Here is a 114029-nt window from a genome sequence, read left to right as displayed (position 1 = left end):
CTCGACGGTGCCGTCCACCACCCGCTCGTCGGTCCACTTGACGGCCCGTGCGAGCGCCTTCACCGGCCGGACGATCGCGCGGTCCTGCACGGCGTCGAGGTAGAAGGCGTTGGCCAGCACCGGCTGGACGCGGCCGAGGGCGAGCACCGGGTCGGCGCCGGGCACCGCCCGCCACAGCCACCAGGCCGTGCCGGCGCCGGTGACCAGCAGCAGCATCGGCAGCGCGATAGCCACGTCGAGGTGGGGTTGTTCCAGTTCGAGAGCGGTGCGGAAGCCGGGCGCGAACGCCGCCAGCCCGAGCAGCGCGGCCGGCACGGCCAGCACGAGAACCGGCCAGCGCATGACCCGCGGCGGGTCGTGCGCGACGCCCGGCCGGTCGTACCGCGCGTCGTCGAAGCCGACCTCCCAGTCCGGTCCGTCCGGCCCGTACGCGCGGGACGGCCCGAAGAACGCCCGCAGCAGCAGCCGGGTCGAATACCACGCCGTGATCAGCACCCCGGCCAGCGCCGCGATCCAGACGACCCAGGCGGTCCAGGCCGGCACCGCCTCGCCGCCCTCGGTGGCGTGCGCGGCGGCGACCAGAACGTTCTCCTTCGACCAGAAGCCGGCCAGCGGCGGCAGCCCGGCCAGCGCGCCCAGCCCGATCACGAACGACCAGAAGGTGGCCGGCATGACCCGGCGCAGCCCGCCCATCCGGGACAGGTAGTTGGTGCCGACCGCGTGGATCACCGCGCCGGCCGCGAGGAACAGCAGCGCCTTGAACGCGGCGTGGGTGAGCAGGTGGAACAGCGCGGCGGCGGGCGAGCCGACGGCCAGCGCCCCGGTCATGTAGCCGATCTGGGACACCGTCGACCAGGCCAGCACCCGTTTCAGGTCGTCCTGGGCCATCGCCGACAGCGCGCCGAGCAGCAGCGTGACGGCGGCCATCACCCCGAGCGTGGCCAGCGCCGTCGGCGACTGGGCGAAGAGCGGGTAGAGCCGGAACACCACGTACACCCCGGCGGCGACCATCGTGGCCGCGTGGATCAGCGCCGAGATCGGCGTCGGGCCGGCCATCGCGTCGGGCAGCCAGGTGTGCAGCGGGAACTGGGCGCTCTTGCCGGCCACGCCGGCCAGGATCAGCAGCAGCCCGGCGGTCAGCGTGGTCGCGCCGAAATCAGAAGCGAGCACGTCGGCGATCCGGAACGAGCGGGCCGACCAGCCGAGCAGGGCGATGCCGAGCAGGAAACCGACGTCGCCGACCCGGGTGACCAGGAACGCCTTGACTGCGGCGGCGGGCGCCTCGTGCAGCCGGCGGTCGTGGCCGATCAGCAGGTACGAGCAGACGCCCATCACCTCCCAGCCGACCAGCAGCAGGATCAGGTCACCGGCGGTCACCACGAGCAGCATCGCGCCGGTGAACAGGGAGATCTGTGCCGCGTACGGTGCGTAGCGGGGGTCGTCGTGCAGGTAACCGATCGAGTAGATCTGGACGGCCAGGGCGACCACGGTCACCGCGAGGGCGACGTAGAGCGCGGCGGGGCCGGCCGAGAAGCTCAGCGTCACATCGAGGTCGCCGAGGCGTACCCAATCGAGGTGGATCTCCTCCGGATCATCGGTGGTCACCAGCAGGAACACGGTCAGCGCCAGCGCCAGCACCGCGCCCGTGACACCGAGCGCGGCGGCTCTCTTCCGCCCGGCCCGATCGGCCGGGCTCAGGAGCAGACCCAGAAGACCGAGCAGCAGGGGTACGCCGGGAAGCGCCGCGATCATTCGGCGACCCCTTCGAGCTGCACCTCGTCGAGCGCGACCGCCTTACGCAGGCGGTAGTACTGCAGGACGATGGCCAGACCGACGCCCACCTCGGCCGCGGCCAGCACGATGATGAACAGCGTGAACACCGCCCCGGCGTGGTGCGTCGCGCCGCGGGTCGTCACGTCGGCGGTGACGAAGACCAGGTTGACCGCGTTCAGCATCAGCTCGACGGCCATCAGCACCAGGATCGCGTTACGCCGGCGCAGCACGCCGTAGACGCCCAGCCCGAAGAGCAGGGCCGCGATCACGTACGGGATCACCGCGTGCACCTATTCACCCCGCCCCTTGATGTCGGGCCGGGACAGCACGATCGCCCCGACCAGCGCGGACAGCAGCAGGATGGAGATCACCTCGAACGGGAGCACCCAGCTGCCGAAGATCTGCTCGCCCATCCGGCCCGCGGTGCCCGCCTCGGGCAGCGGGAAGATCGCCCAGCGGAAGGCGTCGGCCAGCAGCACGGCCAGGCCCAGTCCCACCCCGGCGCCGACCAGCAGGGCCGGCCAGGCCGGTCGGTCCAGGTCGTCCGAGGCCCCGATCGGCGCCCGGGTCAGCATCACCGCGAACAGCAGCAGCACGACCACCGCGCCGACGTAGACCAGCACCTGCACCCAGGCCACCAGCTCGGCGCCGAGCACGAGGTAGAGCCCGGCGATCGCGCCCAGGCTGACCACCAGGTAGAGGCCGGCGCGAACCAGGTGCTTGGAGGTGACCACGAGCGCGGCGGCGCCGACCGCAACCACCCCGAGCGCGAGCAGAAGAGCGTCGGCGACGGTCACGGGCCCGGTTCCCTGCGTGGCCGCGCCGGGACGCTCTTGGCCGTGGTCGCCGCGCCCGGGCCGGCCGCCTTCTTGGCCGCGGTGGCCTCCTCCTTGGACGGCTCGCCGAGCACGTCGTGGGCGGGCGGCGGCGGCACGGTCGGCATCCAGGCGGCGAGCCGGTCCTTGTCGTGCAGCAGGTTGAGCACGTCGGTCTCCGCGTACTCGAACTCGGGCGTCCAGTGGAGCGCGTCGAACGGGCACACCTCGATGCAGATGCCGCAGTACATGCAGAGCGAGAAGTCGATGTCGAACCGGTCGAGCACGTTGCGCTGCCGGGGCCGGGCCGCCCCCGGGACGACGACCTCTTCCTTGTGCGAGTCGATGTAGATGCACCAGTCCGGGCACTCCCGCGCGCACAGCATGCAGACCGTGCAGTTCTCTTCGAGCAGGGCGATCACACCCCGCGAGCGCGGCGGCAACTCGGGCTCGACATCCGGGTACTGCTGAGTCGTGCTGCGCTGGGTCATCGTGCGCAGCGTCACCGCGAGCCCGTTGATGAGGCCCGCTCCCGGCGTGCTCTTCTCCCCGTTCTCACTCACAACGACACATCCTGCCCTCTTGACCACTCCGGTGCGAGCACACCCCCGGCAGATCTTCCGATACGGTCGCGCCGAAGGGTGAGCGACCCATTCCCGGAGGACCGATGTGACCGCCGAAGACAACCGTCCGCCGCCGGACGGCTCGAGATGTCGATCGGCCGCCTGACCCTCCCGCGGCCGTCCGAGGACGGTTGACTCTGACACCGTGTCAGGTCGTTGAGTGGTCGGCATGACGGATTACATCAAGCCTGGGCGGATGACCGACCCGGGTGAGTTCACCGGGCTGCTGGACGGGTTGCCGACGGACGTGGCCGGGGTGGCCCGGGTGGTTCAGGGGCTGCTGGTTCATGAGTTTCTGGGTGACCTGTACGGGGTGGAGCTGAGCGACGAACGGAAGCAGACCGTGCACCTGCGGAAGGTGTCCGACATGCTCGACGGCATCGTGGCGCTCGACGGCCGGCCGCTGGATGTCGCTCGGAGCCCGGACAAGCGGCTGGTCACCAACTGCCGGGGGTTCACCGTCCTGGCCATGACGCTGCTGCGGCGGGCGGGGGTGCCGGCTCGGGCGCGGTGCGGGTTCGGTACCTACTTCGGGGACGGGATGCGCGGGGACCACTGGGTGGTCGAGTTCCATGACGGCGAGCGGTGGCGGCTGTTCGACGCCCAGCTCGACGACGTGCTGACCCGCGAGCTGAAGATCGGGTTCGACGTCACGGACATCACGCGGGACGAGTTCGTCATCGCGGGTGACGGGTGGCGGCGCTGCCGGGAAGGGCGGGACGATCCGGAGAAGTACGGGCTGATCAACGTGGGTCAGGGGTGGTGGTGGATCGCCGGGAACATGATCCGGGACGCCGCCGCGCTGGACGGTGTCGAGATGCTGCCGTGGGACTGCTGGGGTGCGATGCCGGACCGGGACCGGGAGCCGGACGACTGGGAGTTCTTCGACCGGCTGGCCGCCGGCGAGATCAAGACGGCCGACGACGATCGTGTCCGCGTACCCGACAAGGTCTGGAACGCCCTGCGGGAGCGCACCGAACCGCTCAGGTGAGGACCTTGACCACCGCGGTCAGCACCAGCTGGCCCAGCGCGACCGGCACGAGGACCAGCCAGCACAGGCGTTGCAGCTGGTCCTCGCGCAGACGCGGGAAGGTCACCCGCATCCAGATGATCACGAAGGACACGGCGAACGTCTTGGCCAGCGTCCACAGCCAGCCGAGCTGATCGCTGAACGGGCCGTGCCAGCCGCCGAGGAACAGGATCGTGGTCAGCGCGGCGATCACCACGATGCCGACGTACTCGGCCAGCAGGAAGAACGCGAAGCGCAGGCCGGTGTACTCGGTCATGTAGCCGAAGACCAGCTCGGAGTCGGCGATCGGCATGTCGAACGGGGGGCGGCGGATCTCGGCGACGCCGGCGATGAAGAACACGATCGCCGCGGGCAGCTGCCAGAGCAGCCACCACGGGCGCCACGCCTCGATGATGCCGGGCAGGCTGAGCGTTCCGGCGGCCATGGCCACGCTGGCCGCGGCCAGCACCAGCGGCAGCTCGTAACCGAGCAGCTGGGCCGCGCCACGCAGGCCGCCGAGCAGGCTGTACTTGTTGGCCGAGGCCCAGGCCGACATCAGCACGGCCACCACGCCGACGCCGAGCACGGCCAGCACGAAGAACAGACCGACGTCGAGGGCCTGGGCGACCAGACCGCCGGGCCCGAGGGGGAGGGCCAGAAAGACCAGCAGGTACGGGAAGAGTGCGACCAGGGGCGCCAGGCGGAACACCGTGCGGTCGGCGGCCCGGGGCGTGATGTCCTCCTTCTGCACGAACTTCACGCCGTCGGCGATCAGCTGGGCCCAGCCGTGGAACGCCCCGGCGTACATCGGGCCGAGCCGGGCCTGCATGTGGGCCATCACCTTGTGTTCGGTCTGGCCCACGACCAGCGGCAGGACCAGGAAACCGAGGACCACCGCGACCACCCGGATCGCGAGGTCGAGCCAGAGCGGCATCAGCGCGGACCCCACTCGCCCGGGGCGGGCACGCCCGGCGGACGCATCGGGGCCCGCTTGGCCGGCCCGCCGGCCTCGGACTCCCCCGGCTCCTTCGCGCCCGGCCAGGCCTTGGCCACCCGCGCGGCCAGCACGAACTCCTTGCGCAGCGGGTGCCCCTCGAACTCCGGCGGCAGCAGCAGCGGCCGCAGGTCGGGGTGCCGGGCGAAGGCGATGCCGAACATCTCGTGCGTCTCGCGCTCGTGCCAGGCGGCGCCGGGATAGAGGTCGGTGAGCGTCTCCACCACCGGGTTTTCCTTGGGCACGCGGGCGCGCAGCAGGAGACCGTGCTTGCGCCGGGTCGACCACAGGTGGGCGACCACGGTGAAGCCGTCGTCGAGCTCGTCCACGGCGGACAGCCAGTCGAAGAAGTCGCAGCCCAGCGCGCCCTGGTCGAGCGCCGCCCGGGCCGCCTGCCACCAGCGGGCGACCGGCACGTCGACCACCGCACGCGCATGACCCTCGCCGCCGCCGGACACGCTCGCGGTGACCTCGCCGGCCTCCGAAGCGGCTTCCGCGGCGGCCGCGTCGGCGGCCGGCGCGGCGATCGCCGTGGTGACCACCGGGGCCGGCGCGGGTTCTTCCGCCAGCAGTGCGACGAGTCGCTCGCCGACCTCTTCGGGCGTCATGGACGCATCCTAAACGCCCCGCTCGCGGCCCAGTGGTAGGCCGGGGCGGTATCCGGGGCTCGGACACCGCCCTGGCCTACCACTGTTATTCGAGTCCGGGGAGCCGTCCGTTCCGGAAGACGTCGACGAAGTCCTGGTGGTCCTCACGGGCCTGGTCGCCGTACTTGTGGGCGAACTCGACAAGATGGGTCAGGAAGCCCTCGGGGTCCTTGTCGACCACCTCGACGATCGCCTCCTCGGTCGAGAAGTCGACCAGGTCGTGCGACGACTCGTCGTCGGCGACCGAGTGCATCCGGGCGACCGCGCGGCCCAGGTCGCCGACCACGCCGGTCAGCTCCTCGGGCTCGTTCACGTCGGCCCAGTCCAGGTCGGCCGCGTACGGCGACACCTCGGCCACCAGCTGACCGACGCCGTTCAGCTCGGTGTAGCCCACCCACGGGTCGGCGTGGGCCTGGAGCGCGAGCTGCGACTCGGCGGTGCGGTGGCCCTGGTGCTTGAAGTAGGACCGGACCCGGTCGTCGTCGATCCAGCGCGCGACGGCCGGCACCTGGGCCTGCTTCATGTAGATGACCACGTCGTTCTCGAGCGCCTCGGTGTGCCCCTCGAGCAGCAGGTTGTACGACGGCAGGCCGGCCGACCCGATGCCCACGCCCTTGCGCAGCTTGATGTCCTTGATGTTGGTGGACAGCGGCCGGCTGGCGTCGGGCAGCGTGGTCAGGTATCGGTCGAACGCCTCGCGCACCGCCGCCGCGGTCTCGTCGTCGATCTCGAAGACGCCGTCGCCGACCGAGAACCGCCGCTCGTAGTTGTCGATCGTGGTCTGCTGGGAGAGCAGGTCGACGCGGGTGTTCAGCCGCGCCTCCTGAAGCACCTCCCGGAGTACGCCGTCGGCGGTCTTCAGCGTGATCGAGCCGATCGCGTCGTCGCCGCCGGCCGCGATCGCCCGCAGCTCGGTCAGGTACGACTCGGCGAACGTCCGGACCAGCGCGGTGATGTGGTCGTCGGAGAGCGCCTTGGCGTACCCGATCAGCGCGACGCTGGCGCAGAACCGCTTCAGGTCCCAGGAGAACGGGCCGACGTACGCCTCGTCGAAGTCGTTGACGTTGAAGACGAGCTGGCCGGTGGCGTTCATGTAGGTGCCGAAGTTCTCGGCGTGCAGGTCGCCGTGGATCCACACCCGGCTGGTCCGCTCGTCGAGGTAGCGGTCGTCGGCGTAGGAGCCGGTCAGGTCGGCGTAGAAGAGCGAGGCGCTGCCCCGGTAGAACGCGAACGGCGAGGCCGCCATCTTGCGGAACTTGCGCCGGAACGCCGCCGGATCTTGCGCCATCAGGTCGCCGAACTCCCTGATCAGAACCTCGATGATGAAGTCGGCGCGTGACTGCTCGCTCATGAACCGGAGATTAGCCCCCGGATGCCACCGGCGGGACGACCATCGGGGCAGACAACGAGGCCGAGTCGCGCCGGTTCACCCCGCCGACGCCGGACTGCTCGCCGGCGATCTTCTCCTGGAGACGCAGGATGCCGTGCAGCAGAGCCTCGGGCCGGGGCGGGCAGCCGGGCACGTACACGTCCACCGGGATCAGTTGGTCGACGCCCTTGGTCACCGAGTACGAGTCCCAGTACGGGCCGCCGCAGTTCGAGCAGGAGCCGAACGAGATCACGTACTTGGGTTCGGGCATCTGGTCGTACAGCCGCTTGATCGCCGGGGCCATCTTGTCGGTGACCGTGCCCGACACCACCATCAGGTCGGCCTGTCGTGGGCCGTGCGCGAAGGGGATGACGCCCAGCCGCATGAAGTCGTGCCGGCCCATGCTGGACGCGATGAACTCGATCGCGCAGCAGGCCAGGCCGAAGTTGAAGACCCACAGCGAGTAGCGGCGCCCCCAGTTCAGCACGAACCGGATGGGCTCTCCGAGAACTCCAGGCAAGGCCACGCTCGTACGCTACGCCTCAACGGGTCGGGCGCTGCAAGAGGCTCAGGAACCCCGTCAGCAACGCCTCGCGCAGGGCCGGCGGCGCGGCGTTGAGCAGCGTGTTGACCGCGGCCATCGGACCGGCCGCCCCGTCGGCCAGGCCCAGGCCGGCGGCCAGCCCGGCCACCAGCTGGGGTGTCACGGCGGCCGGGGTCAGCGCGCCGGCCGTCGCCACCAGGTCGGCCGGCAGCTCGACCGGGCCGCGGGCCCGGGTCGCGGCCACGGCGTCGGCCAGGTCGGACACGAACGCCCCGGTGGTCGGGCGGACCGCGGCCGTCACGGTCAGGTGGATGGTCGGCGGGAGTTTGCCGTACCCCATCTGCGGCTGGGTGTGCCAGCCCCGGGCGGCCAGCTCGTCGGCCAGCACGAACGGGTCGACGCCGTCCTCGGTGGTCAGGCAGACGACCGTGGTCTCGGTCGGCGCGTACAGGCGTACCCCATCGGTGGCCTGCACCGCCGCGGCCAGGGTGACCACCGCCTCGCGGGTCTCCCGGGCCAGGTCCAGGTAGCCGGCGTCGCCCAGGTGGCGCAGCACGGCCAGCGCCGCGGCGATCGGCCCACCGGATCGGGTCGACGCCACGCCCGGGTTGATCATCGTGTAGCCCGGCCAGTCCGCGTGGGCGAAGTACAGCGGCAGCCGTAGCGCCTGGTCGCGGTGCAACAGGACCGAGACACCCTTCGGCGCGTACGCGTACTTGTGCAGGTCGACCGAGATGCTCGTGACACCCGGCACGGACAGGTCGAACGCGGGCAGCTCGGCGCCCAGCCGGCGCAGGTAGGGCAGCACCCAGCCGCCGAAGCAGGCGTCCACGTGACAGCGCACGTCCAGGCCCGCCGCGGCCTCGGCGATCTCCGTGACCGGGTCGATCACCCCGTGGGCGTACGAGGGCGCGCTCGCCACCACGAGCACGGTCTCGTAGCGGATGGCCGCCCGCATCGCCGCCGGGTCGGCCCGCAGGTCCGGTCCGACCGGCACCACGTCCAGGCCCACCCGCAGGTAGTGGCCGGCCTTGGCGAACGCGGCATGCGCCGTGGAGGGCATCACGATCCGCGGCCGGTCGATCTCGGGGCGGGCGTCGCGGGCCGCCTTCACCGCCAGCAGGATCGACTCGGTGCCGCCGCTGGTCACCGTCCCCACCGTCTCGCCGGTGCCGCCGAGCAGCCGCGCGGCCGCGCCGACCAGGGCGTTCTCCATGGCCAGCAGGCTCGGGAAGGCGGTCGGGTCCAGGCCGTTGACGTGCGACGACAGGGCGTACGCGGCCTGGGCCAGCTCGTCCAGCCCGGCGACGTCGGCGTCATAGACGTACGCGAACAGCCGCCCGCCGTGCGTCGGCAGGTCGGCGGCCCGCAGCTCGCGCAACTCAGCGAGCACCTGAGCTGCGGAGACGCCGGTGGCCGGCAGCGCATCGATCATGCCAGGACGCTATCCCAAACCTCCGCTCCCACGTCCGGTGTACCGGGCCGGACCGGTGGCCACCGCCTCGGTCGCCTCGTGGGAACAGTCCCGTCGCGCGTACGCGGCGGCCCGGCAGCGGGTCGCGGCAGCCGCACTGCGCGGTCGGTCCGTCGGGGCCGCACGCGCGCTGCGGCTGGCGCTCGGGACGCCGCCTCTCGACCGGCTCGAGCCCGCGCTTCACCGCGTCCGCTCGGCGGTCGCCGCCATCCCGCCCTGGCCGCTTTTGCTCTGAGCGCGTATAGGCAACGGCCCCTGACCTGGGTTTGGATCGCGCGCACGCTCGGGCCGGGTGGTGCCTATACGCGCTCAGAGCTGTGGGGTTCGGGCGCGCTTCGGGGTGTTGTGCCTGTTCACGGCGGAGAGCATGTGGTGCCTATACGCGCTCAGAGCAAAGGGGGGCGGTCGGGGTAGCGGCGCAGGAGGAGGACGGCGGTGGCCACGAACAGGGCCGGCAGGACGGTGAAGCCGAGCAGGACGCCGAGGCGGGCGGTGCCGGTCTGGGTGGCGGCCTCGCCGGTTGACGAGGACACGTAGCCGAAGAGCTGGAGAACGGCGGCGTAGAGGCCGGGGCCGAGAGCAAGGCCGAAGGTTTCGCCCGCGGTCCAGACGCCGGTGAAGACGCCGGCCTGGCGTTTGCCGGTGCGGGTGGTCTCGGCGGCGATGCAGTCGGGCAGCATGGCCATGGCGAAGACCTGCTGGCCGGCGTAGCCGATGCCGACCAGGGCGACGACCAGGTAGATCGCCAGGGGCGGGCCGGCCGACGCGGGGATCAGCAGCAGGGTGCCCAGGGCGTAGAGGAGGCTGGCGGCGATCAGGCTGCGGCGCTTGCCCAGCCGGGCGCCGGCCCGGCTCCACAGCGGCATGACGAGCAGGGCGGGGCCGACAAACGCGGCGAACAGGAACGTGGCGGCGGAGTCGCGGGCCACGATGTGGTCGGCGAAATACTGCACGCCGGCCAGCATGGTGGCCACCCCGGCCGACTGGATCACGAAGCAGAGCAGCAGGGCCCGGAACGGGCCGCTGGCCGCGGCGATCCTGAGCTGGGTACGCAAGCTCGGCTCGGTCTGCTCGGGCGCTCGGGACCGGGCTGTGCGCGTACCCCAGAAGACGCCCAGCGTGCCCACGACGATGAGCGCGCCGACGAACACGCCCGACCACCGGTGGCCGGTCAGGCCGCCGCCGGTCTGCTCGACGACCAGCGGGGCCAGCGCGCCGGAGATCAGGATGGCCAGGGCCAGGACCGCGACGCGCCAGGTCATCAGGCGGGTGCGCTCGGCGTAGCCGTCGGTGAGCTCGGCCGGCATCGCGACGTAGGGCACCTGGAAGAAGGCGTAGGCGGTGGCCGCGACGAGGAAGGCGACCGCGACGTACGGGCCGGCGGCCGGACCGGCGCCGAACGGACCCGCGAAGATCAGCGCGAACAGCACGGCGAGCAGCAGGCCGGCGCCGAGCAGGAACGGGCGGCGGTCGCCGCGACGGTCCGAGACGCGACCGGCGATCGGGTTGAACAGGACGTCCCAGGCCTTGGGCAGGAGCACCAGCAGACCGGCCAGGCCGGCCGTCACGCCGAGGGTGTCGGTCAGGTATGGCAGCAGGAGCAGCCCGGGGACCGTGCCGAAGGCGCCGGTGACCAGCGAACCGAGGGCATAACCGGCCCGGGTGCGCGTGGTTAATTCCTCCGGGGGACGGGCGACCGTCATGGACGCGGATGTTATCGATCATGTAGTCGATACGCCTACAGTTCGTCCGATGAGCGTGCTGAGTCCGGCCTCGCCGGGAGTGGCGGCGGCCCATCCGGTCACCGCCGAGGTGGGCCTGCGGATCCTCCGCGAGGGCGGCACGGCGGCGGACGCGGCGGTCGCGGCGGTGCTGACCTGCTGCGTCGCCGAGACGATCTACACCGGGCTGGGCGGCGGCGGGTTCGCCACCTACTTCGACGCGGCCACCGGCGAGGTCACCTGCCTCGACTTCTTCGTCGCGGTGCCGGGCACCGACGGCGACGCCTCGGCCGGGCCGATGGTCAAGGTGGACGTGTTGTTCGGCGGCGTTCCCCAGGTGTACGAGATCGGCGGTGCCAGCGTGGCCGTGCCGGGGGTGCCCGCGGGCTGCGGCGAGGTGCATCGGCGGTGGGGACGGCTGCCGTGGGCTTCGGTCGTCGAACCGGCTCGGCGCCTCGCGGAAACAGGCGTCGTGCTGCCCGCCGCGCAGGCCCGCACCCTGGTGTCCTGTGCGCCCGCGCTGGCGTACGGGGAAGGGGCTGCTTATTACACCCCGAACGGGAAGCTGCTCGAAGGCGGCGACCTGCTGTTCCACCCGGGCCTGGCGACGGCGCTGGAAGGTCTGGCCGACGAGGGGCCGGCGGCCTTCTACACCGGGGCGTTCGCCCGGCCGATGGTGGACGCGGTGCGATCGGCGGGCGGGGCGCTCGGTCTGTCCGACCTGTCGGCCTACCGGGTGCATGAGACCTCGGTCGACCACGCTTCCCTCAACGGCTATCGGGTGCGGGCGCGGCACGACCTGAGCCGGACCGTGGACACGATCGCGGCGCTGCCACCGGACGTGACGCCGGTGGCGCTGGCCACGGCGCTGCGGGACCAGGGACGGCAGAAGATCGGCGACACCACGAACGTGTCGGTGGTCGACGCCGACGGCAACGCCTGCGTGATCACCACGACGCTCGGGCTGGGCGCCGCGGTCTGGCTGCCGGGGCTGGGCGTCAACCTGAACTCGATGCTCGGCGAGGGCGAGCTGATCACCGCGGACCTGGCCCCGGGGCGGCGCATGTCGTCGAACATGTGCCCGCTGGTGGTGATCGACGACCAGGGGCGGCTGATCGTGGCGGCGGGGTCGGCGGGCGCGTCCCGGATCCGGACCGCGCTGATCGACACGCTGCTCGGGGTGCTGGTGGACGGGCTCGACCTGGCGTCGGCGATCGCCCGGCCGCGCTTCCACGTCGTCGACGGCACCGTGCACGCCGAGCCCGGGCTGCCCGAGTCCGATCTGTCGGCTCTGACCGACGCCGGCTGGGCGATCAACCGGTGGCCGGAGATGAACCACTACTTCGGCGGGGTGACCGCGGTCGGCGCGGGCGGGGCGGCCGGCGACCCACGGCGCGGCGGGGTGGGTCTGCTCCTCTAGGGGATCCAGTGGGCTCGCTTCATGTCGACGCGGTCGCCCTTCAGGGGTACGCCCTCGGCGAGCAGACGCTGGCGGGCCTCCTGCTCGTGGCCCGGGACCAGGCGGCCGGAACTGGCCACCACGCGGTGCCACGGGACGGCGCCGCCGTGCCGGGACATGATCGTGCCGACCTGGCGGGCGGAGTTGCGGCCGGAACGATCGGCCAGCACGTCGGCGATGGCGCCGTACGACATCACGCGGCCCTCGGGGATGCGCTCGACGAGTGAGAGCACCTCTTCGACGTACTCCTGCGGTGTCACCTGGGCCACGATATGGGATCTCGCGGCGGGCCGGCGGTGGCGGGCGAGCAGAATGGGCGGGTGCGCGAAGCGGTGACCGAGGCGCGCCGGGTCGTGGTCAAGGTGGGGTCGTCCTCGCTGACCACGGCGTCCGGCGGGATCGACGACCAGCGCGTCGACGCTCTGGTCGACGTGCTGGGTGGGCTGGCCACCGGCGGGCGTGAGGTGGTGCTGGTCTCCAGTGGCGCGATCGCCGCCGGGCTGAGCCCGTTGAATCTTCCCCGGCGTCCGCGCGACCTGGCCACCCAGCAGGCCGCAGCCTCGGTGGGGCAAGGGCTGTTGATCGGCCGGTACGCGGCCGGCTTCGCCCGCCACGGGCTGACGGTGGGCCAGGTGCTCTTGACCGTGGACGACGTGACCCGCCGGGCGCATTATCGGAACGCCTACCGGACCCTGCGCAAGCTGCTCGACCTGGGCGCGCTGCCGATCGTCAACGAGAACGACACGGTGGCGACCGACGAGATCCGGTTCGGCGACAACGACCGCCTGGCCGCGCTCGTCGCCGCCCTGGTGCAGGCCGACCTGCTGGTGCTGCTGTCCGACGTGGACGCGCTCTACACCGGCCGCCCGTCCGACCCCTCGTCCCGCCGGGTCGCCGTCATTCGCGATGAATCCGACCTGTCGGAAGTCTCGGTCAGCGGCGCGGGAAAATTGGGCACAGGCGGCATGGTCACCAAGGTCGAGGCGGCGCGGATCGCCACCGGGTTCGGCATTCCGGTCGTGCTCACGTCGGCCGCGCTGGCCGCGGAGGCGACGTCCGGCGCCGAGATCGGCACGTTCTTCGAAGCCGCGGCCCACCGGCCCACGGCCCGGCTGTTCTGGCTGGCCCACGCCACGGCGCCAAGGGGACGGCTCCACCTCGACCCGGGCGCGGTCGCCGCGGTGGTGGCCCGCCGCAAGTCGCTGCTGCCGGCCGGGATCACCGCGGTCGACGGCTCCTTCGCGGCCGGGGACCCGGTCGATCTGGTCGACGCCGGCTCCGGCGCGCCGGTGGCCCGAGGCCTGGTCAACTACGACGCCGTCGAGTTGCCCGCGCTTCTCGGCCGGTCCACGCCCGAGCTGGCCGCGGCGCTCGGCCCCGGCTACGAACGTGAGGTCGTCCACCGTGACGACCTCGTACTCCTCTAGAAAGGTCTCATCATGACCACCGTGCAGCAGCAGGCCTCGGACGCCCGGGTCGCCTCCATCGATCTGGCCGCGGCGACGCGCGCCGAGAAAGACGCGGCGCTGCTGCTCATGGCGTCCCGCCTCCGCCTCCGGGCCGACGAGATCGTCGAGGCCAACCGGGTCGACGTCGACAACGCCCGCTCGGGCGGCCTGTCCGAGGCGATGATCGACCGGCTCACGCTGACCACCGAGCGGGTCGACGCGATGGCCGGCGGGCTGGAACAACTGGCCGCGCTCCCCGACCCGGTCGGCGACGTCGTGCGCGGCTCGACCCTGGCCAACGGGCTCGAGCTGCGGCAGGTGCGGGTGCCGTTCGGCGTCGTCGGCATCATCTACGAGGGCCGGCCCAACGTGACGGCCGACGCGGCCGGCATCTGCCTCAAATCGGGCAACGCGGCGCTGCTGCGCGGCTCCGGCTCGGCCTTCAGCTCCAACGCGGCCATCGTGTCGGTGCTGCGCAAGGCGGTCGTCGACGCCGGGCTGCCGGCCAACGCGATCCAGCTGCTCGACGCGACCACCCGCGACTCGGTGAAGGAGCTGATGCGGGCCCGCGGGCTGGTCGACGTGCTGATCCCGCGCGGCGGGGCCGCGCTGATCAAGGCCGTGGTCGAGGAGAGCACGGTTCCGGTGATCGAGACCGGGGTCGGCAACTGCCATGTGTACGTCGATGAGCACGCCGACCTGGAGAAGGCGCTCGCGGTCGCGGTCAACTCGAAGACCCAGCGGCTCTCCACCTGCAACACGGCCGAGTCGCTGCTGGTGCACGCCGCGATCGCCGACTCGTTCCTGCCGCTGGTCCTGGCCGAGCTGATCGACCGCGGCGTCACGATCCACGGCGACGCGCGGGTGCAGCAGACGTCCTTCGACGTGGTCCCGGCGACCGACGAGGACTGGGGCAAGGAATACCTGTCGGCCGACCTCTCGGTCGCGGTGGTCGACTCCATCGACGACGCGCTCGACCACATTCGCCACTACGGCTCCGGGCACACCGAGGCCATCGTCAGCGAGTCCCTGGTCGCCACCCGGCGCTTCGCCGCCCGAGTCGACGCGGCCGCCGTGATGATCAACGCGTCGACCCGGTTCACCGACGGCGGGGAGTTCGGTTTCGGGGCCGAGATCGGCATCAGCACCCAGAAGCTGCACGCCCGCGGCCCGATGGGGCTGCCCGAGCTGACCTCGACGAAGTACATCGTGACCGGCAACGGGCACACCCGCTGAGCTTCAGCCCCTCGGCGGCAGGCCCGGAAGCTTCTCAACCGGCAGGCCCGGATCTTTCTTAACGGCAGGCCCTGATCGCGATCAGGGTCGTGTTCACGTCGAAGCTCGGGCCCTCGTCGCTGTCCCAGCCGCCGTCGGTGCGCTGGGTCTCGGCGAGGCGCTTGCGGGCGCTCTGCACCAGCCAGTCGTCGCCCAGGTTGAGCCGGCGCAGGGTGGCGGCCATCGCGGCCACGTCGGCCGGCGACATGTCGGCGAGGCGGTCACCCAACACCAACTGGACCCGGGCCGACTCGTAGAAGAACTGTTCGCCGTGCAGCAGCCCGGCCAGGTGCCAGCCGGCGGCCAGGAAGGACGGCCAGGTGCCGTCCGGGCGTACCTGGGAAGCCGCGAAGCGGGCCGCCGCCGTGAGCACCGACGCGTGCCGGGCCGGCGCCTCGAAATGGGGATGGGCCCCAGCCTCGGCCACGGTCAGCCAGAACCCGGCCACCGCGGTGAGATAGAGCGTCGCCTCCGGGTCGCCCGGCATCGCCCACTCGGGGGCCTGGTCGGCCAGCGAGGCGTCTTCCTGCCAGGAACCGTCCGGCCGCTGGGCGGTGGCCAGCCAGGTCAGCGCCTTCTCGACCTCGGGACCGTGCAGCCCACCAAGGTCGTCGAGCTCACCCAGCCGGAAACAGGTGGCGTCCACCGACGGCACCACACCGTCGCCCGACGCCGGCCAGCCGCCACTCGCGGTCTGGCCGGCGGCGATGCGCTCGATGATGTGCGGCGGAGGCGGCGCGCCGCTACGGAGGAACGACAACCGGGCGCGTTCCACCGCATCGCCGTGCCCCACCACATAGCCGATCGCGGCATCGAGGTCCACCACGGGGCTGACGCTACTGCTTTGCGGCCGTTTTTAATATGACGGAAGTGACGGGTCGACCGTGTTTACCCAGGACACGACCCCGCCCTGGACGTGCACGGCGTCCTTGAAACCGGCCGCCTTGAGGGCCGCGAGCGCCTCGGCGCTGCGTACCCCCGACTTGCAGTGCAGCACGATCTGGCGGTCTTGCGGGAAGCGGGACAGGGCCTCGCCGGACAGGATCTCGCCCTTCGGGATCAGCGTCGAACCCGGGATGCGGACGATCTCGAACTCGGCGGGCTCGCGGACATCGACCAGGAACACGTCCTTGCCGGAGTCCTGCCAGTCCTTCAGCTCACGGGCCGTGATGGTCGCGTTGAGCGTCGCCTCCTGCGCCTCCTCGGAGACCGCGCCGCAGAAGTCGTCGTAGTCTTCGAGCAGCTCTGTCTGGGTGGCGTTCGGGCCGCAGAGCACGCAGTCGGGGTCCTTCCGGACCTTGATCTTGCGGTATTCCATCTCGAGGGCGTCGTAGACCATCAGCCGGCCGACCAGCGGCTCGCCGATGCCGGTGAGCAGCTTGATCGCCTCGTTGACCTGGATCGACCCGATCGACGCGCAGAGCACGCCCAACACGCCGCCCTCGGCGCAGCTGGGGACCATGCCGGGCGGCGGGGGCTCGGGGTAGAGGCAGCGGTAGCACGGGCCGTGCTCGGCCCAGAAGACCGACGCCTGGCCGTCGAAACGGTAGATCGAACCCCACACGTACGGCTTGCCGAGCAGCACCGCCGCGTCGTTGACCATGTAACGCGTGGCGAAGTTGTCGGTGCCGTCGACGATCAGGTCGTACTGGCTGAAGATCTCCATCACGTTGTCGCGGTCGAGCGACGTGTTGTGGATGACCACGTTCACCAGCGGGTTGATCTCGCGGATGCTGTCGGCCGCCGACTCGGCCTTGGGCCGGCCGATGTCGGACACACCGTGGATGATCTGGCGCTGGAGGTTCGACTCGTCGACCGTGTCGAAGTCGATGATGCCGAGCGTGCCGACACCGGCCGCGGCCAGATACATCAGAGCGGGCGAGCCGAGGCCACCGGCGCCGACGGCGAGCACCTTGGCGTTCTTCAGGCGCTTCTGACCGTCCATCCCGACGTCCGGGATGATCAGGTGGCGCGAGTAGCGGCGGATCTCATCGACCGAGAGATCAGCGGCGGGCTCGACGAGCGGGGGCAAGGACACGGTTCACTCCCCGGGTGGGCGGTAAGGTGCTCGGCCCATTGTTGCTCGTTTGCCGCGCCGAAGGGGCATGACGTGGGCCACGGGCCCGACATGCGGGATTCAGGCGGCCGGCGGGCCGGCGTACCGCTTGCCGTCGACGTACGGCCAGGCGTTCGCGACACAGCCGTTCAGGCCGTACGTCTGCTGCAGCATCACCGGGGCCGGCTGACCGCGGCCCGGGCAGGCCTCGTGGCCGTACCCCAGCTGATGTCCCACCTCGTGGTTGAGCGCGTAGGCCCGGTAGGTCTCGAGCGGCGCGTTGTAGTCCGGCACCGCGTCCTGCCACCGGGCGTCGTTCACGACCACCTGCCCCGGCAGCCGGCAGGAGGTGAACCCGTCCGTCTTCAGGCCGCCGGCGTTGCACATCCGCTGGGTGGTCGTCGCCGAGGCCAGGTAGATGGTGAACTCGCCGGCCGCCCCCGCCGGCACCCGCTGGAGCCGGAACTGCCGCCCGGCGGTCCACCCGCGTTCGTCACCGAGCGTACGGTCGATCTCGTCGGCGAAGTCACCGCCGTTGCCCTGGCCGATCGTCTTCTCGACGCTCACCTTGAACCGCCGCAGGGTGCCGGACGCGCCCAGGACCGGGCCGTATCCGGCAACAAACGTGAACCCGCTCGCGTCGGCCGCCGCCACCCTGGTCGGCGCGGTGTTCGCGGTGTCGGCCGGCGCGGTGGTGGCCGCCGTCGTCGTTGCCGCCGTCTTGCCGGTCGCACCGTTGGCCGTCGCCACTGGGGGCTCGACCTTGGGCTCGGTGGCCGGCCCGCCTATCCCCCCGCCCACCGCCGGCGCCACTCCCCCGGTGGCGGCCGGCCGGCTGGCCACCCGCCGGCCGTCGTCGCCCCGGACGAACTGGCCGATCAGCAGCACGATCACGGCCAGCAGCACGAACGCGATCAGGGCGACCAGGCGGCGGCGCTGCAGGGCCTTGCGGGCGCTCGGAGTGAGCGGCTGGCGACCGTAGCGAGTGCCGCGCGGCTGGGCCTCCGGGCCGGGGCCGGGGCCGCGGTCGGCCGGCGGCAGGATCAGCGGGGCGCCGGGTGAGGCGAAGACGAACCCCGGGACCGGGTCGGATTCCGGTTGGGCCTGGGGCTGGGTCTCCTCGATCGCCGGGCGGAGGGTGGCTGCCACCACGCCGCCGCGCCGCTCCTCGATGGGTTGCTCCACGCGAGGGATCTCGGCGGTGTCGGCCCTGAGGTCGGGCTGGGCGGCGGCGACCTCGGCCACCGGTCCGACGGGCTCCGCCGTCGGCGTCACCGAGGTGGGCGACTCCGGCTCGTCCTTGGGTACGGCCGGCGCGGGTGCCGCCGCGCTCCTGGGCGTGGGCGTTTCCGTCGCCGCGCTTCTGGTGGGCGCGGCCTCCGTCGTTGCGGCCTTGGTCGGTGTGCTCCTGGTCGACGTGGGCTTGGTGGCCGCCGGCTTGGCGGGTGCCGCAGCGATGGCGCCGGCCTTGCTCGGCGTGGTCTTCGTGCTTCCGCCGGTCGCTTTGCTGGCCGGCGCGGACCCGGTCGGCGTCGTCCCCGTTGACGTCGCCCTGGTCGGCGTCGCCTTGTTGGGCGTCGCCTTGTTGGGCGTCGCCTTGTTGGGCGTCGCCTTGTTGGGCGTCGCCTTGTTGGGCGTCGCCTTCGTGGCCGCCGGCCTTGCGGACGTGGCCGTCGTCTTCGCAGGCGCAGCCCCCGTCTTAGCGGGCGCCGCCGACGTCTTTGTTTGCGTAGCAGGCGTCTTCGCAGGCGTCGCCGTCGTCTTCGTGGGCGCCGCCTTCGTGACCGCCGTCCTTGCGGGCGCAGCCTTCGTAGCCGCCGCCTTTGCGGGCGCTGCCGTGGTGGTCGCCGCCTTTGCGGTCGCCGCCGCCTTTGCAGGTGCCGCCTTGGTAGCAGCCGCCTTTGCGGGTGCCGCCTTGGTAGCCGCCGTCCTTGCGGGTGCCGCCTTGGTAGCCACCGACTTCGCGGGCGCCGCCTTGGTAGCCACCGACTTCGCGGGCGCCGCCTTGGTTGTCGCCGGCTTTGCGGGCGCGGCCTTCGCGACCGACGCCTTAGCAGGCGCAGCCTTTGCGGCCGTCGCCTTCGATGCGGTCGTGCCGCGCGTGCTCCGGGCCGTCTCAGAGGGCGCCGGCCGAGCCGACCCGGCCGAGGTCTTCCCGGTTGACCGGGAGGCAGCCCGGCTGGCGGTCGACTTGTTCGCAGCCGCGCGGGACGCTCCCGACTCGTTCCGCGAGGTGGTCCCGCCGGTCGACTTCGCTCGCGCGGTGGCCCGGCGCTGGCTGCTCCCCGACTCCGTGGAACTCCGCGCCGGGATACTCGCCGTAGTCGACCGCCGCGAGTTGGAGGCGGCAGCCGCCACCCTCGGCACCGGCTCGCTGTTGCCGTCCGGGTCTTCCGGCTGATCCACCCGAGCGGTGATCGCCTCGGGTTTGCCCCCAGGGATGGCGACCAGCCCCTCGCCCACTCCCCGCGCAGCGTCGTCACCCGACGCTGTCTCTGCATGAGGGGCTGCGACCAGGCCCTGAACCGGCTCCCCCGCCTTCTCGGCCCGGGTCTTCTCCGTGCTCGCCTTCTCGCTACTCATCGCCTCGGGGCCCGGCTTCCCGTCGCTCGCGTCCGCGGGCTTGGGCGACGGCTTCGTGCTCGTGACCGGGTGGGCAGTTTGGGCAGCAAGTGTTAGGGCCGGCTTCGAGGCCGGTGCCGGGCGACCAGGAGCCCGGACGCCGCGAACTGCCTTGGCAGGCGGCGCCGAGCGGGCCTTCGTCTGTTTCCCGTCCGCCGTCACCGGCTTGGCCGACGACGCCGGGCGGGCCGGCGTCTGCTCACCACGAGCCACAACCGGCTTGGCCGACGACGCCGGGCGAGGCGCGGCCGGCTTCTTGGCCGGGGCCGAGCCGTTTGAGATCTTGACTCCGCCGGACGCCACCGGCTGGGCGGACGAGGCCGGGCGGGTGGCCGGCTGGCCTGGGCGGGCGGCGGCGGTGAGCTTCGCCGGCGAGGGGGGCGCGGTTGGTTGGAAGCGGCCGTCCGGGCCGCGCACCGGCTGAGGGCCGGAGGACGTGGCGGGAGGGCGGGCGGGGGTCACACCTGTGGTCGGGCGGGCAGCCGACCGTGAGGCGCGCCGGGGGATCGCCGTCGTGTGGTCCCGGATGGACAGATCCTCAGCGGCGGCCCGAGGGTCTGCGGAACCTTTTGTCGCCTTTGCCATAACATAAGCCAGAGTGCCACGACCTGGGGCTCGTCACAGGCGTTTCCCGACTCCCCGTGCGAACCGCCCCATTCGTTCGCCGAAGGACGGCCTACCGCCCGCCGAAGCGCCACCCGCCCAGCGGCCGGACAACCGGCTCGGTCAGCCGAATCGGCTGGCAGCGCCCGGCTCAGAGCAACGAGCGCCTCGTGACACCGGCTCCAAAGCGATGAGCGCCCTATGACACCAGCTCCAAAGCGACGGACGCCTCAGATGCCGCGGCCCGCGTAGGGCCGGTTGGCGCGCCGGGGCCACGCGTAGGGCACGCACCCGCGCAGGGACAGGGTCTGCTGGACCATCACGGGGGCCGCGGCTCCGCGCTGGGGGCAGTCCTGGTGGCCCTGGCCCAGTTCGTGGCCGACCTCGTGGTTGATCACGTACTGCCGGTAGGTGGTCAGGGGCACCTTGGCCGCCACGTAGGGGGCCGCGGACAACCGCCACCGGTCGAGGTTGATGATCACGCGGGCGGTGGTGCGGCAGGAGGTGTACGGCTGGCCGCGGTCGCGGATGTCGAGGCCGCCGGCGGCGCACATGGCGGCGGCGGTGTCCCGGGTCGCCAGGTAGATCACGAAGTCGGAGGGCTCGGCGCCGCCCACCCGCTGGAGTCGCAGCTCGCGGTTGCCGATCCAGCTGCGCGGGTCGCCCAGGGTCGACTCGACGGCGGCGGCGAAGGCGTTCGGGTCCTCGTCGCTGCCCCGCTCCACGGCCACCTTGAAGCGGCGGACCGGGCCGGCGTACCCGAGGACCTTGCCCCGGCCGGTCGCGTACCCGAACGTGCGTTGCCCGCGAGCCGGCACCGGGCCGACCAGACGGACCGGGTCGGTCTTGAGGAAGGTGCGCGGCGGCGTGGGCGTGGACGAGGCAGGCGACGGGGACGGAGCGGCGCCCGGCGGCGGGGCGGATGGTTGCGCCAGCCGCTGACGGACCAGGCCGGCGACGGCCACCAGGATCAAGATGATCAAGGGTACGGCGAGCACCCACCGGCGATCCGGTGCCTGGTGCCTGCGGACGATGGTCATCGCCTCCAGCGTCGCACAGAAGCTGATCACGCACCGGGCACTCAGGCCGCCGGCGAAGCCTCCCCCAGCGAGGCGGCCGAGGCAGCCGAGGCGGGTGGGCCGGGTGAGGCCGGCGAAGCGGCCGAGGCGGGCGAGGCGGCCGGGGCGGGTGAGGCAGGCGAGGCAGGCGACACGGAAGGGCCAGGAGGGGCGTCGAGCATGCCGACCACCGCCCGCGCGACCAGCCGGGGCACCTCCATCTGGGCCACGTGACCCACCCGCGGCAGGATCAGCAGCCGCCCGTCGGGCACCACCCGCGCCACCTGCGCCGGCACCCGCGGGTCGATCAGGCTGTCGGAGAGGCCGCCGATGACCAGGGTCGGCGCCGTGATCCGGGCGGCCAGCCGCCACTGCGAGCCGGCCCCGGGCAGGTAGGCGCGGACGAAGCTGGAGACCAGGCCGCGCAGCGTACCCAGATAGGCCTTGGGGTAATGGGCGACCGTGTGGCGGAGGCGGATCTCCTCGGTCGCCTCGGCCCGGCGCTGGGCGTGCACCAGGGTGACGTCGCCGAAGCAGGCCGCCAGCACGTCGTCGGTCATCTGCTCGACGGTCATCCGGGCCATGCCGTGGGCGAAGAGCCGGTCGGCGCGGGGCAGCGCGAGCAGCGGCAGGATCGGGCCGTGGGCGGTGCGGCGCGGGTCGAGGAACGGCATGGCGGGGGAGATCAGGGTGAGGGTGCGTACGAGATCAGGACGCAACGCCGCGACCCGGACCGAGATCGACCCGCCCAGCGAGTTGCCGACCAGATGGACGGGCCCGCGACCCTCGTGCTCGAGGTAGGCGATCAGCAGGTCGGCGAAGGCGGGGATCGAGTAGCGCTTGGTCGGGTCGCTGTAGCCGAAGCCGGGCAGGTCGACCGCCTGGCCGTCGAACCGGTCGGCGAGCAGCGCGGCCACGTCGGTGAAGTTCTGTGACGAGCCGCCCAGCCCGTGCACGTAGACGGCGGGCTCGGCCGACGGGCTGGTCGCGGCGGTGTCGCGGACGTGCATCATCGCGCCGTTGATCACGACCTGGCGCGGTGGCCACGGCGGTGGCGGGACCGCCCCGTCCGGCGGCAGCGCGCTGTCGGCGGCCAGCTGAGCACCCTTCATCGAGACAAGAGTGCCTCCAGCCGCCGGTTCGTGGCGGCCAATGTGGCGCGGACCATCGCGTGGCGTCCGTCGTTGCCGACCATGGCCGAACCGGCCAGCTGTTCCACCCAGCCACCGCAGGACATCAGCAGCACGACCACCGCGACCTGGTTGGAGCCGAACGGGACGGCCCCGGCGTGTTCGACGAAGCACCGGGCCGGACCCTCGGGCCGGCGGTCGGCGGCGACGAGCAGGTCGTTGATCGCCTCGGTGGTGGCGGTGGCGCAGAGCCGCAGCAGGTAGCCGTCCACGGCCGGGCCGGTGGCGATGCCCTTGGCCGCGCGGCCGCCCATGATCAGCCGCACCTCGACCGACGCCTCGGTGCCGAAGGTGGTCACCTGCACGTTGTCGATCATGACGCGCGGCACCGGCTCGTGCCCGATGTCGAGCGGTCCGGGCGGGCCGGGCTCGGTCTCGGCGCCGGGCTCGTCGAGGGTCGGCGGCTGCGGCATGGTCGGCATCCGGCGCAGGTCGCCGGCGGGCGCGGGGGCACTGCCGGCGATCGGGTCGGCCGGGCCGGGCTGGCTGGGCACGAACGCGGCGGGCATCGGGGTGGTCGGCACCGACGCCGAGGCGATCGGCGCGGGGTGGGGCGGCAGCGGCCCGGTCGGCTGGTCGCTGCCGCCCTGCGGCGCGGCGTCCAGGCCCATCCGGTCTTGCAACAGCCGGGCCACCAGACGGCTGACCTCGGCCGGGTCGGCGCCCTCGGCCAGGTCGAGGCGGAGGCTGTTGGCGCCGGCGGGCGTGGTTCGCACCATCGCGTCGCGGACGCCCGCGACCTCGCGGACGGCGGCCAGGATGTCCTGGACGTCGAAGCCTTCCTGCCGCTCGTCGGGGTCGAGCAGGTCGTCGCGGCGCAGGCGGTTGGCGATGCGGGCGAGCTCGGGCGTCTCGGCCGAGGGCTCGACCAGGGCCGGCTCGGGCACGGTGGGCACGTTGGGCACGTCCGGTTTGGCCGGGACCCGCTGGGGCAGGGCGTTGGCGGCGTCCTCCGCGGTCGTGGCGGCCTGACCGGGGTACGCCACCGGCGAGGCGTACCCACCGGCGGACGGCGCCACGGCCGGCCCGGGCGGCGCTTCGTACGGGAGCCGGCGCGGGAACGTCACCGGATCGTAGGGCTGGCGCACCCGAGGGGCATCCGGGCCCTGGCCGGAGTCGGACGACGGCGGCTGGATGTGTGGCAGGCCCGCGACGGGTGTGGGGTCGAGGGCGTGCCGGGCCGGCTCGTTGCGGCGGCCGGGCGGGGGCGCCGCGCGCACGGCCGGAAAGGTGGTCTGCTGGTTCGCGGCCTGGGGCCGGTAACCGTTGTCGTCGTCCAGGTCACCCTCATAGGGGTACGGCGGCGCGCTGCTCGGCGTGGGCGGGTCGAGCAGGGCCGGGGCGGGTGGGCGCTCGTCGTCACGTGGCCGGCCGGGCGCAGGGCGGCGGTCCTCGTCGTCCTGCAGGGTGTCGGGCCGGGACAGGTTGTTGAACCGGGCCGGCGCGAACGGCTCGTTGCCGCGGGTGCCGGAGAAGTGCTTGAGCAGGTCTTCGTATCGGCGGTTGCTGTCCGACCAGCGGGGCGCCCCCGGCTCGGACCCGGCGGACGGCGGCTCGGGCTGGGGCGGCGGCGCCTGGGACGAGTCGGCGGGCGGAGCACTGCGCTGCTGGGGCGCCTGCGCGCCCGGGAACGGATGAATCTCGGCACTCCCCGGAAATGGACGGACGTCACCGGACGGCCGCTCGCCCGGCGGCTGCCGGGTGAAGGGCCGGATCTCCTGCGCGGGCCGGCGCCAGGAGGGCACGTCATCGTCGGACTCATCGCCCTGATCCGCCGCGGACGACCACGGGCTGCGGGAACTCGCCCAGCCGTTCAGCAGGGTGCGGTCGCGCGCATCCGCGCCGCCGCCACCCGCTGCCCCGGTGTCACCGGAATGCCCTGTTTCGTCCACCGCGCGCTCCTTGCTCGCCCCCGCTGAGGCTACCGTGTGAGGGCAGTGGCGATAAGTTGCAGCGTCGCGACAATTGCCCGGCCGAGGGTTACGACCCGACCGGGCGGGCGATGAGCGGGGGACCCTGGCTTGAAGAGGTTGGAGAGATCATGACCACTGCGTCCGGCGGGGCTCAGACCGCGCGGCCCACGCGTCTTCCCCGGTCAGCCCGGCGCAAACAGCTGCTCGCGGCCGCGCAACAGATCTTCGTGGCCCATGGCTACCACGCTGCGGCGATGGACGACATCGCGGAGCGGGCCGGCGTCTCCAAACCGGTTCTCTACCAGCACTTTCCCGGCAAGCTCGAGCTCTATCTGGCCCTGCTGGACACGCATTGCGACGCGATAATCGCCAAGGTGCAAGATGCGATGCACGCCACACCGGACAACAAGGAACGCGTCCGCGGGGCCGTCCGTGCCTATTTCGACTTCGTCGACCATGAGAGTGAAGCCTTCCGGCTCGTCTTCGAGTCCGACCTGCGCAACGACCCCCAGGTCCGCGAGCGGGTCGAGCGCGTGGAGCAGGGCTGCATCGCGGCGGTGACCGAGACCATCATCTCGGACACCGGCGTCAGCCGGCCGCATGCCGAGCTGCTCGCCTCCGGGCTCGTCGGCGCCTCCGGCCAGAGCGCGCAGTGGTGGCTGGCGCACGGCCGGCCGACCCCCAAGGGCGAGGCGGAGACCCTGGTCACGTCCCTGATCTGGCGGGGTATCGCGAGCTTCCCGCTGCAGGACGGGTCATCACCGGGAACGGCTGAGGAAATCGGCTAGCCTTCATGCGGAACACCACTTCGTCAAGGAGGACCCCGTGGAGGTCAAGATCGGCGTGCAGTATGCGTCGCGTGAGCTGACGCTCGAGAGCACACAGACCCCGGCGGAGGTCGAGCAGGCGGTGTCCGAGGCGATCGCCAAGGACGGCCTTCTTTCGCTCACCGACGAGAAGGGCCGCAAGGTCATCGTGCCGGTCGCCAAGATCGCGTACGTGGAGATCGCCGAGAGCACCAGCCGGCCGTTCGGCTTCACCACCCGCTGACTCGCCTCGTCACGGCCGGGCGCCTCCAGGGCGAGTTCCTGTGCGCCCGGCCGCTATATCACGCTCCCGAGCAGCCAGATCTCTTGGTCGGGTAGACTTCACCTGTTGCCGCCGACGTTGATCTCTTCTGACGTCCCGCCGCGACAGCGCGTGCGGCCCGCGACTTCGGTTCGCGTGTGGCCCGCGCCCTACCCGAAACGCGCCCAGGACTTCGACGGGCGCACCACGAGAGGCACCCGTAGAACTTCATGAGTGAGATCGAGAACATCGAGACAGAGCCCGCTCTGGTCCCTGTGCTGAGTCGCGCCCCCGTCCGCGCCGACAGCCCGACCTTCGCCGAGCTCGGCGTCCGGGCCGAGACCGTCGAGGCGCTGGCCAAGGCCGGCATCACCCGGGCCTTCGCGATCCAGGAGTACGCCCTTCCGATCGCCCTGCGCGGCACCGACCTGATCGGCCAGGCGCCCACCGGCACCGGCAAGACCCTGGGCTTCGGCCTGCCCCTGCTGGAGCGGGTGCTCGCCCCGTCCGAGGGCGCGGACGGCCAGCCCCAGGCGCTGGTCGTCGTACCGACCCGTGAGCTGGGCCTCCAGGTGGCCCGCGACATCGCCGCGGCCGGCGCCACCCGCGGCGTGCGGGTGCTGCCGATCTACGGCGGTGTGGCCTACGAACCGCAGGTCGACGTGCTCAAGAAGGGCGTCGAGATCCTGGTCGGCACCCCCGGCCGCCTGCTCGACCTGGCCAAGCAGAAGATGCTGAAGCTGAAGAGCATCAAGGCGCTCGTGCTGGACGAGGCCGACCGCATGCTCGACCTGGGCTTCCTCGAGGACGTCGAGAAGATCCTGGCCATGCTCCCCGAGCAGCGTCAGACGATGCTGTTCTCGGCGACCATGCCCGACCCGATCGTGGCGCTGTCCCGCCGCTTCCTGACCCACCCGGTGACCATCCACGCCGGGCACACCAGCGAGAGCGGCCCCAGCCCGCTGACCAAGCAGGTGGTGTACCGCACCCACCCGATGAACAAGCTGGAGATGGTCGCCCGCATCCTGCAGGCCAAGGACCGCGGCCTGACGATGATCTTCACCCGCACCAAGCGGGCGGCCGACCGGGTCGCCGAAGATCTCGACTTCCGCGGCTTCGCCGTCGCCGCCGTCCACGGTGACCTGGGCCAGGGCGCTCGCGAGCGGGCCCTGCGCGCGTTCCGCACCGGCAAGATCGACGTGTTGGTCGCCACCGACGTCGCCGCCCGCGGCCTGGACGTCTCCGGTGTGACGCATGTCATCAACTACGACTGTCCCGAAGACCCGGACACCTACACGCACCGCATCGGCCGCACCGGCCGGGCCGGCGCCACCGGTGTCGCGGTGACCTTCGTGGACTGGGAAGACATGCCGCGGTGGGTACTCATCGACAAGTCGATGGGGCTCAGCATGCCGCAGCCGCCCGAGACGTACCACACCTCGCCGGCGCTCTACGCCGACCTGGACATCCCCTCCGACATCTCCGGCACGCTGCCGACCGCCGTCCGCACCCGGGCCGGGCTGTCGGCCGAGGTCGAGGAAGACCTGGGCGGTGGCCGTCGGCCTCGCCGGGACGCCGGTCGCAGTGGGGCCGGCAGCCGCCGGGGCCGCCGCGACGCGCCCGGTCCGGCGGCCGAGGCCCCGGCGCCCGAGCGCAGTGAGGCCGACGGGCCCAAGCGGCAGCGTCGCCGGCGCCGGCTCGAGGGCGAGGACGACAACGTCGCCACACCCGCCGACGCCACGACCGAGACGTCGCCGGACGCGCCGGTGGCCGAGGTCAGCAACGAGGAACGCCCGCGGCGTCGCCGGCGCACCGCCGCCGCCCCGACCGAGATGCTCTTCTCGGCCGGCGACGACGACACCGCGGTGGAAGCCACCACCGAATCGGCCGGCGACGGCGATGAGGGCGGTGACGGCGATGACCGTCCGCGCCGCCGGCGTCGTCGGGGTGGCCGAGGCAACCGCGGGTCCGGCTCGGGCAGCGCCACGGCCGAGATGTCCGGCGGCTCCGAGGCCGGCGTCGGAACCACGGCCGAGGCGTGACATCGCTCCCCCTCGCGGCCGGTGACCCCGGCCGCGGGTGGGGTTGACGCCGTTCCCTGCTCGACCGGCGCCGTCCGGCCGCGGAAGGCTGGGAGTGGCCGGGCGTACCCGTCAGATCTGGATCTTTCAGTGTCGAGGCGTGACGCCCAGCGCGGTGCAGGCCTCGTGATACATGCGGACCGCCTCGGCGCGGACCTGGCGGCGCTCGGTCAGACGCTCGCTGAACGGGATGCGGATCGGCACCTCGACACCGTTGATGGCGGCCGTGAAGTCCATTCCGTCGGCGTCCATTCCGGACATCCGGGCCGCCGTCGCGTCGCCGGCGCCGCCTAGACCACGCACGATCAGCACGTTGTCGTCGGCGTGGTCGCCGTTCATGTGCTGGGCGATCTGCGCCACCACCTCGGGCGGGAACGGGTCGGTCACGTCCAGCGCTCCTTGAGCTCGGCCAGCACGGCGATGTTGTGGCGGTACGCCTCGGCCACCTCGTCGAGGAACTCCTGCTCCTCGGCGGCCGCCCAGGTCAGCGCGTCGAGCATCTCGCGGTAGCGGGTGCGGAAGGCCGCCGGCCGGATGCCGTCGAACACGAAGAACCGGTGGCCGTCGCCGTTCAGCCCGTACGACCTGGCGATGGCCGGGCCGAGATATTGGCCGCCGGAGAGGTCGCCGAGGTAACGCGTGTAGTGGTGCGCGATGAACGCCGGCGCCCGGTCGAACGCCACCTCGCGCAGCCGGGCGGTGTAGGCGCGGGTGGCCGGCAGCGCCACGACCCGCGACGGCCAGTCGGGGCCGACCAGGAAGGCCAGGTCGGCGGCGAGGGCGGGCTCGCGGCGCAGCTCGGGCCGCACGAAACCGCCGGCCACCGGGTCGTCGAGCTGGGCCAGCGCCGCCGCCTCGAGGTCGCGGTAGATGAACCAGTGCTGCGCGGCGAGATCGGCGTACGCCTCGCGGGGCAGCCGCCCGTCGGCCAGCCGGTCGAGGTAGCCACTACCCATGGCCGCCTCATGATCGGCACGGGTGCCCGAGCGCAGCCGGACGGACAGCCGCTCCGCCTCGGTCGGTTCAGCGACTGACATCCGGCAACCCCTCGGTCTGGCTCGGTCTTCGCCCCGTGAGTTAGGTCAGCCTAACCGATGGGGGCGATCTTTCGAACGGGGCAGAATGGTGGGATGCCCCAGTCCCTCGACACCATCCTGGCCGAAGTTCGCGACCTGTTGCTCGACCCCGCGCTGACCCGGGCCGTGGCGGCCGGCAAACGGCGCGGTCAGGAGCCTTCGGTACGCCGGGCCGAGCTGCGCCCGGTGTCGCTCAAGGGCGGCACCAAGCTCCAGATCGTCACCGACGACGGCGCGCGCCCGTTCACCCGCAACGTCTCCCCCGGCCCCGAGGCGGCCGCCGCGGTCGACGAGCTGCTGGCCGAGCCGTTCGGCAACTGGCATGTCGAGACGACCGCGGCCACCGTGCAGGTCCGCATCACGAAGAAGGGCGACGCCCAGGTGCACCGGGCGGCGGCCGACCGCACCGACGCCGCGCCCCGCGAGCACGACCGGGCCAAGCAGTGGCTGCTCGACCCGGGCGACCCGCTGTTCCGGGTGCTCGGCGCCACCGCGGCCAAGCGCCGCCAGGTCGACGCCTTCCTCCGCGCGCTCGCCGCGACGCTGCCCGCCGAGCTGCCGTCCCCGCTGCACGTCGTCGACCTGGGCTGCGGCAACGCCTACCTGACGTTCGCGGCCTACCGCTATCTCGCCGACCGCGGCGGTCAGGTCCGGGTCGTGGGGGTCGACGTCCGCGAAGATCAGCGGGTACGCAACACCGCTCTCGCCGAAGCGCTGGACTGCGCCGATGACGTGACCTTCGTGGCCGGCACCATCGAGGACGCCTCGGTCGACGTGCGCCCCGACCTGGTCCTCGCCCTGCACGCCTGCGACACGGCGACCGATCAGGCCCTGGCCCGCGCGGTCCGCTGGGACGCGACCTGGGTGCTCGCCGCGCCGTGCTGCCACCACGACATCGCCGCCCAGCTCAAGGCCCACCCAGCCCCCGAGCCGTACGCCGAGGTGACCCGCCACCCGATCCTGCGCGAGCGCTTCGCCGACGTGCTGACCGACACGCTCCGCGCGGCCCTGCTCCGCGCCGAGGGCTACAAAGTGGACGTCGTCGAGTTCGTCGACTCCGCGCACACCCCGCGCAACCTGCTCCTGCGCGCTCGTCACACGGGCGCCTCCGGCCCGCGTGACGAGTACGACGCCCTGACCGCGCAGTGGGGTGTGACCCCGGCGCTGGCCACGTTGCTATCCGACTGAGGCGGTCCATGAGGCGGTGTGCACCTTGCCGCCGACCTGGAAGTCGAAGAACATCCGGTAACGGCCCGGCCCCGGTGCGGCCAGCCAGAACTTGACCTTGCCGTCGGCCAGCGTCGCCTCCGGGTGGACGTGCACGTAGCCGAGATCACCCTCGCGCATCACGACGAGGTGGCCGAACGCCCCGAGGTAGGGCTCCAACGTGGCCGGTCGGCCCGCCGACGTCACGGTCATGAAGAGCGGCTGGGTCACCCCGACCCGCGGCTGCCCCTCGTACGCCACCTGGAACTCCCCGGTCACCGCCTGCTGCACCGGCGCGGGCAGCGCCACCGGCCGGTAGTCTCCCGGCACGGTCAGGTCGGCGCCCAGCGTCACCGGCACCTGCCGGCCGCCGACGATCGCGGTGAAGTCGGCGACCGCCCGGTAGCTTCCCGGCCGGGCGAGGGTCAGCGGGATGCTCCAGGTGCCGTCCGGCGCCATCGTCGGGTGCACGTGCTGGAAGCCGGACAGGTCGCGCCGGATCACGATCAGGTGCAGCGGCTTGTCGTGCACGACCGCGAACGTGGTGATCGCCGCGTTCCCGGCCCCACGGATCGCGAACGAGAAGTCTTGCGTCCGCCCGGCCGCGAAGGTCGACGACTTCGGCGCCAGGGTCAGGCCCGCGCTGGTCAGGCTCAGCCCGCCGACGTCGGCGCTGCCCGACCCGCCGCCCGGCGTCACCGACCCGTCGGCGTTGTGGACGTGTGGCGCCTGACCGGAGTCATCGTGGGACGGCGCGGCGGCCGGCGCGTTGTGGCCGTGGCCGTCAGCCGCGGGCTGGGCCGGGGCGCTGGACGCGGCCGGCGACTCGTTCAGCCGCCCGATGCCGTACCCGGCGAACAGCACCACGATCAGCACGGCGCCGAAGACGGCCAGCTTGAACGCGGCGCTCTGTTCCCGGGCCGGCGGGCGGTTCAGAACGTCCTCAGACATCGGCGAGCTCGTAGCCGGCCTCGTCCACCGCGGCCCGTACCGCGTCGGCGTCCAACGGCGCCACGCTGGTCACGGTGACCACGCCGGAGCCCAGGTCGACCTGGACGTCGTCGACGCCGGACAGCCCGCTCAACTCGTTCGTCACCGCGCTGACGCAGTGGCCGCAAGTCATTCCGGTGACGGTGTAGGTGGTGGTCACAGACATTGTCGAATCCTCCGTCAGCTCTTGACCAGGCGGGCGATGGCGTCGGACGCCTCCTTGACCTTCTCGGTCGGGTCGCCCGCCCGGGCGGCGTCGACCACGCAGTGCGCGAGATGGTCTTCGAGGAGACCCACCGCGACCGCCTGGAGGGCGCTCTTGGCGGCGGAGATCTGCGTCAGCACGTCGATGCAGTAGGTGTCCTCGTCGACCATCCGCTGCAGCCCGCGGATCTGGCCCTCGATGCGGCGCAGCCGCCCGAGCAGCGCCTGCTTGTCACCGGAGTAGCCGTGCGGCCCGGCGTGGTCGTCACTCATGCCGCCAGCATACCCCCCACCCGTATCCCACGGTCAGCCGTCCCTTTGGGCGATTTGTCTCGTTGAAGCCGACGTGCACCGTCTCATCATCGTGATCTTGCTGGCCGCCGTCGCCCTCGGTTCCCCGGCCCACGCCGCCGACCGGCCGTCGACCGGCGAGCTGGACCAGCGGATCACCGCCGCCGCCCACCGCCTCGAGGTGATCGTCGAGCAGTACAACGAGTCCCGTGAGGACCTCCGCGCCAACCTGGCCCGGCAACGGACGCTCGGCGCCCGGATCGGGCCGATGACCGAGGACCTGCGGCAGCGGCGGCACCTGATGAGCGGGCTGGCGGCGCGCGCCTACCAGCGCACGGTTCGCGGCCCGACCGTCGCCCTGTTCAGCGCCGACGACCCGCACGAGTTCGTCGCGAAGATCGTCGGCCTGCACGAGCTGGCGGCCCAGCAGCAGCGGGCCGTCCGCGACCTGGACCTGGCCCGGCAGCGGGTGGCGGGCACCCGCATCACCCTCCGGCGCCTGGCCGACCAGGAACGGCGCGCCCAGACGCAGCTCAGCGCCCGGAAGACCCTGGTCGAGGGCGAGATCGCCGCGCTCGAGCAGATGCGCCGGGTCGCCTACAGCGGCGGGTCTCGATATGCCGCGGTCTTCCGCTTCCCCGCCCCGCCCGACCTCGCCGGCGCCGGCGGCAAGGTCGTGGCCTTCGCCTTCGCCCAGCTCGGCAAGCCCTACCGCTGGGGCGCCACCGGCCCGCGAGCCTACGACTGCTCGGGGCTGACGCTGGCCGCCTGGGAGCGGGCCGGGGTGTCGCTGCCGCACAACGCGGCCCGCCAGCACGGCGCGACCGCCCACCTCGACCGATCCGACATCAAGCCCGGTGACCTGGTCTTCTTCTACGGCCGGATCAGCCACGTCGGCGTCTACATCGGCGACGGCATGATGATCCACGCGCCGGAGTTCGGGGAGAACATCCGCATCGCGCCGATCGACCAGCAACCTATTCACGGCTTCGGGCGCCCGTCATCCCGCTAGTGCCAGCGCGAACGGAAGGACCGCGGTCGCGCCGGCCCGGCGCAGCGCCCGCCCGGCCAGCGTCATCGTCCAGCCCGAGTCGACCAGGCCGTCGACCAGCAGCACCGGACCATCCGGCAGGTCGAGGCCCGGCGGCACGGTGAAGGCGTCGTGCAGCTGGAGGACGCGCTGGGCGCTGTTGCCCCGCGGCTCGTCGCCCGGCCGGTGGTCGAGCGACCCCAGACAGGGCAACCGGCCGACCGACGCGATGTGCTCGGCGAGCCCGCGGACCAGCCGGGTCGAACTCATCGCGACCACCGCGACCGGCCGCTCCGCCCACGCGTCGTCGCCCTGAGCCCACGACTTGAGCGTGCCGACCACCGCGCCGCCGACGTCGTCGGGCAGCGGCCCGTCGTCGCCCTCGACCAGCTCGCGCAGCCGGGAACCCCAGCCCAGGTCGGACAGCCGGCCCACGGCCCGGCCGGCCGCGATCTGTTCGCCCGCCGGAATCTTGCCCTTCAGCTTGACCCCGACCGCGTCGAGGCCGGTGGGCCACATCTTCTTGGGCGCGATCGGCACACCCGGCTTGCCGAGGAAGGCGTGCGCGGCGGCCAGCGCGCCGGGTGACACGTCGGTGTCGAACAGCGGCTCGGCGCAGGTGTCGCACCGGCCGCACGGCGCGGCGTCGGGATCGTCCAGGCAGCGGCGGAGGAATTCCATGCGGCACACGGTCGTGCGCGCGTACTCCAGCATGGTCTCCTGCTCGGCCGTGCGCGCCTCGGCGACGCGACGCAGGCGGGCGGTGTCGTAGGTCCACGGCTCGCCGGTCGCCGTCCAGCCGCCCTTGGTCCGCCGGACCGCGCCGTCCACGTCGAGCACCTTGAGCATCATCTCCAGCCGGGTCCGGCGCAGGTCGACCAGCGGCTCCAGCGCCGGCGTCGACATCGGACGGTCGCCGGACAGGTTGGCCAGGACCAGCCGCACCTGATCTTCCGGTGGGAACGCCAGCGACGCGAAGTATCGCCAGATCGCCCGGTCTTCCGCCCCCGGCAGCAGCACCACCTCGGCGTGTTCCACCGCGCGGCCGGCCCGCCCGACCTGCTGGTAATAGGCGATCGGCGACGGCGGCGCGCCCAGATGCACGACGAAGCCGAGGTCGGGTTTGTCGAAGCCCATGCCCAGCGCCGACGTCGCCACCAGCGCCTTGATCTTGTTGTCCTGGAGGTCTTGCTCGGCCGCGCGGCGCTCGGAGTCTTCGGACTGGCCGGTGTAGGACGCCACGGCGAACCCGCGCGACCGCAGGAAGTCGGCCGTCTCGATCGCCCCGGCCACGGTCAGCGTGTAGATGATGCCGGAGCCCGGCAGCTCTTCGAGATGGTCGGCCAGCCAGCCCAGCCGGTGGGCCGGGTCGGGCAGGGGCAGAACCGCGAGACGCAACGAGTCGCGGTCGAGCGTGCCCCGCAGCACCAGCGCGTCGCCCAGCTGGTCGGCCACGTCGGCGGTCACCCGGGCGTTGGCCGTCGCGGTGGTGGCCAGCACCGGCGTACGCGCCGGAAGCCCCGCCAGGAACGTCCGCAACCGCCGATAGTCGGGCCGGAAATCGTGCCCCCAGTCGGAGACGCAGTGTGCCTCGTCGACCACCAGCAGCCCGGTCGTCGAGGCCAGCCCCGGCAGCACGTTGTCGCGGAAGTCGGGATTGTTCAGCCGCTCGGGGCTGATCAGCAGCACATCGACCTCACCGGCCCGGATCTCGGCGGTGATCTCGCTCCACTCGTCGAGATTGGCCGAGTTGATCGTGCGGGCCCGGATGCCGGCGCGGGCGGCCGCCTCGACCTGGTTGCGCATCAGCGCCAGCAGCGGCGACACGATGACCGTGGGCCCGGCCGGCGGCTCCCCCGGCTCGGCGGCCAGCCCGTCACGCAGCAGGGCGGTGGCCACGAAGTAGACCGCCGACTTGCCCCACCCCGTGCGCTGCACACAGAGCACCCGCCGCCGGTCGATCACCAGCGCCTCGATGGCCCGCCACTGATCGGCCCGCAGGACCGCATGGTCACCGGCGAGCTTGCGCAGCACCTCTTCGGCGCACTCGCGCACCGCCGCCCGTTCCGCGTCGCTGACTGTTGTTTCTGCCACGCCGCATGTCTACCAGCCGCCTCTGACAGTGCCGGAGTTATCCACAGGCCGGATTTCGGAACGCCCCGCGTGGAAGGGTGAGAACCATGTCCAAGACGGTCGCCGAGAAGCTGCAGATCAAGCCCCACACCACGGTCTGGGTGTCCGACCCGGCCAACATCGCGCTGCTCACCCCCATGCCCGAGGGCGTGCGGGAAAGCGACCAGCTGGCCACCGCCAGCACCGCGATCATGTTCGCCGACAACGCCGCGTCGGCCCGCGAGCTGATGGAGACCCACCGCGCCGACGTCACCAAGCCGAACGCGTTCTGGGTCGCCTACCCCAAGGGCGGCCGGGCCGACATCAACCGCGACTCGCTGTGGCCGATCATCGCCGAGTTCGACCTGCGGCCGGCCGGCCAGGTGGCCATCGACGACCACTGGTCGGCGCTGCGCTTCCGGGCCGTCTTCACCGCCCCAGGACCGTCCCCCCGTTGACGTTGATCACCTGCCCGGTGACGAAACCGCCACCCGGCCCCACCAGCCAGCGCACCGCCTCGGCGATGTCGGCCGGCACGCCGGGCCGCCCGACCAGCGTCGAGTCGACCCGCTTGCGGTGCCCTTCCTCGGTCATCCGGCCCAGGAAGAACTCGCTGTCGGTGATGTATCCCGGCGAGATCACGTTGGCGGTGATGCCGTCCGGCCCGAACTGGACCGCGAGGTCGAGCATGTAGCCGTGCAGGGCCGCCTTGGCCGCCGAATACGGCCCGCCGCCACCACGCTGGGCGGCGATCGAGCTGGTCAGGATCACCTTGCCGCCCGGCCGCCGCAGGGCCGGCCGCAACGACTCGGTGAGCAGCACCGCGGTCGTGACGTTGGAGTCGAGGTTGGCGCGCCAGTGCTCGACCAGCCCGCGCGGCGTCGAGTCGTCCCCCGCGACGAACGCCCCCGCGTTGTTGACCAGCACGTCCACCGGCCGCCCACCGACGGCGTCGACCACCCGGCCGACCTGATCCGGGTCGGCCAGATCGGCCGTGACCGCCGAAGCCTGCGGCCCCACCCACGTCACCGCGTCGGCCAGCACCTCGGGCCGCCGCCCCACGATGATCACGTCGTAGCCCTCACCGGCCAACATCCCGGCAATCGCCCGCCCGATCCCGGTCCCACCCCCACTGACCACCCCAAGCCTCATGGGCCGACCCTATCGCCGCTTCCCAACCTCAAGATCAAAACCTTGATGAAGTACGGGCACACCAAAGTCCCGCCTTCGACGCGCCGGCCAGTCGTTGGTCCAGGCCGCTTCTAGCCGCCGGGTCAGCCGGTCCCAAGAGTGGTAGCCCAGAGCGGTATCCGAGGCTCAGATGCCGCGATGGGCTACCACTTCGCTGAGCGCGGGATTCACGACCGGCCTGGCGGCGCCGACCGGGCGTGCGGGCCGGCCGGCGCCGTTGCTAGGCGTCAGCCCTCGGGAGGCCCGATCGATGTCGACGGCCGGGGCGCGGGTGGGTCGGTGGGTTCGGGTGGGTCGGTGGGTTCGGGGGTGGAGGGGTGGAGGGCGTTGGTGGCTGTGCCCAGGGGGTGCCAGGCGGCTGCGGTCAGGACGGTCATGGCGGCGGCCGCGGTCCAGAAGGTGGCCAGGAGGCCGTAGGCCTGGGCCAGGAGGCCGCCGAGCAGGGAACCCAGGGCGGCGCCGCCCAGGTCGAGGAAGGCGTAGACGCCGGTGGCGCGGCCGTACATGGATGGCGGGACGGTGCGCTGGCGGATGGTCACGACGACCGTGGCCCAGACCGCGCCGTGGATGCTGAAGACGACGATCGCGACCGCGGCCAGCCAGGGGTCGGTGGTGGCGGCGAGGGTGGCGTGCAGGCCGACCTCGATGAGCAGGCCGACGCGGAGCAATGCGGTGGCGCCGGCCGTCCGGAGCAGCCAGGGGGCCAGGGCGGTGCCCAGCAGGCCGCCGACCGCGAAGGCGGTGAGCAGCAACCCGTACCCGAAGGAGGACAGGCCCAGCACCGAGCGCGCGTAGAGGACGAAGATGGCGAACGCCGCGCAGAAGACCAGGTTGCCGAAGGCCATGGTCACGGCGAGGCTGCGGAGCAGGCGGTGTCCCCAGAGGAAGCGCAGGCCGGCGCGGATGTCTTCGGACAGGGGCCGGCGTTCGACCCGGGCAGGCGGCGGGACCGTGCGCAACCAGGCGATGAGCAGCGCGGAGGCCAGGAAGGACGCCGCGTTGACGCCGAACGGCAGCGCCGCGGCCAGGGCGAACAGCCACGCCCCGAACGGCTTCGCGGCGAACTGGTGTACCACCGTGAAGGTGCCGCCGAGCAGGGAGTTGGCGACCGGCAGGTGGCGTTCGGCCACGATCGTGGGCACGAACGCGGACGACGCCGTGTCGGCCAGCGTCTCGCCGGCGCCCAAGACGAAGAACACGCCGTAGATCAGCGGCACCGACACGAACCCGAGAGCGATCGACGCGGTCAGCAGGGCGATGGCCAGGGCGCGGACGACGTTCACCGCGACGACCAGGCGACGGCGGTCGAGCCGGTCCGCCCACGCGCCGCTGACCAGGGCGAACAGCAGCCACGGCACCTGTTGGGCGAAGACCGCCCCGGCGACGGCGGCGGGGTCGGTGGTCAGGGTGGAGACGAGCAGGGGGCCGGCCACCATGGTGACGCCGTCGCCCAGGTTGGCGACCGCCGACGCGGTCAGAAGTTTGCTGAAGTCCGCGCCGAGACGCACGGATACCAGGGCACGCAAAAGGAGCTCCTCAACGAGGCGGGATGGAGGTCATATCCGCCTAGCCGCGAGGAAGAAGAGAGGGCTAGGCGAGAACCCCAGCCGTGGTGAGAAGCATCATCAGCGCCCTTCTGACAAGGGAAAGATCAGCCCACGGTAGCGGGCACCCGATGCCGTCGCACGGCGTTTACCGCCGCGACCGCGGTGTCGGGGTGGTCGGTGAAGAAGCCGTCCACGCCCATGTCGAGGAAGTACTCGTACTCCGAGGTGACGTCGCCGCGCCACCCGGGATCGTCGCCGATCCGGAAGACCGGCGGCAGGAACTGGTTCTCGGCCCGGATCGTCCAGGCATGCACGGCCAGCCCGGCCTCGTGCGCCCGCCGCACCAGCCGCGGGTCGTCGACCAGCAGGTCCTTGTCGGGGCCGATGCCGTACGCGTAGGACGCGATGGCCCCGAGGTCGGCCGGCGGCTCCTCGAACAGGTGGATCAGCCGGATGTCGGTCATCGTGTGGATCCTGGTCAGCGAGGACGCCTCGAACGACTGGATCAGGATGTGGTCGGCGCGGTCGGCGAAACCGTTCCGGTAGAGCGTCCGGACCAGCGGCTCTTCCAGGGCCAGCCCGATCGACGCGAAGTGGGACGGGTACTTCGTCTCCGGGTACACGCCGACGGGACGGCCGAGCCGACGCTCCTCGGCGGACGCCAGGTCGAGGATCTCCTGGAACGTCGGCACGGTGAAGCGGCCGTCGAAGAGGGTGTTCTGCGGGCGTACCCGGGGAAGCCGTTCGACCGCGCGGAGCGTGCGCAGCTCGTGGAGCGTGAAGTCTTCGGTGAACCACCCGCTGACCTCGGCGCCGTCGATGATCTTGGTGGTGCGCCGGCCCGCGAACTCGGGGTGCACGGCGACGTCGGTGGTCTGCGAGATCTCGTTCTCATGCCGCGCGACGAGCACGCCGTCGCGGGTGGAGACCAGGTCGGGTTCGATGTAGTCGGCGCCCTGCCGGACCGCCAGGCGGTACGACTCGAGTGTGTGCTCGGGGCGGTATCCGCTGGCTCCCCGATGCCCGATGACCAGTGGCTTGGCCGGTACGTAGTCCACGATCACATTCAACGGTCGAGAGGCGACAAGCGCGTTGGTTTGACGCAACGAACGTGTGAACGCGTGCTAGATCGCGACCGAGAAACCGCCGACGCGGGTGGGCGAAGGCGGCGGCGACGGCCGTACCGGCATCTTCTCGATCTTGGGTTTCGCGGGCTTCGTCCTGGTGGAGGCCGGTTTTCGCTTCGGCTTGGTGACCGGCTTGTCGGCGGTCGCCCTGGGCATCCGCTTGCTCACCCGGGTCGGCTCGGGGGTGGGTTGCGCGGCGGGGGCGGCCTCGGCCTCGATGGTGCGTGCGCCGACCACCTCGGCTTCGCAGGTACGCCCATCGAGTGTGAACGCGAGCGGAAGCGGGTTGGTGCCCCGGTACGCGCCGCGGAGCAGGACGCTCACCGACCGCCCCGGCCCCAGGTTCCGCCGGCCGTGGAAGATCACCCGGCGGCCGGTCTGCGCCACTGCCTGGGCCGGGTTCTTCAAGCGCTGGGTTCCGGGGTACGCGAATTCCATGCGCCAGCCACCGATGGCCCGCTCTCCGGTGTTGACCACGGTCAGGCGCGCCTGGAAGTCGGTGCCGGTGTCCTTCTCGACCCGGTAGCGGACCGTGCAGTCGGCGGCGTGCACAACCCCGGCCGCCGCGCCCGCGGCCGCCGCCGAGGCCTGGGCCGGTCCCACCTCGGCCGGCTCCCCCGCTGCCGTCCAGCTGATGCCGACCACCGCCAGCAGCGCGACCGTGGCCGCGCCGGCCTGCAACCGCAGCCGCCCGGAGAACAGGTCGTGCCGCACCTGCCCGCCCCGGAACAGCCCACCGCCGAGCGGTTTGGCCACACCGACGTGCAGGGCGCCGAGGAGCCGGAGGCCGGCCCGCAGCCGCAGCGACTTGGCCGGCTTGGGCGGCCGCAGCCTCAGCCGGGTGAAGATCGTCTCGACGGCGGTCGGTCGCATCGCCACCGTGGGCTGAGCCGCCGGGGTCGGGGCGTGGTGCGGCCGGCTGAGCACGGCCGTCGGGGCGTCGCTGATCGGCGGGGCGATCGGCGGCATCCCGACGATCGTGCCCAGCCGATCCGCCACCTCCGCCGCCTGCGGGCGTTCGGCCGGCGCCTTGGCCAGGCAGCGCAGGCACAGGTCGGCCACGCCGGCCGGCAGCCCGGGCAGGGTGGGGAAGGGCTCGGGGTCGGCGTAGAGGTGGGCGCGCAGCGCCTCGGTGGTGTTCTCGGCCGGCCAGGGCAGCCGGCCGGTGAGCGTGCGGTAGAGCAGGACGCCGAGCGCGTAGATGTCCGCGGCGGGCGAGACGTCGACCCCGCCCAGTCGTTCCGGCGCCAGGTAGGCCGGGGTGCCGAGCAGGCTGCCGTCCGGGGCGGCGTCGCGCTGCCCGACCAGGGCGGAGATCCCGAAGTCGACGACCTTCGCGCCGGCCCGGGTGAGCATCACGTTGGCCGGGGTGATGTCCCGGTGCACGACACCGCAGGCGTGGGCGGTGGCCAGCGCGGAGGCGACCTCGGCGGCCAGGGTGACGGCGTCCCGCCAGGCCATCGGCCCGTTCCGGCGGACCCGCGTGGCGACCGACTCGCCGTCGTTGAGTTCCATCACCACGAACGGGACGGACGCCTCCCCGAAGCCGCCGGAGGGCGCCTCCCCGAAGTCGAAGACGCTGGTGATGTGCGGGTGGCAGAGCCGCGCCGCGGCCAGCGCCTCCAGCCGCAGCCGGGCCCGGAAGGCGTCGTCATCGGCCAGCCGCGGCGAGAGCACCTTGACCGCGACGTCCCGGCCCAGCGTCTCGTCGTACCCGCGCCAGACCTCGGACATCCCGCCGGTGCCGAGCTTGTCGACAAGGCGGTACCGGTCCGCGATGCGCCGCCCGATCCGCCCCATATGCCAATTGTGAAACGAACTCCCCATCCGCAGTCGACGCTCGGAGAAACCGGCCCCGATGTCCGGAGTGGGTCGCCTGGGGTTCAGCCCTGCAGGAGCTGGTCGACCGGGGCGTAGTCGTCGGTGAGCACCCGGCTGTCGCCGATGTAGGTGGTGAGGTCGGCGCCGGTGAGGAGGGTGACCGGCTCGTCGGCCAGGTCGAGCGCATCCCGCAGGAAGGTCGTCGGCAGCGGCGACTCGGAGCCGACGATGACGAAGTTCGATCCGGTCTCGCCGGCCAGCGCCTTCGGCGGGGCGATCAGCGCGGTGTACGGGAAGACCGCGGCGACCGTGGCGAGCTCGGCCCGGATGAAGCGGCCGGGCGGATAGTCGATGACGTTCTGGGCGTACACGCCGTCGGGGCGGAGGACCCGGGCGATGTCGGCGACCATCTCCTTGGTGGAGAGGTGCCACGGGACGACGAGGTGCCCGAAGGCGTCGCCGACGACCAGGTCGTACGCGTCGGTGCGCTGCTCGGCGAGACCCACCCGGGCGTCGCCGACCCGGGTGCGCAGCCGCGGGCCGGTGCGCAGGCCGAGTTCCCGCTTGTCCAGGTCGACCAGGCCGCCGTCGAGCTCCAGCACCAGCTGGTCGCTGCCCGGCCGGGTCGCCGCCACGTACGCCGGCATGGTGAACCCGCCGCCGCCCAGGTGCAGCGCCGAGATCGGGGCCCGCAGCAGGCGGATGGTGTCGGTGACGGCGCCGAGCCATTGCACGTACGCGAACTTGAGATGTTCGGGGTCGTTCAGGTCGACGTACGAGTGCCGGGCGCTGTTGAGGATCAGCGTGCGCCCGCCGGCCACGGCCGGATCGTGGTCGACCCGGGCGCAGTGGTACGCGGTCTCGACGTCGCACGGCGTCGGCGACAGCGCTCCCAGCCCGGCGCCCACCAACCCGATCGTGGCCAGGACCGCGCGCGTACGCGGTTGGCCCGGCGTGACCACCGCCGGATCACGCCGCCGGAGCCACCAGCCGAGCCCGAACCCGGCCACCGCCAGCATGATCGCCAGCGTGAGGATGATCCAGCTGCTCGGCATCGCGGCCACGAAGATGAAGCCGGTCCCGAGCGTCGCGGTGATCGCCCCGAGCGTGCCGATGCTGGACAGCCGGCCGACCACCTCACCGGTCCGGCGCAGGTCACCGAGCTGGAGCTTGACCACCAGCGGGCTGATCGCGGCGAGGATGAACGCGGGCAGGAAGACCGCCAGAGCGGCGAGCAGGAGTACGGCCGGAGCCGCGCCGCCGCGCAGGAACTCACCGCCCCACCGAACCAGCGGCAGGGTGACCGCCGTGCCGATCGCGCCGAGGATCAGCGCCGGCGCGAGCAGCACCCGCGGGTCGTACCGGTCGGCCAGCCGGCCACCGAGCCACGTCCCGTAGGCGATCGCGGCCAGCGAGATCCCGATGACCGAGCTGCTCACCTGCAGGGTGACCCCGACATAGGGCCCGACCAGCCGCAACGCCACGATCTCGAGCACCAGCACCGACCCGCTGGCGAAGAAGACCAGCGCGGTCGCGAGGGCGTTGGGAAGCGGCCGCGTGGGGGCGTCGGTGGTGCTTGGCGTCTCCATCGGCCGAAGGGTACCGAGGCAACCTGGTCAGAGGATGGACAGGTGCACGTGGTTGGTGTGCGTGGCGTTGGGTCCGCCGGATCCGCTGTACGCGCGCCAGCCGGTGCTCGGCATCCAGATCTGCCGGAACCAGATCACGTACATCACGCCCAGCCGGTCGGCGTTCTTGACGAAGTAGGCGGCCAGGTTGTTGCCGTACACCTTGTCGCCGCCGGAGGCGTTCTTGTTCTCGAAGCCGCCGCTGGCCGCGGCGAAGTCGCAGGCCCGGCCGAGTGGATGTTCGCCCGAGGACCGCTCGCTGAAGCACGACGTGTAGCGCTTGAAGCCGGCCGCCCGGGCCTGCTGGTAGGCGTTCAGCAGCCGCGGGGTGATGCAGCCGCCGCTGGTGGGGTCGTCGACGGTGCAGCGTTCCTTGGGCCAGGAGCCGTTGGCGTTGCGGGGCGCCGGCTTGGCCAGCGGCGAGTTGGCGCCGACGAACCCGCCCGCGACGCTGCCGCCGCCGACGCTGGCCAGCGCGATCTCGGCCTCCTTCTTCTTCTTGGCCATGACCGCGACCTGCTTCTGCTGCTCCTTGATCTCGAGGCCGACGGCCGCCTTCGCCTTGGTGGTGGCGGCGATCGCCTCGCGGTAGCGGGTCAGCGCCCGCCCGTCGAGCTGGGCCATGATGTCGAGCTGCTGCATCCGCTCCATGAAGGTGTCGGCCGAGCTGGCGTTGAGCAGCAGGGTCATCGTGTTGAACCGGCCGAGCCGGTAGGACCGTGCCGCCACCGCCGCGACCTGCGTCTCCAGCTGCTTGGCCTCCACCTGCGCGGTCAGCAGGGTGCTCTGCAACTGCTTCTGGCGCTTCTGGGACGCGCCGAGTTTCTGTTTCGCCTCGACGTGGCCGCGGGCCGCCGACTCCAGCGCGGCCCGCAACGTCTTGCTGCCGCCTTCCGGATCGGGCGCCGCGCTCGCCGGGCCGGCCCCGATCAGGGCGGCGGCCATCGTCACCGCCGCCAGCGCCACAGCAGCACACAGCCGCCGGAGGACCATCGCCGCCACGCTCAGCCTCCCAAGGTCATGAAGCGAGGCGACTCTACCGGGACCGGCGGCCAGGACGCACCCCGATCAGGTGGACGAATATCCACCGTCGACGAAGAGTGTCTGCCCGGTCACCGAGGCGCTCGAATCGCTCGCCAGATAGACGACCGCACCGGCGAAATCCTCCGGTACGCCGTTACGGCCGGTCATCGCGCGCGCGGCGTGGGCACGGACCTTGGACGGGTCCGCGAACACCGGCTCGGTCAGTGGGGTGTGCACCACCCCGGGCGCGATCGCGTTGCAGCAGACGCCACGCCGCGACCAGGCCTCCGCCTGCGATCGGGTCAACGCGACGAGCCCCGCCTTGGAAACGCCGTAGGCGCCGCTGTTCCCGTAGGCCCGGAAGGCCTGCTGCGACGCGACGTTGATGATCCGCCCCCAGCCGCGCCCGGCCATCCGCGGCCCGAACGCCTGCCCGAGCAGGAACGGCGCCGTCAGGTTGGCGGCCAGGGTGACGTCCCAGTCGTCCTCGGTGAGCTCGTCCAGGGGTGGCCGCCGGTTGACCGCGGCCGAGTTGACCAGGATGTCCGGCTCACCGAACCCGTCGAGCATCCGGCCCGCCAGGTCGTCGACTGCGGCCCGGTCGGCGAGGTCGGCGGCCAGCGACGCGGCGTCGACCCCGAAGCCGCGCAGCTCGTCCACCGTCGAGGCCAGCCCGGCCGCGCCCCGCGCCACCACGACGACCCGGGCACCGGCCCGGCCGAGCGCGACCGCCATGACCCGGCCGATCCCGGAGGACCCGCCCGTGACGACGGCCAGCCGGCCGCCCAGTCCGAAGACCTGATCGAGGTAGGAGGTCATCTAGAAGACGTGACCGGGGAACAGCGCGTCGCGCGTGCTGTGCCAGATGTCGTCGTTGGGCGCGACCAGCAGGCCGCGCTCCGAGTCGACCGGGCGGTAGGCGCTCCCGTCCAGATGAAGAGCCGTGCCGCCGGCCTCGCGGAGGATCAGCGTCCCGGGCACGTGGTCCCAGGGCAGCACCCGCCAGAACAGGGCGAACTGTTGCTCGTCGGTCGCGACCGCCGGGTATTCGTACCCCGCGCAGTGGTGTCCGGCCGTGACCCGGCCGAACTGGTGGGCGTTCGCGTCGGACAGGGCCCGCAACTCGGGCGTCAGGTATTTGCGCGCCACCACGCCGGTCATCGCCCGCGGCCCCGGGTCGTCGGTGCGGGTCTTCAGCCGTACCCCGTCGATGGTGGCCCCGCTGCCGGCCTCGGCCATCGTCATCCGGTCGTCGACCACGTCGAGGATCCACGAGGCGGTCGGATCGCCGTCCTGCAGCAGCGCGACCATCACCGCGAACGGCGTCTTGCCGGCGGCGAAGTTGTTGGTGCCGTCGACCGGGTCGACGATCCAGACCGCGCCCCCGTCGCCGACCCGGCTCAGCACGGTGGGATCGGCCGCGACCGCTTCCTCGCCGACCACCACCGACCCGGGCAGCAGCGCGGTGAGCCCGCGGGTCAGCGCCCGCTCGGCCTCCTGGTCGGCGATCGTCACGACGTCGCCGGGCGCCTTGATCTCGACGTCGCCGGCGCCCAGGTGCCGGAACCGGGGCAGCACCTCGGTCGCCGCGACCTCCCGGATCAGGTCGCTCACCTGGTCAAGCACGGGGCGGCAGCTTCACGACGCTGACGAAGAACTCGTCGATCTGGCGGATCACCGAGATGAACCGTTCGAAGTCGACCGGCTTGGTGACGTACGCGTTGGCGTGCAACTGGTAGCTGCGCAGGATGTCCTCGTCGGCCGCCGACGTGGTCAGCACGACCACCGGGATGCGGCCCAGCTCGTCGTCCTTCTTGATCTCGGCCAGCACCTCGCGCCCGTCCCGCCGGGGAAGGTTGAGGTCGAGCAGGATCAGGTCGGGGCGTACGGCGCCTTCCCACTGACCTTCGCGGCGCAGGTAGGCCAGCGCCTCGGCGCCGTCGGAGACCACGGTCAGCCGGTTGCGGACCTTGTGGTCCTCGAACGCTTCCTGCGTCATGAGCACGTCGCCCGGGTCGTCCTCGACGAGCAGCACCTCGATCGGAGTGCCGTCAGCTCTGTTGATCGAGCCGGTCATGCCGTGACCTCTTTCCGTGGTTCCTCCGCCGCGACCAATACCGGCACCGGAAGCGTGAAGTTGATCGAGGTGCCCTCGTCCACGTCCAGGTCCAGCCAGATCCGGCCGCCATGGTATTCGACGATCTTCTTGACGATCGCCAGACCGATGCCGGTGCCCTCGTACGCGTCCCGCGCGTGCAGCCGCTGGAAGATCACGAAGACCTTGTCGGCGAATTCCCGCTCGATGCCGATCCCGTTGTCCCGCACGGTGATCTTCCAGTCGCCGCCGTCCCGGACCGCGGTGATCTCGATCCGCGGCGGCGCGTCGGGCCGGCGGAACTTCAACGAGTTGCCGATCAGGTTGACGAACAGCGTCGTGAGCAGCGCCTCTTCGCCCTCGACCACCGGCAGGTCGTGCCAGACGATCTCGCCGTCCTCCCCGGCCGCGGTCTCCAGCTGCGACTTCACGTCGTCGAGCACGTGGTTCAGGTCGACGTCGGTGAAGCCGTTGGTGAGCCGGCCGATCCGGGAGAAGGCCAGCAGGTCGTTGATCAGGCGTTGCATCCGCTGGGCGCCGTCGACCGCGAACCCGATGTACTGGTCGGCGCGCTCGTCCATCTGCCCGGCGTAGCGGCGCTGGAGCAGCTGGCAGAAGCTGGCCACCTTGCGCAACGGTTCCTGCAGGTCGTGCGAGGCGACGTAGGCGAACTGCTCGAGGTCGCGGTTGGACCGGACCAACTCCTCGGCCTGCACCTTGAGCTGCTCGTTGACCCACTCGATCTGGCCGCGCGCCTCGCGGACCTCGGCCAGTTCGGCCGCGATCTGCCGGCGCATGCCGTCCACGTCCTCGGCCAGCACCCTCAACTCGGGCGACCCGGCGCTGGCCAGCTTCTTCTCGTAGTCGCCGGCGGCCACCTCGCGGACCTGCCCGGCCAGTTCGAGCACCGGCCGGGTGACCAGCCGGTCGAGCAGGAGCAGCAGCGACGCCCCGGCCAGGATGACGATGGCGGCCGCGGCGATCTCGACCGCGACCAGCGCGCTGCCGGCCTGCTGGGCGTTGTTGGCGGTGACGTTGCGCAGGACCAGGATGTCGCTCTGCAGGTCGCCGATCGACTGCCTCAGCGCGTCGAACTGCCGGGTGCCGGCCTGCTCGATCAGCGCCTGCCCGGCCGCCGGGCCCCGGGCCCGCACGGCCCGGATGACCGGGTCGGCGACCCCGGAACGCCAGTCGTCGTAGCGCTGCAGGACCAGGGCGAGCGACTCGCGGACGTCCTCGTCCCGGGGGCGGATGTGGGCCCGGATCTCGGCGATCTGCTTGTTCGCGTTGTCGGCGCCCAGGTTGTACGGGTCGAGGTTCGACGGGCGGCCGCTGATCGCGTAGCCACGGACCGCGGTCTCCTGGTCGACCATCGCGGTGACCAGGTTCTCGCCGGCGACCCGCATCGGGCCGGTGCGGTTGAGCAGGTCGTCCACGTACCCGTTGCTGCGGGTCGCGATGATCGCGGCGTAGACACCGAGCGCGGTGAGCAGCACCCCGACGGTCAGGCAGAGGGCGAGGACCCGCGCGCGGAGCGTCCACGTGCGGATGCGGAACAGGTTCACCGGCCATCACCGCGCGAGATCAGGAGCATGGCCACGTCGTCGGCCAGCGGTCCGCCGTTGGCCTGCTCGGCCTGCCCGACCAGCCACGCCGGCAACGCCGCCAGCGGGACGTCGCGCGCGGCCGGTTCGTCGAGCAGGGCGCACAGCCCCTCGATGTCGAGACGTTCGTTGCCCACGCCGGTGTGCCCCTCGATCAGTCCGTCGGTGTAGAGCAGCAGCGACCAGTCCTCGCCGTCGAACCGCACCTCGGAGACCGGCGTCGGCGTCGGGCGGACACCCAGCACGATCCCGGTCCGGGCGGTCACCGGCGTCGCCTTGCCGCCGACCAGCTGCACCGGCGGCGGATGGCCGGCCAGGCGTACCGTCGCGCGGTTGCCGGCCAGATCGATCACGACGGCCGCGACCGTGGCGAACACCTCGCGGGCCCGCCGCTCGGTCATCAGCACCTGCTCGAGCGCGCTGAGCACCTGGTCGTCGGCGACCCCGGCCAGCACCAGGGCGCGCCAGGCCACCCGGAGCTCCACCCCGAGGGCGGCCTCGTCGACGCTGTGCCCGCAGACGTCACCGACAATCAGGTGGAGCTTGTCGTCGCCGACCTGGATGACGTCGAAGAAGTCGCCGCCGAGCAGGCCCATCGCCCGCCCGGACCGGTAGAAGGTGTGCACGGCCACCTTGGTCGTGTCCATCAGCGGTTGCGGGAGCAGGCCGCGTTCCAGGCGCGCCGACTCGGACTGCCGCAACTCGACCTCGCGCAGCCGCCGGGCGTTCTCGTCGGACCGCTTGCGCTCGACCGCGTAGCGCAGGGCCCGGGTCAGCAGCACGCCGTCGACCTGGCCCTTGACCAGGTAGTCCTGGGCGCCCTCGGCGACCGCGGCCACGCCCAGGTGTTCGTCCGAGCGGCCGGTGAGCACGCAGACGGCCGCGCTGCCCGCGATGGCCAGGAAGCGGCGCAGCCCGTCGATGCCCTCGGCGTCCGGCAGGCCCAGGTCGAGCAGCACGCACTGGATGCCGCTGGTCTTGCCGCGTGCCTCGGACAGGCTGCGCGCCACGGTCAGCTCGAACGGGGCGCCGGCCTCTTCGAGCAGCTCACGCACCAGAAAGGCGTCGCCCTCGTCGTCTTCCACGAGCAGGATGCGCAGCCGTTCGGCGCTCAGCGCAGCAGGCGCGACCGGCCCCGTGCGGGGCGCGACCGACCGTTCCGTCATGCCGTTTCCCCACTCGACTCCGCCCGTCGTGACATGCAGATCGTGTACCACGGCGGAGAAACTGACAACACAGTCATCCGGCTCCGCCCTCGGCCTGGAGCCGGCGGACATGGTGGGCGATCACTTGACCAAGGATGCCGTGCAACTGACCGCAGTCGGGACAGTGCAGGTTCTCGTCCAGCCGGCGGCCACCGCAGCCGACGCATTCGCCGCGGTCTTCCGGGTCGCGGTAGGCGTCGAGGGCCTTGCACATCGCCCGCACCACATGGTCGCCGACGGTGAAGGTGCGGTCACCGAGCGCCGTGCGGACGGCAATCATTGCCACGGGTGAATCACTCGGTGACGGATCGTAGGGTGCGACCCGGTCGAAGAACTCCGCGATCACGGCGGACGGGTCGAGCGGCTCGGTCACCGCTCCAAGTTATGCCACCCGCGAGAAAGATCACCGGGGTACCCGGCGTCGGGGGGACACGATTAGATGTCACCCATGCGTGACGCCCCCGACCGCGCCCTGGCCCGTCCCCGGCTTCGCCCCCTGGCCGCCCTGCTAGCCCTGCTGGTGCTGGGGGCGGTCGGCTTCCTGGCCGTGTCCTCGTTGCTACCGCCGGCCGCCCGGGACACGTCCGCGCCGGCCCCCGAATTCAGTGCCGGGCGCGCGTTTCAGCACGTCCAGGCGATGTCCACGGCACCGCACCCGGCCGGCAGCGCGGCCAATGACCGGGTCCGCGACTACCTGGTCACCACGCTGCGCGGCGACGGCCTCGACCCGCAGGTCCAGGACACGGTCACCGAGCAGGGCGGGCGGCTGTCCGGCGCCGCGGGCGGGGTCGCGATGGCGCGCGTACGCAATGTGATCGCCACGATCCCGGGCACGGCGTCCACCGGACGGGTGTTTCTGGTCGCGCACTACGACTCCGTGCAGACCGGTCCCGGCGCCAACGACGATCTCGCCGGCGTCTCCACGATCCTCGAGTCGGTCCGCGCGCTGACCGCCTCGGGCCAGCGGCTGCGCAACGACGTGGTGGTGGTGCTGACCGACGGCGAGGAGGCCTGCCTGTGCGGCGCGGAGGCGTTCGTCAAGCAGCACCCGCTGGCCCGCGACGGTGGCGTGGCGCTCAACCTGGAGGCCCGCGGCACCAGCGGCCCGGCGATCACGTTCGAGACCTCGCCGGACGACGAGAAGCTGATCGGGGTGTTCGCGAAGGCGCCGCGCCCGGTCGGCACGTCGTTCGCCGTCGAGGTGTACCGCCTGCTGCCCAACGACACCGACTTCACGCCGTTCCGCGAGTCGGGCTTCCGAGGGCTGAACACGGCGTACATCGACGGCGCGGCGAACTACCACGCACCGACCGACACCGCGTCCCGGATGGACCAGGACAGCCTCGAACACCACGGCGAGAACGCGCTGGCGCTGGTCAAGGAGTTCGGCCGGGGTGACCTGAACGACCTGGAGGCGCCCAGCGACGCCACCTACTTCCCGACACCGGCCGGGCTCGCGCGCTACCCCGGCTGGCTGGTCTGGCCGATCGCCCTGCTGGCCCTGCTCGCCGTGCTGCGGCTGGGCGCCAGTGCGCGCAAGCGGGGCCTGGTCACCCGGGGCAAGCTGTGGGGCGGTTTCCTGCTCGGCCTGATCCCGTTGCTGGGGGCGCCGGTGCTGGCCCAGTCGCTGTGGCAGGTGGTGACGATCATCCGGCCGGCGTACACCGACCTGCAGATCGACCCGTACCGTCCACTGTGGTTCCGGCTGGGCGCGATCGCGGCCACCGCGTTCGTGGTGTTCGCCTGGTACGCGCTGCTGCGCCGCCGGATGACCCCGGCCGCGCTGACCGTCGGCGGCCTCGGCTGGCTGGCCGTGCTCGGCCTGCTGCTGGCCTGGTTCGCGCCCGGTGGCTCGTACCTCTTCGCCCTCCCGGCCCTGGCCGGCGCGCTGATGGGCCTGCTCGCGATCGCGTTCCGCGGCGGCTGGGGCTCGGTGCTCGTGCTGCTGGCCGGCGGGGCGGTCGCGGTGGTCGTGCTGGTGCCGATGGTGATGCTGTTCTTCCCGGCGCTGGGCATGGTGCTGGCCGCGTCGGGCGCGCTGCTCGGCGTGGCGCTGGGGCTGGCCCTGCTGCCGGTGGTCGACCTGCTGCACCCGGAGGCCGGTGGCCAGCGCGGCCTGGTCGCCCTCCGGTCCCGGCGGCTCGGCGTGCTGCCCTCGCTGCTGGCCCTGCTCGCGATCGTCGGGTGTGGCGCGGCCGGCCTCTACACCGACAGGTTCGACGCGGACCACCCCGAGCCGACCCATCTGATGTACGCGCTGGACACCGACACCGGCCAGGCGCGGTGGCTGAGCGACGAGACGAGGCCGCGCCCGTGGACCGCGCAGTTCGTGGCGGGCTCGAAGCGGCCCGTCGCCGACACGTTGCCCGCGTTCGGCGCCGCGCGCCTGCTGACCGGCCCCGCCAACAGCGCCGATCTGGCCGCGCCGCAGCTCACGGTGGTCAGCGACACCCGCGAGGGCGCGAGCCGGGTGCTCCGGCTGAGGCTTCGATCACAGCGGCCGGTACGCTTCACCGCCCTGCACGTGGCCACCGGCACGACCGTCACCGCCGCCTCGGTCAACGGCCGGGCCATCCCGGCCGACGTCGCGGCCGACGACCGGGACAGCGCGTGGGGCTTCGGTTTCATCTTCTTCGCCGCCCCGCCTGAGGGTGTCGACGTGCTCCTCAGGCTGGACGGCGCCGCCCCGGCCCGGTTCCGCGCGATGGACGGCAGCGACGGCCTGTCCGGCCTCCCCGGCTTCCGCCCCCGCCCGGCCGATGTCGGCGCGGTCGGCTCACACACCTCCGACCTGGTGGCGGTGGCGAAGACCTACACGGTGTAGCCAGGCCGCTGTTCAAAACCCGGCCTAGCGGCCGCGACCACGGCGGCCGCGGCTCTGGGCCGACTCGAACTTGAAGTGGATGAAGAGCCGGCCCCAGTTGTCGCCGTCCTTCTCGACCCGGTGGTAGAGCTGCTTGATCTCCTTCTGGTCGAGGAAGCGGAGCACCTTCTTCTTCAGCGCCCCGCTGCCCTTGCCCGGGATGATCTCGACCAGGGTGGCCTTCTTCTCGATCGCCTCGTCGATGACGCCACGCAGCGCCTTGTCGATCTGCTGGCCCTTGTTGAAGATGTCGTGGAGATCAAGCTTCAGCTTCACGGCACCCAGCCTACGAGTCGTTCTTGCCCAGCCAGGTCTCCACGCGGTGCAGAGCCTCCTGGTAGTCGCCGTGCTCGGTCTTCATCGCCGCGGCCAGCCGCAGGTGGGGCAGCGCCTCACGGAATCGGCCGGCCCGTTCGAGGGTCCGGCCGAGCACGTGGTGTGCGTAGTGGTCCGAGGGATCGTGCTCGATCAAGGCCCTCAGCTGGGCCTCCGCCCCGGCCAGCTGGGCCGAGTTGAAGTAGGCCCGGGCCAGTAACTGGCGTACCGCGGTGTTCCGCGGTTCCGCCTCGACGATGGGTTCGAGCATCCGGGCGGCGCTCAGCGGGTCGCCCGACTCGAAGGTGAAGGTCGCCCTGCGGTACTCCTCGAGAAGATCCACGACCGCCTCCAAGTCCGGGAATTCGAGAACACCAACGCTGGCACAACATCGAGCCAACGGCGAGCGCCCGCCTTCTCCGGCTTACCGACAAATCCCCGTAAACGGCAACTTCTGCGCCGCAGAATGCCTGCGTGGGGGACTTTCCGATCAATCTGGTCCAGGCGCCCCGGCGTCCGACGTTCGGACGGCTCAAGGCGGCCGCGATCGTCCTCACCACGCTGGCCATGTGCCTGCCGCTGACCGGCGCGGACGCCTCGCCCAGGGTCACCTCGCCAGCGTTCGCGATCCAAGGGATCAACGAGATCCCGTCGCCGCCGGCCGGGCGCAGCTGGGCGCCGGCCTTCCGTACCGCGAAGGGCCTGAACCTGGTCGCGTCGGTGAGAGAAAGAACGTTCTTTCTCCATACGGCCGGCGGCGACGTCGACTTCCTGCCCGGCGTGAACCTGGGCAGCACCACGCCCGGCCACCTGCCCGGCGAGCTGTCGATCACCCGGGAGCAGTACCGCACCTGGCTGGCCGCGATGGGCTGGCTGGGATTACGCGTCGTCCGCGTCTACACGATCCACCCGCCCGCCTTCTACCAGGAGCTGGCCCGGCACAACCGGGCCAACCCGGACCGGCCGCTCTACCTGATGCAGGGCGTCTACTTCCCGGACGAGTCGTACGTCGGGAAGCGGAACCTTTATGACAAAGCCGTGACGGACGCGATGAAGGGCGAGATCCGGGACGCGTCGAACGCCGTGGCGGGCGCGCTGACCCGGGCGCAGGCGCGCGGCCGGGCGAGCGGCACCTGGGACACGGACGTCACACCCTGGCTGGCCGGTTGGATCGTCGGCGTCGAGCTCGACCCCTACGCCGCCCACGCCTCGGACCAGCGCAACGCCACCGCGCCCACGATCAAGGGCAGGTTCTTCACGAGTACGCCGGAAGCGTCGCCGACCGAGCGCTGGCTCGCCGCCCGGATGAACGAGGTCGCCACCGAGCAGGCGAAACGTGGCCTGAGCCAGCCGATCGCGTTCACCAACTGGCCGACCACCGACCCGCTGCGGCACCCCGAGGAGCCGCTGCCGCAGGAGGACCTGCTGCAACTCGACGCCAACCACGTGCGGGCCACCGCGGCATGGCCGGCCGGCACCTTCGCCAGCTATCACGCCTACCCCTACTACCCGGACTTCCAGCGCCACGAGCCGGGCCTGCAGACCTTCCGGTATCGCGGGCGCTCCGACCCGTACGCCGGCTATCTGGATCGTCTGAAGAAGCATCACGGGACCATGCCGGTGCTGGTGACCGAGTTCGGCGTGCCGTCGGCGATCGGGTCGGCGCACCACTCGCCGCTCGGCCGCGGCCAGGGCGACCACAGCGAGCGTGAGGCCATGCGGATCGACGCCGAGCTGCTGCGGCTGATCCGCGACGTGGGCCTGGCCGGCGGCTTCCTGTTCGGGTGGGCCGACGAGTGGTTCAAGTTCACCTGGAACACCATCGAGCACCAGGACGGCGAGCGGCGGCAGCTCTGGCACGACCCGTACACCAACGAGCAGCACTTCGGGCTGATCGCGGTGGACGCGGCCGGCCCTCCGGACACGCCGCCCAGATTCCTGTTCGACACCGAGGGCGGCTGGCCGGCCCGCCGGGTCGACGCGCGGGTCGACGAGTCGTACCTGCGGCTCCGGGTCCGGCTCGGCGACCCGGCGCCGAGCGCCCTCACGCTGTCCTTCGACGTGCTGCCGGCGGTGAACGGGCCGCCGCCGCCCGGGTCGGCCGACCCGACCGGAGACGCGGCGCTCACCTTCGACCTGGTCAACCGCACCGGGCAGGCGTACCTCCGGCAGCTGTTGGACCCGCTGCCGCTCGACTACCGCGCGGCCGCCTCGGCCCGCGGACCGGCGCCGGCCGGCTGGCGCCGCTTCGAGCTGGTGGTCAACCGGGACCTGATCGTGCCGAGCACCGGCCAGAAGCTGCCGGCCGAGATCATCAACGCCGGCGCGCTGCGCTACGGAAGCTGGACCCCCGGCGCCGACAGCCGGTCGCTGTGGCGGCGCGAGGGCGACGACCTGATCGTCCGGGTGCCGTGGGCGCTGCTCGGGTACGCCGACCCGTCCGCGCACATGGTCGGGGTGCCGCGCGGGGGTTCGCTGTCGCTGGTGGTCAGCCCCGGCGCCGGGGTGACCGTCTCGGCCTCCGGCACCGACCAGTTCGTCGGCGACGTGAGCTGGGTGAACTGGAACCGGCCGTACTGGACCGAGCGGCTCAAGGCGGGCGCGTCGCAGGTGCGGGACGCGGCCTTCGAGGTCACCCGGCCCTGACCTTCGCCTTTCTCACCAGCAGCGCGGCCAGGCCGAGGGCGATCAGCAGGAAGCCCAGCGCGACGCTCGGTGGCACGAGCACCTCCGAGGTCGTGTCCGGCAGCTTCTCGGCCGCTCCGCCGGCGCCCGGTTCCGGGCTGTCGCTGGCCGGCGGGGCGAGGCCGGGCTTCGAGGTGGCGAACTCGCTCAGCGCGGTGCCGTCGGTGGCGTAGGTGAAGACCGTCAGGTCGTACGCCCGACCGTTGGTCAGACCGGTCAGGTCGCAGCCCGTGCCGGTGGCCGCCTCGACCGTGCAGAACGCCTCGTACCCCGAGGTCACGGCCAGGTAGGCGAGGAAGTCGCCGGACCCGAAGTCGGTCGCCGGCCGCCACGACACCCGCAGGCCGCCGTTGAGGGGCACGGCCCGCACGCCGGTCACGGCCGAGGGTGAGCGCGGCAGACCCTCAACCCTGAGGGGTACGCGACTCGCGCCGCTCGCCCCGGCCCCGAGCCGGCCGGCGCCGTCGTTGCCCCAGCAGTACGCGATGTAGCGCCGATCGAGGGCGCAGGAGTGCTGGTCCCCACTATCCAGATCACGCAGCTCGTTATCCGAATCAAGTCTGGTCGGTACGAGTCGATCGGCCGTGCCGCCGTTGCCCAGCTGACCCTCCGCGCCCGTGCCCCAGCACCAGCCGGCCTGCTGTATGTCCACGCCACAGACATGCTCGCCACCGACCGCCACCTGCCGGAACCCCGGGCCGCCGGCCGCCTTCGGCCGGTTCTCCTGGCCGGTCGCGGTGCGCCCCCAGCAGGATGCCCGCCCGTCCTCGCCGACCGCACAGGACTGCTGCTTGCCGACCGCGATCTGGCGCACCGCCACGTCGTTCAGCGGCCCACTGGTGGCGATCCGCACCGGCCGCCCGGCGTCGGTGGCGGCGCCGTCGCCCAGCTGGCCCCGGTCCCCCGCGCCCCAGCACCAGGCCACACCGTCCGCAGTCGCCGCGCACGTGGTGTTGCCACCGGCCGCGATGTCGACCACCGGATCGGTCAGCCCGGTCGCGTCCGACACCCGCAGCGGCTCGTTCGAGTCCGTCGTCCCGCCCGTACCCAGCTGGCCCTCGGCGTTGCGGCCCCAGCACCAGGCCGCGCCCTGCTCGTCGATCGCGCAGCTGTGGTTCTCGCCGGTGGTCACCTCGACCAGCAGGAAGCCCGCCGGGAACCGCACCGCCACCGGGGCGTCCCGGTCGTTGGTGTCACCGGCGCCCAGCTGACCCGAGGAATTGTCACCCCAGCAGAACACCGCGCCGTTGTGCTCCAGCGCGCAGGTGTGCTCCTCGCCCGCGTCCACCTGCACGACCACCGGCATCCCGCTCGGCGCGCTCACCGGGACGGCCCGGCTCACGCTGGTCAGCGGCGGGCCGTCACCGAGCTGGCCGTCGCTGTCGCTACCCCAGCAGTAGACCCGGCCGACGCTGGTCGTCGCGCAGGAGTGCGCCCGGCCCGCGGTGATCGAGGCGCTGCCGACGGTGGCCGCGCGCACCGAGTCCGTGGTCAGGCCGTCCGGCCAGGCGTCCCCACTGTCCGCCGCGATCGCGGGGGTGGGCGGCAGGGTTGCCACGGCGGCCACCAGCAGGGCGATGACGCGTGCCAACCCGATCTCCCAGCGCTCGGTTCCAGGACCGGCGCAATCCTGCCCGCTTCACACCGTTTCATCCCGTTTCGACACACCCGGGGCGGCATCGGCCATCATCCCGACACTGCGAATCGTGTCGGCCGCGCTCACCGACGCCCCCGCACCCGGCCGCGTCGTAGCGACCTGCCCCGGCCCGATCACGGCGGCCAGACCCACCGCGGCACTCAGCGCCACCACCGACATCCGCCGGCTCATCGTCTTCGTCATGACCACGACCATTCCGGCGTACGGTGTCCGCGCGCTGTGCGAAACCGCAGCTCCGCCTATGTCCCGGCCGCACAGGTGATACACAGGGAACGGAAAGGGCGGACATAGCCGCGCCCGCGAGAGTGGGAGCATGACGATGGCGAACCCCGACACGAGCACCGAACTCCGCCGCCCCGACGGCGGGCCGGTCCGGGTGCTCGTCGTCGACGACGAACCGACCCTGGCCGAGCTGCTCTCGATGGCCCTCCGCTACGAAGGGTGGGACGTGCGCAGCGCCGGCGACGGCATGACCGCCGTGCGAACCGCCCGCGACTTCCGGCCGGACGCCGTCGTGCTCGACATGATGCTGCCCGACATCGACGGGCTGGAGGTGCTGCGCCGGCTGCGCGGCGAGACCCCCGACGTGCCGGTGCTGTTCCTCACCGCCAAGGACTCCGTCGAGGACCGCATCACCGGGCTCACCGCCGGCGGCGACGACTACGTGACCAAGCCGTTCAGCCTGGAGGAAGTGGTGGCCCGGCTGCGGGGGCTGATGCGCCGGATGGGCCGCTCGCCCCTGCGCGCCGAGTCACAACTGCACGTCGGCGACCTGACCCTGGACGAGGACAGCCACGAGGTGCGCCGGGGCGGCGACCTGGTCACGCTCACCGCGACCGAGTTCGAGCTGCTGCGCTACCTGATGCGCAACCCGCGCCGGGTGCTCAGCAAGAGCCAGATCCTCGATCGGGTGTGGAACTACGACTTCGGCGGCCAGGCCAACGTGGTCGAGCTCTACATCTCGTACCTGCGCAAGAAGATCGACGCCGGCCGGACGCCGATGATCCACACCATGCGCGGCGCCGGCTACGTCCTGAAGCCGGCCGACTGACGTGCCCTCCCCCGGCATGGTGCCTACCGACATGGTGCCTATAGGTGCGCAGAGCAGCTCTGCGCACGCCGAGGCACCACCACGTCATCCGGCGCGCCGGCTCAGCCCACGGAGCTGGCCGCTGCGTACCCGGCTGGTCGCGATCCTGATCGCCCTGCTCGCGGCCCTCGGCCTGCTGGTGGGCGCGACGGCGCAGATCTTCCTGCACAAGACCCTGTTCGACCGGGTCGACGACCGCCTCACCGAGCTGACCAACCGGACGCTGGGCCGCGGCGGGCCGCCCGGCCCCAACGGTGGTGGTGTCCAGCGGACCCTCTATGCGATCGACGGCGCCAAGCGGCATGTCCTGGGCGGCGCGCAGGCCGGCAGCATCGTCGTGATCTGGGGGCCGCATCCCGTGACCGGCGAGGCCGGCGTCTTCGGCGGCAAGATCGAATACACCCAGTCCGTCGCCGACGAGAACTTTGACCCGCGCGACAGCGGCGACTATGCCGGGCTGCCGAGCGAAGCCGAGAACAAGCTGGCCGCCCTGCCGCCCAACGGCGAGCACGTCCAGGTCGACCTCGGTGGCGATCTCGGCGACTTCCTCGTGGTGTCGACCCTCGCGCCGGGCAACCAGGTGGTGGTCACCGGTCTGCCGCTCGCCGACACCCAGAACACGCTGCTCTCGGTCGGGCTGGTCATCGGCGGCGGGATCCTGCTGTCGCTGGTCGCGGCCGGGCTGGCCGGGGCGTACATCGTCCGGCGTACCCTCATGCCCTTGAATCGGGTTGCGGCCACCGCGACGCGCGTCTCCGAACTGCGGCTCGACCGCGGCGAGGTCGACCTGGCGCAGCGGGTGCCGGCCGAGGACACCGACGCGCGCACCGAGGTCGGCCAGGTCGGCGCGGCGCTCAACCGGATGCTCGACCACGTCGGCAGCGCGCTCGAGGCGCGACACCAGAGCGAGACGCAGGTACGGCAGTTCGTCGCCGACGCCAGCCACGAGCTGCGCACCCCGCTCGCCGCGATCCGCGGGTACGCCGAGCTCAGCCGCCGCAGCCGGCAGCCCGTCCCGGCCGAGGTCGGGCACGTGCTGCGCCGGGTCGAGTCCGAGGCGCTGCGGATGACCGCGCTGGTCGAAGACCTGCTGCTGCTCGCCCGCCTCGACTCCGGGCGGCCGCTCGAACACACCCCGGTCGACCTGACCATGCTGGTGGTCGACGCGGTCAGCGACGCGCACGCGGCCGGTCCGCGGCACGACTGGCAGCTGGCCCTGCCCGAGGAGCCGGTCAGCGTGATCGGTGACGCGGCGCGGCTCCACCAGATCCTGGCCAATCTGCTGGGCAACGCGCGTACGCACACCCCCGAAGGCACCACCGTGACCGTCGGGGTGAGCGCGACCGACCGCGAAGCCGCCCTGACCGTGACCGACCGCGGCCCGGGCATTCCCGCCGACCTCCAGCCGCACATCTTCGAGCGCTTCGCGCGGGGGGACAGCTCTCGGTCGCGGGCGGCCGGCAGCACCGGGCTGGGGCTGTCCATCGTGCACGCGGTGGTGACCGCGCACGGCGGCACGGTGGCGGTGCGGTCGGAGCCGGGCCGCACCGAGTTCACCGTGCGGCTGCCGCTGGAACCGCGGTCACCAGGGGCGGCGGCGGAGCCCGTCCATCAGGACGTCACGGAGGTCCTCCAGTAGCGCGCCGGCTGCCTCGCCGTCGCTCACGTGCAGCTCCAGCGGCACCGACTCGCGGTCGCGGCCGACGATCACATCGAGCGCGCAGAGGGCCCGCCCGGCCAGTTCGGGGCTCACGCTGGGCAACGCGGCCCGGGCCAGGCGATGGTCCAGCCAGCTTCGCCCGTACGCCGCCGGCAGACCGGCCGCGACCACCGCGATCGCCGTGATCGCCTGGGTGGGCGGAATCTCGCCGAGCAGCACGGTCGGCGTCTCCCAGACCCGGGCCACGACCGTGGCGACGGCCTGGAACCGCTCGCGGGGCGACAGCTCGAGCAACTCGTCGAGCAGATTGGGGGCCGAGACCTCGTTCATGTTCCCATCGGACCACAGGCGGACCTGGTTGCCCATAACCCGGCGGGCGTACATCCGTGTACTGTGTTGGCGTGTCCCGTTGGTATCGGTGGTTTACGAGGCCGGCTCAGCCGGTGTCCTCGGTTGTAACCTCCTGACCTGAGACACCCACCAGAGCCGGCCAAGGCAGCGACAACAATGTCGCTGCCTTTTCGTTTGCGAAAAACAAGCCGGCTCACGCTGTCAGGCGCCCGGCGGAAAGGTTGTTGTCATGACCATCCCCGAGGTGCAGCGGGTCCGGGATCAGCGCATCGCGACCGCCGTCCCGCTGATGAGCCCCGCCCTGCTCCACCACGAGCTGCCGCTCACCGAAGATCTGCACGACGCGGTGCTGGCCGGCCGGCGTCAGGTCGAAGCGGTGCTCCAGGGCCGAGATCCACGGCTGCTGGTCGTCGTCGGGCCGTGCTCGGTGCACGACCCGGAGGCCGCCGGCGAGTACGCCTCACTTCTGCGGGACGCGACCGATCGCCTGGCCGACGACCTGCTCATCGTGATGCGCGTGTACTTCGAGAAGCCCCGCTCCACGGTCGGCTGGAAGGGCCTGATCAACGACCCGGCGCTCGACGGCACCGGTGACGTGTCCACCGGCCTGCGGGTGGCCCGGCGACTGCTGCTCGAGGTGGTCCGCCGCGGCCTGCCGGTGGCCGTCGAGTTCCTCGACCCGATCACCCCGCAGTACATCGCCGACGCGGTGGCCTGGGGCGCGATCGGCGCCCGCACGGTCGAATCCCAGGTGCACCGCCAGCTCGCCAGCGGCCTGTCCATGCCGATCGGCATGAAGAACCGCCCCGACGGCAGCATCAGCACCGCCATCGACGCGATCAACGCGGCCGCCGCCCCCCACGTCTTCCCCGGCATCGACTTCTCGGGCACTCCGGCGATCCTGCACACCACCGGCAACCCCGACTGCCACCTGGTCCTCCGCGGCGGAGGCGGCCGGCCCAACTACTCGGCCGCCGACGTGGCCCGGTCCCTGACCCTGCTCGGGCAGGCCGGCCTGCCCGAGCGCCTGGTCATCGACTGTTCCCACGGCAACAGCAACAAGGACCACCTGCGCCAGCCCCTGGTCGCCGACGACGTGGCCCAGCAGGTGGAGGCCGGCCAGCCCGGCATCTCCGGCGTGATGCTGGAGAGCTTCCTGGTCCCCGGCCGCCAGAACCTCGGCGACAGCCTGACCTACGGCCAGTCGGTGACCGACGCCTGCATGGGCTGGGACACCACGGTCGAGGTCCTCGAACGCCTGGCCACCGCCTCGGCCAAGCGCCGCGCCGCCTGACCCCGCGGTCGTCCACAGGCGGACCCGCTTGTGGACGACCGCCGCCGATCGTCGTGCCCCGCGCTACATTCCAGACCCACCCAGTGCCGGGGCGGGGGAGGCGGCGGCTCGTCGCGCAGCGCAACCCACCCCTACCGAGGCGGGGTGCGGCTGCGGCTGTTCAGCCGACCTGCGGGAACAGGGATGCGAAGCGGGACAGGTAGAGGGGCCAGCCCTCGTCGTGGCGGACGCCGTCGCGGAGGGACTCCCAGCCTGGGCCGTGGCGGTCGAGGTTGCGGTGTTCCAGGTCGACCCGGGTTCGGCTGGGAGATTCGGCGGTGAAGCGGACCTCGACCTCGCTGGCGTTCTCGGGGTCTTGTTCCAGTTGCCAGGTCGGGCCGATGTCCCAGGTGAACAGCACGCGGTGGGGTGGGTCGTAGGCCAGGACGCGGGCCCAGCGGCATTCGGTGCCGTCCTCGGCCCGGTCGTAGATGTGGCCGCCGACCCGGGGCTCGAAGACGGTCTCGGTGATCGGGGACGACAGCAGGTTGTGCTCGCGCGGCTTGACGTCACCGAATCGCTCGGTGAACACCGCGAACGCCTTCTCGATCGGCGCCTCGACGACGATCTGCCGGATGACGACGGTGTCGCTCATTCCTTCTCCTCCGCAATGTCCTTGAAGCCGTCCAAGGCGCGGCTCCAGTAGGTGTCGAGCTGGTCCCGCAGCGCGGCCACGCCGGCGGGGTTGAGCCGGTAGACCCGGCGGGTGCCGGCGGCCCGGTCGGTGACCAGGCCCGCATCCTTGAGCACCTTGAGGTGTTGCGAGACGGCGGGGCGGCTGATCGGCAGCACCTCGGCGATCTCCCCGACCGCCCGTGGACGCTCGGCCAGGCAGGCGACGATCGCCCGTCGGGTCGGGTCGCCGAGTGCGTCCCATCCGTCGTCGGCTTGGTAAGTAACCACGAACGGTAAGCTACGACTTACCGAGTCGCCACGTCAAGGCCCCACGACCCGGCATGACCCGGCGGCGAGAAGCGGCCTGGACCACCCGCGGCCCGGCGCGTCGACGGCGGGACTCTTCTGCGCCCGTACCCGGGAATGAACCTCACAGAATCCGCACAGGGCAACCACAAGGCGCCGACAGAGCGCGCGCCGAGAGTGACGGGGTCAGCTTGAAACCCTGCCCGAAGGACTCCGATGACCACGACGATGCCGGCTCCGCCGCTCGCGCCGCCGAACCCGCCGGCGCCGGGCCGAAAGCGCAACCTCCTGTTCGGAAAACCCGGCGACCCGCGCTGGGTGCGACCCTCATTGCTCGCGTTGCTGCTGGTGACCGGCCTGCTCTACCTGTGGGGCCTGGGCGAGTCGGGGTGGGGGAACGCGTTCTACTCCGCCGCCGTGCAGGCCGGGTCGGAGAGCTGGAAGGCCTTCTTCTACGGCTCGTCGGACGCGGCCAACTCGATCACCGTGGACAAGACGCCGGCCTCGCTGTGGGTGATGGCGCTGTCGGTGCGGCTGTTCGGGCTGAGCTCGTGGAGCATCCTGGTGCCGCAGGCGCTGATGGGCGTGGCCACCACGGGACTGCTGTTCGCCACGGTGCGCCGGTGGTACGGGCCGGCGGCGGGGCTGCTCGCGGGGGCGGTGTCGGCGCTGACCCCGGTGGCGGTGCTGATGTTCCGGTTCAACAACCCGGACGCGCTGCTGGTGCTGCTGATGGTGGCCGCGGCGTGGGCGATGACCCGGGCGCTCGAGGACGGGGGCACGAAGTGGCTGGTCTGGGCCGGGGTGTTCATCGGCTTCGGCTTCCTCACCAAGATGCTGCAGGTGCTGCTGGTGGTGCCGGCGTTCGGGCTGGCGTATCTGCTGTTCGGGCCGTGGGGTGTCAAGAAGCGCATCGTGCAGCTGCTGGTGGCGGGCCTGGCGATCGTGGTGTCGGCCGGCTGGTGGATCGCCATTGTGGAGCTGGTGCCGGCGTCGATGCGGCCGTACATCGGCGGCTCCCAGAACAACAGCATCCTGGAGCTCACCCTCGGCTACAACGGCCTCGGCCGGCTCAACGGTGAGGAGACCGGCAGCGTCGGTGGCGGCGGCGGGGGCGGCTTCGGCGGGGGCTGGGGCTCGACCGGGCTGACCCGGATGTTCGACGCGTCGCAGGGCGGTCAGGTCTCGTGGGTGCTCCCGGCGGCGCTGATCCTGCTGGTGGCCGGCCTGGTGCTGACGCTGCGGGCGGCGCGCACCGACCGGCTGCGCGCGGGGCTGGTGCTGTGGGGCGGCTGGCTGGTCGTCACCGGCCTGGTGTTCAGCTTCATGCAGGGCATCTTCCACGCGTACTACACGGTCGCCCTCGCACCGGCGATCGGCGCGGTGGTCGGCATCGGCGCGGCCCTGACCTGGCGCGCCATCCGCAAGCGGTCGACGTCCTCCAACCCCGCGGCATCTTCCTCCATGGTGGACGGATACGCGGCTCCGACCTGGCAGGCGCCGTTCGCAACGGTGATGCTGGCGCTCGCCATCGGGGTCAGCGCCTGGTGGTCGTTCACGATGCTCGGCTGGAGCACGGACTTCCTGCCGTGGCTGCGCTGGGTGGTCCTGGTCGGCGGGCTGGCCGCGGCGGTCGGCACGCTGGGTCTGATGCGGCTGCCGATGCGGGTGGCCGCGGTGATCGCCGGGGTCGCGCTGGGTGCCACGCTGGCCGGTCCCGCGGCGTACGCGGTGCAGACCGCCGCCGAGCCGCACACCGGGTCCATCCCCTCCGCGGGGCCCGCGGTTCAGGGCGGCTTCGGTGGTGGGCCGGGCGGGCGCGGCGGCCCCGGCGGCGGCGGGATGCGCGGCGGCTTCCCCGGTGGCTTCCCTGGTGGCGGCGGGTTCCCGGGCGGCGCGGCTCCGGGCGGCGCGGCTCCGGGCGGCGCGGCTCCGGGCGGCGGCTTCGGCGGCCGGCCGGGTGGCGGCGGCATGGGCGGGCTGCTCAACGCCGCGACCGTCTCCGACCAGATGAAGTCCCTGCTCGAGCAGAACGCCGACGACTACACCTGGGCGGCCGCGGCCGTCGGTTCGCAGAACGCGTCCGGTTACCAGCTCGCCACCGGGAAACCGGTCATGGCGATCGGCGGCTTCAACGGCAGCGACCCATCGCCCACCCTGGAGCAGTTCAAGCAGTACGTCGCCGACGGCAAGGTGCACTACTTCATCGGTGGCGGCGGCTTCGGTGGCGGCGGCCGGGGCGGCAACAACTCCGGCGGCAGCTCGCAGATCTCCTCGTGGGTGCAGGAGAACTTCACCGCCCAGACGATCGACGGTGTCACGGTCTACGACCTGACCCAGCCGTAGTGACCACTTCGCGTCGGCCCGCTCAGGCGGCTCTCCATCCGGAGGGCCGCTTGAGCGGCGCGTGGTGCCTATACGCGCTCAGAGCTGCTCTGAGCGCGTATAGGCACCACTCCCGCAGCATTCATAGGGCCGGCACAGCTTTGCCACATTCGGGGCAAAGCACCGCAGTCGACCTTGGTGGCATGAGCCTTTCCACGCTGCCCGAGCCCGCGACCGCGCCGCTGCGCCTGGACGCTCCGGTCCTCGATGTCGTCGTTCCCGTCTACAACGAGGAGATCGACCTCGAACCATGCGTCCGCCGGCTGCACGACTACCTGTCGGCGCGGTTCCCCTACCGGTTCCGGATCACGATCGCGGACAACGCCAGCACCGACGCCACCGCGGCCGTGGCCACGGATCTGGTCGAGGCGCTGCCCGAGGTCACCGCTGTGCACCTGGCGCAGAAGGGGCGGGGACGGGCGCTCAAACACGTGTGGACGCACTCGGACGCGGCCGTCCTGGCGTACATGGATGTTGATCTCTCCACCGACCTGGCCGCCCTCCTGCCGCTGGTCGCGCCGCTCATCTCGGGCCACTCGGACCTCGCGATCGGGTCGCGGCTCAGCCGCGGATCCCGGGTCGTGCGCGGCGCCAAGCGGGAGTTCATCTCGCGCGGCTACAACCTGCTGCTGCGCGGCACGCTCGCGGCGCGGTTCTCCGACGCGCAGTGCGGCTTCAAGGCGATCCGCGGCGACGTGGCGGCCCGGCTGCTGCCGATGGTCGAGGACACCGGGTGGTTCTTCGACACCGAGATGCTGGTCCTGGCCGAGCGGGCCGGCCTGCGCATCCACGAGGTGCCGGTGGACTGGGTGGACGACCCGGACAGCCGGGTGGACATCGTGTCGACGGCGATCGCCGACCTCAAGGGCATCGTGCGGCTGGCCCGCGGCCTGGGCAGCGGGCGCATTCCGCTGGCGGCGCTCCGCGAGCAACTGGGGCGTTATCCGCTGCCGGTGGCGGGCGTGCCGGCCGGGCTGACCGGGCAGCTGGTGCGTTTCGCGGGCGTCGGGCTGGCGAGCACGCTGGCCTACCTGGCGATCTTTGCCCTGCTCCGGGTCGGTCTCGGCGCCCAGTGGGCCAATCTGCTGGCCCTGCTGCTCACGGCGGTGGCCAACACAGCGGCCAACCGCCGGCTCACTTTCCGGGTACGCGGAAACGACCGCGCCTGGCGGCATCAGGCCCAGGGCCTGGTCGTCTTCGGCATCGGGCTGGCGCTGACCAGTGGCTCGCTGGCGCTGCTCCACTCGACCACGACGGCCCCGGCGGCCTGGCTGGAGCTGGCCGTCCTGGTGACCGCCAACGCCGTCGCCACCGGCGTGCGGTTCCTGTTGATGCGCATCTGGGTCTTCCGGGCGGCCTGAACAGCCCAATCACACCTCCGGTGCGATGTCCTGCGGGCATCGATCGGGCATCATCTCGGCAGGCCCGGAAGTACCGGTCTTGCGACCGCCGGGTAACAATGTCATCACCGGGGTTGCGATGGGGCCCGGTCGATGCGTCTGGGAACGGGAGCACCGGACCGAGAGGTGGCGACATGCTGAGCAGAGAAGACACTCGCAGGCTTGCGCAGTTGGAGCGGCAGCTGCGCCGCGACGACCCGGAGTTCTGCGAGCGCATGGCCGCCGGCGGCCGCCCGGGCCGCCGCCGCCCGCCGATCTTGTTGATCATGGTGGCGGTCGCGGTGTGGGTGACCGCGCTGATCCTGGCGGTCAGCGGCTGGTGGATCGGGGCGGGCGTCGCCGCCGCCTGCGCGACGGTGATCGTGGCGTCGCTGGCGTACCGCAATCGTCGCTTCCGGCCCGGCGACCATCAGCTGTAGGCGACGCTCGCCTCCGGCACCTCCCGGGCCCGCGCCACCTCGGCCGCCTCCGCCTCGACCGCCTTCCGCACCTTGGCGCCCGGTGCTCCCCCGAACGCCGTCACGGACAGATCGACCCGCTTCCGACCGGCCATCTTGGCCCGCCACACGCCCGCGACCTCCCCGTCGACCAGCAGCGCGCCCGGGTTGCCGAGCGTGCGCCACACTTCTTTCTGCTGCTTCCTGTCCGGCACCAGCAGGTCGCGGTCGCGGCTCTGCAGCAGCGCGTCCATCGGCGGCACGAACCGCACCCCGCTCGGCGCCTTCGCCTTGACCAGGTCGTCCACCGCGTCGGCGGGCAGCCACGCCTTGCGTCCGTCGACGCCGACCTCGGCCAGATCGTCCGGCCACACCTTCTTCATCTCGGCCGTCGAACTGCCGAAGTACTTCCCCACCTCGAGCGGCCCGGCCGGCCCGAGCATCCGCAGATAGAGCCGGATCAATCGGTCAAAACCGTCGTTCTCCTCGGGTACGCCGGGCCAGTCCTTGATCGGCCCCAGCGTCGCGTCCTTGCCCCGCGACTCGACCTGGAGGCCGCCGGCCAGACCGGCGTGCTGCCACACGTTGCCCGCGATGTGCTGGGCGTCGCAGGTCCGGCAGAAGTACGTGAGCTCCTTCGGCACCAGCTTGCTGACCTGGGTGCTGACCTCGCCCCGCGGCATCGAGCCCGTGACAACCTTGCGGTTGGCCTCGGCCGTGGCCGTGAACGCCCGGATCCCGAGCTTCATCCCCTCACGGATCTGCCCGCTCTGGATCCGCGCCGTCGCATCCGCGTCGCTGACCGGCCACAACGCGCGCGCCAGATCCCACAGATCCCGCTTCCGGTGCAGATGCGGCGCTCCCCGGGCCGCCCAGACCATCACCAGTCGCTTGTCTTCAAGATCAGCTTGGGTACGCGCGGCCAGCGCCACCCGAACCGACCCCGGCGTGTACTCCTGCACCCCGAGATCAAGCAGCGGCAGATCCCCCGGCCGGTCCTGTCCGCGCTCGGCCAGCCCGACAGCCGCCACCCGGAATGCCATCACCCGCTCGCGATCAACCTGCTGAACAGCCATGACGCCGACCCTAGACCGCCGTGCCTGACACGGCCTGTCAGCTTCTCCCGCCTCTTCGGTCCCGGTCGCCCGTCTTCCGCGCCCGCCACCTCGGCCGCCCTCCGACTTCTGGCCCCGCCCGCTCGTCCTCCGCGCCCGCCACCTCGGCCGTCCTCGCGCCGTTGCGGCGCGACGCCCAGGTCAAGGACGGCAGTCGTAACGGAGGCGGCCGCCGCTCGTCTCACCCCGGGCCCGGCGCCATCGGCCGTTCCTCGCGCCGTCGCGGTGGCGGCGCTCCGGTCAGGGGCGCCGGCCGTAGCGACGGGTCGGCACGTTGCGCAGCCGCTCCTTGCGGGCGCCCGTATGGGCCTCAACCAGCTCCCACGTGTCCAGGCTGCTCGGACCGTACGGCCCCTCCTGCAGGATCGGCGGCTCGCCGGTCAACCGGTAACCGCAATGCCGCGCCACCGAGGTGCTGGCCGTGTTGGCCGGGTCGATGCGCAGCAGCAGCCGGCTCAGGTTGAGCGTGCTGTGGGCGTACCCGGAGAGCAGTGACAGCGCCGCCGACGCCAGCCCGCGGCGGCGAAAGGGCGCGCCGATCAGATAGCCCAGCTCGGCCTCCTTGAGGCCGGGGTCGACGCCGAAGAGCAGCACCTCGCCGAGCGGCCGGAGCCCGTCGGCCGTGATCGCCAGCTGGAGGCGTTGCCCGGTGATCCGGCCCTGCTGCGCCCGTTTCAGGTACGCGATCCCGGCCGCCACGTCGAACGGTGACGGCATCGGCGTCCACCGCGCGATGTCGGGCTCGTCCAGCAGCTCAACCAGGTCGTCGAGGTCCTCCGAGGTCCATTCGCGCAGCTGGACGCCCTCGCCGGTCAGCGAGATCGGGAAGGGAACGCGCCCGAAGGTCGTCACCTGTCGATCGTGCCGTCAAAGAGCCACTTCCGGCCAGTGCCGATCGGCAGGAAAGCCATGAAAGATTACTCATCCACCACTGCCGGGTGTGATCGTCTTCACCGGAAGGCTGCCCAGCATCGCCCAGTCGTGGCTGATGTCCGCGGCCGTGCGCAGCAGCAGCGGCAGGTAATCGCCGGTCAGCTTCTCCACCGGCGTCTCGGCGGCGTGCACCGTGATGTTGACGGCCGCGACCACCTCGCCCTCGGCGTCCCGGATGCCGGTCGCGATCGACCGGATGCCGGGCGCGAGGTCTTGGTCGGCCAGCGCCCAGCCCTTCGCCCGGACCTCGCGCAGCTCCCGGAACAGCTCGTTCGGCGTCGGCTGCCAGCGCGGCGTGACACCGGACCGGCTCGGCTCCTCCCACAGGAAGTCGAGAGTGTTGAAGTCTTGCGCCGCGAGCAGCACCTTGCCCATCGAGGTCGCGATCGCCGGGAAGCGCGTGCCGATCGAGACCGCCAGGGTCACGATCTTCGGCACCGCGACCCGGGCGACGTAGACGATGTCGCCCTCGTCCAGCTGCGCCATCGAGCTCGACTCGTTCGTCTGCGCGACCAGCTTCTCGAGGTGGGGACGGGCGACATCCCACATGTCGAGGGAGTTGATGTAGGTCATGCCGAGTTCGAGCACCCGGGGCGCCAGGACGAACCCGCGGTCGTGGTTGCGCACGTAACCCAGCGCGATGAGCGTCATCAGCATCCGCCGCACGGTCGGCCGCGCGAGGCCGGTGTCCGCGGCGATCTCGCTGAGTGTCGACACCCGGCGCTCCGGCCGGAAGCTCCGGAGCACCTCGAGCCCGCGGGCCAAGGCCTCGATGAAGTCAGGGCCGGCGTCGTCGCGCGCCATCCTGCCTCCCTCGAGTCCCATGAGGCTCAATGCTTCCACTGAGCCGATCCGGCGTCCCACTCGGTGTAGGTGTAAGGGTTGTCCGTCACCTTGGTCTCGGGCACGTCCGGGTTCATGCCCTTCTCCCAGGCCTCCTTACCCATCTGGCCGATCAGATGGTCGACCGTGGCCTCGACCTTGCTCCGCGCCGCGGCCAGGTCGACGTCGACCAAGCGGTGGTCACGCTTGACCAACCGGCCGTTGATCATCACGGTGTGCACGTCGCCGCGCTGGGCCTGGAAGGCAACGTGACCGTACGGGTTGAGGATCGGGAACATCACCGGCGAGGCGTCGTTCTTGATCAGCACGACGTCGGCCTTCTTGCCCGGCTCGAGGCTGCCGACCTTGTCGTCGAGCCCGAGCGCCTTGCTGCCGCCGCGGGTGGCCCAGTCGACCACCTGCTCGGCGCGCAGGTGGAGGTGGGTGACGGTCTCGGCGTTGGCGTGCGCCGCCATGTGCTCGCGGGACCGGTCGGCGCCGAGGGTGGTCCGCATCGCGGAGAAGAGGTCGCCGCTCCACCACACGCTGGTGTCCATCGACAGCGACACCGGGATGTTGTGGTCGCGCAGCGTCCAGGTGGGCGGGTAGCCCTGGCCGGCGCTCTGCTCGCTCTCGGTGGACACGGAGACCGAGCCGCCGGTGGCCGCGATGCGGTTGTACGAATCCTGGTTCAGCGTCGCCGAGTGCACGTAGATGTTCTGTGGCGTCATGAAGCCGTTCTCGTGCATCAGCCGGATGCCGTCGTCGTTGGTCGCGCCCCAGACGCCGGCGTGCGTGGTCACCGGCACGCCCAGCTCACGCGCCACCTCGAAGGCCGCCTTCTCGGGGAACGCCGGGTCGCCGGTCACGTCGAACGCCATCTGGAAGCCGAGCATGTCGTTGCCGCTGGTGATCCGGCGGTTGACGAAGTCACGGAAGCCGTCGCTCGTCGACCAGTCCCACGGGCCCTGCTGGATGTTGCCGTAGGCCAGGACGAACCGGCCGGGCACCGCCTCCAGCGCGTCGACCGCGGCGTCGGCGTGCTGCGGGGTCTGCAGGCCGTGGGACCAGTCGACGGTCGTGGTGACGCCGGCGTCGATCGCCTCGATCGCGGCGAGCAGGTTGCCGGCGTAGATGTCCTCGGGGCGGAACAGCTTGCCGGACTCGAGGTAGTACCAGACGAAGTACTGCGTCAGGGTCCAGTCGGCGCCGTACCCCCGCATCGCGGTCTGCCACATGTGGCGGTGGGTGTCGATCATGCCGGGCATCACGATGCCGCCGGACGCGTCGATCTCCACGGCGCCCTCGGGCGCGGTGAGGCCGACGCCGACCTCGGCGATCCGGTCATCGACCACCAACACGTCCGCACCCGTCAGGACGGTGTGTGCGTCATCCATGGTGAGCACTAAGCCGTTGCGGAAAACCACGCTTTCACTCATCGCCGTTCACTCCCCTTCGAGCCTCGGCGGACAGTCGTCCGTCTGGCGGTCGCTGTGAGGCCACCAGGTTGCTCCCGCCCTTAACCGTGTGTCAAGACCAGATTTCCGGGCTGTCACGAGGCGGTTGACATCGCGTCCGCGAGAGGAGAAGACTTCCCGGTAGCGGACGATCGTCCGCCTGGCGGACACGATGAAGGGCGGACATGGGACCTCTCAGCGGCCTGGTGGTGGCCGACTTCTCCCGGATCCTCGCGGGTCCGTACGCGACGATGCTGCTCGCCGATCTCGGCGCGCAGGTCATCAAGGTGGAGAGCCCGGGCGGTGACGACACCCGCACCTGGATGCCTCCGGTCCGGGACGGCATCGCGACCTACTACCTCGGAGTCAACCGCAACAAGCGTTCCATCGCCCTCGATCTGAAGAATCCCGATGATCTGGATGTCGCCCAGCGCCTCGCGCGCCGCGCCGACGTGCTGATCGAGAACTTCCGGCCGGGCGGGCTCCAGCGCTTCGGCCTCGACCACGAGACGGTCAGCGACACCAATCCCGGCATCATCTACGCGTCGATCACCGGCTTCGGCACCGGCAAGGGCGCGAGCTATCCCGGGTACGACCTGATGGTCCAGGCGATCTCCGGCCTGATGAGCCTGACCGGCGACCCGGACGGCCCGCCGTACCGGGCCGGCATCTCGGTGTTCGACGTGATGGCCGGCATGCACGCCAGCATCGGCATCCTGGCCGCTCTCCGACACCGCGACGAGCACGGCACCGGCCAGCGGATCGAGGTCAACCTGCTGTCGTCCGCGCTGTCCGGGCTGGTCAACCACAGCAGCGGGTTCGTCGCGGGCGGTTCTGTGCCGTTCCGGATGGGAAACGCGCATCCGAGCCTGTTCCCGTACGAGCCGCTGCCCACCGCCGACGGCGACCTCATCGTGATCACCGGCAACGACGGCCAGTTCCGCAAGCTGTGCCAGGTGCTCGATCTGCCCGGGCTGCCCGACGACCCGCGCTTCGCGCACAACCAGGACCGCACGGCCAACCGCGCCGAGCTTCGGCCGATCCTGGTCGAGCGGCTGGCCAAGCGCACCAAGGACGAGTGGTTCCGCGAGCTGCTGGCGGCCGGCGTGGCGTGCGCTCCGATCAACACGATCGACGGCGGGTTCGCGCTCGCCGAGGAACTCGGCCTGGAACCGGTCGTGACCGTGGGCGACGTGCCGGGTGTCCGCAACCCGATCACGTTCTCGCAGACCCCGGCGGGATACGAGTTGCCGCCCCCGGCCCTTGACGAGCACGGTGAGGAGATCCGCGCGTGGCTGACCGAGAACTGAGCTTCCCGACCTCGATCGGCACGTCCGACGCCGACCAGATCCGGCTGCTCGGCCACGACCTCGCGGCCGATCTGATGGGCAAGGTCGGGTTCGGCGAGCTGGCCTACTGGCTGGTGGCCGGGCACCGCCCGACCGCGGGCGAGACGCGGGTCTTCGAGGCGGTGCTGGTCGCCCTGGCCGACCACGGCTTCACGCCGACCGCGATCGCGGCCCGGCTGACCTACCTGAGCGCGCCCGAGTCGTTGCAGGGCGCCCTCGCGGCCGGCCTCCTCGGCGGTGGCTCCCGGTTCCTCGGTGTCACTGAAGACTGTGGACGGTTCCTGCACGACACGCTTCGGGGCCTCGAGACGCAACCCGAGGACGACGCCGGGTGGGACGCGGTCGCGCTGGAGGCGGTCCGGGCCGCCCGGTCGGCGAAGCGGCTCATCCCCGGGCTCGGGCACCCCGTTCACAAGGTTCAGGATCCGCGTACGCCGGTGCTGATCGGCATCGCCGACGAAGAGGGACTGCGCGGGCCACACCTGCGGCTGTTCGAGGCGATCGGCCGGGTGCATCCACAGGTGCTGGGCCGGACGCTCCCGCTCAACGGCGCCGGCGTGTGCGGGGCGGCGCTGGCCGACCTGGGCCTGCCGGTCGACCTGCTGCGCGGCTTCGCGTTGCTGGCCCGGGCGGCCGGGCTGCTCGGCCACCTCGCCGAGGAACGGCGCCGCCCGCTGGGCATGGACATCTACCTGACCGTCGACCGCAACGCGGTCTACACCGACCTCGACCAAGCCGAGTAGACCACCGCCCGAACAGACCACAGAGAGGAGCCGCCGTGGCCACCGTCGTAGCGGTGATCGCCTCCACCCACCACCCGTTCTACTACCGGGCCAGCACAGCGACCGGCGAAGATCGTCCGCCCTTCGCCGACGAGTGGGTACGCAAGATCACCGCGTTCCGCGAAACGTTGACCCGGGCCAACCCGGACGTGCTGGTCATGGTCGGCTCCGACCACTTCCACCAGCTGTGGCTCGACAACATGCCACAGTTCCTGATCGGCAAGGCGCCGTTCTACGACGCTAACTGGTACAACGAGAAGCGCGAGTTCGGGCTGCCGCGAATGCTGCTCAAGGGCGACGAGGACCTGTCCGCCCATCTGCTGCGCCAGGGCATCGACCGCGACTTCGACCTGGCCTTCAGCAACGAGCTGCGGATCGACCACAGCATCACGTGCCCGATCATCACCCTGCGGCCCGAGGCCGACCTTCCGATCGTGCCGATCTACACGAACATCTTCGCGCCACCGCTCCCCCGGCCGAAACGGTTCGTGCAGCTGGGCGAGACGATCCGGGAGATTGTCGAGTCCTGGCCGTCCGACCTGCGGGTGGCGATCATCGGCACCGGCCATCTCTCGCTCGAGCTGGGTGGGCCGCGACAGTTCGGCGAGCACGGGCCCGACCCGGAGTTCGACCGGAAGGCCGTCGAGTGGATCGCCACCGGCGATCTGGAGAGCTGCCTCTCCGAGGTGACGCTCGACAGCCTGCACGCGCCGGGGAACGCGACGCACGGGTTCATGGACTTCATGCTCATGATGGGCGTGGCGGGCGCCGGGGCCAAGGCCGACTACGTCGACAGCCTCGACCTCTTCCACACCATGGAGGCGTACTTCACCTGGTACCCGAACGGAGCGCCCAAGTGAGCAAGTACCTGGTGGACAAGTTTCTGTACACGGTGGACCGTGATCCCGAACTGGTGGAACGCTACCGGGAGGACCCGGCCGGCACGGTGAGCTGGTGGGAGGCCGAGCGGGCGAACGCGGTCCTGAACTGCCACACCGGCGAGGCCAGCACCTGGCTGAAGTTCACCGACGAAGAGCGTGCGGCGCTCGCCGGTCACGACCACGTGAAGCTCTTCGAGCTGGGCGCACACCCGTTCCTGACGCTGACCCTGTTCATCGCGATGTTCGAGCGTGACCATGGGCCGCTGGAATACCAGATCGCGTTCGGGGCCCGGCTCAAGCACTTCGACCTGCCCTACCCCGACATCGCGACATGATGCGCGCCGCTGTCGTCGACACCTGCGGGCGGCCGCCCTCGGTCGCCGAGTGCCCCGAGCCCGCGGCCGGCCCGAGCGAGGTCCGGGTGCGCGTGACCGCCGCCTCGATCACGCCGCTCGACCTGCTGTGCGCGTCCGGGACGTCGTATTTCGGGGTGCCGGCGACGCCGTACGTCCCGGGTGTGCAAGGGGTGGGTGAGCTGGCGGACGGCACCCCCGTGTGGTTCGCGACGTCGGCGGGCATGCTCCCCGGCAACGGCAGCATGGCCGAGTGGGCAGTGGCCGCGGACGGTGACGTCGTGCCGCTGCCCGAGGGCGTTGACCACCGTCTCATCGCGGCCCTCGGGCTGTCGGCGGTGGCCGCGCTGATGGCGCTGACCTGGCGTGGCGACCTTCGTTCGGGCGAGCAGGTGCTGGTCCTCGGCGGCGGCGGGGTCGTCGGGCAAGCCTCGATCCAGTTGGCCAGGCTGCACGGGGCGGGCCGGGTCATCGCCGGGTGCCGGTCGGACGCCGCCCAGCGCCGGGCCGAGCGGGCCGGGGCGGCGGCCGTGGTCCGGATCGATCGGCCGGCCCTCGACGAGCGTCTGGCCGAGCACGGTCCGTTCGATCTGGTGGTCGACCCGGTGTTCGGGGCGCCGGCGGTGGCGGCGCTGCACGCGCTGCGCCCCGGCGGGCGGCTGGTCAACCTGGGCAGCTCGGCCGGCGAGAACGCGCCGTTCGACTCGGCGACCCTGCGAGGCAAGCACCTGAGCGTGCTCGGCTACACCAACACCGAGCTGACCAAGGAGCAGCGGGCCGACGCGCTCGCGGTGATCGCCGAGCACGTGCGCGGGGGCCGGCTGACCCTCGACTACGAGACGGTCGCCTTCGCCGACATCGGCGACGCCTGGTCCCGCCAGGCCGCCGGCACCGCCGACCGACGCCTGGTCGTCGCCCTTTGAGGCCGCCAACGAAGCTGGCTTGGCGCCCGATCCAGGCCCGGGTCAGCGGAACCTCGCGCCGGCGGTGAACTCCGGCTGGGTGTCATCCTCTGACGCCGCTGCGCGGAGGCCGCAGGGCACGCGACCCGGGTGCCGGGTCAGCGGGACTTTGCGGGGGCGGTGAACTCCGGCTGGTCGAGGACGCGGAGCCAGGAGCCGTCGGGCTGGCGGCGGACCACCTGGGCTCGGGCGCCGGCGCCGTCCTTGGGCGGGGTTGACGTCAGGGCCAGGTTATCGCTGATCAGGGTGGGTAGCGGCTCCTCCGGCTCGAAGGCCGGCAGGTGGGGCAAGGCGTTCTCCCAGAGGGTGCGGATGGCGGCTCGGCCGACCGTTTGTTCGCCGGGTGGGTAGGCCATCACGGCGTTCTCCTCGTACAGGAGCGACAAGCCCTCGGCGTCCTTGGCGTTCGCGCGCTCGACGAACAGGCGGGTCAGGTCCTCCGGCTTCATGGCCTTCTCTCGTTCGCTCATGAGTTCACCCTCCATCGGCTGGCGCTACAAGTCCAACTCATAGTTCTTGTAGTGGCTAGAATCTGTGGTTATGGAATTGCGGCAGCTCGAGTACTTCGTGGCGGTGGCCGAGGAAGCGAACTTCACGCGGGCCGCTGAACGGGTGCACATCAGTCAGCCGGGGGTCAGCGCGCAGGTACGGGCGCTCGAGAATGAGCTTGGCGCTGAGTTGTTCGATCGGTCGGCTCGGAGCGCGCGGCTGACCGGAGCCGGTAGCGCGGCGTTGCCGTTCGCCCGGGAGGCGCTCGCCGCCGCCGAGCAGCTGCGCGGCGCCGTTGACGAGGTGAATGGGCTGCTCCGCGGGCGGCTGGTCGCCGGGATGGTGCAGGGGTGCGAGGTGAAGCCCTGGTTCGGGGCGCTGGCCGCGTTCCATGACGAGCACCCGGGCATCGAGCTGGCGCTGCGGGAGGGCAACTCGGATGTGCTGATCGCCGACGTGCGGGCGGGGCTCTCGGATGTCGCGCTGGTCGGGATCGCCGGTGAGCCACCGGACGGGCTCTCGGCCGAGGTGATCATCAGTGAGGGGCTGGCGGCCATCGTGCCGCGGGGGCATCCGCTCGCCGGTCGGTCGGCTCTGCCGTTGGCGACGCTCTGCGAACACCCGATCGTGTCGTTGCCCTCGGGGACCGGAATCCGGAGCGCCTTCGACCAGGCATGCGCGGCCGCCGGGCTGAGGCCGGTCATCGCGCTCGAAGCGTCCGCACCGGGCGCGGTCGCGGATCTCGGTGCGCGGGGCCTTGGCGTCGCGGTGCTGAGCCGATCGATGGCCGCCGGATTCCCGGAGCTGGTCGCGCGGCCGATCGACGGGATCGAGCTGCCGGCGCTGCTCGCCGTTGTCTGGCGGCCGCGACCCAGCCCGGCCGCGGCAGCCTTCGCCCGCCACTGCCGCGAAGCCTTCGCGGGCTGAGGCACAGGTCGCCACGGCCGCACCGAGCGCGATCACCCACCCAGTCCCGCTCCGGCCACGAGTTGCGCCGTGCGATGGATGCGGCAGAAACGTCCACGAGGTGTGCCGATCGGCGAACGAAGGAAGGCCGTTCGGCGAAAGAGGCGGACAAAGGACGGCTGACGCGAGGGGACGACGCGACCCGGCGAGGGCTCGGAGCAGGGCCAGCGGCGGGACGGGCGGGGAGTGCTCTGGGCGTACCAAAAGGATGGGTTTGAAGATCAACGTAGGGTGGCGGCATGGGTGTGGCCGGGGTTGATGTGCCTGATCATCGGGGGCGGACGGGGCTGGATCGGGCCGGACTGGGGCTGGATCGGAATCCGGATGTTGTGGTTCGGCGGGTGGAGTTGGTGGCCAGCGGGTGGCACGTGCTGCGGAAGACCACCTATGACTACCGGCATGCGGATGGGACCTGGAGTACGGAGCAGCGGGAGACCTATGACCGGGGTAACGGGGCGACGATCTTGCTCTATGACCTGGCGCGGCGGACGGTTCTGCTCGCTCGGCAGTTTCGGTATCCCGTCTATGTGAATGATCATCCGGACGGGATGTTGCTGGAGACGGCGGCGGGGCTGCTTGATGACGATGATCCGGAGACGGCCATCCGGCGGGAGGCGGCCGAGGAACTGGGCGTTGAGGTGGGGTCGCTTCAGCACGTGTTCGACGTCTACATGAGCCCGGGGTCGGTCACCGAGCGGCTGCATTTCTATGCCGCGCCCTACGACTCGGGCACTCGGACGGGTGACGGCGGCGGGCTGGCCGATGACGGGGAGGACATCGCCGTCGTCGAGTTGCCGTTCGAGGAAGCGCTGGCGATGTGTCATGACGGGCGGATCGCGGACGCCAAGACCATCATGCTCCTCCAATGGGCCGCTGTCCGAGGACCGTTCGCCGGCGCACACTGAGGCGCATGGCTCTCCGGGTGTTCGGCGGCGCCTCGAAGCGGGTGGCCGCGGTTGATGACTATGTGTTCCCGACGGGGGTGCGCCAGCGGCTGGCCGCGTCTCGGCCAGGTTTGACCGATGCGCACCTGACCATGGTGGAGGATGCGGCGCGGCAGTGGTTCCGGTTGCACGCACGGCATCCACGCGGGGCGCGCTCCATGCCGTCGGTACTGGTCGCGGACTGGTGGCGGGAATTCGTACGGCACGAGCGGGAGTGCGCGGAGTTCATCGCGGCCGCGGTCGGACGACCGGTTCCGCATGCCGAGGCGGCCGGCGGGGTGGAGTCCGGAGGAACGGGCCACGAGTTGGCGGTCACCTACCGGCAGGCTCGGGAAGAGCCGGCGGACGGCCTTCCGCTGCTCTTCCGGGTCGACAAGTCGGTGGACGTGCCGGACGCCCGGCGGTACCTCGCCGACTGCGGTGGGCGCGGGCAGTGCTGGACGGTGCCGGGCGCCGTCTGCCTCCAGCATCTCGACGGGCCGGGACGCGCCACCGGCGGCAAAGGGCCGTATTCGACGCCGCCACCACCGGGGTGGGTCAGCAGCGGCGGTGACATCGGTAGCGGCATGTGACGCCGCGACGATAGGTTGCCCTTGTGACCTGGGCTTTTGAGGACATGGAGATCGACCCGGACGGCGTCGAGCTGCGCCGGGCGGGTGTCCGCGTGCCCGTCGAACCGCAGGTCTTCGAGGTTCTGGCCTACCTCGTCGCGCAGCGGGACCGGGTGGTGCCCAAGGAAGAGCTGATGGATCGGATCTGGGGTGGACGGTTCGTCAGCGAATCGGCCGTGACCAGCCGGATCAAGCAGGGGCGGCAGGCGATCGGCGACAACGGGCAGGCGCAGCGGCTGATCCGGACCGTGCACGGGAAGGGTTACCGGTTCGTCGGCACGGTGCGTCTGGGCGGGGCGTCACCGGCTGTCCGGCATGAGCCGGTGAGTTATGCGGAGAGCGACGGGCTGCAGATCGCCTACCAGGTCACCGGCGGCGGGCCACGGGACATCGTGCTGATCGCCGGCTTCGTGTCGCACCTCGAGCTGGACTGGGCCGACCCGCGGCACGCCGCGTTCCTCGACCGGCTGGGCACCTTCGGGCGGCTGATCCGCTTCGACAAGCGCGGCACCGGGCTCTCCGACCGGCCGCGGGAGGTTCCCGACCTGGAGACCCGCATGCACGACCTGCTGACCGTGATGGACGCGGCCGGGTCGCGGCGGGCGGTGCTGTTCGGCTACTCCGAGGGCGGGCCGATGGCCGCGCTGCTGGCGGCGATGCACCCGGACCGGGTCGAGGCGCTCGCGCTCTACGGCTCGTACGCGAAGCGTGAGCGCTCCGACGACTACCCGTGGGCGCCGACCCGCGAGGAGCGGGAACGCTACGTGGAACGGCTCGCGGTCGAGTGGAGCTGGGAGGCGGACATGCGCGTGATGGCGCCGTCCGCCGACGACGCGATGGCGCGGTGGTGGGGGCAGCGGGCGCGGGCCGCGGCCACCCCGTCGACGGTACGGGCGCTGATCGCGATGAACACGCTGGTCGACGTGCGGGACGCGCTTCCTTCGGTACGGGTGCCGACGCTGGTCATGCACCGCCGCGGCGACCGGGACAGCCGGCCCGAGGAGGGGCGCTACCTGGCCGAGCACATCCCTGGGGCGCGATTCGTCGAGCTGCCGGGCGCGGATCACTTCGTGGCGATCGACGCGAACCAGATCCTGGATCCGCTGGAGTCGTTCCTGTCCGACATCACGCCCGCGTCGCCGCCCGACCTGGCGTTGGGCACCGTGCTCGCGATCCGTGGCGAGCTGCCGCCGCTGGCCGCGGTACGCATCGCTCACACACCGGCGGGGGTGAAAATCGCGGTGTACGACGGTCCGGCCACCGCGATCCGCGACGTGCTGGCCAAGCCGCTCGGTGAGGCTCGGCTGGGTCTGCACATCGCGGAGATCGCCCGGGACGGCGGGATCGTCGACGGCCCCGGTGTCGACGTCGCGGTGGGACTCGCCGACCGCGCGTCGCCGGGGCGCTTCCTGGCCTCGGCGACGGTCCGCGATCTGGTGGCGGTGTCCGGCATCTCGTTGGTGGCCGCCGGCGACGGCGCTTTCAGCCGGCCCTGACGGCGTTTCGTTCCGCGGCGCGGTCCGGCGCGGGGTGTTGCCTATACGCGCTCAGAGCAAGAGGGGCCAAGGAGTGGTGCCCATACGCGCTCAGAGCAAGAGGGGTCAAGGAATGGTGCCTATACGCGCTCAGAGCAAGAGGGGCCAAGGAGTGGTGCCTATACGCGCTCAGAGCAAGAGGGGCCAAGGAGTGGTGCCTATACGCGCTCAGAGCAAAGGGGTCGAGACGCTATCGCGGTCGACGCCGGTGGGGTCAGGCCGGGGTTGGCGCGGCGGCGGCCGGGGTGTTGATCTTGATCTCGATCGGCACGCCGTTGGTCAGGACGTCCAACACGGCCGACCGGTTGCGGGACTGGGTGAGCAGGGCGGCGAGCTGCTCGGGGGTGGCGTCGCCGCGGATCTCGAAGGTCACGCGGATGGCCTGGTAGCCGTTGCGGACCTCGTTGTTCAGGCCCAGGATGCCCTGCAGGTCGATGTCACCCTCCACGGTGGACGTCACCTCGGTCAGCGGGATCCCCCGGGCCGCCGCGATGTTGGCCAGGCCGCTGGTCAGGCAGGCGGCCAAGGCGTGCAGGAGGAACTCGACGGGGGTCGGGCCCTGGTCGCTGCCGGTCAGGACCGGCGGGTGGTCGGCGTCGTACTCGTGGTCGACGGCCCGGACGTGCTCCTGGCCGGCGCCGGAGTAGCCGTTGATCGTGGTGCGGTTGTGGGTGCCGCTGACCCAGCGGTTGCGGGCGCGGAACTGGAACTCGGCCAGTGACGGCTGTTCCTTCACCGCGTTGATCGTGGCGAACAGCGTGCTCGTGTCGACTCCGTTGACGGTCATACCAGTTCTCCTAGGGTTTGAATGGTGGATCAGCCAAGTGCGAGGCGAGGTCCAGAGGGTGGCTGGCATCCGGCGCGAAGCGCCCGAATACCGGTGTTGTATTTGGGTGTTTCGTGGCGGCTGTCAGGCGCGCTCTGGGCCACGCCGCAGCCCTGGCTGATCCACCATTCAGACCCTTTGGGCATGGAGGCCAGCGTGGTGGCCTCCTCATCGAGGGCGCGGCTCAGTCGCCGCTGAAGGGCCGTGAATTCGTCCGGCGGTGGAAACCGGGTCATCTCACGGGTGATCGCGAACACCTCGCGCACGGCGTCGTCACGGCGCCGCTCGTAGGTGGAGATGTCGCGGGCCAGCAGCTCGGCGTCGCGGAACGCGTCGGTCATGCCGTGGCCGGTGATCGGGTCGCGGTGGTAGCCGGCGTCGCCGACCAGCGCCCAGCCGGGGCCGGTGGCGCGGCGGCGAAGGTTCGGCAGGCGGGCCGCCCCGCGTACCCGGGACGTGATGTGGCCTTGGGAAACCCGCCGGGCGAGCGACGGTGAGGCCCGGGCCAGCAGGTCGGCGAAGCCGGTCGTGGCCCGCGACGTGGTCGGGGCCGGGCCGCAGACCCAGACGCACGACAGGCCGTCGTGGGTGGGGAAGACGCCGGCGAACAGGCCGGAGCCGAGGTGGTACTCGAAGCCGCGGTTCGGCAGGCCGGCGACGTAGACGTAGTAGGTCGCGGCCTCGGACGGGTGGCTCTCCACGAGGTCGGCGCCGAAGAAGGTGGCCATGCGGGAGCGCACGCCGTCGGCGCCGATGGTCAGGCGCGCCGGGATGTCGCCCGCGGAGGAGCGAATGCCCTCGACGCGGCCGTCGTCGGCACGCAGAACCCCGGTCGCGGCGACGCCGGTGCGGATGGCCGCCCCGGCCTCAGCCGCCGCCCGCAACAGGATCGTGTCGAGCACGTGGCGGCGCGGCGCGATCAGAACGTCGACACCCGCGTGATCCTTGAGGGGGCGAACGGTCTCGACGCCGTCCAGGCCGAAGACGACCTGGCGGATCGCCGGAGCACCGCTGGCCAGAACCTCGTCGAGCAGGCCCCAGCGGGACAGTTGCACCACGCCGCCGCGGGCGATGCCGTGGGTGGACAGGGTGTCGGACGGCATCCGGCTGCGCTCGACCAGGGTCACCCGCAACCCGCGCCGGGCCAGGAGCATCGCCGTGGCCGCGCCGGCACATCGGCCGCCCACCACCACGACGTCGTTCGCCAGCGAGTTCATGCGTCTCACGATGCCGATCAGCGCGCCGCGAACCTTGGATGTCAGGTGGAGAACGAGATCTCCACAATCCGGCCCGGCGGCGAGAAGCGGCCCGGACCAAGCGGCGACCCGGCGCGTCGAAGGCGGGACTCCGGTGGGCCCGTACCCCTCAAAAGCGGTTTCAAAATGACCAAAAGAACCATCGCGTCCGCAACGGTGACCGGCGTCACCCGGACAGGCAGCATCGGCGAAACGAACTCGTAACCTGAGGAGCAGCCGTGAGACGTGCACTGGCGGTAGCCGTGTCGGCGATGCTGGTATCCGGTGCGCTGGCCGGCTGTGAGCGAGACTCGCCCGGCGCGGCCAAGAACGGCGGCGCGGTCCAGTACCCGACCAAGACCGTGCAGCTCATGGTGCCCGCGGCGCCCGGTGGCGGGTGGGACCTCACCGGTCGCACGATGCAGAAGGCGTTCACCGACGGGAAGCTGATCGACCAGTCCGTCGAGGTCTACAACGTGACCGGCGCGGCCGGCACGATCGGGCTGGCGCAGCTCGTGTCCAAGAACAGCGGCGACCCCCACCACCTGATGGTGATGGGCCTGGTCATGGTCGGCGGCGTCGTCTCCAACAAGTCGCCGGTCAAGCTCGACCAGGTCACGCCGATCGCCACGCTGACCGCCGAGCAGGAGGTCGTCGTCGTCCCGGCGAACTCCAAGTACCAGACGCTCAAGCAGCTCATGGACGACGCCAAGGCCAGCCCGACCTCGATCAACTGGGGTGGTGGCTCGGCCGGTGGCACCGACCAGATCCTGATCGGACTGCTCGCCAAGGCGGCCGGCGCCGACCCGAAGGCGATGAAGTACGTGGCCTACTCGGGCGGCGGTGAGTCCAAGGCGGCGCTGCTGGCCGGCGACCTGACCGCAGCCGTGTCGGGGCAGAGCGAGTTCAAGGATCTGGTCGCGTCGGGCAAGGTGCGGGCGCTGGCGGTGTCGGGCGCCAAGGGCGTGGACGTCGGCGGCGGCAGCCCGGCCAAGACCATCAAGGAGCAGGGGTACGACGTCGAACTGATGAACTGGCGCGGCATCGTCGCCCCGCCCGGCGTCGACGAGCCCACCCAGCAGGCGATCGTTGCCATGATGGACAAGTTGCACGCGTCGGAGCAGTGGAAGGCCACCCTGGCCGATCAGGGCTGGGAGGACTTCTACCGCAGCGGCGCGGACGCGAAGGCGTACTTCACCAGTGAGAACCAGAGGATCACCACGGTGCTCACCGAGATCGGCCTCGGCGGATGACGTCCGAGTCCGAACCGGAGCGGCGGCCTGTCGCCGGCCGCCGCTCCGGGTGGGTCCTCCCGCTCACCCTGTTGGCAGTCGGAATTGTCCTCTTTATCCTCGCGTGGCAAGCGGCCGACGGCGACCTCAGCCCGCAGGGGCCGCGCCTCGCTCCGGTGCTGGTCACGGGCGGCTGGGTCCTGGTGGCGGCGCTCTACCTGCTGCGATTTCCCCGTGAGTCGGAAAAAAGCGACGATTCCGTGGGCTGGATTGCCCCGCTCGGGGTCGTCGGCTGCCTGGTCGGCTTCGCGCTCATCCTGGAATATGCCGGATTTGTCGTCTCGGCGTTCCTGTTCATCATCGCGGTGTCAAGAGTGCTCGGCAGCCGCAGCCTGGTCCGTGACGTGATCGTCGCCCTGGTCCTGCCGCTGGCGATCTACTTCGCCTTCACCCGCCTGCTCGACATCTTCCTGCCGGCCGGGGTGTTCCCGCTGTGAACGTCTTCGGCGACCTGCTGTCCGGCTTCGGGACGGTCCTTCAACCCGAATATCTGCTGTACGCCATCATCGGCGTCACGCTGGGCACGTTCGTCGGGGTGCTGCCGGGCATCGGACCGGCGCTGACCATCGCCCTGCTGCTGCCGGTCACGTTCAGCCTGGACGACCCGATCGGCACGTTCATCATGTTCGCCGGCATCTACTACGGCGCCATGTACGGCGGCTCGACCACGTCCATCCTGCTCAACACGCCCGGCGAGTCGGCCTCGGTGGCGACCGCGATCGAGGGCTACCAGATGGCCCGCCGCGGCCGGGCCAAGGCCGCACTGGCCACCGCGGCGATCGGCTCGTTCGTGGCCGGCACGATCTCGACGTTGCTGCTCAGCCTGTTCGCCCAGCCGGTGGCCAAGCTGGCCACCACGTTCCGGGCGTCGGACTACTTCGCGCTCGCGCTGCTGGCCATGGTCGCGGTGACCGCGCTGGTCGGCCGCTCGCTGCTCCGCGGCCTGATGTCGCTGATGTTCGGGCTGTTCCTCGGCCTGGTCGGCATCGACGGGCTGACCGGTCAGGCGCGCTTCACCTTCGGTACGACGGAACTGCTCGAAGGCATCGACATCGTCGTCGTGATCGTCGGGCTGTTCGCGATCGGCGAAACGCTCTATGTGGCGTCGCGTCTCCGCACGCTGCCTTCCGTTATCGAGCCCATCCAACCCGGCACCCCGACGTTGAGCCGGGACGACTGGCGCCGCTCGTGGGCGCCGTGGCTGCGCGGCACGGCGCTCGGCTTTCCGTTCGGCGCCCTGCCCGCGGGCGGGGCGGACATCCCGACGTTCCTGTCCTACACGTACGAGAAGCACCGCTCCAAGAACAAGGACGAATTCGGCAAGGGCGCCATCGAGGGGGTGGCCGGTCCCGAGGCGGCCAACAACGCCGCGTTCTCGGGCGTGCTCGTGCCGCTGCTGACCCTGGGCATCCCGACCTCGGCGACCGCGGCGGTCATGCTGGCCGCGTTCCAGATCTTCAACCTGCAACCCGGCCCGCAGCTGTTCGAGAAGTCGCCCGACCTGGTGTGGGCGCTGATCGCGTCGCTCTACGTCGGCAACGTGCTGCTGCTGGCGCTCAACCTCCCGCTGATCCGGGTGTGGGTCAAGGTCCTGCAGATCCCCCGACCCATTCTGTACGCCGGGATTCTGGTCTTCGCGACCCTGGGCGTCTACGCGGCGACGGGCAGCATCAGCCAGGTCTTCATCGCGTACGCCGTCGGCATCGTCGGCTTCGGGATGCGGCACTTCGACTTCCCGATCGCGCCGGTGATCCTGGGCCTGATCCTCGGGCCGATGATGGAGCTGCAGTTCCGCCGGGCGCTGCTGGTGTCCAACGGGGACATGACCGTGTTCGTCACCCGGCCCCTGACCGTGACCCTGCTGGCGCTGGCGGTGGTCGCGGTGATCGTGCCCTACCTGCCGCGCATCATCGCCCGCCTCCGGCACTCCCCCAACGCCGACGAGGAGCCCCGGAAACTCGCCTTCGCCGAGGACGACTGAAGCCTTAACTCAACGCCGCCAGCAGGCGCTCGTAGGTCGGAGCCAGCTCACGCAAGGCGGCCGCCGCCTTCGGGTAGTTCCGGTCGACGAGGGGACGCTGCAACGAGCCGACGAGGCGGGCCTGCTCGGCCGCGATCACCGCGCCGGCCGGTTGGCCGGCGAACTCGAGGCAGGTGGCGGTGTCGTCGAGGCGGCGGGCTCCGACGCGTACGGCGAAGTAGATGAAGTGGTCCCGCAGGCCGTCCTCGGCGCCCGCCTCGACCAGCTCGGCCACCCGGTGGGCCGCGTCGGCGTTACCCAGGCTGCCCGGCGGCATCTTCTGGTCGGCGACCATGGCCAGGTGATCGCGGGCGGCCGGGAGGATCGACCGGATCGCGTCGGCGTCGGACACCTCGGCGACCTGCTCGAAACCGGTGCGCATGGTGTACGGGTCGCCGTAGGACAGGGTCTCGGCCCGCCACGCGGTCAGGAACTCGGCGACCGGCACCTCCGCGTACGGGTAGCCGTGCGGATCGTGCGTCAGCACCCGCTCGTCGTTCACGTCGAGCACCACGACGAAGTGGTCGGCGCCGATCGGGCCGGTCATCTCCGGGTGATGACGCAGGTGGCCCATCTCCAGCGGCCCCACCCAGACCGGGCCGTCGGCCGCGGCGGCACGCAAGCGGTCGAGCGCCTCCTCGGCGCTACCGCCCTTCGACACCTCCGAGCGCCAGCCCAGAGCCGTCAGGGCACGGCCGAAACCCAGGTCCGGATCCCAGCCGTACGCGTCGAAGAACACCGTCTGCCCGCCGATCAGCTGCATCCCGAACGGGCCGCCGGTGGCCACCTCGATGACCGCCGTCGACGGGGACCGCTCGCCCAGCAGCATCGCGAGCGAGTTGGAGTAGCAGTAGGGGCCGTTGCCCACATAAGGAACGTGCATGGCGCCGAGTCTGTGGTCTGCCCCAGGGAGAGAGTCAACCGATCCAGCGGTAGCGGCGCTGCGGACGGCCGGCCGAGCCGTACCGCAGCCGCACCTCGGCCTTGCCGGTGTCGACGAAATGTTCCAGGTAGCGGCGCGTGCTGACCCGGGACAGGCCGATCCGCTCGGCGCACTCCCCGGCCGACAGGTCGCCGTCGTACGACCGCATGGCCGCCGCGATCAGCGCCGACGTGTCCTCGGTGAGCCCCTTGGGCAGCACCTTGGGCGTGGTGCGCAACGCCACGAACAGGTCGTCCACATCGGACTGGGCGACGTCCCGGGCGGTGGCGAGGCGGCCGTAGGCGTCGGCGTACCGCTCGAGCCGGTCCCGGAGCACGTCGAACGTGAACGGCTTGAGCACGTAGTGCACCACGCCGCCGTGCAGCGCCGACCGCACCGTGCCGACGTCGCGCGCCGCGGTCACGGCCAGCACGTCCGGCCCGCCGCCCGGCTGCTCGCGGAGCCGGCGCAGCACCTCCAGCCCGGAGATGTCCGGCAGGTAGATGTCGAGCAGCACCAGGTCGGGGCGTTCGGCCGCGGCGACGGCCAGCGCGTCGGCCCCGGTGTGGGCCACGCCGACCGTGGTGAACCCGGGCACCCGGTCGACGAAGCCGCGGTGCACCTTCGCCACCATGAAGTCGTCGTCGACGACCAGCACCCGGATCACGAGACGGCCGCCAGGACATGCGGCATCCGGGCGGTGAACGTCGACCCCTCGACCGACACCCGGCCGCCCCGGTGCACGCAGATCAGCCGGATCAGGGCCAGCCCCAGGCCGTGGTGACCGTCCTCCTCGCCCTTGGTGCTGTAGCCCTGCTGGAACACCCGCTCGGCCAGCTCGGGCGCCACCCCCGGCCCGGTGTCGGTCACCGTGACGACAACATCGTCACCCTCCGTGCGTACGATCGCCGTGATCTCACCGCCCGCCCGAACCGCGTCGAACGCGTTGTCGACCAGGTTGCCCACCACCGTGACCAGGTCGGCCGAGAGCCGCTCGTCGACCGGCGGCAGGTCGGTGCCGGCCCCGATGGTGAGCGTGACATTCTGCTCGGCGGCCAGGCTCGCCTTGGCGATCAGCAGCGCGGCCAGGGCAGGGTCGCGGATGGCCCGGGTGACCTCGCGGTCCAGGCTCTCGTGCAGCTCGCTGGTCCGGGTGATGTAGCGGACCACCTCCTCGTGCTCGCCCAGCTCGACCAGCCCGGCGATGGTGTGCAGCCGGTTGACGAACTCATGCGCCTGCGCCCGCAGCGTGTCCGTGGTGTGCCGGCTGACGTCCAGCTCCCGGCGCAGCGCGGTCAGCTCGGTGCGGTCACGCAGGGTGGTCACCGACCCGACGTCGCGGCCGCGCATCACCACCGGCTGCCGGTTGAGCACGACCACCCGGTCGTCGCTGAGCACCACCTGGTCGACGCCGGCCGACCTCCCGGTGAGCACGTCGAGCAGCGCCGGGTCGAGCCCGAGCTCGGCCAGTTCCCGCCCGACCGCGTCGGCGCGCAGCCCGAGCAGCCGGAGCGCCTCGTCGTTGACCAGCGTCACCCGGTGGACCGAGTCGGTGCCGATCACGCCCTCCTTGATGCCGTGCAGCATCGCCTCGCGGTGTTCGACCAGCCCGGAGATCTCGCGCGGCTCCATGCCCAGCGTCTGCCGCTTCACCCGGCGGGCCAGCAGCAGCGACCCGCTGACCCCGACCACGGCGCCCAGCACCAGATAGATCAGCAGATTGGGTACGGCGCTGCCGAGCTGGCCGACCAGGGTCGGGTACGCCCGGCCGACGACGATCATCCCGATGAACCGGCCGTCCTGCTCGTCCAACACCGGAACGTGCGCCACCAGCTCCTTCGGATCGTCCAGCACACCGACCCAGGAGCGCCCGGTCAGGCCCGTGCTCGCCCCCATCCGCACCGGCTGCCCGGCGTCCGGCCCGGTCTTGATCGTGCCGGTGCGGTCGGCGATGACCACATAGGACGCTCCGGACACCGCCCGGGCGGTCTCGGCCACCGTCTCCAGCACGTCCCGCCCCAGCTGGTCGCGCAGGCCCAGCCGGACCGTGCTGTTGATCGCGGTGTTCTCGCCCACCGACCGCAGCCGCTCGCCCTCGACCCGCCGGAACGCGGCGTCGGCCTCCGCGATCGACACCGCCGCCACCGCCACCACGACCAGCAGCACGATGGCCAGCTGCATCATGAGCAGCTGCCCGGAGAGCGACAGGCGTTGGCGCATCCGCCCATGGTGCTGGTTGACGGCCCGGAGGGAAAGGGCTTGGCTGTCTGCCATGCGGCGGCGGACTCTTCTCGGGGGAACGCTGGCCGCCGCGCTCGCCGGGTGCACGTCGGCCGCGGCCGACGCCGATCTGCGGATCATGGTGCCCAACCCGCCGGGCAGCGGTTACGACGTCACCGCGCGGGTCCTGGCCGCGGCGCTCGCCAGCAGCGGCATAGCGCGCGGGGTCGAGGTCTTCAACCTGCCCGGCGCGAGCGGCGTGGTCGGGTTGCGGCGGCTGGTGTACGAGCGCGGCAACGAGCGGCTGCTCATGCTCATGGGGCTCGGGCTGGTCGGCGCCCAGATCACCGCGGACGCCCAGGTCCGGCTGCGGGACACGACACCGGTCGCGCGGCTGGTGCAGGAGCCGGCCGTGCTGGTGGTGGAGCGCGGTTCGCCGTACGGGTCGCTGGACCAGCTGATCTCCGGCTGGCGCGCCGATCCGGGCGGGGTGACGATCGGCGGCGGTTCACTCGCCGGCGGGCCGGATCACCTGGCCACGATGTTGCTCGCCGACGCGGTCGGGTTGCCGCCGGCCGGTGTCGTCTACGACCGGCACGACGGCGGGGGCGACCTGCTCGCGGCGATCCTCGGCAAGCGGGTCGACTTCGCCATGTCCGGGCTGAGCGAATACGCCGACCAGATCGAGTCGGGCCAGCTCCGGGCGCTCGCGGTGACCAGCGAGGCGCCGGTGCCCCAGCTGCCGGCCCCGACCGTACGCGACGCCGGTTTCGACGTGGTCTTCAACAACTGGCGCGGGCTGGTGGCGCCGCCCGGGCTGGCCGGCGAGGGCCGCGCCCTGCTCCTCGAGATGCTCGGTGAGCTGGCCGTCTCGACGGCCTGGACGGCGGCGCGGGAGCGGTTCGGCTGGACCGCGGCCTACCTGGACGGGCCGGACTTCGACCGGTTCATGGCCGCGGAGGACGCCCGGGTGTCGAAGGTCCTGGACGGTCTCGGTCTCGCCCCGACCCGATAACCGGCTCGACGCGCTGCTCGTGCTGCTCGATCTCGGGCCGCCACCGCGCCGCGCCCGGGTTATAGATCTCGTCGATCGGCCCCATCACGTTGGCGCCGACCCCGCTGCGGCGCACCTTGCGCGCCAGCAGCACCAGCGCCCAGAGGACCACCCCGAACACGGCCGTCACGACCACGATCGTCAGCACGATGTCCATGGCACCCATCCTGTCACGCCGAGAAGCGGCGCCAGGCGTCGTCGGCCACCGCATTGACGCTCTCGGCGGCCAGGGCCAGGTCGGCCATGGTGAACGAGACCGGCTCGCCGCGGCGCCACGCCTGGGATCGGCGGACCAGGTCGGTAAACGCCGGGAAGATCGACGCCAGGTAGTCGCCGCAGGCCGCCTTGGAGACGATGTCCTGGTACGCCAGCGTGTAGTGCAGCCGGGCCGGGCCGCCGAGGACGAACCAGGTGACGCCGTCGCCGCTCGCCGGGTCATCGGGGCTGACGTCGTTCAGACAGGCCGGGATCTCGGCGACGTTCGCCGACCACGAACGGCACCACGCGCCGGTCGACCGGCCACAGATCGTGCAGTTCGGGCGCGAGGTAGGGGCCGTCGACCGTGGTCGGCAGCACGGCCAGGTCGGCGTCGGTCAGCGGCCGCGAGGTGAAGATGATCGCGTCGACGTCGCTGACACCGGGCTGCCAGGCGCCCAGCGCGGCCGAGCCGACCAGGTAGAGGCGCTCGACCAGGCCCGGCCGCGCCGCGTCTACCGCGGCGAGGTAGGACTCGGCGACGGTCTGCGGTTGAGCGCTATCCACGACTCGACCTCCTCGGCGCGCCACAGGCGGCCCTGGGCGAGCGTCGCGGCGGCCGCCGGGAAGCCGCGGCGCTTGGCCAGCTTGTAGAAGCGGCGCCGCGCGATCGGGGCGAGCATCGTACGGATCTCCCGGGCACCAACCAGTCGTACCGTCACGCCGCAAGACTAGTCGTCAGACAACCCTCAGGGCTTGCGACCCACCGCGCCGTACGCATCGATGTAGTCGTCCGGATCGTCGCCCCGGCGCCACTGGGTGATCTGGGTCAGGCCCGGCTCGACCAGCTCGAGCCCGGCGAACGTGCTCGCGATCTCGTCGGGGCTGCGCAGGATGTACGGCACGCCGCCGCTCTCGGCCAGCTTGTTCGCCCCGTCGACCACGGACGGGCTGGTGTTGGTGCCGTCCCAGAGCACCAGGTGGCTGCCCGGCGCGGCGGCGGCGACCGTGGTGCTCACGATCGACCGGACCACCTCGAGGTCGGGCTCGTAGCCGAGCACGCCCATGAACATGATCGCGACCGGCTGGGTGAGGTCGAGCGCGTCGCCCGCCGCGGCCACGATCTTGTCCGGCTCGTGGTAGTCGGCCTCGACGTACGTGGTCAGGCCCTCGGCGGTCGACCCGGACAGCAGCGCGCGAGCATGCACCAGCACCATCGGGTCATAGCAAGTCGGGTTGTGCGCACACTAACGATCGCTGTTCGGTTGCAATGAATGGCTAGGGCCGGCAAGCCGAACCCGGGAATCTGACACACTTTTGTGTTCATCACCCACGGGCACCACGCTACCCGGCAACGGCGGTCCGCCCGACACAATAAACGCTGGTCAGGGCGGCTAGGGGTCGAGGCGATCCCGACCTACCCGAGGGCAGCCGGGTACACATCGGCAGCCCGGCTCCCGTCCGGAGCTGACCGGACGTCGGCTCCGGGGGGCCGGAGCGCGCCGCACCTTTTCGAAGGATTGCAATGGTGGGATTCAAACACCATCCGGGAAAGCCCCCGCGGCCCTGTGGCTCGTCCTTCGCCCTCGCCGCCAAAGAAACCCTGGTGAGGGCAAAAGCGGACGGGAAGTATGCTGGAGGACCGTAGGGCGATGGCGGGCGGAGCCTTGGTCAACAGTGGAAGTTGCAGATGGGCCGCAAGAGGAGTAAGCGTCACGCTGACGCGCGGCGTTCTGAGGCCCGCGACTCGACGGAGGTGCTGGAGACCAGCCTCTTCCGCGTAGCTCGACACGGGCGACACATCACGATGGAGGGCGTCGGTTCTCCCGACGCGCATGCCGAAGCTGTCGCCGGAGTTCTGGCACAGCGCGATGATCTATGGCAACGCCAGGCCGAACGGCGAGGCCGGCTAGTCGAGATTCTTCAGGAAGCGGATCCCGCAGATCTGCTCGGTTTCCTCTCGCTCGTCTACCCAAGGATTGATCCCGACACCTATCGGGAGTCCGAGAACGACCAGTCGCCGGCGCACATCGAGTACCTGGCGCTCCAAGCTCTCGGCGTGGGCATCGTGCGTCGTGAGGACATCGACCCCGTACGGCAACATGAACTTGCCGGTGAGGCAATCGAGCTGGTCAGGGACATGTTCCGCGCGGCAACCTGGCTGACCATGCTCGACGCAATGGAGGACCGCCAAGCTCACCCCGACGACGCGACTGTGGAGTATGCGTTCAAGGCCCGCATGTATTCGATGGGTATCCGGGGAACCGCGTATCCCGAACATATGCTCAGTGTTCTTCGTGGCTGCCTCGACCCGTTCGACACCGAGTGCCGAAAGTTGCTCGGGTTCACCGTCGGCGACGCACTCGCCTTGTCCGATGCGATCGGGACGGTGATAGAGAAGCGGGTGAACCCGCGAGAATGCGAGGCAGGTGAGGCTCGCCACGAAATAGAACGGATGCTCAAACGTGCGCGTCAGCGTCGGGATGTGAGCGGCACTCCGTTCCCAGCGACGGTCTTGTCGATGACTCCCACGGAGGCCAAACAGCAGGTCGCCATGCTCATATCAGCCTGGACCTTCCATGATGCCCGATCGCTCACTTTAATCACCCCCGAGGACCTGGCTACAGAAACGGGGCTTGACACGGCGACATGCCAGGCGTTCCTGGACGCGTTCACGTGCCCGCCGTCAGAGTTCAAGGTCAAACACCACGCCTATCCCACAGGTGCGCATCCCCTCACTCATTGGCCGATCCTCAACCTGGATGACGGATACCTAGTGCCCGCCCCGTCGACCTTCGTCGAGTCGATCAGGGCGTTGATGGAGGACGCCCTTCACAAGGACGGTCGAGTCTGGGAACGATACGTCGCGTCGCGAGGCGAGTTCGTGGAGCGCGAAGCCACGAAGAGGCTCGCCGAAGCACTACCCGGCAGCGAGTCATGGACGGGCGTCAAGTGGCGCTCGCCAGCCACCAATAGCGATCTTGACGGTCTTGTCCGCGCAGACGACCTGGGTCTGCGGGTGCAATGCAAGGCCGGCCGGATGACGGCGCCCGCTCTTCGCGGATCTTCGGACCGCATGCTCCGCCACCTCAAGGACCTGGTCCAGTCCGCCGCACAGCAACATCGGGATTTGGCGACGGAACTAGGCGCGCACGGTGGTCCTGCGCTGGGCTTCACCGGCAACCAGGTACGGGCACTTGCCGCACCCCTCCAGGTTGAGATCATTGTGTGCCTGGACGACGTGACGGTATGGGCGACCGAAGCCCACGAGTTGCGGAGTATTGGGACTCTTCCAGCGGATAGGCATGTCCCCTGGGTCCTCTCGCTGACCGACCTGATGGCCGTCACCGACCTCCTCCAAGGCAGCCAACTCGGTCATTACATGCTGCGCCGGCTGCGCCTCGAACGCGACGGTAGGGTCCAAACCCACGACGAACTGGACTGGGTCGGCAACTATATCGCAAACGGCCTCTTCTTCGACGGCTACTTCGACGCCGAGCGCCCACCCGACTGGTTCCGGTTGCTGAGCTTCACGGAGGCGATCGACGACTGGTACTTCACCCGACAAGGTCTCCGATCTGTCCCGGCGGCTAAGCCCGAACAACCCATCCCGCCGATGCTGAAACAGCTTCTGCATGATCTGGAAGTACGCAGACCGGACCACTGGATGCTGGCCGGAATCGCGCTGCTGAACGGTGACGACGACTCGCGAGACAAGTGGGAACAGGGCCTCCTGCATGTCCAGCTCAGGGCTCGGGAAAAGGGCTGGTCCAACATCACCCAAGTGTTCGCCGACAGCCTCGGAGTCACTTTGATGGCCGACTACCGGCTGCTGCGGCCGGAACTCGACGACATGGTTGCAAGTCACTGCCGTGCCAAGGTCGCCGACCTCGGGCTTCCCAACTGGATCGGTATCGCCGAAGGCATATCAGCGAGCCTGGCCGTCGCCGTCATTGAGGGGAGCCCAGGGTTGGGCGAGATCTTCACGAGTCCGCCACCACCCCGTACGCACTCCGACTCACCGGATCAGGCGTCGGGCTGAGGCTGCTCCGCCACGCGTCGGCCCACAAGTTCACCAGGTGACAAGATCCGCATCTAACGTGACCCCGCCGCAGTCGCGCGAAGCGGCTTCGAGCGGCTCGCGCTTCGGCCCCGGTTTCAGAGATCTTCGGCATCCGGCATGCGGGCCGGAGGGCGCCTAGTCATTCACTCAGCGGACCGCCCGGCGGATGCGCTCGTCCACGTGGCGGTCTTCGTTGAGTTCTGCGAAGTGCCGGGCGGCGTCGGGGTTTCGCCGAAGTTGGCGGGCTATCACTGCGGCTGGATCCCCTTGCAGGGTGGCCATCCACGTCCGGATGGTTCGTTGAGGCGTCCACTGATCCCAGCGCCCGTCCCACACGAAGAGCGCCTCGGCGGCCTCCTCCAGGAGGTCAAGGTCGCCGTCGTCGGCTGCCCATCTCTCGATCGAGTGCAGCAACATGATGACGCCGGCTGCTTCCTCATGTGACACGTCCGCCCAGAGGTGCTCCCGCATCGCGTGCGCAACTTCGATGGCGCGTTGCGGGTCGGCCGCCACGGCGGCGTACACCGCTTCGGGATCGAGCCGGGGAAGGATGCGGCAGTAGAGGTCGGTGTCATTGGGACTCCGGGCGGCGAGCGCGAACAGTTTCGCGGCGGCTGCTTCGTCACCATTGTTGGCGGCTGCCATGAACTGCGCTGCGGGATCGCTGCCGTCAGGCTGGTCAAAATCGAGTTCTTGTCGGATGAGTTCCAGCAGGTCGTCAACATTAGCTGGACGGCGGGTGGGATCGAGGTGGGTGGACTCCTTGGCCACGTGGCGCCAGGGTCCATCCGCGGGCAGCAGTGGCGTGTTCGCCTGGGGCCATTGGCCCCGCAAAGCCCAGCCGATGATCTGCCCGATGCTGTAGATGTCGGCTTGTGGACCAGCCTTGTGCGCGTCGATCGAGAGTTCGGGTGCAGCAAAGCCTTCGGTGCCGAGCATGGCTCCGACACGGGTGCGGTCAGGGTTTGTCGTCTGCCCACGGGGGCGGCGGCCGTATCCCCAGTCACCTACGGTCCAGACCCCGTCGCGTCGCAGCAGGTTGCTGGGCTTCAGGTCACGGTGGACCCAGCCGAGGGTGTGTGCTGGCCGCAGCGCTTCGCAGATCGCGGTGACAAGTCCCCGCAGCGCGTCCGGATGGCTCAGTTCGGACTGGACAGCGGCAGCGGTCTCCTTCGCGAGCGGCATGACGAACCACTCGTACGTGTCGCTGTGGTCGAGTACCGGCATTACGTGCGGGTTGTCCCCCAGCGCGCGGGCCACGTCGACCTCTCGCTTCATCCTCGCGACCGCTTGCGGGCTCGTTGAGCGCAGCTTCTTGAAGGCGACGAGAACGCCGGATGGCTTGTGCTCCGCCCGGAAGACCACTGCTTGTCCGCCGTCGTCGATCGGACGCGCGTCGCGCCGGTAATCGCGGAGGTTTCCGCGTGCGGCGAGTCGCACGGTGTCGTACGGGTCCATAGTTCCTCCCGCTGTCGCCGCCGCAGTGCTCTGTGGAGCGTAGCCAGTCGTGACGATTGGCGGGCGCAGGCCAGGCAGACGGATGAGCACCGGCCAGGGGTCTCGCGGACCTCGACGGGCACCGTAGACGTCACCCAGCATGTAGCCGACGCCATCCGGTGCCGCGCACAGTCCCCTCACCGAGTTGACGGTGAGGTTGGTGAGCAGTTCGTTGGAGCGTGCACGAATGTCGGTACGTACAAGTGTCACGCCGAGGCCGGTCGGGTTGCCGCCCGCAGTGATAACCCGATGGTCGTCGACTCCGAGCAGGTAGGCACGGTAGTCGTGCGCCGACGGGATCCAGTCGTCCCGCTTCGCACGTGAGCTTCGATTGAGATCGATGACCGTGGAGTTACCGGCTGCGGCCAGGAAGAACCGCCGTCCCTCAAGCCAACCGGCAGTGTGGACGTTGGCGTTGAACTCGATGTCGTAGCGATGTTGGCGACCCACACGCTCGCCGATGCGGGTCAACGCCAGCGTGCCGGTGCCCGCACCGAATGTTGGTCCGCTCCCGCTGAGTACCCACGTTTCACCCTCGGGCCCAGTCAGCAGGTGCACGTTGCCGGAGAAACCACCCGCGATCGCCTCCAGCCGGCCGTCGGCCACCCGGACCACAGCGTCATTACACACCGCCAATACCGACCCGTCCGGCATGACCAAGGGCTCGTCGACGCACCCAGCGAGTCTCATGATCCACGACGTCACGCCGCGTACGGTGTCGAGCTCCACCAGGCCCTGCTCCGTCACGACCACGAGTCGATCGACGTCGAGGGCGGCAATACCCGAGATATTCGGCCACCCGTCTTCGCCGACCAGCGCCAACGTGGCCGGGATGCCGTCGTACGGCTCTGGCAAGACCGGCCACGGTGGCGGCATGAGGTCTGGTGTGGCCATCTGCGGGGAGGACGTCCCGTCGTCGATGGTGAGCATCCGCTCGAGCGGAACATAGCGGGCGCCTTCGACAAACGCGGCCCGCGCCGTGACCGTCAGCATGTCCAGCACTGGCGCGAGACCACACAAGGCGGATTCGACGTGTGTGCGATCCCAAAGCAGCGTGCGGTCCGGCCCGGAGGGTGTCGACGAATCGAAGCCAGACATGGACGCCACAATCACCGTGCCGTCGTGAGCGTGGGAGCGCAGTGACTCGGCCATCTGCGCGGTCGCGGAGCCGCTCATCGGCCGATCCAACCAGGTCAGGCCCATCAGGAACGGCCGGCCGTCCAACATGAACGCCACGGCAGGAACATCTGGGAGCCTGAGCGCGGCATCGACGCCCGCCTCCTCTAGCAGACGCACCACCAAGCCGGCGAGCCGTAGGGTGCGTCTCGCCGCCTGCGACTCCTCTCGGAGCTCACCGTACTCGGCGAGCAGAGCGGGGAGTCCGTTGTCGAAGGTCGCTTCCACGCCCGCCCGCCTGTCGGAAGTTTCGCGGGCGCCCTTGGCCACGCCAACCCATTCTGGCACCGCCGCTTCGCAGAGTCCGTACGGTCATGGGCATGTCGTAGATGCGGACTGTCAACCAGCTCAGCAACGAGGCAACACTCGGTAGAATGGCGAGAAAGTTTCGCAAGCCATCCGTTCGTGTGCTTCGGTGGCGGCCACGATCGCCGGGGCCGCCGGTTTGATTCGTTCGACGGCCTGGCACATCAGGTTGCCGGCGCGGTCGCGGCACGCGCCGAGGGGTCACGACCGGTGCCGTAGCCAAGACCTTCACGCCCCGGATCCCGAGCACGGCGAGCTGCCGCACGACGGTGGTGAGCTGATCCAACGCGGCCACCCCGAGCAAATGTTCCGGCGTGCCGGTCGTAGGGCATCACCAGCAGCGGTGCGGTCAGGTCCCGGATCGTCAGTACGGGCCGTGTACAAGCCCCGCAGGGCTGCCCGCCCAGGCTCCACCCCGACCGGGCCTGCGTCCGCCACCAATCGAGCTGCCAACTTGCCAGGACATAGAAGGGCTGGAGCGGGTTGGTCATCGAGTTGCGAGCATCGGGTAGGTACCCCATACGTCCCAGGAGGTCCGTCCCCGCCGCTGTAAGTCGATGTCCAGTCTGTCACCGGGGCGCAGCGGGTAGCGACCAGTTGGGCCGAGGTCGGGATCGTTGAGTTGCGCTTCGATCTGGCAGCCATCGGCGAGTGTGAAGGTTGCGCTGAAGTCGTCCGGCTCTGGCGACGCGGGACCAGCGACGACAACGGCGGCCAGACGCATGGTCTGGCTTCCCTCGCAGCACGTACACGACGCCGGGCGCACCTTGCAGTAGCTGGCCACGATCTCGGCCTGGTGGCGGGCCACCGCGAACGGGACGCCCCGAAAGTATTCACGACCCGCGTTCGTGCGTTGTCCGATAGTGCCGAGTCTGCCGAGCAGCATACGTTCGCCCTCGTCAGAGTCTTGGATGTATTCAGAGGTCCAGACAGGCACCGCACTCACGTCGAACCGCGCCGCAGCGCGCCTGTGCTCACCGGTGCGGCGATCAAGGTCGGAGGTTCGGCCAGCCTTGATGACTCCTGTGTCGAAGCCGATGACGTACAAGAAGCCAGCGGATTCGGGAGGCCGCTTGATCTTAAAGCGCTTGCTCATGACCCGGCACCATAGCTGCCAGGTCCGACAAACTCACCGCGATACATCCCGGATCTCAGCGACAGCGCTCGACCCCGGGTCCGAGGCAGACGGTCGGCCCCGCGACGCCCCCGAACGGATAGTAACGGGCCGACCGTGTGGCTCTTGGGCGAGTCGTCGCTAGACTGCTCCGGGTGCAGATCCGGCGGGTGACCGTGTCCAACTTCCGGGGCATCCGCGAGGCTGAGTGGCGGCTGCCCCCGCAGCAATTTCTTTGTCTTGTCGGAGCTGGGGACAGTACGAAGACCACGTTGCTGGACGCCATCGCGTTGGTGTTGACGTCCCGCCCGAACGTCACGTTCAGTGATGCAGACTTCTACAACTGTGATGTGACGCAGCCAATCGAGTTGCGGGTGCTGATCGGCGACCTCACGACCTCGCTGCTCGACGCTGAAACGGGCTTCGGCATGTGGTTGACCGGACTCGCCGCGGGCGGCGAACTTGAGCACGACCCTGCGCCCGATTCCGAGGCTTGCGTGATGCTCCAACTCACGATCGGCGCGGATTTGGAACCGTCATGGACGGTGGTCCGTCACGACGAGCATGACGACGGGATGCCGCTGACCAGCGGGAAGCGTCGCTTGCTCGGTCTGTTTCGGGTAGACGACCGCGTCGACGTGCACCTTCGCTGGGGACGTGGGTCAGCGCTCGCGCGGCTCACTGAGTCCGGAGCAGATGCCGCGGTTACGGCCGTGCGGAGGGCGTCACGCGAGACCGTGTTCAACGGCGTCGGCCAGGACTTGATCGCCACCGCCGGCCAAGTAGCGGCTGCCGCCGCCGCTATTGGCGGCGGTCAGTTCGCCGATCTGAGACCAGGATGGGATCCGGTCGCGTCAGCCTCACCGTCGGCCCTGCTGCTCCATGACGACAGGGTGCCTCTGACTCACTCAGGGCTGGGTAGCCGGAGACTCATCAGCATCGCGGCCCAGGAGCTGGCGACCCAGGACGGCAACATCCTGCTCGTGGACGAGATCGAGCACGGCCTTGAGCCGCACCGGCTGCTGCATGTGCTACACGAGCTGCGTAAACGCTCGGCCCAGCGGCGAGGCCAGGTCATCGTGACCACCCATTCCCCGATCGCTGTGCAGGCTATGGCAGCGACCGACATCAGCGTCGTCCGCAAGGAGAAGGCCACCGGTCTTACCACTGTTACGCCGGTACCACCGGACATCGACGAAGCGCAGGGCGCCTTGCGGGCAGGCCCGTCGGCGATCCTTGCCCGCAAGGTTGTCGTGGGCGAAGGTGCCACCGAGGCTGGCATCCTTCGGGCGTTGATCCGCTGCTGGGACGACGAGCGCATCACCTTGGGCTTGTCCACGCACGCGGCGCTGGGGGTGACGTTCTTTAACGGTGGTGGGTCGAACGCGGCGATCCGGGCCAAGGTCTACCAAGACCTCGGCGTTCTGGCGACGCTGCTGGTCGACAACGATGACCGTGGCGTCGACAAGTATGTCGATGCTGCCGCAGCCGTGGGCGTCTTGATTGCGCGCTGGCAGTACGGCAACTCGACCGAGGCAGAGATCATCAATGAGCTTGTCGAGCCGGCTGCGTTGTCGGAGATCGTGGGGCTTGCCGTCAACCACAAGGGTGTCGACGCGGTGGAAAGTCACCTCCGCAGTGGATTGCCGAAGCTTGCGCCTCCTCTTGATCCGTGCGACCCCGATAGTTGGGCAGCCGCTGGCTACACGCCAGGTGAGGTGCGGGCCGCGATCGTTATCGCCGCTGGTGGAGGTTCCGGGAAGAAGGACAAGAACGACAAGGCGTGGTTCAAACGGGAGGATGCCGGCGAAGCCCTCGGTGAGTTCATCTGTCGGCACTGGAACCGCTACCGGATGACCCATCTCGGCAGCGAGCTGACCAAGGTGCGGCAGTTCATATATGGCGACGAGGAGCCCACCGATCAACTCAGCAAGTAGCGCCCACGTAGACGCGCTGCTCGTCCGCCAAGCGATGCCCTGCTCGATCACCATGCCCGCAGGCACGGGCAAGACCGAGATCATCGCGGCGATGACGCGGCTCACTGCCGACGTCCAGCAACGAGCGCTCGTCCTCACCCACACCCACGCGGGAGTTGACGCGCTGCGGCGGCGCATCAAGAGGATGGGAGTACCGCAGGGTGCGGCGCGTGTTGAGACAATCGCGAGTTGGTCCCATCAACTGGTCCGCCACTACCCGAACCTGGCCGGAGTAACTGTTCCCGTCGAACCAGTCTGGGCAGACTCAGCCCTCTATTACAAAGGCGCCGCTCGCGTAATCCAAGCCCGCAGCCTTCAACATGTCCTTGCCGCAACGTACACATTCGCGATTGTCGACGAGTATCAGGACTGCACCACGCGCCAACATGGTCTCGCCGCTGCGATCAGCACGGCGATACCCGTCGCAGTCTTCGGCGACCCGCTCCAGGCAATTTTCGGCTGGGACGATGCCGACCCGCTGCCGTCATGGTCCGGCGAGGTCCAATCACTTTGGCCCGACCTGAGAATCAGCACACATCCTTGGCGATGGAAGGACTACAACGCCGACCTCGGCCAATGGCTACTGGGGGTACGCGACAACTTCAGCCAGCGAACTCCCATCCGGATCGGCGACGGCACACCGGTGCGGTGGGTTCCGTCGGCGGAACAGTATCGCGCCATGGTCCGGGAATGTCGGGACGCACGAGTTCGATACCCCGCCGAGTCCATCGTCGCGATCGGAATGTGGGACCGCGACTGCAACGGCGTCGGTAGCCACCTGAACGGCTCCTACAGCGTCATGGAGACCATCGAAGGCAAAGATATGGTGGACTTCGCTCGAATCGTCGACCAGGGTGACGCCCCCGCCGTCGCGGCAGCGACTGCGACTTGGGGAAAGACATGCATCAGCGGCATCTCGCCCTTGATCAAGAGCGAGGACGTGCGACGGCTGGAGGCCGGCAAGCCGATCGCCCACCTTCTCCGACCTGGGGCAAAGGCGGCTCAAGAACTTCTGTCCAGTCTTCTCACGACTCCTGGCGCCGCCGCCGTCCGCGCGGCACTCGTCGCAATCGGCCAACTGCCCGGCGGAGCAACCTACCGGCATGACGCCTGGCGTACCGTGCTGAACGCTCTGCGCACAGCAGAAGCCAGCGACCAGTCAGTAGCAGAGGCAGTGATCCAACACCGCAACAGGACTCGCGCGACGGGTCGACAGAGCGGCCGGCACACGGTGTCGCGCCCCACGCTCATCAAAGGGCTAGAGTACGACCACGCCATCGTCCTCGACGCTGACCAGCACGAACCCTCCAGCCTCTATGTAGCACTCACCCGCGCCCGCACGACGCTCACCGTCATCAGTAAGCAGCCCGAACTGCGCACGCAATCCCGTCAGACTGCCCGTGGCGTAGGCCGAAGCCAAGAGCCGCGAGCGGACGCAGCGGTGCAACAACTAAGCCTGATATGAGTCGATCAGGTTGCGTGCGCTGTACTCCAACACTGCGCGGCTAGGTGCTGGCCTGAAGGCTGGCATTCTCAGCGGATGAGGATGCCCACCGAGGAGCACCATGGCCGCCACGCAGCGGCACACGCGCGGAGCTGCGAACGCGTGTCAAGTAGCTGTCGGGGCGCCCTCGATCGTAGGGGTCGGTCCAGCGGGCTTGGCCCTCCGCTCCTTGGCCAAGGTCCACAGGTATTTGTCGATCTCCCGAATAGAGAACTCGCCCAGGCCGTAGTGCTCGCAAAACCTTCGGATCGAGCGGTGCCAGATCGCGTAATCGGTGCCCCAGTGTTCGCCGCGCGTGAAGGTGTCGAACTTTTCGCCTTGCTTGAGTAACGAGTTAAGGATGCCGACCACTAAGGAGTCGTAGATAGGATAGACGTCCGGCCGATGGAAGTTGCAATACTTGGTCGCGAAGGAGTAGTTGCGCCGCCTCTTGCCGCGGATCTCAACGTTGGCGATCCTCTCGACGAGGGCAGGGTCCATCACGTCCCCCGCCAGTGCGGCGTCGATGTCCAAGCTCACGATGTGCCGGGCGACCTGAACCACAGCGAATATATTGGTCGAGTAGAGGCCGTTCAGTGCTGCAATCTTGACGCCGACCTGGCCGACATCGTCGTTCTTTGGCATCGCCGCGAATGCGATCTTCAATGCGGCGTCAATCTTTTCATTGTCACCTACCCGCCAGCGTGCGAGGTATCTCCGTACCTGGTCAGGCGAGGGTGTTGGGACGGGTGACAGCAAGGAGGACACAGTCACCTCTTCGTTGGCATCTCGGGCGAATCGTAGTCCAACGATCATCTACAACACGTCGCCCACCCTCACCTCCGGCTGGCGTGCAGCTCGGGGTTCCCGTGTCGGGCGTTCTGGAGCACACTGAACTGGTGCATTTCGATCAACGTCAGCTGACGGCGCGCCTGGGCGTCGCACTCGTCGACCAGTTCGTGCATGAACATCTCCAATGGATCTTCCGGGAGCAACCGGTTAGTGATGTTGGCATCGATGCGATCATCGAGCAGCGCGCTGGCGGTAGGGCGACAGGCCGTTTGATTGGTGCGCAGATCAAGAGTGGGTCATCGTGGTTTCGTGAGCGGACTCCCGACGGGTGGGTGTACCGAGGAATCTCCGACCACCTTGACTACTGGTTGGGGTACGAACTCCCGGTCCTACTTGTCCTGGTGGACGTCGACAACAAAGTCGCTTACTGGGGCCACATCGAGGCTGGGCAAGTGAATCTGACCTCGGATGGCTGGAAGATCGTCATCCTAGATCGGCAACGGCTAGACGCGACGGCCTGTGGTCCCCTGAGTGCGATCTGCGCCAGAACCCGCCAACCGACTCGCCCGATCGCCAGCACCCTCCAGCACCAGCCCCAGGTGACTACTGCAAGTGCCGCGGCTCGGTCGACTTCCCCCGGCCTCAGGAATCCATTGTTGCCGGCGGCCCAGAGGATGGCCTTGCTGACACTGATGTCTATCGGCAAACGCCCAGCCAGCAGCCGGGAGCTACAGGACCGTTACGGACTGGCCATCCTCAAACGGGATCGTGACGCTCTCACCGATCTCGGCTTGATCGACGTGCGCAAGAGCGGCCCTAGGTTGGTTTTAGAACTAACCGATCGGGGCTGGGAATGGTGCGCGCAGGAACTCGGCGCACCACAAGAGCCGAGGCTGAAAAACGCAAATGCCGCCCTGTCGGCGGTATCCATAGGGATTGACCGCTACATGCGAAGGAATATGCTTACGCCAGCCGACTTGTTCGCTGACGATGACCGGCGACGCGACGAGTGCGGTCCTCAAGATTAGTCACCCTCCTCGTCGGAGCGCCGACGTTGGTACGGCCCGCTTCACTCAGCTCTTTAATAGCCACATGCTCATGATGCCTCCCTGTGCACCGGTAGTCGGTTCATGGGATGTCGCCGCGGTCCAAGCCGCAATATCAAAACTGGAATCAAGGCGCTGTATATGCAAACTCCACGCCATGCACAGTTCTGGCTCTGCTCATTAATGCACCAAAGCCCCACTGGGTAATGACTTGCGTAATATACTCACATCGGTAGTTCAAGGCGTCGAACCTGAACGGCCCTCTACTGACGGCCCGAGACGGCGACTGCGCTTGGTCGGCACGCACGGACTGCGGCTCCGATCGGCATGCGAGCGCTGAGGACCATGGGCATGATCGTTGGCTTCGGCGGCCCTCGGCTCCGAAGGTGCGTGCGTTGGATTCGCATATTCTGCACAAACCGATGCTTGCGATCATGCGTATTTGGAGACTTGGGCAACGTAAGTCCTGGTACGAATTCTCCGCCACGGTGTATTGCTATTTCCCGAGGCGGTGTAATTCGAGAAAGCGCTCGTTGTCGTCTTGCTTGACGGCTGGCCCATTCCTAACCTTGAGCACATGGGGAGGCGTGGTCGAAGATCGCCCTCACGCTTACAGCAACGAGGAGAGCGGGAACAATGTCGGATGAAGTGGCGCGCGAGAACGGTGACTGTGTGCAGCATTGCGACGATCAAGATCGCCGCCTTCGAGCGGATTTCAACTGGGAACTTCTTCGTCTCTTTGTGCCCTTTTGCGACTGCCGCCGTGACTGCCGCATGAACCATTGCCGCTGCCTGGATTCTTGCGGGAAGATGATGCAGGCACGATCGGCGCTGCCATTCTGTCCGCATTCATTTGCGGATTCGAGTTCTGGGGCTTGATCCAATCAGACAAGATCGAGATCTACTTCCGCGTCGGCCACGCTTCGCAGGACCCGGGCGAGTTCGTGGGTGTCGAGCGCGCTGAGGTGTTGGATGAGCATCTCGCGGGTCTGCTCAACGCGGCTGGCGATAGCCTCCGGCGTGAGATCGCTCGGGGGTATGGACTGACGGAATGCCGGGTCGTTGATGACGGTGGCTGTCAGGTGTTCGGCGATCCAGAGCGGGGTGCGTTCCTTGATGACGAACGTGAGGTGGACGCTCTCGGTGGTGTCCTTGTTGTAGGGATTGTGTATCCACCCGCGTGGTAGCACGAGGACTTGGTGAGGGCTGAGGTCGAACGACATGCCGGGGCCGCTGCCGTTCCACTCCTCGATCCACTGGTCCTGCCATAGCTCCACCGTTGTCAGATGGGCGCGGGTGGGCTGGGCAGCCTTCGGTTTCCAGAGGTCCCAGGTCTTGGTGCCGGCGAGCTGGACGACGATGCTGAGGTATTGATCCCAGTGGTGTCCGAGCCCTTGTTGGCCTGCCGGCGTGACGAAGGCGGATACGTAGTTGGTGCAGCCGGTTTGACGCTGGATTGATCTGGTGACGGTCGCCATGGCCGGAAGCCACCGTTCCAGGTGCCGCATCTGGACGGTGTGGCCACGGTCGCGCGCTTGCCTCAGTTTGACCGGATCGAGCCGGTCGGCTGAGGTGAACAGGCGGGGATGACGCACGGTGTCGTTCTTGACGACGTTGACATCGGCCGGCGGAAAGCAGCCGCTGTCGAGCATGTCGATGATGGTGTTGGCGCTGATCACGCGGGTCAGCGCTCGGCCGTCGGCGGGAAGCATCAGCAGTTGAGGCGTGTCTGGCCACGCATGCATGAACTCTTCGGCGGCCTGCGAGTCGAGCAGTAGTTCGAGCGGCATCGTTCGTCTCCCCGGGAAGCTGCCGTACGCGGGTGAGGTTGGACTGGGCGTTGAAAGCCGAGCTGGGATGGCGGTTACACCGGTAGGTGCGCCTGCCGACGTCTCTGGCACGCGATGGCCGATTGGGCGGTATCGAGGGCGCCGTTGAGCGCGGCGATATGGGCCGCAGTCAGGTGTCCGAGAGCGAGGCCGCAGTCGGAGACCAGGTCGGTAAGTTGGTCGATCTGTCGGTTGGTGGCGATGCCGAGACGTCCGGGGTGGGCCAGGAGATCGCGGGCGGCGTAGCCGTCATTGGCGGCGTGGCGGATCAGGTTCGCGGCAATCTGTTCCCTGGCAGGGTGCCCGCTGTCGAGGGCATCAATGACGGTGAGGCCGAGCCGGATGTGGAAGACGGCGAGCCCGGACTTGGTGGGGCCGAGTGCGTGGTAGGCGGTCAGCGCGGCGGTCACCAGGTGGGGCGGGTCGTCGGCGGGCACGTATAGAGACAGGCAGGCGGTGACGGCGTCTTCCCATGGTTCGCCGGGTTGGGTTGCGCCGAGCATCGCGCGTGCCTGCTCGTTGCGGCCCGCCATGATGTGGGCGATGACGGTGACTTGTCGGCCGTCGAGCATGCGCGCCCCGACCCCTTTGTATCGGCTGAGGTGTTGGCTCGCTTCGTCCCATCGGCCGGCGGTGGCGAGGGCGTGGGCGCCGGTGCCGAGCAGGACGGTCCAGGCCCACGTCCGCGTTTTGAGGTGGGCCTCGGGTGTGTCGGTGATAAGGATGGCGGGGATGGTGAGGCCGTCGATCGTGGTGTCGGTGCGGGTGTCGATGGCCTGAAAGAGTGTCTCCAGCAGGGTCCAGGCGGCGGGGCCGTCGCCGGCGCGGATGTGGAGGCGTGCGAGGTTGACGACGGGTTCGAGCGCGTGTTGGGGGTCGCTGTCGTGGGCGAGAGCGACGGCGGCGAGCCGGTGACACCACGTTCGGGCCAGGTCGGGCAGGCCGCAGTCGGATGCGATGAGGGCGGCGAGGTTGAAGACGGCGGTCGCTGACGCCACGTTGCCGTGCTCCTTGGCGAGGTCCGCGCGTTCTTGAAGATCGGATACCCGCTGGGTCAAGGGCGTGCAGGCAGGCCGGGGCCGCGCGACAAGCGGGAATCTGCGGGCAATGATCGGGTTCATGAGGCACCGCCTGGTATGAGTTCGCCGTGCGTGGGGTCGGGGCCGAAGACGACGGTCTTGGCAGCGGTGGCGAGGGCCGCCTGTTGCGGGCCGGGGATGCTGCGCCGGTTCCACGCGAAGATCACGTGGTGGGCGAGGGTGGCTCGCAGGCCGCGGTGCAACTGGCCGGTCTGATTGATGCGCCGGAGGGCGTCGCCAGCGGACGTGTATGCCTCGATCACGGTGTCGTAGCCGGCCGACGGTGCTTGCTGCCTGAGAATGGCCGGGTCCACGGTGAGGAGCCTTCGTGCGGCGTTCAGCAGGGAATCGACACGGTCGGGCTGGGTCGGGTCTCGGTGGTCGGCGACGCGTGCCCACACGTCGCCTTGCTCGTACCAGTCGAGGCCGGCAGCTCGGGTCATCGCCGCCAGAAGAATGATCGATGTCTCGCGTTCACGGTTGGTCACGCGGCCGTTGTCGCGAGTCAGAAGGTGGCGGCTGTCGTGGTGCCAGAGCTGATGGGCGATGTCCATGGCTGCGGGGCCGCCGAAGGCGCAGGTCTCGGGCTCGTAGATGCCGGGGACGGCACCGCAGATTCGGCTGTCGCGGGTGAGCCGTTCCAGTTCGCCGGTCAGGTAGCGGTCGGCGTCCTTCGTCGCGGCAGCGGGGAGGTGGCGCAGCCGCCAGTCGCCTTTGCGTACGTAGAACCAGGTGGTGATGAGCTGGCGGGCTTCGGCTTCGGCCAGGATCGGCGCGAGATGTGTGCCGGCTGTCTGCTCTGCGGCATGGGGGTCAGGAAAGGTGATCGTGACCTGCCGCCATTCGGGTGCCGTCATCGGCGGTACTCCGCTCAGCTCAGGGCGAGGAAGGTGTCCCAGCCGGTGGCTGAGGTGCCGGTGGCGGCGGTGTGCAGGGCGAGCGCGGCTCCAGCCGTGCCATCCATCAGCTCGGGGTTGTGGAGGGCGTCGGCGGCGAGCTGATGGGTGAGTTCGGCGGCGAGGCCAGGCAGTTGAGCGGTGAGCTGGGCCGAGCGGTGCGGGTCGGTGCTGGTGGCGGCCATGCGGCAGGCGGCCTGGAGGAGCCCGGCTTTGCCGTGGCACAGGCCGATCTCGGGGAGTCGTTCGCGCTGGGCGGTGTCGTGGAGGACGGCGAGCATCGCGTTCTCCGCGTGCTGTTGACGGGTGGTGTCGCGTTGGGCGAGCCCGGCGAGTTGCTGGGCGCGGGCGATGCCGGGGGTGCCGTAGCACCAGGAGGGCCGGTGCCGTTTCGGGTCGGTGCCGGGGGTGACGTATCCCGGCCACCAGATGCCGGCGGGGTCGTCTTGGCGATGGAGATCGGTCCAGCGGCACAGTTCGGCGAGGGCGTTGCGGGCTGCGGGGGTGTCGTGGCCGTGGAGGATGGCGTGGGCCAGCAGGGCGATGGTGGCGCTGATGCCGTGGGCGGCGCCGATGTTGCCGTGTCCGTGCGGGAAGTCGGGGTCGGGTGTGCCGGCGAGCCCGGAGGGCAGCCACCAGGGAGGAAGAGCGGCGCTGTCGTTGAGGGGTTCGGTGATGCGAGCGAGGTAGCCGACCATGTCGTGGCTGATGGGATGGTCGGGGTGGGCGTGGAGGTGGTAGAGGCCGAGCCCGGTCAGGCCGTGGACGAGGTCGAACTCGTACATGGTCAGTGGTTCACGGCGGTCGATGCGGGCGTGGGCGGCGGCGAGGCGTTGACGGGTGAGGGTGATCGTGGCGGTGTTGAGGCTGGCGTAGGCGCGGCGGTAGCCGCCCAGCGAGCGGGCAATGTGGAGCATGAACGCCAGGGCGGGGGCGCCGTGGAAGGGGTCGGAGTTACGGCCGATGCTGACCGGTTCGCTGGCTGCGGCGCGGATCCAGCGGTGGGCGGTGGCTTCGTCGCCGTGTCCGGAGACGGCCCGTTCGATGTGCAGCAGGGCGATACCGACCGCGCCTCCGGCCAGCGATTGCGGCCGGGTCCGGCCGTCGGGTGACGGGCCGACGGTGGCGGGGTCGGCGAGCCCGGCCGAGATCGCCGCGAGTACATCGAGGGGGTTGATGGTGGTCGTGGGGGTCGTCATGGGGTGCTCCTTGTCGTCCAGCTCAGCGCGGCGGCGCGGGCGAGGTGCAGGCAGGCTCGTTCGCTGTCGAGGTCGAGCCCGGCGACGCGGACGTGGTGCAGGTGCAGCAGGTCGGGCAGCAGCTCGACCGGGGGGATGGCGCTGATCGCGGGCAGGTTGTCGCGCCAGACGGCGAGGGCTTGGCGGCGGTCGGCCCAGCGGTCGATCAGGTTTGCGCCGCCGGGCAGGGATGCCACGGCGCAGCGGTCGTGCGGGTTGGCCAGGCGGATCGCCTCGTTGTAGACGGGCCGTGGTGGTGCGGGCCGGTGCGCGCGGGTCCGGGCGATCAGCCATCGCAGGGCATCGTCCGGGTCGCCGATGACTGCCGTGACGAGGTCGACCATGCTCGCGGCGGTCAATGCCTGCCAGCCGGAGGCGGGACGTCGCCCGGTGACGGCTAACTGCGCGAGTACGGCTGCGGAGTCCGCCTCGAACACCGCTGTTGTCGCCTGGTAGGCGGCCGGGCTGCCGAAGCGTCCGGGCTCGCCGTAGTCGGTGTCCCATTGGACTCGGTGGGTCAGGTCGGCGTCGGCCAGCTTGCGCGTCCAGTCGGTGACGGCTTCGGTGGGCAGGCCGCTGATCCGTAGCCGCAGGTGCGGTTCGGGGTCGGCGTGGCGCAGGAACCACCACCTGCCCGCGTCCGGATGCTTGCCCAAGAGCCGGGGTAGGTGGGTGGTCAGGATGGTGGTCTGTTCCTCGGGCCGGGCGTAGATCTTCAGGTAGTGGTGGTCGCCGCCGGGCAGGGCGCCGTGGGCGCGGACATTGACGGTAGGGCCGGCGAGCCGGGGTGCTGGTGGTCGCGGGGTGGTGGCGATCAAAGGGATGACGATCTCGTGCCGGTGCCCGCCGATCCAGGCGTCGCCGTCGGGGATGACGCGCAGCAGGGCGGTGGGGTTGCGGGTCAGGTGGTCGCGCAGCAGTGCCCGGTGGGCGGGTTCGTGGAGGTCGAGGCCGACGGTCTGATCGCCGATTCCGAGTGAGACGGTGGCGGGGCAGCCGGTCGCTTCGCGCCAGGTGGCGAGGGCTTGGTCCCATCGCTGCCAGGCGGCGGTCCGGTCGGGTAGTTCGGAGGCGGTCAGGAGCCACCGTGCGGGGCTCAGGAGGCTTCGGCCGTACCGGAGCGCGGGCAGGAATGGCAGAGTTTTGGCTGCTGGTCCCCACTCCACCGGCGAGCACGGGGTAGCGAAGGCTACGGGTGCCTCAGCGAGGAAGCGGGTGAGCGGGTGGGCGTGCCGTACCGGCTCGACCGTGTTGACCGCGACCGGTTGGAGCGCCTGCTGGCGGGAGATCGACACCAGGTGCAAGCGGTGCCCGTCGGCGGTCACCGCGATGTCGTCCAAGCCGATCGTGCCCGGCGACGGTACGTGGTACTCGCCGACCGGGACCAGATACGGCAAGACCCGGGCGGCGCGGTTGACGTCCAGGCTGATGGTGTAGCGGGTGACCGCAGACAACTGAGCCAGCAACGCTCCGGCGCTAGCTGGTGGGCTGTCAGCAATACAGGTGGCCACCTGGCGCCGCGCGGTCCCGCCGAGCATGTCCAGGAACCTGCCCGCGGTCGAGAACGCCTGCTGGGATGCCCGCACGACCGACAGTTGGAAGTCGCCATCCGTAATGGCCTGGAGCGAGTCGGCGTGGACGCGCACGGTGAGTTCGGCGGTCGGCAGGATCTCTGTCGGTGCCGCGCCGGCCAGCTCCTCCAAGAGGGCGTCGTCGAGGATCACCTCGTGTTCATGGCGCAGGACGGCGTGTTGCGCCAGGGCGAGCAACCGCTGGTCCCGGTCGGTGAGTGCGGACGCCGTATCGGCGGGTTCGCCGGTGAAACCCTGCGGGTAGCCGATTCCCACCTGGGCATCGATCGCGTCCACGACCGGGACCAGGGCGTGCAAGCCGTACCGGTCCAAGAAACGTGCATGCCAGTCCCGCCACCCGGCCGATGTCGAACGGGCGAGGCGGGTCAGCGCGGCGGCGGCTCGGCTCGCCTCAGCCGTCACCGTGGTCGGTACCACGAGGTCACAGTCCAGCCGTAGGTCGATCCCGACCGCGTGTCCGGGGTGCATCAGGGTGACGGACTCGCGAAGGTCTCGCAGGTGTGCGTCAGCCGTCGCCTGGTCTGGTGCCCGATGGTGTCGGATTTTGAGGTCACGAACGGGACGGAGCTGATCAAGTAGATCGGCCACGTCGACGCCTTCGGCTGCGGCGGCCTCCACCTGGTCCACGACGTGCGTCAGGGGGTCGGTCTGGGTCGACGGTGGGCGCAGGCTGGTCAACAGCAGCCGCTGCGCCACCATCTGGCCGATCAATCGCTCTGCGCCTTCTCGCGGCACGCTGCCGTCGGCGGTCAGCTTGGCGATCAGATCGGCCCACCGGATCGGTGCAGTAGCCAACACCAGAGCAGCACGGATCACATCGTTGGCCGTGATCCGCAGATGGGCCGGCGCGCCCTGGGGGTCGCTCGTGGCAGCGCGGTACTCCAGCACCACCTTGCCTGCTCGTTGCACCAGGAGGTTGTTCGCGCACACCGTCAGATACGGGCGCAGCCGTGCGTCGGACTCCAGAGCGTCGAGGACGGCGGCAAGCCAGGACGCCTGGAGGCGCGCGATCCGCCGGTGCGCGGCACCCCATCGGATGCCGCCGCTGCGGCTTGCCGTGGCAGGGGCGATGCCCGCGAAGAGCCCGTACGGGGTGGCCCGGGTGGTGGCGCGCAGCAGGTAGCGCATGACCGCGAGCAGCACGCGCCGAGTGTCGGTGTGCGACAGGCTGCCGCTGACGGCGGCGGTGGCCCGCTCGGCAAGATCCGGGGAGGCGTGGGCCAAGGCCGCCGCGAATCCGGGAATCGCTAACGTCTCGGTCAGCCACGAGCGCCAACCGGCCGTCGGTTCACTGCCGGTCAGGTCGGGCCATCCGCCGAGCTGGTCCGGGCGAAGGACGGCGGCTCTGAGCATCAAGGCGTCGTTGACACTGCGGTACATGGCGGCCTCCCCAGGACGTGATCCTCTGGCAGTGGACGGGGAAGCCCAGCCCCGCGAGAATCCCCCCGGGGCCGGGCACTCCTGACTCCGATGTCGATGGCTCGCTCTACGACCTGGCCATGTGGAGCGGGCTGGCCAGTCGGGCGGGCCATCGACGGATGTGACAGGTCAGCAACTGGTGCAGGCCGACGCGCAAGTGCTGCCGCAGTTGTCCTCGGTCATCTTGATGATGTGCTCGACGGTGCCGCCGGCCTCGATGAACTCGATGTCGAGGTCGAAGTCGTCGGCAGTGCCGTCCTGGGTGTCGGGCAGGGCTGTGGCGAGTTGGGGCATGACAACCTCCCTGGTTGGGGTGATGGAGATTTCCCCGGCGCTGCTCGGCGTGGGCCGCTGAGGTGAGCGCCGAAGCTTTTAGGACCAGGCGACGGCGAGTACGCCGTGTCGCTTGGTGGTGTGCCACCCGGTCAGGCTGCTGGTGTCGGCGGTGTTCGGGCGGTACGCGATGTCGGCCGCGTTGCGCCGGTAGTAGCCGCCCGCCCAAGCGCGGATCATGGCGAGTAGCTCGCCGCCGACCTGCTCGGCTTCCGGGCCGTGGGCGACGACGCCTGTTTCGTAGCCGCTGACGGTGTCCGGATTCTCGCGCTTGATGCGGTAGGCGATGGTGCCACCGCGCACCAGCGCCGGGGTGCCGTTACGCACCGTCCGATCGACCACGCCCTGCTCGACGGCGGCCTGCGCGGCGTGCACCATCGGCAGTTCCGGACCGTTGGTCAGCAGGTAAAGCTCCAGCTCGTCGGGCATGTCGAACGGCGTGCCCGACCAGCTCTGCACCGGTTTGGTGTTGAGCGCCTTGCGCAGCGCCGGCACGTCGAAGGTGAGGGTGCTGTTCTGATCGATGCGCAGCCCGACGTCGGGGGTGACGGCGATCAGCTTCTCGGTGGCGGCGCCGTCGCCCTGCATCGGTACGAACGAGCCGAGCCGGTAGTTGCTGGCTGTCAGGGTCGGACTGTCCGCGATCCGGTCGAAGGCGATGAGCCGGGTGATCGCGGCGAAGCGCAGCGGGACGACGATTCGGCCGTCCGGGGTGAGCTGATCGAGCCAGGCGGGCGGGATGTCGTGGGCTCCGACCGTGACGATGATCCGGTCGTACGGCGCGTGTTGCGCCACGCCGTGCTCGGCGTCGGCGAGCACGACGTTGACGTGCTCGTACCCGGCCCTGGCCAGACCCGCGCGGGCACGGTCGACGACGTCGGCATCGATATCCACTGTCGTCACCGAGTCGGTCCGGCCGACGATCTCCGAGATCAGAGCGGCGTTGTATCCACCACTGCCGATCTCCAGCACGTTCATCCCCGGCCGCACGTCAGCCTGTTCGAGCTGGATGGCCTGGATGTGGGAGGCCGAGACCACACTGGTCTGCCGTCCTTCGGCATCGATCTTGGGCACCAGAGTGGTGTTGGTCTGATAGACCTTCTCCAGCGGCTCGCCAGGGGCGAAGTCGTGCCGGGGCACCGCGCTCATCGCCGCAGCAACGATGTCTGTGGTGATGAGACCCTCGTCGCGCAGGGCGGTCACCATCGCCTCACGCAAGGCAGCGGCGTCGTCAACCTGTGATGTCATCAAGAAATCCCTCTTGTCGAAAGCTGCCGGATTCATATCCGGCTCGCCCAATGAACTGTCTAACGTCCCCCAGGTGGGTCGCGTCTCAGCCAGGCATCCGATCACCGCCTAAGTCCTCGTAGGGTGTGCCGCCCGGAGTGGCGCCACCGGCGACATAGCAGACGGGGTACACCGATCACAGACGAGACGACTCGGTTCGGTCCTCCTCAACCGCCGTCGGCTGCGGCTCACGATCGGGTCTGACGACTTCAAGTGAGTTGATGTTGGCGATGGTGGTCGAGGAAGAGTTGGTAGTCCTGTACAGCGGGGAACGGTCCGGTGAGCTTTCCGGTTGCGCAGGGTCACCAGTTCGTAGGCCAAGGGCTCTCCTGTCGCGGGTCGAGGATGAGGAGGTCCCGGCTGACGCCGTTGTCGCTGTCGAAGCTGATCGCGACTCCAGCCCGGCCAACGCGGTCGACGGCGTTGCCGCGCCAGATCAGCTCGGAGTCGCGCAGCACGGCGAGGATCGTCGCGCGCTGGTCCCGGTTGGGGGTGTGCCAGCCGTAGATCTCCGCCGTGGCGCGGATACCGGCCTGGTCACCGTTCTCCCAGGGCTGGATGGCATCCATTTGGGAGGAGATGAGGCCCGGGTCGGTGTTCACCGGCGCGCTCAGCGCACCGGGCAGCCCGCCGGCAGGGAAGTCCTCGGTCGTGGCGGCCGGGTCGGCGGCGGGCTCGTCGCGCATGGTGATGACCCGTCCGGAGCCGTCGTCCGCCCGCCAGCGTCGGTAGTCGAACTCGACTGTCTGGGTGGTGCCCAGCCCGTCCGGTCCGATCGTGGTGTCGGCGGCCCACTGCCGCACGTCCAGGTAGGCGTACCGGCCACAAGCGGGCGGGTCGCTCGGCGCGGCGCTCACCTGTTCGATCAACGCCCGCAGGTGTGGGCAGGCGGGCTCGGTGCCGTGGGGAAACTGCACGACGGTGGGACCGGTGGGCGGCCGGGTAGGCGCGGGCGCTGCGGGGGTCCGATCGCCGGCGGCGGTCGGGCACTCCGTAGACGGGTTCGAGACCGCCGAGGACGCAGCGGCTGAGGTCGCGGGTGCCACCGTGCTGGTGGTGGACGGGCGGGTGATGGCAATGCCGCCAGCGACGCCGAGGACAACCACACCGGTGAGGGCGGCTGCGGTCACGCTGGCCCACCGACGTCGTGGTGCCGACGATCGCGTGGTCTGCGGATTGGCGGGGGCATTCACTTGGCCGCCTCCTGACCGTCACCGGCCAGCGGCGCCCAGGCGCTGAAGGTGGCACCGATACGGCCGGTGTCGGTCTGCGGGACGGCGCGCAACGCGACGGCCCGGTTGGTCGAGGTCATCAGGTACGGGGCTCCTTGCCTAGTGTTCGGGGTGTGGTCCGGCGGGCACGTGGCCCGCCGGGTTCATTGGTTGGTGTCGGGCTCGCCGAGTGGCGAGGGCTGGGGCACCTTGGCGAGCTGCACGATCGCGACGGCGGCCAGGAGCATCGTGGCCGGGCGGTCCTGCTGTTGGAGCAGGCTGCGCCACACGTCGGCGACCGCTTCGAAGTCGGTGAAACCGGTGTCGAGCTGGGAACGCACCGCGCCGGTCGTCTCGACCAGTCGGCCGAGCATCGTGCGGTAGTCGTGCTGGGCTGCCTCGACCAGAGCACGAGGCGGCGGTTCCCGTTTCGCGTCGTTACCGCGTGGGGCGGAGGGGACGCTCGACGTGACGTCAGTCATGGTGACTCTCCTCTCGATGGCAAGGCTCGGAATCGGGGAAATGACACGTGGGCACTGCTGTTCGGCCCGCAGCCGGTACTCGGGCGGTGATGCCGAGAAGCACCGGGCAGGTTGGAGAGTCCGGCGGCATGTCTTCGGGGTCCGGCCACCACCACTCGGCCGGGCAGATCGGGTCGTCCAGCTCGGACACCGCGCTGAACCAGTCGCGCAGCGCGTCCGCCGGGCGGGGGTACAGGCCGACGCCGAGGGTCTTCCACAGCGTGCAGAGCAGGTCCTGCGCGTTCCGGTCCTCGCCGTTCCGGGGTGGGGTGAGGTGGGTAGCCACCATCCAGCTATCCGGTGCGAGGCTCGCGGCGATCTGGGCGACGACCCACCACGGCGCGGCCGGCTCGTCCATGAGGTCGAGCACCCCGGGCAGCAGTACGGCGCAAGGTTCGGCGAGGTCGAGGAACTGGGCCGCTTCTCCGTCCAGGATGGTGCCGGGGTCGCTCGGGTCACCGTGGATCATGATGGCGGTCGGCTCGCTGCGGAGCGTCCGCTCGCCGCACAGCACGGCGGCCAGGTCGTCGGCGGCGTACACCACCCGCGCCTGAGGTGCCAGCGTGTGAGTGGGCCACATGGTAGGCAGCCAACTGCCGATCTCGACGAACTGCCGCACGCCGAGGCCGGTGAGATGTTCGACGGCGCGGACCCGGAACGCCACCGTCTGACGGACGATGGTTTCGATCATCGGATAGGTGTCGGTGAATGCCTGCCAGTGGATGCGATCGGCCTCCAACGAGTGCATCCCGCCGAGGGCGTGATCACGGACCCGGTACAGCGCCGGCTTGTCCATGTCCTCAGCGCCGGGCCGAGCATCGCCGGCCCAGCCCGCTCGCCAGTTTCCGAGGTAATCCCTCATGGTGTTTGTGCCTCCCTCACAAGAGCCGGGTGCGGCGGGTGGCCACCACACGGGGTTCACCCGACCCATCGGCCGGCAGCCACGGTCGCCGGGTTGAATGCCACGCCGCCGCTGGCGAGCGCTCGAAGAGGTGGCGCTGGCGTCGGGAAACCGAAGCTCTGCCGCACCTACGCCGCCCGTGGGTAAGGGCTCGACGATGAATTAGCTGGTCGGCGGTTTTCATGATCGGCTCGTTGGGTTTGGTGTGATGAGTGAGGATGCCTTGGCGGTGAAGTTGGCTGTTTTGCGGCCGCATCTGGATGAGCGGCAGTGGCGGTTGCTGCTGGGTGCCGAGGCTGTGGCGATCGGCCGTGGCGG

General features: G+C 70.5%; 108 protein-coding genes (1 of these 108 running past the window's edge). 38 read left to right on the top strand and 70 right to left on the bottom strand.

What is annotated here, in order from left to right; all coding sequences use genetic code 11:
* The 4 genes in view from AB0O15_RS14400 to AB0O15_RS14385 are tightly spaced (each overlapping or abutting the next) and all read right to left on the bottom strand, a layout consistent with a single transcriptional unit that may run on beyond the window.
* A protein-coding gene (locus AB0O15_RS14400; RefSeq protein ID WP_364318338.1) for an NADH-quinone oxidoreductase subunit L crosses the window boundary here: on the bottom strand, nt 1-1752 show its 5' portion. The gene continues 141 nt to the left of window position 1, outside the view; the window shows 1752 of its 1893 coding nt (coding positions 1-1752); it begins with the start codon at nt 1750-1752; its stop codon lies off the left edge, out of view.
* On the bottom strand, nt 1749-2063 hold the full coding sequence (gene nuoK, locus AB0O15_RS14395) for an NADH-quinone oxidoreductase subunit NuoK (protein WP_364318336.1): 315 nt from the start codon (nt 2061-2063) through the stop codon (nt 1749-1751). Before nuoK ends, AB0O15_RS14400 begins: the two co-directional genes overlap by 4 nt.
* Complete coding sequence (locus AB0O15_RS14390) at nt 2064-2570, bottom strand: NADH-quinone oxidoreductase subunit J (RefSeq protein WP_364318335.1); 507 nt, start codon at nt 2568-2570, stop codon at nt 2064-2066.
* The gene (locus AB0O15_RS14385; RefSeq protein ID WP_364318333.1) at nt 2567-3151 is read right to left on the bottom strand and encodes an NADH-quinone oxidoreductase subunit I; all 585 of its coding nucleotides are present in this window, start codon (nt 3149-3151) and stop codon (nt 2567-2569) included. Before AB0O15_RS14385 ends, AB0O15_RS14390 begins: the two co-directional genes overlap by 4 nt.
* A 229-nt stretch (nt 3152-3380) precedes the next feature.
* Here AB0O15_RS14385 and AB0O15_RS14380 point away from each other — a divergent pair, with 229 nt between their 5' ends.
* Entirely contained in the window at nt 3381-4202 is an 822-nt protein-coding gene (locus tag AB0O15_RS14380; RefSeq protein ID WP_364318331.1) for a transglutaminase domain-containing protein, read from the top strand.
* Here AB0O15_RS14380 and AB0O15_RS14375 read toward each other — a convergent pair.
* From AB0O15_RS14375 to AB0O15_RS14355, 5 genes are all read right to left on the bottom strand, one after another.
* Entirely contained in the window at nt 4195-5154 is a 960-nt protein-coding gene (locus AB0O15_RS14375; RefSeq protein ID WP_364318329.1) for a complex I subunit 1 family protein, read from the bottom strand. The two genes, AB0O15_RS14380 and AB0O15_RS14375, sit on opposite strands and share 8 nt — an antisense overlap.
* Nucleotides 5154-5822: an NADH-quinone oxidoreductase subunit C gene (locus AB0O15_RS14370; protein WP_364318327.1), complete on the bottom strand. Its 669-nt coding sequence runs from the start codon at nt 5820-5822 to the stop codon at nt 5154-5156. The genes AB0O15_RS14375 and AB0O15_RS14370 overlap by 1 nt, the downstream gene beginning before the upstream one ends.
* 85 nt (nt 5823-5907) lie before the next feature.
* On the bottom strand, nt 5908-7212 hold the full coding sequence (locus tag AB0O15_RS14365; RefSeq protein ID WP_364318325.1) for a DUF2252 domain-containing protein: 1305 nt from the start codon (nt 7210-7212) through the stop codon (nt 5908-5910).
* A 10-nt stretch (nt 7213-7222) separates the two neighbouring features.
* Nucleotides 7223-7756: an NADH-quinone oxidoreductase subunit B family protein gene (locus tag AB0O15_RS14360; protein WP_364318324.1), complete on the bottom strand. Its 534-nt coding sequence runs from the start codon at nt 7754-7756 to the stop codon at nt 7223-7225.
* Between the two features lie 16 nt (nt 7757-7772).
* Nucleotides 7773-9209 carry an aspartate aminotransferase family protein gene (locus tag AB0O15_RS14355; protein ID WP_364318323.1) on the bottom strand — a complete coding sequence of 479 codons (1437 nt, stop codon included), beginning with the start codon at nt 9207-9209 and terminating at the stop codon, nt 7773-7775.
* 55 nt (nt 9210-9264) lie between these two features.
* Here AB0O15_RS14355 and AB0O15_RS14350 point away from each other — a divergent pair, with 55 nt between their 5' ends.
* Nucleotides 9265-9483 carry a hypothetical protein gene (locus AB0O15_RS14350; RefSeq protein WP_364318322.1) on the top strand — a complete coding sequence of 73 codons (219 nt, stop codon included), beginning with the start codon at nt 9265-9267 and terminating at the stop codon, nt 9481-9483.
* Between the two features lie 151 nt (nt 9484-9634).
* Here AB0O15_RS14350 and AB0O15_RS14345 read toward each other — a convergent pair whose 3' ends face one another.
* Nucleotides 9635-10951 (bottom strand): MFS transporter, encoded by a 1317-nt coding sequence (locus AB0O15_RS14345; RefSeq protein ID WP_364318321.1) that lies wholly within the window; start codon nt 10949-10951, stop codon nt 9635-9637.
* Nucleotides 10952-11000: 49 nt separating this feature from the next.
* Between AB0O15_RS14345 and AB0O15_RS14340 the strand changes: the two genes are divergently transcribed.
* The gene (locus tag AB0O15_RS14340; RefSeq protein ID WP_364318320.1) at nt 11001-12389 is read left to right on the top strand and encodes a gamma-glutamyltransferase; all 1389 of its coding nucleotides are present in this window, start codon (nt 11001-11003) and stop codon (nt 12387-12389) included.
* Here AB0O15_RS14340 and AB0O15_RS14335 read toward each other — a convergent pair.
* Complete coding sequence (locus AB0O15_RS14335; protein WP_364318318.1) at nt 12386-12688, bottom strand: MGMT family protein; 303 nt, start codon at nt 12686-12688, stop codon at nt 12386-12388. The genes AB0O15_RS14340 and AB0O15_RS14335 overlap by 4 nt on opposite strands.
* A gap of 60 nt (nt 12689-12748) precedes the next feature.
* On the opposite strand from AB0O15_RS14335, the gene proB reads away from it, so the two are divergent.
* Nucleotides 12749-13855, top strand: a complete 1107-nt coding sequence (proB, locus tag AB0O15_RS14330) for a glutamate 5-kinase (protein WP_364318316.1) — start codon at nt 12749-12751, stop codon at nt 13853-13855.
* A gap of 12 nt (nt 13856-13867) precedes the next feature.
* Complete coding sequence (locus AB0O15_RS14325) at nt 13868-15112, top strand: glutamate-5-semialdehyde dehydrogenase (RefSeq protein WP_364318314.1); 1245 nt, start codon at nt 13868-13870, stop codon at nt 15110-15112.
* A 58-nt stretch (nt 15113-15170) separates the two neighbouring features.
* Here the strand turns inward: AB0O15_RS14325 and AB0O15_RS14320 are convergent, their stop codons facing one another.
* The 3 genes from AB0O15_RS14320 to AB0O15_RS14310 all read right to left on the bottom strand — a co-directional run bounded on the left by AB0O15_RS14320 (nt 15171) and on the right by AB0O15_RS14310 (nt 18482).
* On the bottom strand, nt 15171-15977 hold the full coding sequence (locus AB0O15_RS14320) for a prenyltransferase/squalene oxidase repeat-containing protein (protein ID WP_364318312.1): 807 nt from the start codon (nt 15975-15977) through the stop codon (nt 15171-15173).
* Between the two features lie 30 nt (nt 15978-16007).
* Nucleotides 16008-17189, bottom strand: a complete 1182-nt coding sequence (gene moeZ / locus AB0O15_RS14315; RefSeq protein WP_364318310.1) for an adenylyltransferase/sulfurtransferase MoeZ — start codon at nt 17187-17189, stop codon at nt 16008-16010.
* Nucleotides 17190-17288: 99 nt separating this feature from the next.
* Nucleotides 17289-18482 carry a DUF3152 domain-containing protein gene (locus AB0O15_RS14310; protein ID WP_364318309.1) on the bottom strand — a complete coding sequence of 398 codons (1194 nt, stop codon included), beginning with the start codon at nt 18480-18482 and terminating at the stop codon, nt 17289-17291.
* Nucleotides 18483-18546: 64 nt separating this feature from the next.
* Here AB0O15_RS14310 and AB0O15_RS14305 point away from each other — a divergent pair, with 64 nt between their 5' ends.
* A complete protein-coding gene (locus tag AB0O15_RS14305) occupies nt 18547-19608 on the top strand; it encodes a hypothetical protein (RefSeq protein WP_364318307.1) in 1062 nt (353 codons plus the stop codon).
* Between the two features lie 333 nt (nt 19609-19941).
* Nucleotides 19942-20253: a hypothetical protein gene (locus tag AB0O15_RS14300; RefSeq protein ID WP_364318305.1), complete on the top strand. Its 312-nt coding sequence runs from the start codon at nt 19942-19944 to the stop codon at nt 20251-20253.
* Between the two features lie 409 nt (nt 20254-20662).
* Here the strand turns inward: AB0O15_RS14300 and AB0O15_RS14295 are convergent, their stop codons facing one another.
* From AB0O15_RS14295 to AB0O15_RS14285, 3 genes are read right to left on the bottom strand one after another with little or no spacing between them, the layout of a single operon-like run.
* Complete coding sequence (locus tag AB0O15_RS14295) at nt 20663-21472, bottom strand: DUF3152 domain-containing protein (RefSeq protein ID WP_364318304.1); 810 nt, start codon at nt 21470-21472, stop codon at nt 20663-20665.
* A gap of 41 nt (nt 21473-21513) precedes the next feature.
* Entirely contained in the window at nt 21514-22602 is a 1089-nt protein-coding gene (locus tag AB0O15_RS14290; protein ID WP_364318302.1) for an alpha/beta hydrolase, read from the bottom strand.
* The gene (locus AB0O15_RS14285) at nt 22599-24572 is read right to left on the bottom strand and encodes a Daple (protein ID WP_364318300.1); all 1974 of its coding nucleotides are present in this window, start codon (nt 24570-24572) and stop codon (nt 22599-22601) included. Before AB0O15_RS14285 ends, AB0O15_RS14290 begins: the two co-directional genes overlap by 4 nt.
* Nucleotides 24573-24721: 149 nt before the next feature.
* Here AB0O15_RS14285 and AB0O15_RS14280 point away from each other — a divergent pair, with 149 nt between their 5' ends.
* From AB0O15_RS14280 to AB0O15_RS14270, 3 genes are all read left to right on the top strand, one after another.
* Nucleotides 24722-25381: a TetR/AcrR family transcriptional regulator gene (locus AB0O15_RS14280; RefSeq protein ID WP_364319023.1), complete on the top strand. Its 660-nt coding sequence runs from the start codon at nt 24722-24724 to the stop codon at nt 25379-25381.
* A gap of 37 nt (nt 25382-25418) precedes the next feature.
* Nucleotides 25419-25643 (top strand): DUF3107 domain-containing protein, encoded by a 225-nt coding sequence (locus tag AB0O15_RS14275; protein ID WP_364318299.1) that lies wholly within the window; start codon nt 25419-25421, stop codon nt 25641-25643.
* A 248-nt stretch (nt 25644-25891) separates the two neighbouring features.
* A complete protein-coding gene (locus AB0O15_RS14270; RefSeq protein WP_364318297.1) occupies nt 25892-27703 on the top strand; it encodes a DEAD/DEAH box helicase in 1812 nt (603 codons plus the stop codon).
* A gap of 126 nt (nt 27704-27829) precedes the next feature.
* Here AB0O15_RS14270 and AB0O15_RS14265 read toward each other — a convergent pair whose 3' ends face one another.
* Nucleotides 27830-28129 carry a DUF2470 domain-containing protein gene (locus tag AB0O15_RS14265; RefSeq protein WP_364318295.1) on the bottom strand — a complete coding sequence of 100 codons (300 nt, stop codon included), beginning with the start codon at nt 28127-28129 and terminating at the stop codon, nt 27830-27832.
* The gene (locus AB0O15_RS14260; protein ID WP_364318293.1) at nt 28126-28779 is read right to left on the bottom strand and encodes a biliverdin-producing heme oxygenase; all 654 of its coding nucleotides are present in this window, start codon (nt 28777-28779) and stop codon (nt 28126-28128) included. Before AB0O15_RS14260 ends, AB0O15_RS14265 begins: the two co-directional genes overlap by 4 nt.
* A 93-nt stretch (nt 28780-28872) precedes the next feature.
* Here AB0O15_RS14260 and AB0O15_RS14255 point away from each other — a divergent pair, with 93 nt between their 5' ends.
* The gene (locus tag AB0O15_RS14255; RefSeq protein ID WP_364318291.1) at nt 28873-30006 is read left to right on the top strand and encodes an SAM-dependent methyltransferase; all 1134 of its coding nucleotides are present in this window, start codon (nt 28873-28875) and stop codon (nt 30004-30006) included.
* On the opposite strand, the gene AB0O15_RS14250 is transcribed toward AB0O15_RS14255, so the two are convergent.
* From AB0O15_RS14250 to AB0O15_RS14240, 3 genes are read right to left on the bottom strand one after another with little or no spacing between them, the layout of a single operon-like run.
* A complete protein-coding gene (locus AB0O15_RS14250) occupies nt 29995-30975 on the bottom strand; it encodes a hypothetical protein (protein ID WP_364318289.1) in 981 nt (326 codons plus the stop codon). The genes AB0O15_RS14255 and AB0O15_RS14250 overlap by 12 nt on opposite strands.
* On the bottom strand, nt 30968-31180 hold the full coding sequence (locus tag AB0O15_RS14245) for a heavy metal-associated domain-containing protein (RefSeq protein ID WP_364318287.1): 213 nt from the start codon (nt 31178-31180) through the stop codon (nt 30968-30970). Before AB0O15_RS14245 ends, AB0O15_RS14250 begins: the two co-directional genes overlap by 8 nt.
* A gap of 14 nt (nt 31181-31194) precedes the next feature.
* Nucleotides 31195-31491: a metal-sensitive transcriptional regulator gene (locus AB0O15_RS14240; protein WP_364318285.1), complete on the bottom strand. Its 297-nt coding sequence runs from the start codon at nt 31489-31491 to the stop codon at nt 31195-31197.
* A gap of 73 nt (nt 31492-31564) precedes the next feature.
* On the opposite strand from AB0O15_RS14240, the gene AB0O15_RS14235 reads away from it, so the two are divergent.
* Nucleotides 31565-32521, top strand: a complete 957-nt coding sequence (locus tag AB0O15_RS14235; RefSeq protein WP_364318284.1) for a C40 family peptidase — start codon at nt 31565-31567, stop codon at nt 32519-32521.
* Here AB0O15_RS14235 and AB0O15_RS14230 read toward each other — a convergent pair.
* Nucleotides 32510-34633 (bottom strand): DEAD/DEAH box helicase, encoded by a 2124-nt coding sequence (locus AB0O15_RS14230; protein ID WP_364318282.1) that lies wholly within the window; start codon nt 34631-34633, stop codon nt 32510-32512. The two genes, AB0O15_RS14235 and AB0O15_RS14230, sit on opposite strands and share 12 nt — an antisense overlap.
* 86 nt (nt 34634-34719) lie before the next feature.
* Here AB0O15_RS14230 and AB0O15_RS14225 point away from each other — a divergent pair, with 86 nt between their 5' ends.
* Nucleotides 34720-35109 carry a hypothetical protein gene (locus AB0O15_RS14225; RefSeq protein ID WP_364318281.1) on the top strand — a complete coding sequence of 130 codons (390 nt, stop codon included), beginning with the start codon at nt 34720-34722 and terminating at the stop codon, nt 35107-35109.
* Here the strand turns inward: AB0O15_RS14225 and AB0O15_RS14220 are convergent.
* The 12 genes from AB0O15_RS14220 to AB0O15_RS14165 form a co-directional block, all read right to left on the bottom strand.
* Entirely contained in the window at nt 35081-35803 is a 723-nt protein-coding gene (locus AB0O15_RS14220) for an SDR family oxidoreductase (protein WP_364318279.1), read from the bottom strand. The genes AB0O15_RS14225 and AB0O15_RS14220 overlap by 29 nt on opposite strands.
* Nucleotides 35804-36069: 266 nt before the next feature.
* Complete coding sequence (locus tag AB0O15_RS14215) at nt 36070-37368, bottom strand: MFS transporter (protein ID WP_364318277.1); 1299 nt, start codon at nt 37366-37368, stop codon at nt 36070-36072.
* 125 nt (nt 37369-37493) lie between these two features.
* Nucleotides 37494-38447: a glycerophosphodiester phosphodiesterase family protein gene (locus tag AB0O15_RS14210; RefSeq protein WP_364318275.1), complete on the bottom strand. Its 954-nt coding sequence runs from the start codon at nt 38445-38447 to the stop codon at nt 37494-37496.
* A gap of 66 nt (nt 38448-38513) precedes the next feature.
* Nucleotides 38514-40316: a serine/threonine-protein kinase gene (locus tag AB0O15_RS14205; protein ID WP_364318273.1), complete on the bottom strand. Its 1803-nt coding sequence runs from the start codon at nt 40314-40316 to the stop codon at nt 38514-38516.
* 83 nt (nt 40317-40399) lie between these two features.
* Nucleotides 40400-41926: a fused MFS/spermidine synthase gene (locus AB0O15_RS14200; protein ID WP_364318271.1), complete on the bottom strand. Its 1527-nt coding sequence runs from the start codon at nt 41924-41926 to the stop codon at nt 40400-40402.
* Between the two features lie 27 nt (nt 41927-41953).
* Entirely contained in the window at nt 41954-42958 is a 1005-nt protein-coding gene (locus tag AB0O15_RS14195) for a hypothetical protein (RefSeq protein ID WP_364319022.1), read from the bottom strand.
* A gap of 75 nt (nt 42959-43033) precedes the next feature.
* Nucleotides 43034-43807 carry an SDR family oxidoreductase gene (locus tag AB0O15_RS14190; protein ID WP_364318269.1) on the bottom strand — a complete coding sequence of 258 codons (774 nt, stop codon included), beginning with the start codon at nt 43805-43807 and terminating at the stop codon, nt 43034-43036.
* A complete protein-coding gene (locus AB0O15_RS14185) occupies nt 43808-44614 on the bottom strand; it encodes an inositol monophosphatase family protein (RefSeq protein WP_364318267.1) in 807 nt (268 codons plus the stop codon). It lies immediately after the preceding gene.
* The gene (locus AB0O15_RS14180) at nt 44607-45065 is read right to left on the bottom strand and encodes a response regulator (protein ID WP_364318265.1); all 459 of its coding nucleotides are present in this window, start codon (nt 45063-45065) and stop codon (nt 44607-44609) included. The genes AB0O15_RS14185 and AB0O15_RS14180 overlap by 8 nt, the downstream gene beginning before the upstream one ends.
* Nucleotides 45062-46648: an ATP-binding protein gene (locus AB0O15_RS14175; RefSeq protein ID WP_364318263.1), complete on the bottom strand. Its 1587-nt coding sequence runs from the start codon at nt 46646-46648 to the stop codon at nt 45062-45064. Before AB0O15_RS14175 ends, AB0O15_RS14180 begins: the two co-directional genes overlap by 4 nt.
* Nucleotides 46645-47853, bottom strand: coding sequence for a fused response regulator/phosphatase (locus AB0O15_RS14170; RefSeq protein ID WP_364318262.1), 1209 nt, complete (start codon nt 47851-47853; stop codon nt 46645-46647). The genes AB0O15_RS14175 and AB0O15_RS14170 overlap by 4 nt, the downstream gene beginning before the upstream one ends.
* 73 nt (nt 47854-47926) lie before the next feature.
* Nucleotides 47927-48265, bottom strand: coding sequence for a hypothetical protein (locus tag AB0O15_RS14165; RefSeq protein WP_364318260.1), 339 nt, complete (start codon nt 48263-48265; stop codon nt 47927-47929).
* A gap of 66 nt (nt 48266-48331) precedes the next feature.
* On the opposite strand from AB0O15_RS14165, the gene AB0O15_RS14160 reads away from it, so the two are divergent.
* Nucleotides 48332-50716, top strand: coding sequence for a M20/M25/M40 family metallo-hydrolase (locus tag AB0O15_RS14160; protein WP_364318258.1), 2385 nt, complete (start codon nt 48332-48334; stop codon nt 50714-50716).
* A gap of 24 nt (nt 50717-50740) precedes the next feature.
* Here the strand turns inward: AB0O15_RS14160 and AB0O15_RS14155 are convergent, their stop codons facing one another.
* Together AB0O15_RS14155 and AB0O15_RS14150 are read right to left on the bottom strand one after the other, a co-directional pair.
* A complete protein-coding gene (locus AB0O15_RS14155) occupies nt 50741-51031 on the bottom strand; it encodes a Smr/MutS family protein (RefSeq protein ID WP_364318256.1) in 291 nt (96 codons plus the stop codon).
* 10 nt (nt 51032-51041) lie between these two features.
* The gene (locus tag AB0O15_RS14150; protein ID WP_364318255.1) at nt 51042-51413 is read right to left on the bottom strand and encodes a tetratricopeptide repeat protein; all 372 of its coding nucleotides are present in this window, start codon (nt 51411-51413) and stop codon (nt 51042-51044) included.
* 131 nt (nt 51414-51544) lie between these two features.
* Between AB0O15_RS14150 and AB0O15_RS14145 the strand changes: the two genes are divergently transcribed.
* Nucleotides 51545-53716: a hypothetical protein gene (locus AB0O15_RS14145; protein WP_364318253.1), complete on the top strand. Its 2172-nt coding sequence runs from the start codon at nt 51545-51547 to the stop codon at nt 53714-53716.
* Here the strand turns inward: AB0O15_RS14145 and AB0O15_RS14140 are convergent.
* Both AB0O15_RS14140 and AB0O15_RS14135 read right to left on the bottom strand, forming a co-directional pair.
* Entirely contained in the window at nt 53703-55346 is a 1644-nt protein-coding gene (locus AB0O15_RS14140) for a hypothetical protein (protein ID WP_364318251.1), read from the bottom strand. The genes AB0O15_RS14145 and AB0O15_RS14140 overlap by 14 nt on opposite strands.
* A gap of 48 nt (nt 55347-55394) precedes the next feature.
* Nucleotides 55395-55607, bottom strand: coding sequence for a hypothetical protein (locus AB0O15_RS14135; RefSeq protein ID WP_364318249.1), 213 nt, complete (start codon nt 55605-55607; stop codon nt 55395-55397).
* A 118-nt stretch (nt 55608-55725) separates the two neighbouring features.
* Between AB0O15_RS14135 and AB0O15_RS14130 the strand changes: the two genes are divergently transcribed.
* Nucleotides 55726-56463: a response regulator transcription factor gene (locus AB0O15_RS14130; protein WP_364318247.1), complete on the top strand. Its 738-nt coding sequence runs from the start codon at nt 55726-55728 to the stop codon at nt 56461-56463.
* A gap of 16 nt (nt 56464-56479) precedes the next feature.
* A complete protein-coding gene (locus AB0O15_RS14125; protein ID WP_364318245.1) occupies nt 56480-58141 on the top strand; it encodes a HAMP domain-containing sensor histidine kinase in 1662 nt (553 codons plus the stop codon).
* Here AB0O15_RS14125 and AB0O15_RS14120 read toward each other — a convergent pair.
* On the bottom strand, nt 58085-58492 hold the full coding sequence (locus tag AB0O15_RS14120) for a hypothetical protein (RefSeq protein WP_364318243.1): 408 nt from the start codon (nt 58490-58492) through the stop codon (nt 58085-58087). The genes AB0O15_RS14125 and AB0O15_RS14120 overlap by 57 nt on opposite strands.
* Before the next feature lie 250 nt (nt 58493-58742).
* On the opposite strand from AB0O15_RS14120, the gene AB0O15_RS14115 reads away from it, so the two are divergent.
* Nucleotides 58743-59807 carry a 3-deoxy-7-phosphoheptulonate synthase gene (locus AB0O15_RS14115; RefSeq protein ID WP_364318241.1) on the top strand — a complete coding sequence of 355 codons (1065 nt, stop codon included), beginning with the start codon at nt 58743-58745 and terminating at the stop codon, nt 59805-59807.
* Nucleotides 59808-59967: 160 nt separating this feature from the next.
* Here the strand turns inward: AB0O15_RS14115 and AB0O15_RS14110 are convergent, their stop codons facing one another.
* Nucleotides 59968-60441, bottom strand: coding sequence for an SRPBCC family protein (locus AB0O15_RS14110; RefSeq protein ID WP_364318240.1), 474 nt, complete (start codon nt 60439-60441; stop codon nt 59968-59970).
* A complete protein-coding gene (locus AB0O15_RS14105; RefSeq protein WP_364318238.1) occupies nt 60438-60749 on the bottom strand; it encodes a metalloregulator ArsR/SmtB family transcription factor in 312 nt (103 codons plus the stop codon). The genes AB0O15_RS14110 and AB0O15_RS14105 overlap by 4 nt, the downstream gene beginning before the upstream one ends.
* 234 nt (nt 60750-60983) lie before the next feature.
* Between AB0O15_RS14105 and AB0O15_RS14100 the strand changes: the two genes are divergently transcribed.
* The 3 genes from AB0O15_RS14100 to AB0O15_RS14090 all read left to right on the top strand — a co-directional run bounded on the left by AB0O15_RS14100 (nt 60984) and on the right by AB0O15_RS14090 (nt 64971).
* A complete protein-coding gene (locus AB0O15_RS14100; protein WP_364318236.1) occupies nt 60984-63113 on the top strand; it encodes a glycosyltransferase family 39 protein in 2130 nt (709 codons plus the stop codon).
* Nucleotides 63114-63295: 182 nt separating this feature from the next.
* Nucleotides 63296-64513 carry a bifunctional glycosyltransferase family 2/GtrA family protein gene (locus tag AB0O15_RS14095; protein ID WP_364318235.1) on the top strand — a complete coding sequence of 406 codons (1218 nt, stop codon included), beginning with the start codon at nt 63296-63298 and terminating at the stop codon, nt 64511-64513.
* A 173-nt stretch (nt 64514-64686) separates the two neighbouring features.
* Nucleotides 64687-64971 (top strand): DUF3040 domain-containing protein, encoded by a 285-nt coding sequence (locus AB0O15_RS14090; protein ID WP_364318233.1) that lies wholly within the window; start codon nt 64687-64689, stop codon nt 64969-64971.
* Here the strand turns inward: AB0O15_RS14090 and AB0O15_RS14085 are convergent.
* The 4 genes from AB0O15_RS14085 to AB0O15_RS14070 all read right to left on the bottom strand — a co-directional run bounded on the left by AB0O15_RS14085 (nt 64962) and on the right by AB0O15_RS14070 (nt 69298).
* On the bottom strand, nt 64962-66065 hold the full coding sequence (locus AB0O15_RS14085) for a crosslink repair DNA glycosylase YcaQ family protein (RefSeq protein WP_364318232.1): 1104 nt from the start codon (nt 66063-66065) through the stop codon (nt 64962-64964). The genes AB0O15_RS14090 and AB0O15_RS14085 overlap by 10 nt on opposite strands.
* Before the next feature lie 279 nt (nt 66066-66344).
* Nucleotides 66345-66956, bottom strand: a complete 612-nt coding sequence (locus AB0O15_RS14080) for a GNAT family N-acetyltransferase (protein ID WP_364318230.1) — start codon at nt 66954-66956, stop codon at nt 66345-66347.
* 69 nt (nt 66957-67025) lie between these two features.
* The gene (locus tag AB0O15_RS14075) at nt 67026-67841 is read right to left on the bottom strand and encodes an IclR family transcriptional regulator C-terminal domain-containing protein (protein ID WP_364318228.1); all 816 of its coding nucleotides are present in this window, start codon (nt 67839-67841) and stop codon (nt 67026-67028) included.
* A gap of 26 nt (nt 67842-67867) precedes the next feature.
* A complete protein-coding gene (locus tag AB0O15_RS14070) occupies nt 67868-69298 on the bottom strand; it encodes an amidohydrolase family protein (RefSeq protein ID WP_364318227.1) in 1431 nt (476 codons plus the stop codon).
* 203 nt (nt 69299-69501) lie between these two features.
* Between AB0O15_RS14070 and AB0O15_RS14065 the strand changes: the two genes are divergently transcribed.
* Genes AB0O15_RS14065 through AB0O15_RS14045 form a run of 5 tightly spaced genes read left to right on the top strand, consistent with a single transcriptional unit; the run spans nt 69502 to nt 73604 of the window.
* Nucleotides 69502-70626, top strand: a complete 1125-nt coding sequence (locus AB0O15_RS14065; protein WP_364318225.1) for a CoA transferase — start codon at nt 69502-69504, stop codon at nt 70624-70626.
* Nucleotides 70608-71408 carry a citryl-CoA lyase gene (locus tag AB0O15_RS14060; protein WP_364318223.1) on the top strand — a complete coding sequence of 267 codons (801 nt, stop codon included), beginning with the start codon at nt 70608-70610 and terminating at the stop codon, nt 71406-71408. The genes AB0O15_RS14065 and AB0O15_RS14060 overlap by 19 nt, the downstream gene beginning before the upstream one ends.
* A 35-nt stretch (nt 71409-71443) precedes the next feature.
* Nucleotides 71444-72307 carry an extradiol ring-cleavage dioxygenase gene (locus AB0O15_RS14055; RefSeq protein WP_364318222.1) on the top strand — a complete coding sequence of 288 codons (864 nt, stop codon included), beginning with the start codon at nt 71444-71446 and terminating at the stop codon, nt 72305-72307.
* Nucleotides 72304-72663 (top strand): hypothetical protein, encoded by a 360-nt coding sequence (locus AB0O15_RS14050; protein WP_364318220.1) that lies wholly within the window; start codon nt 72304-72306, stop codon nt 72661-72663. Before AB0O15_RS14055 ends, AB0O15_RS14050 begins: the two co-directional genes overlap by 4 nt.
* Nucleotides 72660-73604, top strand: coding sequence for a zinc-binding alcohol dehydrogenase family protein (locus AB0O15_RS14045; RefSeq protein WP_364318218.1), 945 nt, complete (start codon nt 72660-72662; stop codon nt 73602-73604). The genes AB0O15_RS14050 and AB0O15_RS14045 overlap by 4 nt, the downstream gene beginning before the upstream one ends.
* Before the next feature lie 137 nt (nt 73605-73741).
* Here the strand turns inward: AB0O15_RS14045 and AB0O15_RS14040 are convergent, their stop codons facing one another.
* Nucleotides 73742-74092: a nuclear transport factor 2 family protein gene (locus AB0O15_RS14040; RefSeq protein WP_364319020.1), complete on the bottom strand. Its 351-nt coding sequence runs from the start codon at nt 74090-74092 to the stop codon at nt 73742-73744.
* 91 nt (nt 74093-74183) lie between these two features.
* On the opposite strand from AB0O15_RS14040, the gene AB0O15_RS14035 reads away from it, so the two are divergent.
* The 4 genes from AB0O15_RS14035 to AB0O15_RS14020 all read left to right on the top strand — a co-directional run bounded on the left by AB0O15_RS14035 (nt 74184) and on the right by AB0O15_RS14020 (nt 78149).
* Nucleotides 74184-75059: a LysR substrate-binding domain-containing protein gene (locus tag AB0O15_RS14035; RefSeq protein ID WP_364318216.1), complete on the top strand. Its 876-nt coding sequence runs from the start codon at nt 74184-74186 to the stop codon at nt 75057-75059.
* 278 nt (nt 75060-75337) lie between these two features.
* Entirely contained in the window at nt 75338-76003 is a 666-nt protein-coding gene (locus AB0O15_RS14030; RefSeq protein ID WP_364318214.1) for an NUDIX domain-containing protein, read from the top strand.
* Between the two features lie 5 nt (nt 76004-76008).
* Nucleotides 76009-76614, top strand: coding sequence for a hypothetical protein (locus AB0O15_RS14025; protein WP_364318212.1), 606 nt, complete (start codon nt 76009-76011; stop codon nt 76612-76614).
* A 23-nt stretch (nt 76615-76637) separates the two neighbouring features.
* Nucleotides 76638-78149: an alpha/beta fold hydrolase gene (locus tag AB0O15_RS14020; protein ID WP_364318210.1), complete on the top strand. Its 1512-nt coding sequence runs from the start codon at nt 76638-76640 to the stop codon at nt 78147-78149.
* 253 nt (nt 78150-78402) lie between these two features.
* Here the strand turns inward: AB0O15_RS14020 and AB0O15_RS14015 are convergent, their stop codons facing one another.
* Together AB0O15_RS14015 and AB0O15_RS14010 are read right to left on the bottom strand one after the other, a co-directional pair.
* Nucleotides 78403-78975 carry an OsmC family protein gene (locus tag AB0O15_RS14015; RefSeq protein ID WP_364318209.1) on the bottom strand — a complete coding sequence of 191 codons (573 nt, stop codon included), beginning with the start codon at nt 78973-78975 and terminating at the stop codon, nt 78403-78405.
* A gap of 29 nt (nt 78976-79004) precedes the next feature.
* Nucleotides 79005-80231, bottom strand: a complete 1227-nt coding sequence (locus tag AB0O15_RS14010) for an NAD(P)/FAD-dependent oxidoreductase (protein WP_364318207.1) — start codon at nt 80229-80231, stop codon at nt 79005-79007.
* Nucleotides 80232-80488: 257 nt separating this feature from the next.
* Between AB0O15_RS14010 and AB0O15_RS14005 the strand changes: the two genes are divergently transcribed.
* Genes AB0O15_RS14005 through AB0O15_RS13995 form a run of 3 tightly spaced genes read left to right on the top strand, consistent with a single transcriptional unit; the run spans nt 80489 to nt 83522 of the window.
* Complete coding sequence (locus AB0O15_RS14005) at nt 80489-81502, top strand: tripartite tricarboxylate transporter substrate binding protein (RefSeq protein WP_364318206.1); 1014 nt, start codon at nt 80489-80491, stop codon at nt 81500-81502.
* On the top strand, nt 81499-81978 hold the full coding sequence (locus AB0O15_RS14000) for a tripartite tricarboxylate transporter TctB family protein (RefSeq protein WP_364318204.1): 480 nt from the start codon (nt 81499-81501) through the stop codon (nt 81976-81978). The genes AB0O15_RS14005 and AB0O15_RS14000 overlap by 4 nt, the downstream gene beginning before the upstream one ends.
* The gene (locus tag AB0O15_RS13995; protein WP_364318202.1) at nt 81975-83522 is read left to right on the top strand and encodes a tripartite tricarboxylate transporter permease; all 1548 of its coding nucleotides are present in this window, start codon (nt 81975-81977) and stop codon (nt 83520-83522) included. The genes AB0O15_RS14000 and AB0O15_RS13995 overlap by 4 nt, the downstream gene beginning before the upstream one ends.
* Nucleotides 83523-83526: 4 nt before the next feature.
* On the opposite strand, the gene AB0O15_RS13990 is transcribed toward AB0O15_RS13995, so the two are convergent.
* Genes AB0O15_RS13990 through AB0O15_RS13980 form a run of 3 tightly spaced genes read right to left on the bottom strand, consistent with a single transcriptional unit; the run spans nt 83527 to nt 86703 of the window.
* Nucleotides 83527-84444, bottom strand: coding sequence for a hypothetical protein (locus AB0O15_RS13990; RefSeq protein ID WP_364318200.1), 918 nt, complete (start codon nt 84442-84444; stop codon nt 83527-83529).
* A gap of 34 nt (nt 84445-84478) precedes the next feature.
* Nucleotides 84479-85141: a response regulator gene (locus AB0O15_RS13985; protein ID WP_364318198.1), complete on the bottom strand. Its 663-nt coding sequence runs from the start codon at nt 85139-85141 to the stop codon at nt 84479-84481.
* A gap of 5 nt (nt 85142-85146) precedes the next feature.
* A complete protein-coding gene (locus AB0O15_RS13980; RefSeq protein ID WP_364318197.1) occupies nt 85147-86703 on the bottom strand; it encodes an ATP-binding protein in 1557 nt (518 codons plus the stop codon).
* 52 nt (nt 86704-86755) lie between these two features.
* Here AB0O15_RS13980 and AB0O15_RS13975 point away from each other — a divergent pair, with 52 nt between their 5' ends.
* The gene (locus AB0O15_RS13975) at nt 86756-87718 is read left to right on the top strand and encodes a tripartite tricarboxylate transporter substrate binding protein (protein WP_364318195.1); all 963 of its coding nucleotides are present in this window, start codon (nt 86756-86758) and stop codon (nt 87716-87718) included.
* Here AB0O15_RS13975 and AB0O15_RS13970 read toward each other — a convergent pair.
* The 4 genes from AB0O15_RS13970 to AB0O15_RS13955 all read right to left on the bottom strand — a co-directional run bounded on the left by AB0O15_RS13970 (nt 87651) and on the right by AB0O15_RS13955 (nt 89169).
* Entirely contained in the window at nt 87651-87914 is a 264-nt protein-coding gene (locus AB0O15_RS13970) for a hypothetical protein (RefSeq protein ID WP_364318193.1), read from the bottom strand. The two genes, AB0O15_RS13975 and AB0O15_RS13970, sit on opposite strands and share 68 nt — an antisense overlap.
* Nucleotides 87915-88192: 278 nt before the next feature.
* On the bottom strand, nt 88193-88519 hold the full coding sequence (locus AB0O15_RS13965) for a nucleotidyltransferase domain-containing protein (protein ID WP_364318192.1): 327 nt from the start codon (nt 88517-88519) through the stop codon (nt 88193-88195).
* The gene (locus AB0O15_RS13960) at nt 88468-88674 is read right to left on the bottom strand and encodes a DNA-binding protein (protein WP_364318191.1); all 207 of its coding nucleotides are present in this window, start codon (nt 88672-88674) and stop codon (nt 88468-88470) included. Before AB0O15_RS13960 ends, AB0O15_RS13965 begins: the two co-directional genes overlap by 52 nt.
* A 27-nt stretch (nt 88675-88701) precedes the next feature.
* Nucleotides 88702-89169, bottom strand: a complete 468-nt coding sequence (locus AB0O15_RS13955; RefSeq protein ID WP_364318189.1) for an SAM-dependent methyltransferase — start codon at nt 89167-89169, stop codon at nt 88702-88704.
* Nucleotides 89170-89708: 539 nt separating this feature from the next.
* Between AB0O15_RS13955 and AB0O15_RS13950 the strand changes: the two genes are divergently transcribed.
* Nucleotides 89709-91994, top strand: coding sequence for a hypothetical protein (locus AB0O15_RS13950; RefSeq protein ID WP_364318188.1), 2286 nt, complete (start codon nt 89709-89711; stop codon nt 91992-91994).
* A 168-nt stretch (nt 91995-92162) separates the two neighbouring features.
* On the opposite strand, the gene AB0O15_RS13945 is transcribed toward AB0O15_RS13950, so the two are convergent.
* Nucleotides 92163-94958, bottom strand: a complete 2796-nt coding sequence (locus tag AB0O15_RS13945; protein ID WP_364318186.1) for a hypothetical protein — start codon at nt 94956-94958, stop codon at nt 92163-92165.
* Nucleotides 94959-95481: 523 nt separating this feature from the next.
* The gene (locus AB0O15_RS13940; protein WP_364318184.1) at nt 95482-96090 is read right to left on the bottom strand and encodes a GIY-YIG nuclease family protein; all 609 of its coding nucleotides are present in this window, start codon (nt 96088-96090) and stop codon (nt 95482-95484) included.
* 173 nt (nt 96091-96263) lie between these two features.
* Between AB0O15_RS13940 and AB0O15_RS13935 the strand changes: the two genes are divergently transcribed.
* Both AB0O15_RS13935 and AB0O15_RS13930 read left to right on the top strand, forming a co-directional pair.
* Entirely contained in the window at nt 96264-98045 is a 1782-nt protein-coding gene (locus AB0O15_RS13935) for an AAA family ATPase (RefSeq protein ID WP_364318183.1), read from the top strand.
* Nucleotides 98008-99549: a UvrD-helicase domain-containing protein gene (locus AB0O15_RS13930; protein ID WP_364318182.1), complete on the top strand. Its 1542-nt coding sequence runs from the start codon at nt 98008-98010 to the stop codon at nt 99547-99549. Before AB0O15_RS13935 ends, AB0O15_RS13930 begins: the two co-directional genes overlap by 38 nt.
* A 144-nt stretch (nt 99550-99693) precedes the next feature.
* Here AB0O15_RS13930 and AB0O15_RS13925 read toward each other — a convergent pair whose 3' ends face one another.
* Complete coding sequence (locus AB0O15_RS13925; RefSeq protein ID WP_364318180.1) at nt 99694-100335, bottom strand: hypothetical protein; 642 nt, start codon at nt 100333-100335, stop codon at nt 99694-99696.
* A 101-nt stretch (nt 100336-100436) separates the two neighbouring features.
* On the opposite strand from AB0O15_RS13925, the gene AB0O15_RS13920 reads away from it, so the two are divergent.
* The gene (locus AB0O15_RS13920) at nt 100437-101387 is read left to right on the top strand and encodes a DUF4365 domain-containing protein (RefSeq protein WP_364318178.1); all 951 of its coding nucleotides are present in this window, start codon (nt 100437-100439) and stop codon (nt 101385-101387) included.
* Nucleotides 101388-102289: 902 nt separating this feature from the next.
* On the opposite strand, the gene AB0O15_RS13915 is transcribed toward AB0O15_RS13920, so the two are convergent.
* From AB0O15_RS13915 to AB0O15_RS13865, 11 genes are all read right to left on the bottom strand, one after another.
* Nucleotides 102290-103195: a cupin domain-containing protein gene (locus AB0O15_RS13915; protein ID WP_364318177.1), complete on the bottom strand. Its 906-nt coding sequence runs from the start codon at nt 103193-103195 to the stop codon at nt 102290-102292.
* A 74-nt stretch (nt 103196-103269) separates the two neighbouring features.
* On the bottom strand, nt 103270-104355 hold the full coding sequence (locus AB0O15_RS13910) for a hypothetical protein (RefSeq protein WP_364318175.1): 1086 nt from the start codon (nt 104353-104355) through the stop codon (nt 103270-103272).
* The gene (locus tag AB0O15_RS13905) at nt 104352-105170 is read right to left on the bottom strand and encodes a thiopeptide-type bacteriocin biosynthesis protein (protein ID WP_364318174.1); all 819 of its coding nucleotides are present in this window, start codon (nt 105168-105170) and stop codon (nt 104352-104354) included. The genes AB0O15_RS13910 and AB0O15_RS13905 overlap by 4 nt, the downstream gene beginning before the upstream one ends.
* Before the next feature lie 14 nt (nt 105171-105184).
* Nucleotides 105185-106408: a lanthionine synthetase C family protein gene (locus AB0O15_RS13900; RefSeq protein ID WP_364318172.1), complete on the bottom strand. Its 1224-nt coding sequence runs from the start codon at nt 106406-106408 to the stop codon at nt 105185-105187.
* A complete protein-coding gene (locus tag AB0O15_RS13895; protein WP_364318171.1) occupies nt 106405-109419 on the bottom strand; it encodes a lantibiotic dehydratase in 3015 nt (1004 codons plus the stop codon). The genes AB0O15_RS13900 and AB0O15_RS13895 overlap by 4 nt, the downstream gene beginning before the upstream one ends.
* Nucleotides 109420-109587: 168 nt before the next feature.
* On the bottom strand, nt 109588-109752 hold the full coding sequence (locus AB0O15_RS13890; RefSeq protein ID WP_364318169.1) for an FxLD family lanthipeptide: 165 nt from the start codon (nt 109750-109752) through the stop codon (nt 109588-109590).
* A gap of 78 nt (nt 109753-109830) precedes the next feature.
* Entirely contained in the window at nt 109831-111039 is a 1209-nt protein-coding gene (gene fxlM, locus AB0O15_RS13885) for a methyltransferase, FxLD system (RefSeq protein ID WP_364318167.1), read from the bottom strand.
* A gap of 341 nt (nt 111040-111380) precedes the next feature.
* On the bottom strand, nt 111381-111995 hold the full coding sequence (locus tag AB0O15_RS13880; protein WP_364318165.1) for a hypothetical protein: 615 nt from the start codon (nt 111993-111995) through the stop codon (nt 111381-111383).
* A 272-nt stretch (nt 111996-112267) separates the two neighbouring features.
* Nucleotides 112268-112390, bottom strand: coding sequence for a hypothetical protein (locus tag AB0O15_RS13875; RefSeq protein ID WP_364318164.1), 123 nt, complete (start codon nt 112388-112390; stop codon nt 112268-112270).
* 63 nt (nt 112391-112453) lie between these two features.
* Entirely contained in the window at nt 112454-112771 is a 318-nt protein-coding gene (locus AB0O15_RS13870; protein WP_364318162.1) for a hypothetical protein, read from the bottom strand.
* Nucleotides 112764-113672 (bottom strand): SAM-dependent methyltransferase, encoded by a 909-nt coding sequence (locus AB0O15_RS13865; protein WP_364318160.1) that lies wholly within the window; start codon nt 113670-113672, stop codon nt 112764-112766. Before AB0O15_RS13865 ends, AB0O15_RS13870 begins: the two co-directional genes overlap by 8 nt.
* Nucleotides 113673-114029 lie beyond the last annotated feature (357 nt).

Source organism: Actinoplanes sp. NPDC089786, from assembly GCF_040684855.1.
Classification (GTDB): domain Bacteria; phylum Actinomycetota; class Actinomycetes; order Mycobacteriales; family Micromonosporaceae; genus Actinoplanes.
Note: the sequence above shows the minus strand (reverse complement) of the source record. Positions and strands in the feature narration are given on the sequence as shown.

Coding starts and splice junctions, on each gene's coding strand:
- AB0O15_RS14205 (WP_364318273.1), bottom strand. CDS start 40,316: ATGGGGCGGATCGGGCGGCGCATCGCGGACCGGTACCGCCTTGTCGAC.
- AB0O15_RS14065 (WP_364318225.1), top strand. CDS start 69,502: ATGGGACCTCTCAGCGGCCTGGTGGTGGCCGACTTCTCCCGGATCCTC.
- AB0O15_RS14345 (WP_364318321.1), bottom strand. CDS start 10,951: ATGACGGTCGCCCGTCCCCCGGAGGAATTAACCACGCGCACCCGGGCC.
- AB0O15_RS14010 (WP_364318207.1), bottom strand. CDS start 80,231: ATGAACTCGCTGGCGAACGACGTCGTGGTGGTGGGCGGCCGATGTGCC.
- AB0O15_RS14270 (WP_364318297.1), top strand. CDS start 25,892: ATGAGTGAGATCGAGAACATCGAGACAGAGCCCGCTCTGGTCCCTGTG.
- AB0O15_RS14135 (WP_364318249.1), bottom strand. CDS start 55,607: ATGGTCGTGGTCATGACGAAGACGATGAGCCGGCGGATGTCGGTGGTG.
- AB0O15_RS13980 (WP_364318197.1), bottom strand. CDS start 86,703: ATGCGCCAACGCCTGTCGCTCTCCGGGCAGCTGCTCATGATGCAGCTG.
- AB0O15_RS14250 (WP_364318289.1), bottom strand. CDS start 30,975: ATGTCTGAGGACGTTCTGAACCGCCCGCCGGCCCGGGAACAGAGCGCC.
- AB0O15_RS14365 (WP_364318325.1), bottom strand. CDS start 7,212: ATGAGCGAGCAGTCACGCGCCGACTTCATCATCGAGGTTCTGATCAGG.
- AB0O15_RS13940 (WP_364318184.1), bottom strand. CDS start 96,090: ATGAGCAAGCGCTTTAAGATCAAGCGGCCTCCCGAATCCGCTGGCTTC.
- AB0O15_RS14035 (WP_364318216.1), top strand. CDS start 74,184: ATGGAATTGCGGCAGCTCGAGTACTTCGTGGCGGTGGCCGAGGAAGCG.
- AB0O15_RS14100 (WP_364318236.1), top strand. CDS start 60,984: ATGACCACGACGATGCCGGCTCCGCCGCTCGCGCCGCCGAACCCGCCG.
- AB0O15_RS14325 (WP_364318314.1), top strand. CDS start 13,868: ATGACCACCGTGCAGCAGCAGGCCTCGGACGCCCGGGTCGCCTCCATC.
- AB0O15_RS14070 (WP_364318227.1), bottom strand. CDS start 69,298: ATGAGTGAAAGCGTGGTTTTCCGCAACGGCTTAGTGCTCACCATGGAT.
- AB0O15_RS14085 (WP_364318232.1), bottom strand. CDS start 66,065: ATGGCTGTTCAGCAGGTTGATCGCGAGCGGGTGATGGCATTCCGGGTG.
- AB0O15_RS13955 (WP_364318189.1), bottom strand. CDS start 89,169: ATGGTGCTGGTGCATGCTCGCGCGCTGCTGTCCGGGTCGACCGCCGAG.
- AB0O15_RS13870 (WP_364318162.1), bottom strand. CDS start 112,771: ATGACTGACGTCACGTCGAGCGTCCCCTCCGCCCCACGCGGTAACGAC.
- AB0O15_RS13905 (WP_364318174.1), bottom strand. CDS start 105,170: ATGACGGCACCCGAATGGCGGCAGGTCACGATCACCTTTCCTGACCCC.
- AB0O15_RS14040 (WP_364319020.1), bottom strand. CDS start 74,092: ATGAAGCCGGAGGACCTGACCCGCCTGTTCGTCGAGCGCGCGAACGCC.
- fxlM (WP_364318167.1), bottom strand. CDS start 111,039: ATGACATCACAGGTTGACGACGCCGCTGCCTTGCGTGAGGCGATGGTG.
- AB0O15_RS13915 (WP_364318177.1), bottom strand. CDS start 103,195: ATGCCGCTCGAACTACTGCTCGACTCGCAGGCCGCCGAAGAGTTCATG.
- AB0O15_RS14090 (WP_364318233.1), top strand. CDS start 64,687: ATGCTGAGCAGAGAAGACACTCGCAGGCTTGCGCAGTTGGAGCGGCAG.
- AB0O15_RS13900 (WP_364318172.1), bottom strand. CDS start 106,408: ATGACGACCCCCACGACCACCATCAACCCCCTCGATGTACTCGCGGCG.
- AB0O15_RS13990 (WP_364318200.1), bottom strand. CDS start 84,444: ATGCACGTTCCTTATGTGGGCAACGGCCCCTACTGCTACTCCAACTCG.
- AB0O15_RS14000 (WP_364318204.1), top strand. CDS start 81,499: ATGACGTCCGAGTCCGAACCGGAGCGGCGGCCTGTCGCCGGCCGCCGC.
- AB0O15_RS14130 (WP_364318247.1), top strand. CDS start 55,726: ATGACGATGGCGAACCCCGACACGAGCACCGAACTCCGCCGCCCCGAC.
- AB0O15_RS14170 (WP_364318262.1), bottom strand. CDS start 47,853: ATGACGGAACGGTCGGTCGCGCCCCGCACGGGGCCGGTCGCGCCTGCT.
- AB0O15_RS14125 (WP_364318245.1), top strand. CDS start 56,480: ATGGTGCCTACCGACATGGTGCCTATAGGTGCGCAGAGCAGCTCTGCG.
- AB0O15_RS13975 (WP_364318195.1), top strand. CDS start 86,756: ATGCGGCGGCGGACTCTTCTCGGGGGAACGCTGGCCGCCGCGCTCGCC.
- AB0O15_RS13910 (WP_364318175.1), bottom strand. CDS start 104,355: ATGAACCCGATCATTGCCCGCAGATTCCCGCTTGTCGCGCGGCCCCGG.
- AB0O15_RS14355 (WP_364318323.1), bottom strand. CDS start 9,209: ATGATCGATGCGCTGCCGGCCACCGGCGTCTCCGCAGCTCAGGTGCTC.
- AB0O15_RS13970 (WP_364318193.1), bottom strand. CDS start 87,914: ATGGACATCGTGCTGACGATCGTGGTCGTGACGGCCGTGTTCGGGGTG.
- AB0O15_RS14160 (WP_364318258.1), top strand. CDS start 48,332: ATGTCACCCATGCGTGACGCCCCCGACCGCGCCCTGGCCCGTCCCCGG.
- AB0O15_RS14190 (WP_364318269.1), bottom strand. CDS start 43,807: ATGACCTCCTACCTCGATCAGGTCTTCGGACTGGGCGGCCGGCTGGCC.
- AB0O15_RS13875 (WP_364318164.1), bottom strand. CDS start 112,390: ATGACCTCGACCAACCGGGCCGTCGCGTTGCGCGCCGTCCCGCAGACC.
- AB0O15_RS13890 (WP_364318169.1), bottom strand. CDS start 109,752: ATGCCCCAACTCGCCACAGCCCTGCCCGACACCCAGGACGGCACTGCC.
- AB0O15_RS14095 (WP_364318235.1), top strand. CDS start 63,296: ATGAGCCTTTCCACGCTGCCCGAGCCCGCGACCGCGCCGCTGCGCCTG.
- AB0O15_RS14245 (WP_364318287.1), bottom strand. CDS start 31,180: ATGTCTGTGACCACCACCTACACCGTCACCGGAATGACTTGCGGCCAC.
- AB0O15_RS14280 (WP_364319023.1), top strand. CDS start 24,722: ATGACCACTGCGTCCGGCGGGGCTCAGACCGCGCGGCCCACGCGTCTT.
- AB0O15_RS14295 (WP_364318304.1), bottom strand. CDS start 21,472: ATGACCATCGTCCGCAGGCACCAGGCACCGGATCGCCGGTGGGTGCTC.
- AB0O15_RS14220 (WP_364318279.1), bottom strand. CDS start 35,803: ATGAGGCTTGGGGTGGTCAGTGGGGGTGGGACCGGGATCGGGCGGGCG.
- AB0O15_RS14075 (WP_364318228.1), bottom strand. CDS start 67,841: ATGGCGCGCGACGACGCCGGCCCTGACTTCATCGAGGCCTTGGCCCGC.
- AB0O15_RS14340 (WP_364318320.1), top strand. CDS start 11,001: ATGAGCGTGCTGAGTCCGGCCTCGCCGGGAGTGGCGGCGGCCCATCCG.
- AB0O15_RS14375 (WP_364318329.1), bottom strand. CDS start 5,154: ATGCCGCTCTGGCTCGACCTCGCGATCCGGGTGGTCGCGGTGGTCCTC.
- AB0O15_RS14025 (WP_364318212.1), top strand. CDS start 76,009: ATGGCTCTCCGGGTGTTCGGCGGCGCCTCGAAGCGGGTGGCCGCGGTT.
- AB0O15_RS14255 (WP_364318291.1), top strand. CDS start 28,873: ATGCCCCAGTCCCTCGACACCATCCTGGCCGAAGTTCGCGACCTGTTG.
- AB0O15_RS13865 (WP_364318160.1), bottom strand. CDS start 113,672: ATGAGGGATTACCTCGGAAACTGGCGAGCGGGCTGGGCCGGCGATGCT.
- AB0O15_RS14225 (WP_364318281.1), top strand. CDS start 34,720: ATGTCCAAGACGGTCGCCGAGAAGCTGCAGATCAAGCCCCACACCACG.
- AB0O15_RS14120 (WP_364318243.1), bottom strand. CDS start 58,492: ATGAACGAGGTCTCGGCCCCCAATCTGCTCGACGAGTTGCTCGAGCTG.
- AB0O15_RS14240 (WP_364318285.1), bottom strand. CDS start 31,491: ATGAGTGACGACCACGCCGGGCCGCACGGCTACTCCGGTGACAAGCAG.
- AB0O15_RS14015 (WP_364318209.1), bottom strand. CDS start 78,975: ATGACCGTCAACGGAGTCGACACGAGCACGCTGTTCGCCACGATCAAC.
- AB0O15_RS14030 (WP_364318214.1), top strand. CDS start 75,338: ATGGGTGTGGCCGGGGTTGATGTGCCTGATCATCGGGGGCGGACGGGG.
- AB0O15_RS14195 (WP_364319022.1), bottom strand. CDS start 42,958: ATGGTCCTCCGGCGGCTGTGTGCTGCTGTGGCGCTGGCGGCGGTGACG.
- AB0O15_RS14115 (WP_364318241.1), top strand. CDS start 58,743: ATGACCATCCCCGAGGTGCAGCGGGTCCGGGATCAGCGCATCGCGACC.
- AB0O15_RS14370 (WP_364318327.1), bottom strand. CDS start 5,822: ATGACGCCCGAAGAGGTCGGCGAGCGACTCGTCGCACTGCTGGCGGAA.
- AB0O15_RS14260 (WP_364318293.1), bottom strand. CDS start 28,779: ATGTCAGTCGCTGAACCGACCGAGGCGGAGCGGCTGTCCGTCCGGCTG.
- AB0O15_RS14110 (WP_364318240.1), bottom strand. CDS start 60,441: ATGAGCGACACCGTCGTCATCCGGCAGATCGTCGTCGAGGCGCCGATC.
- AB0O15_RS14290 (WP_364318302.1), bottom strand. CDS start 22,602: ATGAAGGGTGCTCAGCTGGCCGCCGACAGCGCGCTGCCGCCGGACGGG.
- AB0O15_RS14380 (WP_364318331.1), top strand. CDS start 3,381: ATGACGGATTACATCAAGCCTGGGCGGATGACCGACCCGGGTGAGTTC.
- AB0O15_RS14180 (WP_364318265.1), bottom strand. CDS start 45,065: ATGACCGGCTCGATCAACAGAGCTGACGGCACTCCGATCGAGGTGCTG.
- AB0O15_RS13895 (WP_364318171.1), bottom strand. CDS start 109,419: ATGTACCGCAGTGTCAACGACGCCTTGATGCTCAGAGCCGCCGTCCTT.
- AB0O15_RS14045 (WP_364318218.1), top strand. CDS start 72,660: ATGATGCGCGCCGCTGTCGTCGACACCTGCGGGCGGCCGCCCTCGGTC.
- AB0O15_RS13930 (WP_364318182.1), top strand. CDS start 98,008: ATGGCGACGAGGAGCCCACCGATCAACTCAGCAAGTAGCGCCCACGTA.
- AB0O15_RS14200 (WP_364318271.1), bottom strand. CDS start 41,926: ATGGAGACGCCAAGCACCACCGACGCCCCCACGCGGCCGCTTCCCAAC.